We start from the raw sequence: 107,380 nt of genomic DNA, 5'->3' as shown, positions 1-107,380 counted from the left end.
GTGTGGGGCTTCGTCACCGCCTATCTCGCGGGCGTGCAGAACGGCGTGGCGAGCGCGGCGGCGGGCGTGCTGCTCGGCGGCGTGCTGCTGTGGGAGGCGGCGCTGCGCAGCCAGATGGGCTTCTCGCTCTCCTTCCTGGAGGAGATCTGGTCGCGCAACCTCGGCCATCTGCTCGTCTCGCCCATCCGGCCGGCGGAGCTGGTGGCGGCGCTGATGGCGATGAGCGTGATCCGCACCCTGGTGGGCGTGCTGCCGGCCATGGGGCTCGCCTTCCTGCTCTACGCCTTCAACATCCTCGCCATCGGGCCGGTGCTGGTGCTGTTCTTCGCGGCGCTGATCGTGATGGGCTGGGCGGTGGCGCTCGGCGTCACCTCCATGATCCTGCGCTGGGGCGCGGGGGCGGAGGCGCTGGCCTGGTCGGTGCTGTTCGGCCTCACCCCCTTCGCCTGCGTGTTCTACCCCGTGAGCGTGCTGCCCGGCTGGCTGCAGCCCGTGGCGCTGCTGCTGCCGGCGGCGCATGTGTTCGAGGGGATGCGCGCCGCGCTGATCGAGGGCCGCACCGCCTGGGGGCATCTCGCCGCCGCCTGGGCGCTCAACGCGGCCTGGATCGCGGGGATGGCGGCGCTGTTCATGGGGCAGCTCCGCGCCGCGCGGGTGCGGGGGGCGCTGCTCGGCATCGGCGAGTAGCCCCTTCCCCCGCGCCCGGGCGCACCCCACAAGGGGGGCATGTTCCGCCGCACCCTGCTCGCCGCGCCCCTGGTCGCCGCGCCCCTGGTCGCCGCCCGCGCCCAGCCCCTGCCCGAGGCCGAGCGCGCCGCCGCCCTCGCGCGCGTCGAGGCCTATGTCAACGGGCTCACCACGCTGCGCGCCCGCTTCCTCCAGACCACGCAGAACGGCGCGAGCGCCCAGGGCACGGCCTGGATCTGGCGCCCCTCGCGCATGCGCTTCGAGTACGACCCGCCCGAGCCCACCCTGCTCGTCGCCGCCGACGGGCAGTTCTTCCACTACGACCGCGAGCTGCGCCAGGCGAGCATCGTGCCGCTCGCCTCCACCCCGCTCGGCGTGCTGCTGCAGAACCCGCTGCGCCTCTCGGGCGAGCTGACGGTGGCGGGGGTGGAGCGGTCGGGCGGCTTCCTGCGCGTCACGGTCCATCGCACCGGGCGGGCGGCGGAGGGGCGCATCCAGCTTGCCTTCAGCGAGGAGCCCATGGCGCTGCGGCAATGGGCGGTGGTGGACGCGCAGGGCTTCACCACGCGCGTCACCCTCACCGAAATCCGCACCGGGGAACGCTTCGATCCCTTCCTCTTTGCCTTCAACGACCCCCGCTTCCGCGAGGAACTGGAGCAGCGGCGCTGAAAAAGGCGGCGCGGGCCGCGTTTTCCGCCTTGAAAGCGCCGCAGACGGGCGGTTTGTTGCGGGAATGCGACCGATGGTGGGCATCTCCTGCTGCGTGAAGGCGTTCGGGATCTTCCAGACCCCGAACCACGCCGCCTCCGATCATTATGTGCGTGTGGTGCTCGGCCCGGTGGGCGGGGTGCCGGTGCTGCTGCCCGCCGCCGGCGAGGGGCTGGCGGCGGACATCCTGCCGCGACTCGACGGGCTGCTGCTGACGGGCAGCCGCTCCAATGTCTGGCCCGGCCATTACGGCGGCCCCGCCCATGCCGAGGGCACGCCCGAGGATCCCCAGCGCGACTCGACCACCCTGCCGCTGATCCGCGCCGCCATCCAGGCCGGGCTGCCGCTGCTGGCCATCTGCCGCGGCATGCAGGAGCTGAACGTGGCGCTGGGCGGCAGCCTGGACCAGCGCATCCAGGACCTGCCGGGGCGGATGGACCACTCCACCCCGACCGACCAGCCCATCCCGCTGGTGCGCACGGGCAAGGCCCATGCGGTGCGCCTCGCGCCCGCCGGGCTGCTGCGGGAGCTGGCGGGGGCGGAGGAGGTTCCGGTGAACTCCCTGCACAACCAGGGTGTGCAGCGCCTCGCCCCCCGGCTGGAACCCATGGGCTGGGCGCCGGACGGCACCATCGAGGCGGTGCAGGTGCGCGGCGCGGCGGGCTTCGCCTGGGGCGTGCAGTGGCACCCGGAATACGACTGGGAGCGCGACGGCTTCAGCCGCCGCATCTTCGAGGCCTTCGGCGCGGCCTGCGCCGCCTGGGCCGCGCGGCGCCATCTGCGCCAGGCGGCGGAGTAGCGGCGGGAGCTTTCCGCCGCCGCAACAGGCTGTTGCGTCGGCCGCGCCGCCGCGGGCGGGCTGCGGATTCGGCTTTGCGCCCGGCGCGGGCCGCGCTATAGTGCCTCTGCTGGCGGGGTGAAAGCCGCCGGTGGACGCGCCGACATCCCCTATCGGCTCGCCCGACCACTCCGATCGGAAGTCAGACTGCACGGGCGCCCGACCACCCCCCTGGTCGGGCGCTTTTGCGTTGGGGGAGTTCTCCCTGGCGCAAGGCGTCCAGCCAAGTGGTGACCGATTCGCTGGCGAATCCGGCACTTCGAGCCGGTTTTTGTCATCCCGCGCGAAGCCGGGTCAAGGGCGAAGATGACGATTCGCGGGCGGGCCGGATTTCTCCTTTCCGCTCTTTGGGCTAGAGCCCGGCGCGACACCTGCCGAGGAGGGCCCCGTGCCGAACTACGTCATCGCCCCGCCGCCCGTGGCCGCCGTGCCGGTCCAGGGCTCCGATTCGCTGTTCCCGGTGCGGCGCATCTTCTGCGTCGGCCGCAACTATGCCGAGCACGCGATCGAGATGGGCAGCGACCCGACGCGCGAGCCCCCCTTCTACTTCACCAAGCCCGCCGATGCGCTGGTGGTGGGCGGCGCCGACACGCCCTATCCCACCAAGACCAAGGACCTGCACCACGAGATGGAGCTCGTCGTCGCCATCGGCGTCGGCGGGTCCAACATCCCGGTGGCCGAGGCGCTGAAGCATGTCTGGGGCTATTGCGCCGGCCTCGACATGACGCGCCGCGACCTGCAGGGCGAGGCGAAGAAGACCGGCCGCCCCTGGGACATGGGCAAGGCCTTCGACCACTCCGCCCCCATGGGCGCGATCATGCCCGCCGGCGGCTTCGACCCCTCCAAGGGCCGGATCGAGCTGAAGGTGAACGGCGTGGTGCGGCAGAGCAGCGACCTCTCCAAGCTCATCTGGTCGGTGCCGGAGGTGATCGCCAACCTCTCCGAGCTGGTGGAACTCGCGCCCGGCGACCTCATCATGACCGGCACGCCCGAGAATGTGGCCGCCGTGGTGCGCGGCGACCTGCTGGAGGGCCATGTCGAGGGCGTGGGCACGGTCGTCACGCGCATCGTCTGATCTCCCCGGCGGGGGCATTGCGCGGGCGGCCCTGTCTGCTAGGCCCCCGCCATGCCCCGCCCGCTGCGCATCGCCACCTGGAACATCAACTCCGTGCGGCTGCGCTGGCCGCTGCTCGCCGCGCTGGACGAGGCGCTGCGGCCCGATGTGCTGTGTCTGCAGGAAACCAAGTGCCCGGACGAGCTCTTCCCCCGCGCGGAGATCGCCGCGCTGGGCTTCCCGCACATCGCGGTGCGGGGCATGAAGGGCTACAACGGCGTGGCGGTGCTCTCGCGCCGCCCCATCGCCGTGCTGGAGGACACGCCCGACTGGTGCGGCAAGGGCGATTGCCGGCACCTCGCGGTCAGCCTGGACGCGCCGGGCGGCCCGATCGAGCTGCACGACTTCTACGTGCCCGCCGGCGGCGATGTGCCGGACCGCGCGGCCAACCCCAAATTCGCCCACAAGCTCGATTTCCTGGCCGAGGCCACCGCCTGGTCCGCCGGACGCGCCGCCGCGCCGCGCCGCGTGCTGCTGGGCGACCTGAACATCGCCCCCCTCGAGCACGATGTCTGGTCGCACAAGGAACTGCTGGACGTGGTGAGCCACACCCCCGTCGAGGTCGAGGCCCTCACCACCTGGCGCGAACGGGGCGAATGGCACGACGCGGTGCGCCACTTCGTGCCGGAGGAGCAGAAGCTCTATTCCTGGTGGAGCTACCGCGCGCGCGACTGGGCGGCCTCCGACCGCGGCCGGCGGCTCGACCACATCTGGGTCAGCGACGATCTGCGCGGCAGGCTCGCGCGCCACGCCGTGCTGAAGGCCGCGCGCGGCTGGGAGAAGGCGAGCGACCATGTGCCGGTGATGGTGGAGCTGGCGCTGTGACGCGCCGCTTCCCCTTCGCCACCTGCGACGTGTTCACCCACACCCGCTTCGGCGGCAATCCGCTCGCGGTCTTCCCCGACGCGCGCGGCCTCTCGGACGCGGAGATGCAGGCGCTGGCCGCCGAGTTCAACCTGAGCGAGACGGTCTTCGTCCTCCCGCCCGAGGAGGCGGAGCAGGACGCGCGGCTGCGCATCTTCGGCCGCAGGCGGGAGATGCCCTTCGCCGGCCATCCCAATGTCGGCGCGGGCTTCCTGCTCGCCGCCCGGGCGCGGGGCGATGTGCTGCGCTTCGGGCAGATCGCGGGCGTGGTGCGGGTGCGCCTGCTGCGCGATGCGGCGGGCGAGGTGACGGGCGCGGAGGTCGAGGCCCCCGGCCCGCTGCGGCTGGGCGCGCCCGTCTCGCTGCCGCACATCGCCGCCGCCGCCTCGCTGCCCGCCGAGGCGATCCTCACCACGCGCCATGCGCCGCTGCGCGCGCAGGATGGCGGCAACCCCCGCGTGCTGGTCGAGGTGCGGCCCGAGGCGCTGGCCGCCGCGGCGCCCGACGCCGCGGCCTTCCGCCGCGCCGTGGCGGAGTGCGCGGTGCTGGAGGGCAGCCTCGCCCTCTACCTCTACTGCCTCGACGGGCCGGGCCGGCTGCGCGCGCGCTTCTTCAACCCGCTCGCCGGCGCGGAGGAGGACGCCGCCACGGGAAGCGCCGCCACGCCCCTCGCCGGGCTGCAGCTCCATCTCTCGGGCGAGGCGGAGGCGCGGTTCGACATCGCCCAGGGCGTGGAGATGGGCCGGCCCAGCCGCCTGCTCGCCCGCGCCTGGCGCGAGGAGGCGGGCATCCGCGCCAGCGTGGGCGGCGGCTGCGTGCCCGTGCTGCGCGGCGAGGCGCTGCTGTAGGCCACGCCGTTTTTCGTTGGACAGCGCCGCCCGCGCCTCGCCATCCTCCCGCCCGCAGGGTTGGGAGACCGAGACATGCACCGCCGTGATCTGCTGGGCGCCACGGGCGCCCTGGCCGCCGCCGCCGTTTCCGCGCCCGCGCTGGCGCAGCCCGCCGCCGCGCGCACGCTGAAGTTCATCCCGCACGCGAACCTGACGGTGATGGACCCGATCTGGACCACCGCCTACGTCACGCGCAACAGCGGCTTCCTGGTCTGGGACACGCTCTACGGCCTCGATGACGAGTACAAGCCCCAGCCGCAGATGGTGGAGGGCCACACGGTCGAGAACGACGGCCGCCTCTGGACCTTCACGCTGCGCGAGGGGCTGCGCTTCCACGATGGCGAGCCGGTGCGCGCGGCCGACTGCATCGCCTCCATCGCCCGCTGGGCCCGGCGCGACGCGATGGGCACGCGCCTCGCCTCGCTGACCGAGGAGATGCGCGCGCTGGATGACCGGCGCTTCATGATCCGCCTCTCCCGCCCCTTCGGCCTGATGCTGGACGCGCTGGCCAAGCCCACCAGCAATGTCTGCTTCATCATGCCCGAGCGCATCGCGCAGACGGATGCCTTCACGCAAATCCGCCCCGAGCAGATGATCGGCTCCGGCCCCTTCACCTTCAAGCGCGACGAGCTCGTCTCCGGCAGTCGCATCGTCTATGAGCGCTTCGCCGGCTACCGCCCGCGCCAGGGCGGGCAGCCCTCGGGCACGGCGGGCCCGAAGGTGGTGCATTTCGACCGCGTCGAGTGGCACATCATCCCCGACTTCGCCACCGCGGGCGCGGCCATCCAGTCCGGCGAGATCGACTGGTGGGAGATCGCGACCACCGACCTCGCGCCCGTGCTGCGGCGCAACCGCAACGTGAACGTGGTGGTGCCCGATCCGCTCGGCTCCATCTCGGTGATGCGGCCCAATCACCTGCACGCGCCGATGAACAACCCGCGCTTCCGCCAGGCGCTGCTGCGCGCGGTGAACCAGGCCGACTACATGACCGCCGTGGCGGGGACCGACCCGCAGATGTGGCGCACGGGCGTGGGCGCCTTCACCCCCGGCACGCCGCTCGCCACCAATGCCGGGCTCGAGGTGTTCACCAACAACATGGACGAGGCGCGCCGGCTGATCCGCGAGAGCGGCTACAACGGCGAGCGCATCGTGCTGCTCGCCACCACCGACATCGCGAGCCTCGCGGCCCTTTCCCAGGTGGCGGGCGACATGTTCCGCCGCCTCGGCGTGAACATCGACTTCCAGGCGATGGACTGGGGCACGGTGGTGCAGCGCCGCGCCCGGCAGGAGCCGATCGAGCAGGGCGGCTGGAGCGTGTTCTGCACGAACTGGGGCGGGCTCGACCACTTCAACCCGGCGGGCCACCTGATGCTGCGCGGCCAGGGGCGGGAGGGCTTCATCGGCTGGCCGACCAGCGCGCGTCTCGAGGCGCTGCGCGAGGCCTGGTTCGACGCGCCCGACCTTGCGGCGCAGCAGCGCATCGCGGCCGATCTGCAGCGGCAGATGCTGGAGGATGTGCCCTACATCCCGCTCGGCCAGTTCTTCCAGCCGCTGGCGCACCGGCGCAGCATCACGGGCGTGATGCAGCCGGGCGGCATTCCGGTGTTCTGGAACGTGCGGCGGGCGTAGAATCCGCCGCGCGGCCCCGCCGCGTTCATGCCAGCGGCCGCTGATCTCGACGCCGCAGAAGGCGGAGCGGCCGCTGGCTTGCCTGTGTTTCGGCGCGCCGCCGCCTCACCGGGCCCCAACGCGGCGTGCCGCGTTGGGTGGTGGCAACCCGGCGTCCGAGATACGCCCGGCGTGGCCGCCGCCCGTATCAGGTGTTCATCGCGTCGAAGAAATCCTGGTTGGTCTTGCTGTACTTCAGCTTGTCCAGCAGGAACTCCATCGCGTCCTGGGTGCCCATCGGGTTCAGGATGCGGCGCAGCACCCACATCTTCGAGAGCGTGGCGCGGTCCACCAGCAGCTCCTCCTTCCGCGTGCCGGACTTCAGGATGTCGATGGCCGGGAAGGTGCGCTTGTCGCTGAGCTTGCGGTCCAGCACGATCTCGCTGTTGCCGGTGCCCTTGAACTCCTCGAAGATCACCTCGTCCATGCGGCTGCCCGTGTCGATTAGGGCGGTCGCGATGATGGTGAGCGAACCGCCCTCCTCGATGTTGCGCGCCGCGCCGAAGAAGCGCTTGGGCCGCTGCAGCGCGTTCGCGTCCACGCCGCCCGTCAGCACCTTGCCCGAGGAGGGCACCACGGAGTTGTAGGCGCGCCCGAGGCGCGTGATCGAGTCGAGCAGGATCACCACGTCGCGCTTGTGCTCGACGAGGCGCTTGGCCTTCTCGAGCACCATCTCCGTCACCTGCACATGGCGCGTCGCCGGCTCGTCGAAGGTGGAGGCCACCACCTCGCCGCGCACGGTGCGCGCCATGTCCGTCACCTCCTCCGGCCGCTCGTCGATGAGCAGCACCATGAGGAAGACCTCGGGGTTGTTGGCGGTGATGGACTTGGCGATGTTCTGCAGCATCACCGTCTTGCCGGTGCGCGGGGGGGCGACGATCAGCGCGCGCTGGCCCATGCCGATGGGCGCGATCAGGTCTATGACGCGGTGCGTCATGTCCTTCATCGGGCCCTTTGCCACGCTCTCCAGCTCCGGGTTCTCCATCTTGAGCCGGCGGTTGGGATAGAGCGGCGTGAGGTTGTCGAAGTTGATGCGGTGGCGCAGCGCCTCGGGCGGCTCGAAGTTCACCGAGTTGATCTTGAGCATGGCGAAGTAGCGCTCGCCATCCTTCGGCGCGCGGATCTGGCCCTCCACCGTGTCGCCGGTGCGCAGGCCGAAGCGGCGCACCTGGGCGGGGCTGACGTAGATGTCGTCCGGCCCGGGCAGGAAGTTCGCCTGCGGGCTGCGCAGATAGCCGAAGCCGTCGGGCAGGATTTCGAGCGTACCTTCGCCGTAGATCGCCTGGTCGTTGTCGGCCAGCGTCTTGAGAATGGCGAACATCATGTCCTGCTTGCGCAGGGAGGAGGCGTTCTCGATCTGCAGCTCCTCGGCGAAGGCGAGGAGTTCGGGCGGGGACTTGGCCTTGAGTTCGGAGAGATGCATGGCGGGACGGTTCCGCATGTGTTGGCGCGACGGGCTGTGGGGCGGGGTCCGGCCGGGCCGGCGGGGCCGCGTCTGCGCTGAGGGAAGGCCGGGGGCACGAGGCGCGCCGGCCACCCACAACTAGGGGCCGCGCGGCGGCGCGTCAATCTCGCGCCCGCGCGGAGGGTCAACCCAGCGCCCGTTGATGTCGACTCCCGAGCAGTCGGCGCGGCCGCTGGTATGGCCTTGTTGAGGCGCGCAGCCGCCCACCGGGCCCCAACGCGGCGTGCCGCGTTGGGTGGTGGCAACCCGGCGTGCGCGATACGTCCGGCGTGACCGCCGGCCGTATCAGTTACCCACCGGCGGTCCCGACCCGCCGTGGATGAAACTGTGGCACTGTGATTTGGCTGGTGGCGAGGTCGGCATGGTCATGGTGCGCCAGAGCCCGCGTGTCAGTTTCTGTCTAGAAGGGCTTCACGATCACCATGGTGACGATGACGATCATCAGCAGCGTCGGCACCTCGTTCATGATGCGCCAGTGCCGCTCGGGGAAGCGGCGCTCGTCGCGCTCGAAGCCCTTGCGGTGCTTCGCCAGGTACATGTGGAACCAGGTCATCCCCAGCACGCAGAGCAGCTTCGCGTGCCACCAGCCCTCGCCCCAGAAGCCCGCGGCCTGGGGGCTCATCAGCACCAGGATGGCGAAGAGCCAGGCGGCGATGAGCGAGGGGTTCATGATGGCGCGCAGCAGCCGGCGCTCCATCAGCACGAATCGCGCATGTTCGGCCCCGCCCCCGGGCGGGATCTGGCTGTGATAGACGAACAGGCGCGGCAGGTAGAACAGCCCCGCCATCCAGGCCAGCACGGCCATCACGTGCAGGGCCTTGAACCAGGGATAGAGGGGGGCGAAGGCGTCCAGGATCATGCGCCCGATCCTGGCCGGGCGGGGGGCCGCCGCCAAGGGTGTGCTGGCCTTCCCGCCGCGCCGGGATTAGAGGAGGGGCCATGGACGCCCCCACCGCCCCGCGCCGCGCCGAAATCGAGCGCCGCACCGCCGAGACGGACATCCGCGCGCGCCTCGCGCTCGACGGCACGGGCCGCGCGGAGGTCTCCACCGGCATCGGCTTCCTCGACCACATGCTCGCCGCGCTCGCGCGGCATGCGCTGCTCGACATCGCGCTGACCGCCGATGGCGACCTGCACGTGGACTTCCACCACACCACGGAGGATTGCGGCATCGTGCTCGGCCAGGCGCTGCGCCTGGCGCTGGGGGAGAAGCGCGGCATCCGCCGCTACGGCCACGCCGTGGTGCCGATGGACGAGGCGCTGGTGGAATGCGCCCTCGACATCTCCGGCCGCCCGCTGCTCGCCTGGAGCGTGGAGTTCCGGCGCGACAAGGTCGGCGCCATGGACACGGAGCTGTTCGAGGAGTTCTTCCGCGCCCTGGTGATGAACGCGGGCCTCACCTGCCACATGGTCCAGAAGGCGGGGACGAACGCGCACCATGTCGCCGAGGCCTGCTTCAAGGCCTTCGCGCGCGCCCTGCGCACGGCGGTGGAGACGGACCCGCGCGCGCCCGATTCCATCCCCTCCACCAAGGGCGCGCTGGAGGGGTGATGCGCGCCTACACGGTGCTCCTGCCGCCCGGGGCCGCGCGCGGCTCCGTGCCGGCCACCGCCCCGCCGGCCGAGGCGGCGCGGCTGATCCCCGAGGGGTTCTCCTGGCTCGCCTTCCTGTTCGGGCCGCTCTGGCTCGCGGCGCATCGCTGCTGGGCGGCGGCGCTGGGCGCCTTCCTCCTCACCCTGTTCGCGCTGGTGCTGCCCGCGCCGCTGGACGGGCCGGCGCTGCTCGGCCTGCATCTGCTGCTCGGCCTCCACAGCCATGACCTGCGGCGCTGGACGCTGACGCGCCGCGGCTGGCGGCTCGCGCATGTCGTGCTGGCCTCGGGCGAGGAGGCGGCGCTCGCCCGGGCGCTGGCGGCCGAGCCCCGCCTCGCGCCGCTCTTCGCGGGGCCGCGCGCATGATCGTCGCGGTGGTGGACCCCGGCTCGGGCAACCTCGCCTCGGTGCGGCGGGCGATCGAGCGCGCCTCGGGCGGCGCGGCGCGGGTGGAGATCGCCCATGAGCCCGAAACGCTGCGCCGGGCCGAGCGCATCGTGCTGCCCGGCCAGGGCGCCTTCGCCGCCTGCCGCGCCGGGCTGGATGCGCTGGAGGGCATGGTGGCCGCGCTCTACGACCGGGTGCGGGTGCATGGCGTGCCCTTCCTCGGCGTCTGCGTCGGGATGCAGCTTCTGGCCGAGCGCGGGCTGGAGCATGGCGTCACCCCCGGCCTCGCCTGGCTGCCGGGCGAGGTCGCGCCCATGGACCCGCGCGGGCCGGACGGCGCGCCGCTGCCCCTGCCGCAGATGGGCTGGAACGCGCTGGACTTCACGCCCGGCGCGCACCCCTTCCTGGAGGGGCTGCTGCCGGGGGACCAGGCCTATTTCGTCCATTCCTACGCCTGGCGCGGCGCGGCCCCGGGCGATGTGATCGCCACCACCGACTATGGCGGGCCGGTGGTGGCCGTTCTCGCGCGCGGGAACATCCTGGCCACCCAGTTCCATGTCGAGAAGAGCGGGCCGGTGGGGCTGCGCATGCTCGGCAACTTCCTGCGCTGGCGGCCATGAGCGGCGGCACCGTCCATGACCTCGCGGTGGAGCGGGTGGAGCAGTCCCTCGCCCCGCACGATCTGGCGAGCCTGTGCGACGCCACCAACGCCGCCATCCTGGACGGCGGCGGCTTCGGCTGGCTGGAGGTGCAGAGCCGGCAGACGCTGGAGCGGCACTTCACCAACCTGCTGCTGCTGCCCGAGCGCGAGTTCTTCATCGCCCGGCTGGATGGGGAGGTGGTGGGCAGCGCGCAGCTCATCCGCCCGCCGCGCAACAACGAGGCGCAGGCCTTCTCGGCGCAGCTCGCCCACGCCTTCATCGCGCCCTATGCGCGCGGCTACGGGCTGGCGCGGCTGCTGGTGCGGCATGTGGAGGCGCGGGCGGCGGCCATGGGCATCCGCGTCATCAACCTCGACGTGCGCGCCACGCAGGCCAGCGCCATCGCGCTGTTCGAGGCGCTGGGCTACATCCGCTGGGGCACCCACCCCGCCTATGCGCGCGTGGACGGGCAGACCGTGGCGGGCCATTTCTATTACCGCGTGCTGGAGGTGCCGGGCGGAAGGCCCAGCGCCGCCGCGCTGGGGCGCATCGGATGAGCTTCACCCTCTACCCCGCCATCGACCTCAAGGCCGGCCAGGTGGTGCGCCTGAAGCGCGGCGAGATGGCCGAGGCCACGGTCTATGCCGAGGACCCGGCCGCGCAGGCGCGCGCCTTCGCCGCCCAGGGCTTCCGGTGGCTGCATGTGGTGGATCTGGACGGCGCCTTCGCCGGCCGCCCGGCCAACGCCCAGGCGGTGGCGCGCATCGTGGACGCGGTGGACCTGCCCATCCAGCTCGGCGGCGGCATCCGCAACATCGAGACGGTGGAGGCCTGGCTGGAGGGGGGCGTGAGCCGCGTCATCCTCGGCTCGGCGGCGGTGAAGAACCCGCCGCTGGTGCGCCAGGCCTGCCGCGCCTTTCCCGGCCGCGTGGCGGTGGGCATCGACGCGCGCGGCGGCCTGGTGGCGACCGAGGGCTGGGCCGAGACCAGCACCCTCCCGGCGCGGGATCTCGCGCTGCGGCTGGAGGATGCCGGGGCGGCCGCCATCATCTACACCGACATCGACCGCGACGGCATGCTCTCCGGCGTGAACCTGGAGGCCACGCGCGCGCTGGCCGAGGCGCTGGCCACCCCGGTCATCGCCTCGGGCGGCATCGCGGGGCTCGAGGATCTGGCGGCGCTGAAGGCCGCCGCGGCCTCGGGCATCGCGGGGGCCATCCTCGGCCGCTCGCTCTACGAGGGGCGCATCGAGCCCGCGGCGGCGCTGAAGCTCGCGGCCGCGTGAGGGCCGCGATTTCTTGACGTGCGGGAAAGCGGCTCAACCGCCGGACATGTCATACCAGCGGCCGCTGATTTCGCCTCCTGAGAAGCCGGTGCGGCCGCTGGTATGCCTTTATTTTGGCGCGCAGCCGCCACACCAACCCTGCGCGCGATACGGTCGGCATGTCATGCCGACCGTATCACTTGCGGGGGCGCGCGAAACTCCCCATAGCCTAGCGCCCCGGCGGACCCTTCCGCCTGGATGAGCGCGAAGGTTGTCGGGTCTTGCTCGCTCTGCGGATCATTCCCTGCCTGGACGTGAAGGATGGGCGCGTCGTCAAGGGCGTGAACTTCGTCTCGCTCCGCGACGCGGGCGATCCGGTGGAGCAGGCCCGCGCCTATGACGCGCAGGGTGCGGACGAGATCACCTTCCTCGACATCGCCGCGAGCCACGAGAACCGCGACACCATGCTCGACGTGGTGGCGCGCACCGCCGCCGAGGTGTTCATCCCGCTGACCGTGGGCGGCGGCGTGCGCAGCGTGGAGGATGTGCGCCGCCTGCTGCTGGCCGGCGCCGACAAGGCGAGCATCAACAGCGCCGCCGTGGCCGACCCCGACCTGGTGCGCCGCGCCGCCGAGGCCTTCGGCAGCCAGTGCATCGTCGTCGCGGTGGACGCGAAGCGGGTGGGCGAGGGCCGCTGGGAGGTGTTCACCCATGGCGGGCGCCGGCCCACCGGCCTCGACGCGCTGGCCTGGGCCGAGCGGGTGGCGGCGCTGGGGGCGGGGGAAATCCTGCTCACCTCCATGGACCGCGACGGCACGAAGCAGGGCTTCGACCTCGAGCTGCTGCGCGCGGTGACGCGGCGGGTGCGCGTGCCGGTCATCGCCTCGGGCGGCGTCGGTTCGTTAAGCCATTTCGTGGAGGGTGCGGCGGCCGGCGCCACGGGGCTGCTGGCGGCGAGCGTGTTCCACGACGGCCTGTTCCGCATCGGGCAGGCGAAGGAGGCGCTGGCGGCGGCGGGCTGGCCCGTGCGCCGCGTGCGGGAGATGGCGTGATGGCGAAGCTGCTGAAGGCCGGGAAATCCGCGAAGAAGAAGGCCGCGAAGCTGCCCCTGCCCGAGGGCGTGCCGGCCGTGCCCCTCGCGCCGCCCAAGGCCGTCCGAAAGGCCGAGGCCGCGCATCTCGCCCCCTTCGCGCCGCCCACCGACGGCGACGCCCGCGTGCTGGACCGGCTGTGGGAGACGATCGAGGCCCGGCGCCTGGCGGGCGATGCGGCGGCCTCGCACTCCGCGCGGCTGCTCGCGCGCGGCACGCCCAAGGTGGCGCAAAAGCTGGGCGAGGAGGCAGTGGAGCTGGTGATCGAGGCGGTGGCGCGCAACCGCCCCGCCACGGTGAGCGAGGCCGCCGACGTGCTCTACCACCTCATGGTGGTGCTGGTGGACGCGGGCATCCGCCCCGAGGAGATCTGGGCGGAGCTGCGCCGGCGCGAGGGCGTTTCCGGCATCGTCGAGAAGGCCTCGCGCCCCCGCCCCAAGGCGCTGCTCGCGCTCGCGCAGACCACCAAGCTGCCCTGACGGCCCGGGCTGTGGCAGGATCGGGGGCGAGAACCTCCCCGAGGAGTGCCCATGCCCGTCTCCGGCCTGCCGCCCTATGATCCGACCAACGTCTTCGCCCGCATCCTGCGCGGGGAAATCCCCAGCAGCCGGGTCTTCGAGGACGAATGGGCGCTCGCCTTCCACGACATCGCGCCCCAGGCCCCGGTGCATGTGCTGGTGATCCCGAAGGGCCCCTATGTCTCGGCCGCCGATTTCCACGCGAGCGCGAGCGACGCCGAGATCGCGGGCTTCTGGCGCGCGGTGAACCGGGTGGCGAAACAGCTCGGCCTGGACGAGCCGGGGCACCGGCTGCTCGCCAATGTCGGGCCGGATTCGGGGCAGGAGGTGCCGCACTTCCACGTCCACATCCTCGCGGGCCGGCCGCTCGGCCCCATGCTCGCGCGGGGCTGAGCCGCGTGGCCGACCCCGCGGCCGAGGCCCGCGCCGCGCTGGAGGCGGCGGGCCAGTTGCCCGACGCGGAGCTCGACATCGCCGCGGTGGCGCTGCAGTTCGCGCGCATCGACGCGCCCGAGGCGGACTGGCGCGCCGCCGCGGCCGAGCTCTCCCTGATCGCGCGCGAGGCGGTGGCCCTGGCCGTGGCCGACCCCGCCGCCGACGCCGGCGAGGCCGAGCGCCGCCGCGCCGCCCTCGCCGGGCTGCTGCACGAGCACATGGGCTTCTCGGGCGACCGCGAACGCTATGACGACCTGAACAACGCCAACCTCATCCGCGTGCTGGAGCGGCGCAAGGGCCTGCCCGTGGCGCTCGGCATCCTCTGGCTGCACGCCGCCGAGGCCGCGGGGTGGGAGGCGCAGGGCGTGGATTTCCCCGGGCATTTCCTCATCGGGCTCGCCCATGCGCGCGGGCTGCTGCTGGTGGACGTGTTCGGCGGCGGCGCCCCGCTCGGCGCGCCCGAGCTGCGCGCGCTGATCAAGCGCGTGGAGGGGCCGCGGGCGGAGCTGCGCCCGGGCCTCGTCGCGCCCATGACGAAGCGCGCGGTGCTGCTGCGCCTGCAGAACAACATCAAGCTGCGCCGCCTGCGCGCCGGCGACATCGAGGGCGCGCTGGCCTGCGCGCAGGACATGCTGCGCCTCGCGCCCGACCATGCGGGGCTGTGGCGCGAGGCGGGGCTGATGCTGCAGCGGCTGGACCGCATCGCCGCCGCGCTGCAGAGCCTCGATCGCGCCCTGGCGCTGGAGCCGGAGGGCGAGGGCGCGGCGCGGCTGCGCGGGCTGATGGAGGAGCTGCGGAACCGGCTGAACTGAGACGGGCGGCCGCTGGTATGCCTTTGTTTTGGCGCGCAGCCGCCACGCCAACCCTGCGCGCGATACGGTCGGCATGCCCTGCCGACCGTATGACAGATCCGGCGCTTCGGCCGGCGCGCCTCAGCGCCCCGCATCCTCCGGCACATAGACCGCGCCCTCGAGCAGCGTGACCGGCACCGCCTCCAGCGCATCGCCCATGCAGGGGCCGGAGACGCACTCGCCATCCTCCACCCGGAAGCGCGCGCCATGGGCGGAGCAGACGATCATCTCCCGCTTGCGGTCGAGGAAACGGTCGGGCACCGGCTCCAGCGGCAGGCCGATATGCGGGCAGGAGTTCACATAGGCGAAGACGCGCCCGCCGCGGCGGATGGCGAAAAGCCCGGTGAAGCCGCCCGGCGGCGCGGGGAAGCCGCGCGCCCCGCCGTCCGGGATCTCCTCCAGCCGGCAGAGCAGCCGCAGGCCGCGCGTCAAATCCCCGCCATCTCGCACAGCACGCTCCAGTGTTCGGGGCTGATGGGCATGACCGAGAGCCGCGACTGGCGCACCAGCGCGATGCCCTCGAGCCGCGGCTCGGCCTTGATGGCGGCGAGGCTGACGGGGCGCGCCACGGGCTTCACCGCGCGCACGTCCACCGCGACCCAGCGGCCGGTCTCGTCGGTCGGGTCGGGGTAGGCGGGGCGGACCACCTCCACCACGCCCACGATCTCCCTGCCGATGTTGGAGTGGTAGAAGAAGGCGAGATCGCCCACCGCCATGCTGCGCAGGAACTTCGCCGCCTGCGCGTTGCGCACCCCCGTCCAGGGCTCGACGCCGTTGCGCACCTGGTCCTCCCAGGAGAACACGTCGGGCTCCGATTTGACGAGGAAGTGCTGCGGCATGGGTGCGAGGGATTCGCATATCCGCGCGCGCTTGACCACAGCGCCGATTCGTTGCGGGGGCGCAGATGTTTCGTTGCGGGGGGCATGCTTCAAGTCGGCGGCCGCGCGCCCTAATGTGGGGGCGTGGAACCCGTCGCACCCCCGTCGGGCGCGCCCCGCGCGGGCAGCGCCCTGCACCGCTTCGCCAATCCGGGCCGCTTCCTGCGGCTGACGGAGAACTGGCTGCCCTGGCTTTCCGGCGCGGCGCTGCTGGTGCTCGGCTCGGGCGCCGTGTGGGGGCTGCTGCTCGCCCCGCCCGACTGGCAGCAGGGCGAGACGGTGCGGATCATGTTCGTGCATGTCCCGATGGCCTGGCTGGCGATGGGCGGCTATCTCGGCCTCGCCATCCTCTCGCTCATGTCGCTGATCTGGCGGCACCCGCTGGCCGATCTCACGGCGCGCGAGCTCGCGCCCGCGGGCGCGGCGGTCACGGCGCTCTGCCTCGTCACCGGCAGCCTATGGGGGCGGCCCATGTGGGGCACCTGGTGGGTGTGGGATGCGCGGCTGACCAGCGTGCTGGTGCTGTTCTTCCTCTGGCTCGGCCATGTCGCGCTGGTGCGCGCCTTCGACGACCCGGAGCGCGGGGCGCGCATGGGCGCGATCCTGGCCCTGGTGGGGGTGGTGAACCTGCCCATCGTGAAGTTCTCGGTGGACTGGTGGAACACGCTGCACCAGCCCGCGAGCGTGACGCGGCTCGACGCGCCGGGGATGCATGTGGACATCCTCTACCCGCTGCTGTGGTGCACGCTGGGCTTCTCGCTCGCCTTCATGGCGGTGGTGCTGGCCGCGACGCGGGCGGCGGTGATGGAACGGCGCGTGCGGGCGCTGCAGATGGCCGCGGCGCGGCGCGCCGAGGCCGCGCCCGCCGCCATGCGGGAGGCGGAGGCATGAGCTGGCACTGGTGGCATGTGACGCTGAGCTGGGCGGCCACGCTGGGCGCCTTCGCCGCGCTGGCGGCCGTGGCGTCCTGGCGGCACCGGGCGGCGAAGCGCGCGCTGGCGCGGCTCGAGCAGCGCGGGCGGGGCGCGGCATGACCCGCAAGCGCCGCCGCATCTGGATCCTGCTGCTCTGCGCGCTCGGCCTCGGCTCGGCCACCGCGCTGACGCTGACGGCCTTCCGCGACAACCTCGTCTTCTTCTTCTCGCCCTCCGACATCCTGGCGAACCCGCCGGGCGAGGGCCGCGCCTTCCGCCTGGGCGGCCTCGTCGAGGCCGGCAGCGTCGAGCGCCATGGCGAATACCAGGGCCGCCCCGCCATCCGTTTCCGCGTGACCGACGGCGCGAACGCCATTTCCGTGGTGTTCACCGGCGTGCTGCCCGACCTGTTCCGCGAGGGCCAGGGCGTGGTGACGCAGGGCGTGCTCGGCCCCGACGGCGTGTTCCGCGCGCGCGAGGTGCTGGCCCGCCACGACGAGACCTACATGCCCCCCGAGGTGGCGGATGCGCTGAAACGCGCCGGCCACTGGAACCCGGCGCAGGGTGCGGCGCCCCCGGCCGCGCAGTGGAACACGCTCGACCCCGGCCGGCCGGCCCCGCCGCGGAGCGGCTCATGAAGAGAATCGCGCGGAGCGGCTCATGATCCCCGAACTCGGCCATTTCGCCCTCATCCTCGCGCTGCTGCTGGCGCTCGCGCAGTCGGCGCTGCCGCTGATCGGCGCCGAGCGGGGCGATGCGCGGCTGATGGCGGCCGGCGCGCCGCTCGCCACCGCGGGGCTGATCGCCGTCGCCATCGCCTTCGCCGCGCTGATGTGGGCCTATGCGGCCAACGACACCACGGTGATCAACGTGGTGCAGAACAGCCACTCGGCGAAGCCGATGCTCTACAAGATCACCGGCACCTGGGGGAATCACGAGGGCTCCATGGTGCTCTGGGTGCTGGTGCTGGCCGGCTGCTCCGCCGCCGTCGCCGGCTTCGGGCGCGAGCTGCCGAGCGCGCTGCAGGCGCGGGTGCTGGCGGTGCTGGGCATGGTCTCGGTGGGCTTCCTCGCCTTCATCCTGCTCACCTCCAACCCCTTCGAGCGCGTCTGGCCGCCGCCGCCGGACGGGCAGGGGCTCAACCCGCTGCTGCAGGACATCGGCCTCGCGATGCACCCGCCGCTGCTCTACATCGGCTATGTCGGCTATGCGGTGACCTTCGCCTTCGCCGTGGCCGCGCTGATCGAGGGGCGGGTGGACGCGGCCTGGGGGCGCTGGGTGCGGCCCTGGTCCCTCGCCGCCTGGGCCTTCCTCACGCTTGGGATCGCGCTCGGCTCCTGGTGGGCGTATTACGAGCTGGGCTGGGGCGGATACTGGTTCTGGGATCCGGTGGAGAACGCCTCGCTGCTGCCCTGGCTGGCGGGGGCGGCGCTGCTGCACTCGGCCATCGTGGTCGAGAAGCGCGAGGCGCTGAAGATCTGGACGGTGCTGCTCGCGCTGCTCGCCTTCGCGCTCTCGCTGCTGGGCACCTTCCTGGTGCGCTCGGGCGTGCTGAACAGCGTGCACGCCTTCGCCTCCGACCCCGCGCGGGGCGTGTTCATCCTCGGCCTGCTGCTCGTCTATGTGGCGGGGGCCTTCGCGCTCTTCGCCTGGCGGGCGCCGGCCATGGCGCCGCAGGGGGTGTTCGCGCCCCTCTCGCGCGAGGGGGGCATCGTGCTGAACAACCTGCTGCTCTGCTCCATCGCGGCGGTGGTGTTCGTGGGCACGCTCTACCCGCTCTTCCTCGACCTGCTGACGGGGCAGATGATCTCGGTGGGCCCGCCCTTCTACAACGCGGCCACCGCGCCGCTGGCGCTGCCGCTCGTCATTGCCATGGCGGCGGGGCCGCTGCTGGCGTGGAAGCGGGCCGCGCTCTGGCCGGTGCTGCAGCGCCTCTGGGCCGCGGCGCTGGCGGCCTTCGCGGCCTTCCTGGCGGCGCTGGCGCTCTCCGGCTGGCAGGTGCTGCCGGCGCTGGGCTTCGCCTGCGGCCTGTGGCTCATCGCCGGCGCGGCCACCGATATCGCGGACCGCGCGGGGCTGGGGCGGACGCGGCTCGCCAATGCCTGGAACCGCGCCCGCAACCTGCCGCGCGCCGCCTGGGGCGCGGCCATCGCCCATGCGGGCATGGGCGTGACCATCCTCGGCGTCGCGGGCATGGGGCTCGCCACCGAGAAGCTGGTGGCGCTGCCGGCCGGCGGCAGCGCGCAGTTCGCGGGCTACGAGTGGCGGCTGGAGGGCGTGCGGGACTTCCAGGGCCCCAACTTCACCGCGCGCAAGGCCACCATCACCGTGCTGGACCAGGGGCGCGTGGTGCATGTGATGGAGCCCTCCAAGCGCTTCTTCCCCATCGGCCGCACCAACACCACCGAGGCGGCCATCCGCACCAACCTGCTGCGCGACCTCTACGCCGTGCTCGGCGAGGAGCGCGACGGGCCCAGCGGCCAGCGCGAGGCGGTGCTGCGGCTGCATTACAACCCGCTCGCGCCCTGGATCTGGATCGGCGCGGGCATCATGGCGCTGGGCGGCGGGCTTTCGCTGGCCGACCGGCGCGTGCGCATCGGCGCGCCGGCCCGTCGGCGCGGTGCGGCGGAGCAGGCGGCATGATGTGCGCCGCCGATTCACGCCTCCGCGCGCGCCGCGCGCTCCGGCGATCGGAGGCGGCATGATGTGCGCCGCCGATTCACGCCTCCGCGCGCGCCGCGCGCTCCGGCGATCGGAGGCGGCATGATCGGCGCCGCCTCCCCCCGCCCCTCCCGCCGGGGGCTGCTGCTGGCCGCGCCCTTCGGCCTCGCCGTCGCGGCCGGGGCGGGGTTCTGGTTCATGCTGCGCGGGCTGCAGGATGGCAGCTTCAACCCGCGCGGCGTGCCCTCGGCGCTGATCGGCCGCCCGCCGCCCGAGTTCGCGCTGCCCGCCGTCGAGGGCGCCGGCCTGCCCGCCCTCTCCTCGGCCGATCTGCGCGGGCTCGCGCGGCCGGTGGTGGTGAATTTCTGGGCCTCCTGGTGCGTGCCCTGCATCATCGAGCACCCGCAGCTCATGGCCCTCTCGCGCGAGGGCGTGCCGGTGCTCGGCATCAACTACAAGGACCGCGCGGCCGATGCGCGCGGCTTCCTCGCGCGGCACGGCAATCCCTACCAGCGCCTGGGCGCGGACGAGCCGGGGCGCGTCTCCATCGACTGGGGCGTCTATGGCGTGCCCGAGACCTACATCCTCGACCGTCAGGGCATCATCCGCTGGCGCTGGGCCGGGCCCATCACGCCCGAAATCCTGCGCGAGGACGTGACGCCCCTGCTGCGCCGCCTCTCCGCATGAGACGGCTGCTCTGGCTCCTGCTGGCGCTGCCGCTCGCCTTCGCGCCCGCCGCGCGGGCGCAGATCGGCGACACGACCTACCGCCTGGCCGATCCGGCGCAGGAGGCGCGCGCGCGCGAGCTCGGCAAGGGGCTGCGCTGCCTCGTCTGCCAGAACCAGTCCATCGAGGACAGCGACGCCGCCCTGGCGCGCGACCTGCGGCGCATCGTGCGCGAGCAGATCGCGCAGGGCGCGAGCGACGAGCAGGTGATCCGCTTCGTCCATGAACGCTATGGCGACTTCGTGCTGCTGCGCCCGCCGGTGAACGCCTTCACCCTGCTGCTCTGGGGCACGCCGGCGCTGGCGCTGCTGGGCGGCCTCCTCGTCATCTGGCGCGCGCGCCGCCGCGCCGCCGGCATCGGCGACACCGAACTGAGCGAGGCCGAGCGCGCCCGCCTCGCCGCCCTGCAGGATTCCCCGCGCCCGTGATGTGGCTTGCCCTGGCGCTCGTCGCCGCCCTGATCCTGGCGCCTGTCTTCCACGCGCTGTTCCGCCCCCCCGTGCTGCGCGACCGCGCGGCGAGCGACCGCGCGCTGTTCGAGGCGCAGCTCGCCGAGATCGACGCGCAGTTCGCCGAGGGAAGGCTGGACGAGGCCGCGCACAAGGCCGCGCGGGTGGAGGTGCAGCGCCGGCTGCTGGCCGCCCCCGCCCCCGCCCCCGCCGCGGCGCCGCGACGCCCCTCCCGGCTCCTGCTCGCCACCCTGGCGCTGGTGCCCGTCCTGGGGGTGGGGCTCTACATCTGGCGCGGCTTCCCCGAGATGCCCTCCGCGACCCTCGACCTGCGCCGCGAGGCCGAGGCGCGCGACGAGGAGCTGATCACCCTCCTCCGCACGCGCCTGCAGAACGCGGATCCGAACACGGAGGTGGGCCGGCAGGGCTTCATCCTGCTCGGCAACGCCGAGCGCAACCGCGGCCGCTGGGCCGAGGCCGCCGCCGCCTGGGAACGCGCGCTGGGCGCGCGCTTCGACGTGGGCCTGGCCGGAGACCTCGCGGAGGTGGAGATCGAACGCGGCGAGACGGATTCCGCCCGCCGCTGGATCGAGCGCGGCCTGGCGGTGGACCCCGCGAACCCGCGGCTGCGCTTCCTCTCGGGGCTGGCGGAGGCGCGCGCGGGGCGCACCGAGATCGCCCGCACCACCTGGCGCGCCCTGCTCAACGACGCGCCGCGCGACGCGCCCTGGCGCGAGATCGTGGAGCAGCGCCTGCGCGCGCTGCCGTGACGACGCCTCAGCGGAAAGGCATGGCGTAGAGCAGCCCGCCGCGCGTCCACTGGTCGTTCAGCCCGCGGTCCATGGCGAAGACGGAGCCGCGGCCGAGGTTGCGCTCGAAGATTTCGCCGTAGTTGCCCACCCCCGCGATCACCCGCGCGATCCAGTCGTCCGCGAGGCCGAGCGGGGCGCCGAAGCCCGGCTCCAGCCCCACGAAGCGGCGGATGCTCAGGTCGGTCCGCGTGAGGAACTCCGGCAGGTTGCGCGAGGTCATGCCATAGCCCTCGGCCTGGATCAGCGCCTGCGCCGTCCAGAAGACGATGGCGCGCCAGTTCTCGTCGCCGGCGCGCACCCAGGGGGCCAGCGGCTCCTGCGAGATCACCTCGGGCAGCACCGCCCAGTTGTCCGGGTCGGGGAAGTCGGTGACGCGGCGGATGTTGAGCGCGCCCTGGTCGGCCACGAAGGCGTGGCATTGCCCGGCGCGCATCGCGGCCACCGCGGCGGCGGGCGTGTCGAAGCGGCGCTCCGTCCAGGTCAGGGCGTGGCGCGCGGCGAAGACGTCGAGGGCGGCGTCCGTCGCGCCGCCTTCGGCGCCGGCGAAGCAGACGGTGCGCCCGCCCAGTTCGCGCGGGCTCGTCACGTTCAGCGCCTTGGCGACCAGGAAGCCCGCGCCGTCGAAGAAGATCACCGGGCCGGGCACCACGGGGCGCTGCCCGTCGCGCGTGATGGTCACGGTGGTGTTGCGCGCCAGCACGTCGATCCGGCGGGCCTGCAGCGCATCGAGCCCCGCCTCGGGCGTGGCCTGGGGCAGGAAGCGCACACGCTCGGGGCTGCCCAGCGCCGCGGCGGCGACGGCGCGGCAGAAATCCGCATCCAGCCCGCGCATCGCGCCCTGCGGGTCCGGCGCGGAGAAGCCGGCGAGCCCCCCGTTCACGCCGCAGAGCAGCTCGCCGCGCGCGCGCACCTCGCTCAGCGTCGGCGTGGCGGGGCCTTGGGCGAGCGCGGGCCCCGCGGCGAGCAGGGAACAGGCGAGAGCGGCAATCCAGCGGCGCATGGAGGCCTTCCTTGTGATGCGGCGAGGGAGCATGGCGTCAGCAGCCCGAGGCCACGACGCGGCACTGCACGCCCGGCCCCTCGGCCCGGCGGCACTGCTCGAGGGCCTGGGCCTCGGCCGCCTGCTGCGTGGCGCCCTGGCCCGTGGTGGCGAGGTTCAGCACCTGGGTGGAGATGTCGGAGGTCATGACCATCGCGCTCGGGTGGCGGCTGATGGCGAAGGCGATGGCGCCGCAGCGGTTCACCAGCTCGCCATGGAACTTGCACGGCACGCGCCCGGCCATCTGCTGACAGGCGCGCACCGCGCGCATGTTCACCTCCAGCCTGTCCTGCGTGCCGTTGGCGAAGCCGAAGGCGGCGGTCGGGTTGTCGGTGAAGTACATGGCGCCGAAGCGCGAGTCGGGCGGCAGCGCCTCGGCCGCCTGCTGACCCACCTGCATGCCCGTGCCGCCCGTGCAGCGCTGCACGCATTGGCCCTGGGCGGCCTGGGGCTGGCTCTGGCAGGCCACGCGGCAATTGGCCTCGGACCCGCCCGCCGCCGCCTGCGCCTGGCCGGCCGCGCCGATGGGCTGGAAGCAGGGCCCCGCGCGCAGCCCCTGCCCGGCCGCGCCACAGGCGAGATAGACCACGCCCGCGAAGCGCTCGGCCACGATCGTCGCGCGGTAGCTGGGGCCATCGGCGCAGCGCAGATCCCAATAGGCGTTGCGCTGCGCATCGAAGCCGGCGTGGAAGGCCAGCACCACGTTGCTGCACGGGATGCCGCCCGCGCGCAGCCCCTGCAGCAGCGCCTGGCGCCGCTCGGCGTCGCTGCGGGCGCTCAGCGCGTCATGGGTGGGGTTGCCGGTCTGGGCGCGGCCGGGCCCGGCCAGCGGCGCCAGCACGCCGAGGAGGCCGCACAGCGTGAGGACCCCTCGCAGGACGAAGCGCCTCGTCATCCCACGCCTCCCACATTTCCTGGCATGAGTATGAGGCCGGCCGGTCGGCGCATCAACCGGCTTTCTTGCCGCCAGGCAAACCGCTAATCACCGTCACGGAGATGACCTTTCCCGGAGGGAACGCCATGAACCGTCGCCTGATCCTGGGCGCCGCCGCCGCCTCGGCGCCCGCGGTGCTCGCAGCACCCGCGCTCGCCCAGTCCAACCCCGAGGTGCGCTGGCGCTTCCAGTCCAGCTTCCCGCGCAACCTCGACGTGCTCTACGGCACGGCCGAGCGCATCGCCGCGCGCGTGGCGGCGCTGACGGAGAACCGCTTCCGCATCTCCGTCTTCCCCGCGGGCGAGATCGTGCCCGCGCTGCAGGTGCTGGACGCGGTGCAGGCCGGCACCATCGAGGCGGGGCACACGGCGGCCTACTGGTACATCGGCAAGGAGCCGGGCCTCGCCTTCTTCACCGCCATCCCCTTCGGCCTCAACACCCGGCAGATGACGGCCTGGATGCGCCATGGCGGCGGCCAGCAGCTCGCCGACCAGCTCTTCGCCGACTACAACATCGCCATGCTGCCGGCCGGCGACACGGGCGCGCAGATGGGCGGCTGGTTCCGCAACGAAATCCGCACCCAGCAGGACGTGCAGGGGCTGAAGTTCCGCATCTCCGGCCTGGCGGGCCAGGTGTTCCAGCGCATGGGCGCCGCGCCCACCCTCGTCGCGCCCGCCGACATCTACCCGGCGCTGGAGCGCGGCACCATCGACGCGACCGAGTTCGTCGGCCCGCATGACGACGAGCGCCTGGGCTTCTTCCGCGTGGCGCGCTTCTACTACGCGCCGGGCTTCTTCGAGCCCTCCGCGCGGCTCAGCTTCATGGCCAACCGCCGCGCCATGGAGGCCCTGCCCGCGCAGTACCGCGAGGCGCTCTCCATCGCCTGCGCCGAGGCGGACAGCGAGATGGTCAGCCGCTACGACCACCTGAACCCCATCGCGCTGCGGCGCCTGGTGGCGGCGGGCGCGCAGCTCCGCTTCTACTCGCGCGACATCCTGCAGCTCGCCTGGCGCTCGAACGAGGCGCTGATGGCCGATCTCGCGGGGCAGAACGCGCGCTTCCGCACCATCTGGGAGAGCTACCGCCCCTATCGCAGCGAGCTGTTCCAGTGGTTCCGCGTGGCGGAGAACAGCTTCGACAACTTCGCCTTCGCCGCCGCCGCAGCGGGCTGACCGGGAGAGGGGGGCGAAAGCCCCCCTTTCTTCTTCTAGCGGAACATCGCGCGGATCGCCGCGTGGTCCACCTCCTCCAGGGTGGGCGGGCTCCAGCGCGGGCTGCCGTCCTTGTCCACCAGGACGCTGCGCACGCCCTCGCGGAAATCCGGATGGTCGTGCACCACGACGCGGGTGAGCTTCAGCTCCTCATCGAGGCAGCCGCGCAGGTCGAGCGCCGCGCCGCGCTTGAGCAGCTCGAGCGAGACGCAGAGGCTGGTGGGCGACATGCGGCGCAGCACCTTCACCTGCTCGGCCGCCCAGTCGCTGCCCTCGCGCTCCAGCGCCGCGATGATGTCGAGCACCGAGGGCTGGCTGAAGCAGCGGTCGATCGCCGCGCGGTGCGGCGCGAAGGAAGGCTCGGGCGGGGGCTCGGCGAAGCCCTCCACCACCGCCGCATCGCCCGTCTCGACCAGCGCGGCGCGCAGCGCCGGCAGCCTCTCGCGCGGGACGTAATGGGTGGCGAGGCCCGCATGCACGCAATCCCCGCCCTTCAGCCGCGCGCCCGTCAAGGCCAGCCAGTTCCCCAGCGCCCCCGGCAGCCGCGGCAGCACATGCGAGGTGCCGACATCGGGGAAGAGCGCGATGGCCGTCTCGGGCATGGCGAGCAGCGCGTGCTCGCTCACCACGCGCGGGCCGTTGTGGATGGCGAGCCCGATGCCCCCGCCCATGCAGATGCCGTCGATCAGCGAGACCCAGGGCTTGCCGAAGCGCGCGATGCCCTCGTTCACCGCGTATTCCTCGGCGAAGAAGGCCTCGACCGCCGCGCGATCCCCGGCGATGGCGGCCTCGCGCACCGCGCGCACGTCGCCGCCGGCGCAGAAGGCCTTGCCGCCCGCACCCTCGAGGATGACCAGCTTCACCTCCGGGTTGTTGCGCCACTGGCCGATGGCGTGCGCGAAATCGCGGATCATCGCGAGGTCGAGCGCGTTCAGCGCCTTCGGCCGGTTCATCAGGATGGTGCCGGCATGGCCCTCCCGCGCGAGGATCAGGCTCGGTTCGCTCATGGGCTTCCTCCGTCTTGCCGGGGCGGCGGTAGCCCGCGCCCCCCGCCCTGTCCAGAAGCCTTGCGGAACGGCCGGGGCTTCATCAGCTTAACGGCCGGAAACACCCGCACGGGAGAGAGCCCATGTCCCTGCTTCATCGCCGCGCCCTGCTGCTGGGCGGCGGCGCCGCCCTCGCCGCCGGCCTCGCGCGCCCCGCCGCCGCCCAGGCGCCCTCGGGCCCGCACAGCCTGCCCCAGCTTCCCTACGCCTTCGACGCCAACGAGGCGGCGATCGACGCGCGCACCATGGAAATCCACTGGCGCTTCCACCACGGGGGGCAGGTGAACGGGCTGAACGCCGCCCTGCAGGGCCAGGAGGCCTTCGCGCGCATGCCGCTGGACGAGCTTCTGATGAACCTCTCCCGCGTGCCGGAGAACATCCGCACCGCGGTGCGCAACAACGGCGGCGGCCACGCCAACCACTCCATGTTCTGGGAGATCATGGGCGGCCGGGGCGGCGAGCCGGAGGGCGCGCTGGCGGCCGCCATCGCGCGCGACCTCGGCGGCTCCTTCGGCGAGTTCCGCAACCGCTTCAACGCGGCGAGCATGAGCGTCTTCGGCTCGGGCTGGGCCTTCGTCACCGTCACGCCCGCCGGCACGCTCGCCATCACCACCCGGCCCAACCAGGACAACCCGCTGATGAGCGGCGAGCGCGTGCTGATGGGCAATGACCTGTGGGAGCACGCCTACTACCTGCGCTACCAGAACCGCCGCGCGGAATACGTGGGCAACTGGTGGAACGTGCTGAACTGGACGAAGATCAGCGAGCGCTACGCCGCCGCGATGGGCGGCACGCTGCGGGTCTGACACGCCCCCGGCCGGGCGTGCGCCGCGCGCGCCCGGCCCCCTCCGCCGGGGCCCGCCGCCCGGCTATGATGGCGGCATGGACAGCGCCGCCCCTTCCGTCCGTTACGTCGCCAAGAACATGCGCCTCGATCTCCGCCTCATCGCGGAGATGATCCCCGAGCGCGCACGGGTGCTCGACATCGGCTGTGGCGACGGGGCGCTGATGGCCCATCTCGCCGCCGAGAAGGGGGTGGACGCGCGCGGCATCGAGATCGACATGCAGGCCGCCACGGAGGCGGTGGCGCAGGGGCTCGCCGTCATCCACGGCGATGCGGACAGCGACCTCGCCTTCTACCCGGACGACGCCTTCGACTATGTGGTGCTCAGCCGCACCCTGCAGGCGGTGGAACGCCCGCGCGAGGTGCTGCGCCAGATGCTGCGCATCGGCCGCCACGCCATCGTCAGCTTCCCCAATTTCGGCCACTGGGAGGTGCGCTGGAAGCTGCTGCTGACCGGCCGCATGCCCGACACCGAGACCTGGGACCGCCCCTGGTACGAGACGCCCAACATCCACCCCTGCACCATCCGCGACTTCTTCGACCTGGCCGACCGCGAGGGCTATGTGATCGAGCGCTGGCTGGCGGTGGACGAGAAGGGGCTGAAGGCGCCCTGGCGGCGCTCCACCTGGCTCGCCAACCTGTTCGGCCAGCAGGCGCTGTTCCAGCTCCGGCGGCGCTGACCGGCAAAAAAAGCCCGGCGACGCAGGCCGCCGGGCAAGTGCTGGGAGGAAACGCTCAAGGGAGACGCCGTCACGGCCCGATGCCGTGACGCCGCTCAATATGCGCGTTCGCGCAGCTTCGCGCCTTGATCCGCCGCAAACCGCAAAACACTTGCGGAAACGGCATGTTGCGGCGTTGGATGGGCCGGTCTGGAGAAGCCGAGGGAGGCAGCAACCATGTCACGTTTGGCGCTCGTCACGGGCGGGCAGCGCGGGATCGGCGCGGCGATCAGCGAGGGGCTGCTGGCGGCGGGGCGGCGCGTGGTGGCGAGCTATGCCGGCAACGACGCGGCCGCCGCCGAGTTCACCGCCCGCACCGGCATCCCCTGCGTGAAGTTCGACGTGTCGGACTTCGACGCCTGCCTCGCCGCGGTGGCGAAGATCGAGGCCGAGCACGGGCCGATCGACATCCTCGTCAACAACGCGGGCATCACGCGCGATGCGATGATGCGCAAGCAGACGCGCGAGATGTGGGACGCGGTGATCGACACCAACCTCGGCTCCTGCTTCAACATGTGCAAGGCCGTCTGGGAGGGGATGATCGAGCGCAAGTTCGGGCGCATCGTGAACATCGGCTCCATCAACGGCCAGGCGGGGCAGCTCGGCCAGGTGAACTACGCCGCCGCCAAGTCCGGCATCCACGGCTTCACCAAGGCGCTGGCGCTGGAGGGCGCGCGCTATTCCATCACCGTCAACGCCGTGGCGCCCGGCTATGTGGACACGGAGATGGTGCGCGCCGTGCCAGCCGATGTGCTGGAGAAGATCGTCGCGCGCATCCCGCGCGGGCGGCTCGGCACCGCGCAGGACATCGCGCGCGGCGTGGTCTTCCTCACCGCGGACGAGGCGGATTTCATCACCGGCAGCACGCTCTCCATCAACGGCGGCCAGCACATGTACTGACACCAGCGGCTGCTGATTTCGACTCCTGAGAAGCCGGGGCGGCCGCTGGGATGAGCCCCTAGCCCCGCACCTGCCCCGTGCCGATCACCCGGTAGCGGAAGGTGCAGAGCTGCTCGAGCCCCACCGGCCCCCGCGCGTGCAGCCGGCCGGTGGCGATGCCGATTTCCGCCCCGAAGCCGAACTCGCCCCCGTCGCAGAACTGGGTGCTGGCGTTCCACATGCCCACCGCCGAGTCGAGCCCGGCGAGGAAGGCCTCGGCCGCCGCCGCGTCCTCGGTGATGATGGCCTCGGTGTGCTCGCTGCCATAGCGGCGGATGTGCGCCAGCGCCGCCTCCACCCCGTCCACCACCGCGATGTTCAGCACCGCGTCCAGCCATTCCGTGGCGAAATCCTGCTCGGTGGCGGCGGGAAGCTCCGGGCAGATGGCGCGGGCGCGCGCATCGGCCCGGAAGGCGCAGCCCCTGGCCGCCAGATCCTGCACCAGAAGGGGCAGCAGGGCGGGGGCGATGGCGGCGTCGATCAGCAGCGTCTCGGTGGCGCCGCAGATGCCGGTGCGGCGCAGCTTCGCGTCCAGCAGCACGCGCCGGGCCATGGCGGGCTCCGCCGCCGCATGGATGTAGGTGTGGCAGAGCCCCTCGGCATGGGCCAGCACGGGCACCCGCGCCTCCTCCATCACCCGCGTCACCAGCCCCTTGCCGCCGCGCGGGATGATGAGGTCTATCCGCCCCGCCGCGCGCAGCATGGCGCCGACGAAGCCGCGATCCTGCGTGGGGGCGAGCTGGATGGCCGCCTCGGGCAGCCCGGCCTCGGCCAGCCCGGCGCGCAGGCAGGCGGCGATGGCGTGGGCCGAGCGCGCGCTCTCGCTGCCGCCGCGCAGCAGCACCGCGCTGCCGGCCTTCAGGCAGAGCGCGCCCGCATCGGCCGTCACGTTCGGGCGGCTCTCGAAGATCATGCCGATCACGCCGAGCGGCTGCGCCACGCGCTGGATCAGCAGCCCGTTGGGCCGCCGCCATTCGCTGAGCAGCCGGCCCACCGGATCCGGCAGGGCGGCGATCTCCTCGAGGCCGCGGGCCATGGCCTCGACGCGCGCCGGGGTCAGCGTCAGCCGATCCTGGAAGGCGGGGGTGAGGCCGGGGGCGGCGGCGAGGTCGGCGGCGTTGGCGGCGAGGATCTCCCCCTCCCGCGCGCGCAGCAGGGCGGCGGCGGCCAGCAGGGCGCCATCCTTCGCGGCGCGCGGGGCGCGGGCCAGCGCCTGGGCGGCGGCGCGGGCGGCGCGGGCGGCCTGCTCCAGCAGGCGGGCGGTGTCCTCGGCGATCACGTTCACGGCGGCGTTCCTCGGTGCGGGGCGGGCGGCGGGATCAGGCGCCGTCCAGCCGGCGCAGCCGCGGCCGCGCCTCGGGGGTGAGGGCCACGCGGTCGCCCACGCGCAGCCGGGGGTCGGCCTCGATGAGCAGGGCGAGGTCGCGCCCCGTGCGCTCCAGCCGCACCAGCACCTCCAGCGCCAGAGGGCCCGCGCCGGAATCCGGCCCGGCGGCGACGCGCAGAAGCTGCGCGGCGAGGCGCTCCCGCGCCGGCTCGGGCGGGGGCAGCGGGCGCAGCGCCAGCACCCGGGCGATCTCCGGCGCGGGCGCCGCCGCCGCCGGGGCGGGCGATTCGGCGAGGCTCTCGCCCGGCGGCGCGGGCGGGGCGCAGGCGAGCAGCAGGGCCGGCAGCAGGGGCAGCAGGGCGCGCATCCACCAAATCCTAAGGCAAAGCCGCCACACCCCCAAGCGCCGCGGCCGCAATTCGGCCGAGTTCGCTTGCTTTGAAGCCGGGGGCGGGCCTAGGGTGCGGGCACGCGCACCGCCCGCCAGGCCGGGGGTGTCGTTGTTGCCGTTCGCGGCCGAGGCCATGGGGGTGGCCCAGGCCACGGCGCGGGCCGGTCCATGCATGGGGCGGCCCGGCGGCAAGCCAGGGGGAGTGTATCGGGGATGTTCCTTCTTCCCATCCCGCGCGCGCGCGGCCTCGCGCCGCTGATCATGGCCGTGCTGGCGCTGGCGCTGCTCTCGGCCTGCGCCCAGGCGCCGCAGCGCGCCGGCGGCACGCCGCAGACCCGCAGCTACGCCCCGCCCGGCCCGCCGCACGACCCCTGGGGCCCCTGGATCCGCGAGGCCTCGCGCCGCTTCGACGTGCCCGAGCGCTGGATCCGCGAGGTGATGCGCCAGGAATCGGGCGGTCGCGCCACCGCCACCTCGCCCGTGGGCGCCATGGGGCTGATGCAGGTGATGCCCGCCACCTATCGCGAGCTGCAGCGCCGCCACGACCTGGGCGACGACCCCTATCACCCCTACGACAACATCATGGCCGGCACCGCCTATATCCGGCAGATGTACGACCTCTACGGCTCGCCCGCCTTCCTCGCCGCCTACAATGCGGGGCCGCGGCGGCTGGAGGACTACCTCTACAACAACCGCGGCCTGCCGGCCGAAACGCGCAACTATGTGGCGCGGGTCGGCCCCGGCGTGATCCGCTCGAGCCCGGTGCGCCGCGCCCCGCCCGAGGTCTATGCGGCAGCGGAAATCCCGCTGAACATCCCGCCCGGCCCGCGCCGGATGGACCGCGCCACCCAGCTCGCCCTCGCCGAGCAGCGCAGCATCCGCGAGCAGAACGCCCGCTTCGCCAGCCCCGCCCCGGCCGACCCCGCGCCCGCGCCCACGCCCACCCGCCTCGCCGTGGCCCCGGCGCCGGCCGCGGGCGGCTCCATCCTGCGCTCGGGCGGGGTGGTGGCGATGGCGCCCATCCCCGACGGCTCCACCCCCGAGGGCGCGGCCCGGCTGGCCGAGGCCGCCGCGCGGGCGGAGGGCGCGGCCCCCCTCGCGGGCGGAGAGCTGCTGCCCGATGGGCGGATCATCGTGGCCCGCATGGACCCGATCCCGGACGGCTCCACGCCCGAGGGCGCGGCGCGGCTGGCGGAAGCGGAGGCGCGGGCCTCCGGCCCCGCCCCTGGCGCGCGCGACGTGGCCGGGCTCTCCGAGCGGCGCGACCTGACGGGCCGCCCCGGCGAGCGCGACATCGCAGCGGCACGGCTCGTGCCCGTGGCCCCGCCGCCGGTCGCGGCCCAGCCCGGCGGGCGCGGCCTCGGGATCATCGGCACGGCGCAGGCCGGCACCCTGCCGGCGGGCTTCCGCCCCGCCGCCGCCCCGGCGGGCGGCCAATGGGCCATCCAGGTCGGCGCCTTCGGCTCGCCCGAGCAGGCGCGGCAGGCGGCCCAGGCGGCGGCCAACACCAGCGGCGGCCGCGTGCAGGTGACGCCGGTGCAGGCCGGCCGGGCCACCCTGTTCCGCGCCCGCGTGGTGGGCCTCACCCAATCCGGCGCGCAGCAGGCCTGCCAGCGCACGCGCGGGCCGTGCAACGTGCTCGCGCCGGGCGCCCAGGGCTAGGCCGCCATCAACTACCGCCACGCCTTCCACGCCGGGAACTTCGCGGACTGCGTGAAGCACGCGCTGCTCGTGTGGCTGCTGCGCGCCCTGGTCCGCAAGCCCGCGCCCTTCCGCGTGCTCGACACCCATGCCGGCATCGGCCGCTACGACCTCGCGGGCCCCGAGGCCAGCCGCACCGGCGAGGCCGCGCGCGGCATCGCCCGGCTGATGGACATCACCGAGGGGCCGCTCGCCGACTATGTGGCGCTGGTGCGCGCCGATGGCGGCTATCCCGGCTCGCCCGCGCTGGCCGCCGCCCTGCTCCGCCCGCAGGACCGGCTGGTGCTGGTGGAACTGCACGAGGAGGACCACGCCCGGCTGCGCGCCCTGTTCCGCGCCGACCCGCGCGTGGCCGTGCACCGGCGCGACGCCTGGGAGGCGGTGCGCGCCCTCACCCCCTTCCCCGAGAAGCGCGGCCTGGTGCTGATCGACCCGCCCTTCGAGCAGCCCGGCGAATACGAGCGCATGACGGCCGCCATCGCCGAGGTGAACCGCCGCGCGCGCGGGCTGGTGCAGGCCGCCTGGTATCCGGTGAAGGGCCGCGCCCCGGTGCGCGCCTTCCACGCCGCGCTGCGCGATTCCGGCCTGCGCGACATCCTGGCCGCCGAGCTGCATCTGCGCGAGCCGACGGACGCGGCGCGGCTGAACGGCTGCGGCCTCATCGTCGTGAACCCGCCCTTCGGCTTCGAGGCGGCGGCGCGCGACATCCTGGCCGCGCTGCTGGAACGCCTCTCCGAGGGCGAAGCCGGCGCGGGCTGGGCGCTGACGCGGCTGGCCGATGAGTGACCTGGCGGTTCTGGGCGCGGGGGCCTGGGGCACCGCGCTTGCCATCCATGCCGCCCGGGCGGGGCGGCGCGTCACGCTCTGGGCGCGCGACCCGGCGCTGGCGGCGGAGATGCGCGCGGCCGGCGAGAACCGCCGCCGCCTGCCCGGCGCGCCCTTCCCGCCGGGCCTCGCCGTGACCAGCCGCGCGGAGGAGGCGCTGGCCGCGCCGCTCGCGCTGGTCGCCCTGCCCATGCAGCCGCTGCGCGCCGTGCTGGCCACCCTGCCCGCCGCCCTGCCGCCCGTGATCCTCGCCTGCAAGGGGCTGGAGGCCGACACGGCCCTGCTGCCGCTGGAGGTGCTGGCCGAGGCGCGGCCGGGCCTGCCCGCCGGGGTGCTCTCCGGCCCCAATTTCGCGCATGAGGTGGCGGCCGGGCTGCCGGCGGCCAGCGTGGTGGCGAGCGCCGACGCCGCCCTCTGCGCCGCCGCGCAATCCCTGCTCTCCGGCCCCGCTTTGCGCCTTTACGCGAGCGAGGACGTGACGGGCGTGCAGCTCGGCGGCGCGGCGAAGAATGTGCTGGCCATCGCCGCCGGGGTGGCGATGGGCGCGGGGCTGGGCGAGAACGCCCGCGCCGCGCTGGTTACGCGCGGGCTGGCGGAGCTCTCGCGCCTCGTGGTCGGGCTGGGCGGGCGGGCGGAGACGGCGGCCGGGCTCTCGGGCCTGGGCGATCTGCTGCTGACGGCGACGGGGCCGGGCAGCCGCAACACCTCGCTCGGCCTCGCCCTCGGCCGGGGCGAGCGGCTCGCCGACATCCTGGCCGGCCGCAGCGCGGTGACCGAGGGCGTGACCACCGCCGCGCCGCTGCTGCGCCGGGCGGCGGCGGCGGGGGTGGAGCTGCCCGTCTGCGCCGCCGTCGCCGCGCTGCTGGAGGGGCGGCTGGACGTGCCCGGCGCGGTGCGGGCGCTGCTCGAGCGCCCGCTCCGGCGCGAGTGATCAGCCCGCCTCGGCCGCGGCCAGCCTCTCGCGCAGCGCGTGCCAGCGCGGGTCCACCGCGCCGCCGGTGGATTCCCAGCCCGAGAGCTCGAGCCGCGCGCGGATGAGGTTGCCCGCGGCCAGCGCCGCCTCGGTGCGGAGCACCCGGCTCTCCCAATGCGTGACGGTGCTGCGCGTCAGGTCGTCCACCAGGCGCAGCCGGGCGGCGGCGTCCTCCTCGCCCTCCAGATACTGCGCGGCGATCTCGGGCGTGGGGCCGGCCTCCCAGGCGCGGGCGAGGGCGGCGCGGTCGGGCGCGGGGGCGGCGAGGCGCTCGGCCGGGGCCTCCTCGGCGGCGGCGACCTCGGCGGCGAGGCGCGCGGCGGCCTCGGCGTCGCCCTTGGCCTCGGCCAGCCGGCGCAGCCCTTCAAGGCCGAGGGGGCGCGCCTCGGGCAGCGCGGCCAGGGCCTCATAGGCGCGGGTGGCGGCGGCCTCGTCCCCGGCGGCGCGGGCGGCCTCGGCCTCCAGGTGCAGGGCGAGCGGGCTCTCGCCGGCATGGCGGCGGGCGCGGGCGGCCTCCTCCCGCGCCGCGGCGGCGTCGCCGGCGGCGAGCGCCACCAGGGCGCGGGTCATGGCGAGTTCGGCCATGGCGCGCTCATCCAGCGCCACGCGCAGCTTGCGCCGCTCCGGTGCGGTGACGAACCAGCCATAGAGCCGCAGACCCAGGTGGAAGAGCAGGAAGGCCACCGCCCCCAACCCCACCGCGGCGGCCAGGGAGAGGCCGATCCAGTACTCCCCCGTGCGGATTTCGACATAGCCCGAGAGGCCGAACACCCAGGCGGCGAAGGCCGCGGCGACGGCCAGCGCGATGCCGGCGTTGATCAGCGCGCGCATCGGGTTCAGCTCCCCGCCAGCTCGCGCAGCGCGGCGCGGGCGGCGGCGAGCGCCTCGGCCTGGCTGGTCCAGGCCGCGAAGGCGGCGCGGTGCGCCTCCGGCAGTTCGCGGAGCTGGGCCAGCGCGGCGGCGAGGTCCCCGGCTTCCAGGGCGCGGCGGGCGCGCTCCAGCGTGGCCTCGGCGGCGTCGCCCCAGAGCACCTGATCGCCCCGGCGGATGGTGAAGAGGCTGCCGAGCCCGGCCGGGCGCGCCTCGGCGGCGCGGGCGCGGGCCTCGCGCAGCGCCGCCTCGAAGGCGAGGCGCAGCGCCGCCTCGGTGGGCGCCCCCGCGTCGCGGAAGCGGGCGAGGGCGGCCGGCGGTTCAGCGCCCAGGCGGGCGAGGGCGGGGGCGAGCGGCGCGCCCGCCTCTAGCCGGCCGCGCAGCGCCTCCAGCGCGGCAAGGCGCTCGGTGCGCGCCTCGGCGGCGGAGAGGCGCTGGGTGAGGGCCGCCAGCTCGCTCTGGCGCTGGGCGGCGGCGCGCTCGGCAGCCTCCAGGCGGGACTGCAGCGCCGCAACGACCTCGGGCGGCACGCCGGGCGCCGGGGCAGGCGCGGCGGGGGCGGGCGCCGTGGCCGGGGCCGGGGTCGCGGGCTGGGCGGGCGCGGCCGGGGCCGCCGGGGCCGCGACCACGGGGGCGGGCGCGGGCGGGGCTTCGCCGCGCATCATGGAGAGCCCGGTGCCCACGAGCACCACCCCCGCCACGCCGATGGCGAGCCAGGCGGGGTCGAAGGGAAGCTTGTCCAGCGCGTTCTCGCTCATGGGGTGTCCAGCAACTCCAGCAGATGGTCCTGATCCGGGCGCGGCGCGACGCGGATCGCCTTCCAGGGCAGTTCCGCCAGCACGGCGGCCACACGTGGGCTGATCGCGAGCGCGGTCATTCCCCGCGCCTGCCCGCCGAGCCCTGCCTCGCGGATGAGGCGGACGCTACACGCCGCGCTGCGCGGAGAAAAGAACAGCGCATGTGACGTTTCCGATCCCTGAAGCGCGGCGCGGGCGGCGGGCGGCAGCGCCTCGGCCTCGCGCGCCGCATAGACCACGCGGCGGATCACGCGGAACCCGGCAGCCCGCAGCCGCGCCGCGAGCTCCAGCGAATAGCCCTGCCCCACCGCCAGCAGCAGCGGCCCGGCCGCGGGGTCGAGCCGCGCGGCGCAATGCGCCGCGAGCGAGGCGCCATCGCCCCCCGCCGCCTCCACCTGGGCGAAGCCCTGGGCGCGGGCGGCCTCGGCGGTGCCCGGACCCACGGCGAGGACGGGCAGCGGCAGGGGCGGCAGGGCCCGCGCGGCGGCGCGGCTGGGCAGGAGCAGGGCCTGGGCGCGGGGCGGCGGGGCGAAGGGCCGCGGGGCGAGGATGAGCGCCGGCGCGAGCACCGCCCCCCAGCCCATGGCCGCGAGCCGTGCGGCGGTTTCCTGCGCGCCCGGCTCCGGCCGCGTCACCAGCACGGCGCCGCGGGAGGGGCCCCGGGGGGGCATGGGCTCAACCCAGCGGCCGCTGGTATGCCTTTGTTTTGGCGCGCAGCCGCCACACCAGCCCTGCGCGGGATACGGTCGGCATGTCATGCCGACCGTATCAGCCGAAGATGTCGGCGGGGCTGTCGGCACGCAGCTCCTCGCCCAGCGCCTGGCCGATGCGCGCCGCCTCCGCGGCCGGGCCGCGCAGCTCCCGCCGCAGCAGGAAGCTGCCATCGGCCCGGGCGACGAGGCCGGTGAGGTGCAGCTCGCCCCCCGGCAGCAGCCGCGCATGGCCGCCGATCGGCGTGCGGCAGGAGCCGTCGAGCGCCGCGAGCAGCGCGCGCTCGGCCTTGGAGACGGCGGCCGCCGCGCGGTCCTCGATACCGGAGAGGAGTTCGAGCAGCTCCACGTCATCCGCCCGCACGGTGATGCCGACGATGCCCTGGCAGGCGGCGGGCAGCATGGTCTCGGGCTCCAGCACCAGGGCGGCCTGCGCCTCCAGCCCGAGCCGCTTGAGCCCCGCGAGCGCGAGCAGGCTGCCCGCCACCTCGCCCCCGGCCACCTTGGCCAGGCGCGTCTGCACATTGCCGCGCAGGTTCACCACCCTCAGATCGGGCCGCACGGCGAGAAGCTGCGCCTGCCGCCGCAGCGAGGCCGTGCCGATCACCGCCCCGCGCGGCAGGCAGGCATAGGGGTTGGCCTGATCGGGCGCGCCGCAGCCGGGGCCGAGGATCAGCGCGTCCCGCGCATCCTCGCGCGCCAGGGTGCAGGCCAGCACGATGCCGGGGGGAAGCTCCGTCTCCAGATCCTTCAGCGAATGGACGGCGAAATCCACCCGGCCATCGAGCAGCGCCTCGTGGATTTCCTTGGCGAACAGGCCCTTGCCGCCGATCTCGGCCAGCCGGCGGTCCTGGATGGCGTCGCCGGAGGTGGTGATGGCGTGCTCCTCGAAGGCCTTCATGCCGAGCAGCACGGGGCAGAACGTCGTCAGCAGCGAGAGGAAATGCCGCGTCTGCCACAGCGCGAGCGGCGAGCCGCGCGTGCCGACGCGCAGCGGAAGGGAGCGCATCCGGCCATGGGCGGGCCGCGCGGGGGTGGCGGTGGCGGAGGACATTGGCGCGTCATATAGGCGGGATGCGATGAACGAAACCCAAGCCCCCGCATGCCCGATGCGCCGGCCATGCTGAAACCCGTCCTGGGCATCGAGTCGAGCTGCGACGAGACGGCGGCGGCCGTGCTCGACGGCGCGGGCCGGGTGCTGGCCGAGGCCGTCTTCACCCAGCAGGCCGAGCACGCGCGCTTCGGGGGGGTGGTGCCCGAGATCGCCGCCCGCGCCCATCTGCAGCGCCTGCCCGCCCTGGTGGAGCGGGTGCTGGAGGAGGCGGGGCTCGGCCTTGGGGATCTGGCCGGGGTGGCGGCCACGGCGGGGCCGGGGCTGATCGGCGGGCTCATCGTGGGCGCGAGCATGGCCAAGGGGCTGGCGCTGGGCGCGGGGCTGCCCTTCCTGGCGGTGAACCACCTGGAGGCGCATGCGCTGACCGCGCGGCTGCCGGGGCTGTTCCCCGCGCCGCCGGAGTTTCCCTACCTGCTGCTCCTGCTCTCGGGCGGGCATTGCCAATGCGTGGCGGTGGAGGGGCTCGGCCGCTACCGCCGCCTCGGCACTACGCTGGACGACGCGGTGGGCGAGGCCTTCGACAAGGCGGCGAAGCTGATGGGCCTGCCCTGGCCCGGCGGGCCGCATCTGGAGCGGCTGGCGGCCAGGGGCGATGCGCGCGCCCTGGCCCTGCCCCGCCCGCTGCTCGGCCGGCCGGGCTGCGACTTCTCCTTCTCCGGGCTCAAGACGGCGGTGGCCCAGGCGGTGGCCAAGGGGCTGCCCCACGCCGACATCGCCGCCGCCTTCCAGGCCAGCGTGGCCGCGGTGCTGGCCGATCGCGCACGCCACGCCCATGCGATGCTGCCCGAGGCGAAGGCGCTCGTGGTGGCGGGCGGTGTGGCCGCCAACCAGGCGCTGCGCGCCGCGCTGGCCGCCGCCACGCCGCTGCCGCTGCTCGCGCCGCCCCTGCGCCTGTGCACCGACAACGCGGTGATGGTGGCCCATGCAGGGCTGTTGCGCCTCGCCGCCGGCGAGCGCCACGGGATGGAGTTCGCCCCGCGCCCGCGCTGGCCGCTCGAGGAGCTGGCGCCGCCCGGATGATGCGGACGCCAGGACCGCCCGCCGGATGAAACCCGCGCCACCTGCCGCTTGCGCGCATTGACCCGCCGCCACCTCGCGGCCAGTTTCGACCGATGCGCGACGCGGCCCTCACCCCCCGGCGGGACTGGCAGATCTGCGGCCTGATCGGCACGGGGCATTTCCTCAGCCACTTCTACATGCTCTGCCTGCCGCCGCTGTTCCTGGCGTGGCGCGAGGAGTTCGGCGTCTCCTTCGCCATGCTCGGCCTCGCGGTCGCGCTGATGAGCGGCGTGACGGCGGCGCTGCAGACGCCGGTGGGCTTCCTGGTGGACCGGCACGGCGCGCGGCCCTTCCTGGTGGGCGGGACGCTGCTGATGGCGCTCTCCATCAGCGCCATGGCCTTCGTGCAGGACTACCGGCTGATCCTGCTGCTCTGCGTGCTCTCGGGCATCGGCAACTCCGTGATCCATCCGGCGGACTACGCGATCCTCGCCGGGTCCGTGCGCAAGGAGTTCATGGGCCGCGCCTTCGCGCTGCACACCTTCACGGGAAATCTCGGCTTCGCGCTGGCGCCGCCGGTGGTGGCGCTGCTGCTGCTGGCGATGGACTGGCGCACGGCGCTGCTGCTGCTCGGGCTGCTCGGCGTGCCGGTGGTGGGGGCGATCCTGTGGCAGTCGCGCGTGTTGAGCGACCAGCCGCGCGCGCGCAAGGAGGACGGCGCGGCGCATGGCGCGAGGCTGCTGCTCTCGCGGCCCATCCTCGCCTTCTTCGCCTTCTTCCTGCTCTCGGCCATGGCGGGCTCGGGCGTCTCGGCCTTCCTCATCACGGTGCTGGGCAAGCTGTGGGACACGCCGGTGGCCGTCGCCTCCATGGCGCTGACGGGCTACATGGCCGGGGCCACGGGCGGCACGCTGGTGGGCGGCTGGTGGGCGGACAAGCGCGGCGGCAACCTGCTCGGCCTGGTGGTGGGGCTGACGGGCGTCTCCATCGCGCTGATCCTCTCGCTCGGCCTGTTTCCCTGGAACGAGTGGCTGCTGCCCTGGGTGGCGCTGCTGGCGGGGCTGTGCCTCGGCGCCTCGCGCACGCCGCGCGACGTGATGCTGAAGGAGGCCTGCCCGCCCGGCGAGGTGGGCAAGGTGTTCGGCTTCGTCAGCGCGGGGCTGCCGCTGGGCTCCGCCGTGATGCCGGTGCCGATGGGGCTGCTGATCGATCTCGGCCAGCCCGGGCTGGTGCTGCCGGTGGTGGCGCTGCTGCTCGCGCTCTCGCTGCTCTGCGCGGGCGCGGCGCGGGGCATGACGGCGCCGGCCGCGGCGCGGGCGCAGCCGGCGGAATAGGCCGTGGAGGCGCTGGACGCCTGGCTGCGCTATGTGGATGTGCTGGCCATCGCGGCCTTCGCGGCCTCGGGCGCGCTGGTGGCCGCGCGCAAGCGGCTCGACCCGGTGGGCTTCATCCTGATCGGCTGCGCCACCGGCTTCGGCGGCGGCACGGTGCGCGACCTGCTGATCGGCCGCACCCCCGTGTTCTGGCTGTCGGAGCCGCTGCTGATGGGGGTGGGGGTGGGGGCCTCGGTGGCCGTGTTCTTCCTCGCGCCCCTGGTGCAGAACCAGCACCGTGCGCTGCTCTGGGCCGATGCGGCGGGCATGGCGATCTACGCCGTCCTGGGCGCCGAGATCGCGCTGCGCATGGGGGCCGAGCCCTGGGCGGCGGTGCTGATGGGCGTGGTGACCGCGAGCTTCGGCGGCGTGCTGCGCGACGTGATCTGCAACGAAATCCCCCTCATCCTGCGCCAGGAGATCTACGCCACCGCGGCCGCGGCCGGGGCGGCGGTCTTCGCCCTGCTGCTCTGGCAGGGGCTGGCGCGCGAACCCGCCTTCCTCGCCGGGGTGGCGGTGGCCTTCGCCATTCGCGCCGCGGGAATCCTGCTGGGCTGGAGCCTGCCCGTCTATGGCGCGCGCCCGGGCCTCGGGCGCGAGCATCCGGACCGCTGATCCCTCCCTCCCCCTTGGAGAAGGCTTGCGCCGCGCCGATCTCTCGCCCGATGATTCACCGCAAGGCGCGCCCGCGCGCCCCGAGTCGGCACGGCCGGCCCGGGCGGCGGCGCGCAGGGAACACGCCGCGACCTCCATGCCCTCCTCTCCCTCTCGCCTTTCGCGCCGCCACGCGCTTCTCGCGGGGCTCGCCGCGCCGGCCGTGCTCGCCGGCTGCGGCGGCGGCCCGGCCAGCGCCCAGCGCGGCCTTCTGCCCGATTTCGCCGACCTCGCGGAGCGCGTGCTGCCCGCCGTGGTCAACATCGCCGTGATCGGCGAGCAGGCGGTGCTGCCGCCGCCCGAGTTCCGCGGCACGCCCTTCGAGCGCTATTTCCGCGGCCGGCGAGAGCGCATCCAGGGCGCGGGCTCGGGCTTCATCACCGATGCGGCGGGCTTCATCGTCACGAACAACCACGTGATCGGCCAGGCGCAGCGCGTCACCGTCTCGCTGCACAACGGGCAGGAGGTGGCGGCCCGCGTGGTGGGCGGGGACGAGCTGACCGACCTCGCGCTGCTGCGCATCGATCCGCGCCCGGGCCTGGTGGCCGTGCCCTGGGGCTCCTCGGCCGCGCTGCGGGTGGGAAGCTGGGTGCTGGCCGCGGGCAACCCCTTCGGACTGGGCGGCAGCGTCACCTCCGGCATCGTCTCGGCGCGCGGGCGCGACATCAACGTGGGCCCCTTCGACGACTTCATCCAGACCGACGCGGCGATCAACCCGGGCAACTCGGGCGGCCCGCTGTTCAACCTCGCGGGCGAGGTGATCGGCGTGAACACGGCCATCTACTCGCCCTCCGGCGCCAATGCGGGCATCGGCTTCGCCACGCCGTCGGACCTCGCGCGGCCGGTGATCGAGACGCTGCGGCGCGAGGGGCGGGTGGAGCGCGGCTGGCTCGGCGTGCAGGTGCAGGACGTGATCGCCGAGGACGCGCGCGCCCCGCGCCGCGCCGTGCTGATCGCGGGGGTCGAGCGCGGCGGCCCCGCCGCGCGCAGCGGCCTGCGCCCGGGCGACCTCGTCACCGCCATCAACGGCGAGCGGGTGGAAAGCTCGCGCGGGCTGGTGCGCGCCATCGCCGCCATCGCGCCCGGGCAATCGGTGCGGCTGACCATCCAGCGCGACGGCCGCACCAGCGAGGTGAGCCTGCAGGTGGGGCGCCGCCCCTCCGGGCCGGGCTGAACGACAACCGGGGAAAGGCAAAGACACGACAATGCGAATCCTGCTGGTCGAGGACGACGTGGAGGTGGCCCGCTTCGTGAAGAAGGGGCTGCAGGAGGCGGGGCACACCGTCGAGCAGGCGGGCAACGGGCGCGACGGGCTGTTCCTCGCCGCCTCGGAGAGCTTCGACCTGCTGGTGCTCGACCGCATGCTGCCCGGCGGCGTGGACGGGGTGCGGATCGTGGAGACCCTGCGCCAGCAGGGCAACCGCACGCCGGTGCTGTTCCTCTCCGCGCTCTCGGGCGTGGACGAGCGGGTGAAGGGCCTCAAGGCCGGGGGCGACGACTACCTGGTGAAGCCCTTCGCCTTCGCGGAGCTGCTGGCGCGCGTCGAGGCGCTGGGCCGCCGCCCCTCCTCCGAGGCGCCAGTGACGAAGCTCAAGGTCGCGGATCTCGAGCTCGACCTGCTCAGCCGCACCGTCACCCGCGCGGGGAAGAAGATCGACGTGCAGCCGCGCGAGTTCCGCCTGCTCGAGCACCTGATGCGCCATGCCGGCCAGGTGGTGACGCGCACCATGCTGCTCGAGAAGGTGTGGGACTACCACTTCGACCCGCAGACCAACGTGATCGACGTGCATGTGAGCCGGCTGCGCCAGAAGCTCGACAAGGGCTTCGACAAGCCGCTGATCCACACGGTGCGCAATGCGGGATACATGATCCGGGCGGAGGGCTGAGCCCCCGGCGCCCGCCGTGACCCCCCGCCCATCGGCCCGCGGCCGCGCCGGGCCGCCGCGCCTGCTGCGCTCGGCCGCCTTCCGCATCGCCCTGCTGTTCATGGCGGTGTTCTCGGTCGCGGCGGGGTTTCTCGTCGCCGTGCTGTGGTGGGCCACCGCCGGGGCGCTGGACCGGCAGACCATCGCCGCCATCCGCGCCGACAGCGCCGCGCTGGTGGAGCGCTACCGCGACGCCGGGGCGCAGGGGCTGATCGAGGCGATCGAGGAGCGCCTCGCCCTCGACGTCTCGGCCGAGAGCATCTACCTGCTGACCGACGCGCAGGGCCGCAAGCTGGCCGGCAACCTCGACGCCTGGCCCGCCGCGATCCGCGAGGAGGGCGCTTGGTTCCGCGCCCGCATCCAGCATGACGGGGTGGTGGCCGAGGCGCGGGTGCACCGGCGCGAGCTGCCGGGGCTGCGCCTGCTGGTGGGCCGCGACGAAAGCGAGCGCGTGCAGCTCCGCCTGCTGCTGACCGAGGGGGTGGTGTGGTCGCTCGGCGCGGTCTTCGTCTTCGCGGTGGTGGGGGCGGCGGTGATGCGCCGCGCCATCGAGCGGCGCATGCGCCCGGCCATGGTGACGGCCCAGACCATCGCCACCGGCGATCTCTCGCACCGCGTGCCCCTCTCGGAGCAGGACGACGAGTTCGACCGGCTGGGCCGCACCATGAACGCGATGCTGGACCGCATCGCCGCGCTGATGGCGGCGGTGCGCGGCGTCTCCGACGCCATCGCGCACGACCTGCGCACGCCCATCGCCCGCGCCCGCGGCAAGCTGGAGGAGAGCCTCGCCACCGCCGCGACCGAGGAGGAGCTGCGCGCCGCCGTCGAGCAGGGCATCCAGGACCTCGACAACATCAGCCGCATCTTCCAGGCGCTGCTGCGCATCGCCGAGGCCGAGGCGGGCGCGCGCCGCGCCGCCTTCGCGCCGCTCGACCTCACGCCCCTGCTGCGCGACGCGGCCGAGTTCTACGAGGCCATGGCCGAGGCGCGCGAGCAGAAGCTCGAGACCGACCTGCCCGAGACCCTGCCCATGGTGGGCGACCGCGACCTGCTGCTGCAGGCGGTGGCGAACCTGCTGGACAACGCCATCAAGTTCACCCCGCCGGGCGGGCTGGTGCGCCTCTCGGCGCGCGAGGAGGAGGAGGGCGGCATCGAGATCGCGGTCAGCGATTCCGGCCCCGGCATGGCGCCCGCCGACCGCGCCCGCGCGCTGGAGCGCTTCTTCCGCGCCGATTCCTCGCGCGGCACGCCGGGCTCCGGGCTCGGGCTCTCGCTGGTGCGGGCGGTGGCGCAGCTCCATGGCGGCGAGGTGGAGCTCTCCGACGCCATGCCGGGCGCGGACCCGCCCGGGCTGCGCGTGGCGCTGCACCTGCGCGCCGAGAGGGGCTAGCGCGGCGGGATGCGGCCGCCCCTCATGCGGCCGGCGGCGCGAGCACCTTGTCCTTGTAGTTGCAATGGGCGCGGGCGGGGCAGCGCCAGCATTCCGGCGCGCGCGCCTTGCAGACATAGCGCCCGTGCAGGATCAGCCAGTGATGCGCGTCGCGCAGCAGCTCGGGCGGGACGCGCTTGACCAGCGCCTCCTCCACCGCGCGCGGCGTCTTTCCGGGCGCGAGCCCGGTGCGATTGCCCAGGCGGAAGATGTGCGTGTCCACCGCCATGGTCGGCTCGCCGAAGGCGACGTTGAGCACCACATTCGCCGTCTTGCGGCCCACGCCGGGCAGCGCCTCCAGCGCCGCCCGCTCGCGCGGGACGGCGCCGCCATGCTTCTCGACGAGCTGCGCGGCGAGGGCGGCGAGATGGCGCGCCTTGGCCTGCCACAGCCCGATGCGGCGGATATGCGCGCCGATCCCCTCCGCCCCCAGCGCCGCCATGGCCGCCGGGGTGGGCGCGGCGGCGAAAAGGCCGGGCGTGACCTTGTTCACCATCGCGTCGGTGGTCTGGGCCGAGAGCACCACGGCCACCAGCAGGGTGAAGGGGTCGTGATAATGCAGCTCCGTCCTCGGGGCGGGGTTGGCGGCGGCCAGGGCGCGCAGGAAGGCGGCGGCCTGCTCGCGCGACATGAGCCGGGCGCGGCGGGGCGCGGCGGCGCTGCCGTGCAGGGGGCGAGGGGTTTTCACGGCCGCCGACATTCTATCTGATGGAAGCATGGTCAAGGCCCGCACGCTTTTCGTCGCGCGCTCCGCCCCGCTCGACAGCCTCGGGCCGCGCGGTTTCCGCACCCTCGCCTGGCTGATCGGGGCGCTGTTCGGCGGCACGGGGCTGCTCTTCGCGCTGATCGGCGCCTGGCCCGTGCTGGTCTTCGTGGGGGCGGAGGCGCTGCTGGTGCTGGTGCTGATGGCCGCCTACCGCAGCGGGGCGGCGCGCAGCAGCGAGTGCATCACGCTGACGGAGGAGGCGATCACCGTGCTCCGCCGCCAGGGCCAGCGCGTCACCGAGGCGCGCTTCGTCCCGTTCTGGGTGCGCCTGGCCTGGGATGGGCAGCGGCTCTGCCTCGTCCAGCGCGGGCGCGAGGTGGAGATCGGCCTCTTCCTCGGCCCCGAGGAGCGCGAGGCGCTGGCCAGGGCGCTGGGCGAGGCGCTGCACGCGCTGCGCAACCCGGTCTTCGACAACCCGCAGCTTCGCGAGCCGGGCTGAGCCTATCCGAGCGGCGGCAGCAGCGCCGCCGCCTCCCTGAGCGCGCCATCGGGCAGGATGATGCTGCCCGGCGGGGCGGCGCGCGCCTCGGCCGCGTCGGCGGCCAGCAGGATGCGCGTGGGCACGCCCGCCGCGCGCGCCGCCTCCATGTCCGTCGCGCGGTCCCCGATCATGACGGAGCGCGAGAGATCGAGCCCATGCCTCGCCGCCGCATCGAGCAGCATCCCCGGGCCCGGCTTGCGGCGTGGATTCTCGCGCCGGTAGGGGCCGAGGCCCGCCTGCGGGTGGTCGGGGCAATGCTCCACCCCGGCGAAGCGGATGCCGCGCTCGGCGAAGCGCGCCAGCATCCATCGCGTCAGCGCGGCGAACTCCGCCTCGCCATAGAGGCCGCGCCCGATGCCCGACTGGTTGGTGACGACGACGAGCGCATAGCCCAGCCCCTGCGCGCGCGCGCAGAGGTCGAAGATGCCCTCGCGGAAGCGGAAGGCCTCGATGCGGTGGACGAAGCCGTCATCGTGGTTGATCACGCCGTCGCGGTCCAGGAAGAGCGCGGGGCGCGGCGTCATGTCAGCGGCCGCTTGCTTTGACCGCTGAAGCTGCGGCGCGGCCGCTGGTATGCCTTTGTTTTGGCGCGCAGCCGGCACACCGGGTCCCATCGAAGCAAAGCTTCGATGGGTGCCCGTCAACCCTGCGCGCGATACGGTCGGCATGTGATGCCGACCGTATCATGCGCGCGGCCGGAGGGGCCGCCTCACGCCCCCTCGCGCGGGAAGAGCGCGGCCTCGATGGCGGCGCACAGCGCATGGCCCAGCACCTCGTGCCCCTCCTGGATGCGCGGGGTGCTGGTGCTGGGCACGCGCAGGCAGATGTCGCACAGCCCCACCATGGCCCCGCCCGATGCGCCGGTGAAGCCGATGGTGACGAGGCCCTTCGCGCGCGCCGCCTCCAGCGCCGCCAGCACGTTCGGCGATTGCCCGGAGGTGGAGAGCGCGATCAGCACATCGCCCGCCGCACCCAGCGCCTCCACCTGGCGGGCGAAGACGCGCGCATAGCCGTAGTCGTTGCCGATGCCGGTGAGGATGGAGCTGTCGGTCGTCAGCGCGATGGCGGGCAGGCCGGGCCGGTCGTAGTGGAAGCGGCTGACCAGCTCGCCCGCCCAGTGCTGCGCGTCCGCCGCGCTGCCGCCATTGCCGCAGAGCAGCAGCTTGCCCCCGCCGCGCAGCGCGGCGATGCAGTGCTCCGTGGCGCGGGCCGCGGCCTCGCACAGCGCCGCGTCCGCGGCCATCGCCTCCAGCAGCGCTGAGGTGGCGCGCAGCGCGGCGCGGAAGGAAGGGGCGTGGTCAGACGACATCGGCGAAACCCGGGCGCAGGCGCTGGAACACCCAGTGCGCGGCCGCCAGCGCGGCCAGCGCCAGCGCGAGGTAGAGCGCGAGGCTCCCGACATCCGGCCAGCCGCCGAAGAGCAGCACGGTGCGCGCCTGCTCCATGATGGAGGTCATCGGGTTGGCGCGGATGACGAAGCGCCAGGCCTCGGGCACCGCCTCCAGCGGGTAGAACATGGGCGAGAGGAACATCAGCAGCGTCAGCACCGGGGCGATGACCAGCGCGATGTCGCGGATGAAGACGCCGAGCGCCGCGAGCAGCGCCACCGCCGCCGCCACCATCACGAGGTAGGGCAGCAGCACCACGGGCAGGAACAGCGCCGTCCAGTGGAAGCTGCCGTTCACCAGCAGGTTGCCCAGCAGCACGATGCCCAGCGTGACCAGCGTGTTCACGCTGGCGGCCAGCACCGTGACCACGGGCAGGATTTCGAGCGGGAAGACCACGCGCGTCACATAGCCCGGGTTGCCCAGGATCAGCGTCGGCGCGCGCGAGAGCGCCTCGGCCATCAGCCCGTGCACCGCCATGCCCACCAGCAGGATCAGCGCGAAATCGAGCGGCGCGCCGCTGCGCCCCGGCCAGCGCTGGGGAAACACGCCGGTGAAGACCAGGGTGAGGACGGCCGCCGTCAGCAGCGGCGTCAGCACCGCCCAGGCGAGGCCGAGCAGGCTGCCGCGGAAGCGCTGCGTCACCTCGCGCTGGGTCAGCCGCCAGCACAGGTCGCGATGCGCGATCAGCGCGGCGAAAAGGCTGCGGAGCGAGGCGGGCGGGGCGGTCATCGGGCCCGGCGGGGGATGGGCCAGGCCCCCCCGGGTGTCAAGCGGCCCGCTTGATCGCGCCCGGCCGGGGTGATACCTCCCCCAGGCTTTTCAGAAGCGAGGCAAGCGGTTGCGCATCCTCCTCACCGGCGGCTTCGGCTTCATCGGTTCGGCCGTGGTCCGTCACCTCCTCGCCACGACGGGCGCCACCGTCATCAACGTGGACAAGATGACCTATGCGGCGAGCCCCGCCGCGCTGGCCATGCACGCGGCCGATCCGCGCCACATCCACATCCGCGCCGACATCTGCGACGCCGAGGCGATGCGCGCCGCCTTCGCCGCGCACCGGCCCAGCCATGTGATGCACCTCGCGGCCGAGAGCCATGTGGACCGCTCCATCGACGGGCCGGCCGAGTTCATCCGCACCAATGTCGTCGGCACCCAGGTGCTGCTGGAGGCGGCGCGCGCGTACTGGAGCGCGCTGCCGGGCCCGGAGAAGGCCGCCTTCCGCTTCCACCACGTCTCCACCGACGAGGTGTTCGGCTCCCTCTACCCCGGCGATCCGCCCTTCACGCCGGAAACGCCCTACGACCCGCGCAGCCCCTACAGCGCGAGCAAGGCGGCCTCCGACCATCTCGTGCGCGCCTGGCACCACACCTATGGCCTGCCCGCCTTCGTCACCAACACCACGAACAACTACGGCCCCTGGCAGTTCCCCGAGAAGCTGATCCCGCTCGTCACGCTCAACGCGCTCGAGGGCAAGCCCCTGCCCGTCTATGGCAAGGGCGAGAACATCCGCGACTGGCTGCACGTGGAGGACCATGCCGAGGCGCTGGTGCTGGCGCTGACGCGCGGTGCGCCCGGCGCGACCTACTGCATCGGCCCGCGGCAGGAGCGCACGAATCTCGAGGTGGTGAAGGCCATCTGCGCCACGCTCGACCGGCTGCGCCCCGACCCGGCCGGCCCGCGCGAGCGGCTGATCACCTTCGTGCAGGACCGCCCGGGCCATGATTTCCGCTACGCCATGGACCCCTCCGGCGCCGAGGCGGCGCTGGGCTGGAAGCCGCGCTTCGACTTCGAGACGGGCCTCGCGCACACCATCCGCTGGTATCTCGACCACGAGGACTGGTGGCGGCCGATCCGCGAGAAGGCCTATGCCGGGCAGCGGCTGGGGGTGAAGGCGTGAGGGCGGCCTTGCTGTGCGGGGCGCGCCGCCCGGAGCGCCTCCGGCGCGGCGAAGCCAAGGCCGCGCAGGCGGCCGCCCGGCGCCCAGGGGCCAGCATGCGCGCATCCGGCCGCACGGCGGCCGGCGCCGCCCACCCCACCGCGACACATGCGCGACAGCCGCGCGGCGAAGCCAAGGCCGCGCATCCGGCCGCACGGCGACTGAGGGCATAAAACAATGAAGGGCATCATCCTCGCCGGGGGCTCCGGCACGCGGCTGCACCCGATGACGCTCGCGGCCTCGAAGCAGCTCCTGCCCGTCTATGACAAGCCGATGGTCTATTACCCGCTCGGCACGCTCATGCTGGCGGGCATCCGCGACATCCTGGTGATCTCCACCCCGCAGGATCTGCCGGCCTTCCAGCGCCTTCTGGGCGACGGCTCGACCTTCGGCATCAGCCTCTCCTACGCCGAGCAGCCCTCGCCGGACGGGCTCGCCCAGGCCTTCCTGATCGGCGAGCGCTTCATCGGCGACGCGCCCTGCGCGCTCGCGCTCGGCGACAACATCATCTACGGCGAGGGGCTCTCCATCCGCCTCGGCGCCGCGAAGGGCCGCGCCGAGGCCGGCGGGGCCACCATCTTCGGCTATCGCGTGGCGGACCCCGAGCGCTACGGCGTGGCGGAGTTCGACGAGGCGGGGCGCGTGATCTCCATCGAGGAGAAGCCGCGCCAGCCGAAATCCGACTGGGCGGTGATCGGCCTCTACTTCTACGACCGCCGCGTGGTGGAGATGGCGAAGCAGGTGAAGCCCTCCGCCCGCGGGGAGCTCGAGATCACCGACCTCAACCTCCTCTACCTTCGCGCCGGCGCCCTCTCCTGCGAGCAGCTCGGCCGCGGCTGCGCCTGGCTCGATGCGGGCACGCCCGGCTCGCTGCTCCAGGCCGCGACCTTCGTGCAGACGGTGCAGGAGCGCCAGGGCCTCTACATCTCCGCGCCGGAGGAGATCGCCTACCGCCGCGGCTTCCTCACCGCCGCGGAGCTGCGCGCGCGCGGCGAGGCGCTGGGCAAGACCGCCTATGGCCGCTACCTGATCGACGTGGCGAACGGGCTGCACGACGAATGAAGATCACGCCGCTCGCCATCCCCGACGTGCTGCTGATCGAGCCGCCCCGCTACGGCGACGCGCGCGGCTTCTTCAGCGAGGTGTGGAAGCGCAGCGCCCTGGCGGCGGCGGGCCTCGTCGTGGATTTCGTGCAGGACAACCACTCCCTCTCGCGCGAGGCGGGGGTGCTGCGCGGCCTGCACTTCCAGCGCCCGCCCCACGCCCAGGGCAAGCTGGTGCGCTGCTCGCGCGGCCGCGTGCTCGACGTGGCGGTGGACATCCGCGAGGGCAGCCCGAGCTACGGCCGGCATGTGGCGGTGGAGCTCTCGGCCGAGAACTGGCGCCAGATCTGGGTGCCGCGCGGCTTCGCGCACGGCTTCCTGACGCTCGAGCCCGATTGCGAGGTGCTCTACAAGGTGGACGCGGAATACAACCGCGAGGCCGATGGCGGCATCGCCTGGGACGACCCGGCGCTCGGCATCGCCTGGCCGCTGCCGCCGGGCGGGCCCATCCTCTCCGACAAGGACCGCGCCGCCCCGCGCCTCTCCGAGGCCGCGCCCATCTTCCCGAAAGGGAGCTGGTGAGCATGCGCGTCCTCGTCACCGGCCGGGGCGGCCAGCTCGCGACCGGGCTGGAGGCGAGCCTGCCCGCGCGCGGCATAGAGGGCGTCTTCGTCGGCCAGCCGGAGTTCGAGTTCGACGAGCCGGAGACGGTGCGCGCCGCCTTCGCCGCCGCCGCGCCCGAGGCGGTGGTGAACTGCGCCGCCTGGACGGCGGTGGACGCCGCCGAGGAGAACGAGGCCGCCGCCTTCCGCGCCAATGCGCTGGGCCCCGCCCTGCTGGCCGCCCTCTGCGCCGAGCGCGGCGTCCCGCTGCTGCAGATCAGCACGGATTACGTCTATGACGGGCGCAAGGGCGCGCCCTATGTCGAGACGGATGCGCCCAACCCGCTGGGCGCCTATGGCCGCACCAAGCTGGCGGGGGAATGGGCGGCGCTGGCCGGCAACCCGATGACGGCCGTGCTGCGCACCGCCTGGGTCTATGCCCCGATGGGCAGGAACTTCCTGCGCACCATGCTTGCCCTCGGGGCGGAGCGGCCCGAGCTGCGCGTGGTGGCGGACCAGATCGGCCACCCCACCGCCGCGCCCGACCTCGCGGACGCCATCGCCGCCCTGCTCGCCCGGCTGCACGAGACGGGCTGGCGCGCCGAGTATCGCGGCGTCTTTCATGCGGTGGCGCAGGGGCATGTGAGCTGGCACGGCTTCGCCGAGGCGATCTTCGCCGCCGCCGCCCCCTATGGCGGCCCGCGCCCGGTGGTGCATCCCATCGCCACCCATGAATACCCCGTGAAGGCCGTCCGCCCCGCCGATGGCCGGATGGAGACGGGCAAGCTCGCCGCCGTGTTCGGCGTGGCGCTGCCGCCCTGGCAGGAGGGGCTCGCGCGCGTGATGAAGGCGCTGCACGGCGCGGCGTGACCGCGCCTTACGCGCTGACCGATCTCGCCACGCCCGAGGGGGGGCTGCCGCGCGCCCTGCACGGGCTGGCCGCGCGCTCGCCCCTCACCTTCGCCCGCCGCGCCGCGGAGCTGGCCTGGGAGGTCGGCGCGGCCGCGGTGCTGGACCGTCTGGCCCCGCTCGCGCCGGCCATGCTGCGCGTCGAGCCCGGCCGCGCCCCGGCGGCGGGCGGTTCGCTCGCCCTCTACCTCCACTGGTCGCCCGACGGGCGGGTCTCGGCCATGGTGCGCGCGCAGTTGGCGGAGTGGCGCGCGCAGGGCTTCGCGGTGGTCTTCGTCAGCAACGCCGCGCCCCCGGAGGCCGATTGGGACGCGGCGGGGGCGGACTGCGCGCTGCGCCTGCAGCGCGCCAATGTGGGCCGGGATTTCGGCGCCTGGCGCGACGCGGCGGCGCTGGCCTTCGCCCGGCTCGGCACGCCCGAGGAGCTGCTGCTCGCCAATGACAGCGTGCTCGGCCCCTTCCGGCCGATCGGCCCGCTGCTCGCCGCCTGCCGCGCGGGGGGCGAGGGGATCTTCGGCATGACGGAGAGCTGGGGCGGGGGGCCGCACCTGCAATCCTACGCGCTGCTGGCGCGCGGGGCGGAGCCGGTGGGGCTGCTGGCCGCCCATCTCGCCGCCTTCCGCGACAGCCGCAGCAAGTGGCGCGTGGTGCAGCAGGGCGAGATCGGCCTCGCCGGGCGGGCGCGGGCGGCCGGGGTGCGGATGGCGGCGCTGTTCGGCTACGCCCGGCTGCTGGCGGAGGTGGAAGAGGCGACGCGCCTCTCCCTCGGCCCGCGCTTCGCCGAGCCCGCCGCGCTCTGGCGCTATCCGCTCAACCCCTGCCACCATTTCTGGCGCGTGCTGGTGGAGCGGATGGGCTTCCCCTGGCTCAAGACCGAGCTCATCCGCCGCAACCCCGGGCGGCTGCCCGGGGTGGAGGGCTGGGAGGCGCTGGTGCCGCCGCGCGAGGCGGCGCTGATCCGCGACCACCTGGCGCTGATGGGGCGGTGAGGCGGGCGGCCGCCCTCACCCCTCCAGCCGCTTGTTCACCCGGCGCAGCGCGGCGGCGAAGACCTGCTTCTTCGCCGCCACGCCCCTATCGTCCAGGCTGCCGCGCGCCTCGGCCTTGCCGCGCTTGGCGCGGCGCTGGGCGGCGAGGCGGGTGCGCGCCGCGTCCCGCGCCTCGCGCAGGCGGCGCGCCAGCGCGATCAGCGCCTCGCGGTCCAGCCGCGCGACATCGGGGTAATGGCTGGGCGCGACCAGTGCGAACTCGGCCTCGCTCAGGATCTTGCGCTCGCGCGCGATGGGCATGGACATGGCCTGCGTTCCTCAGTCCAGACGGATGTTCGCGACGCGCACCACCTCGCGCCACTTCTCGTTCTCGGCGGCGATGAAGCGGTCGAACTCGGCGCCCATCAGCGGCAGGGTGGAGGCGCCGATGTCGCGGATGCGCGCCTGGGTGGCGGGCTCGGCCACCGCCGCGCCCACCGCCGCGATGTAGCGCTCGAGCGCCGCCTGCGGCGTCCGCGCGGGCGCCTGCAGGCCGAACCAGGCGATGGCCTCGAAGCGCTCCACCCCGCTCTCCTGCACGGTGGGCGTCTCGGGCACGGCGAACCAGCGCTCGCGCGAGGTGACGGCGAGGATGCGCAGCCGCCCCTCGCGGATGTGCGGCAGATAGGCGGGCAGGTTGTCGATGGCGATCTCGATGCGCCCGCCCAGAAGGTCCGGCATCAGCGCGCCGGTGCCCCGATAGGGCACGTGGTTGATGTCCACCCCGGTGCGGAACTTCAGATACTCGCCCGACATGTGGCCGGAGGTGCCATTGCCCGGCGTGCCGTAGTTCAGGCGGCCCGGCTGGCGGCGCGCCAGCGCCAGCAGCTCCTGGAAGCTGTTCGCCTGCACGCCGGGGTGCACCACCACCGCGTTCGTCACCGCGCCGACGAGGCCGATGGAGGCGAAATCCCGCACCGGGTCGAAGGGCAGGCGCGGGTAAAGGAACTGGTTGATGCTGGCCGTGCCGATCGTGCACATCAGCAGCGTGTGGCCGTCCGGATCGGCCTTGGCCACCAGCTCCGTGCCGACATTGCCGCCCGCGCCCGGGCGGTTGTCCACGACGAAGGACTGGCCGAGCGCCGCGCCCAGCCGCTCGGCCATGATGCGCGCCAGCGCGTCCGTCGCGCCGCCGGCGGTGAAGGGCACCACGATCCGCACGGAGCGCGAGGGCGACCAGCTCTGGGCAAGGGCCCCCGCCGGCAGCAGGGCGGGCAGGGCGAGCAGGGCGCGGCGTGGGGTCATGGGCGGTTCTCCGGCTTGGACGTCGCGGAAGCGGGTTTCCGCGACAGCCGGAAGCATGAAAGGGACGCCATGTCCATGCCGCGCCCCGATGCCCGGCGCGGAGGGGCGCGAGGGGGCGGCGGAGGGTGTCTCCGCCGCACCCCCGCGCACGGCATAGACCCCCGACACCTCCCCCCACCGCGCGCGGCGCCCGACCCGATCAGGCCCTGCCCTTTAACCTTTCGCTCACCTTCCGCCCGGTAAGTCTCACTGCCAGAGACGCCCCTCTGTCGGAGAGATCCCGATGCGCCCCACGACACGGAATCGCGCCGCATGAGCCGGGCCGCCACCTGGGATGCGCGGCTCTGGGACGAAGTCTGGGCCGAGTACGACGCGCGCCAGCCGGCGCGCCCCGCGCCCGCCCCCGTCCAGCCGGCAGCGCCCGCCCCCCTTCAGGCCCGCGCCGCCACGCCGCCCTCGCGCCCCGTCGCCCCCCGCCGGCCCTGGCGCCTCGCGGCACTCGGCGTCGCGGCGGCCCTGTTGGCCTATGCGGCCTCGCCCTTCGCGGCCGCGCTGCAGCTCGCCGGGGCGGCGCAGCGCGCCGACGCCGCGGCCCTCGCCGCCCAGGCGGATTTCGAGCGGCTTCGCCCCGCCATCGCGGCCCGGCTCGATCACCTTGCCGCCGAGCGGCTGGGAGGCGCGCCGCCGGCCTATGTCCAGCGCCTGCGCGAGGATCTCTCGGCCCGCCTCGCCTCGCCCGAGGGGCTGGGGGCGCTGCTCGCCGGCCAGACCGCTCCGGGCAGCGGCCCCGCCCCCGGCTGGGTGCAGTCCGCGCAGCCGCTGGAGGGGGGGCGCTGGAGCATCACCCTCGCCCCGCCCGAGGCCCCCGCGCGCACCACCACGCTCACGCTGGAGCTGGCGGACCCGCTGCGCCTGCGCTGGCAGCTCGTCGCGCTGGACTGGGGCGCGCCGCGCCCCTGACGCGGCCAGCCACATCCCCATCACCCGCGCGGCGCGCGCACCCCCGCGAGCAGCGCCGCGCCGCCGCCCAGCAGCAGCACCACCACCGCCATCCCCCAGCGCTGGCTGTCGGTCGCGTCCGTCACCAGGGCCAGCAGCGCGGGGCCCGCGAAGCTCGTCACGCGGCCGGAGAGCGCGAAGAGCCCGAAATGCGCCGCCATCTCGCCCGGCGGGGAGAGCTGCGCCATCAGGCTGCGGCTGGCCGCCTGGGCCGGGCCGAAGAACAGGCCGAGCGAGACGCCCAGCCCCCAGAACAGCGCCTTGCTCTCCACCAGCAGCATCGCCGCGCCCACCGCCATCATCGCCAGCAGCGCGAGCAGCACGGTGCGCTTGGCGCCGATGCGCTCGTCCACCCAGCCGCCCGCCAGCGCGCCGAGCCCGCCCGAGACGTTGAGCGCGATGCCGAAGAGCAGGATTTCCTCGAAGCCCATCCCGAAGGCGCCCGCGGCGAAGACCGCGCCGAAGGCGAACAGCACGTTCAGCCCATCCGTGTAGAGCAGCCGCGCCAGCAGGAAGCGCAGCACCGCGGGCCGCCCCCGCAGCCCGCGGAGCAGCCGCAGCAGATCGGCGAGCCCCTCCTCCGCCGCGCGCCGCCAGGGCTGGCGCGGTGCGGCGTCGCGCGGGCCGAAGATCAGCACGGGCCAGGCGAAGAGCAGCAGCCAGGCCGCGACGAGCAGCGCGGTGGCCCGCACATGCTCGGCCGCGCCGCGATCCAGCGGCAGCAGCGGCGGGTCGGGCCGCACCAGCAGCACGAGGCAGAGCACGAGGCAGGCGAGCCCCCCCGCATAGCCCAGCGCCCAGCCGATGCCCGAGACGCGGCCGAGCCGCGCGCGCGTCGTCGCCTCCGGCAGCATGGCGTTGTAGAACACCGTGCCGAGCTCGAAGCAGAGCGTGGCCAGCGCCACGCAGAGCAGTGCCCAGAGCGCATAGGCGGGCTCGGGCCTCGCGAACCAGATGCCGGCGGTGAACAGCGCCGTCAGCAGGGTGCAGAGCAGCAGCAGCGCGCGCCGCCGCCCGCCCGCATCGGCCACCGCCCCCAGCAGCGGAGAGAGCAGCCCGATGGCCAGCCCCGCCAGCGCCTGCATCCAGCCCCACATCACCTGCCCCGTCACCGGGTCCGGCGCGATGCCCTTCGTCACATAGGCGGCGATGACGAAGGTGGAGACGACGGTGGGAAAGGCGCTGTTCGCCCAGTCATAGCCCGCCCAGGCCCATTCGCGGCGCGTCATGGGGCGCGCCCAGCCCGGCCGCAAGGCCGCCCCCCGGGCCCGCGGGACTGGGCGCCCCTGGGGGCGGAGAGCGGGCGACAGCGCATCCTGATCATGCTCCCTATCACGCGCCGCGCCGGCGCCGGGCGTGTCGCGCACGCCGTGTTAGCGCCACCCGACGCGGCGAGCCGCGTTGGGGCCCGGGCGGGCGGCCTGCCCAACGGGCGATATGGGCGACGGTCACCGCCGGCCGTTCAACCCAGCCCCGCCACCGCCCGCAGCGCCACCGTGGCGGCCGCGATGTCGGCCAGCCGCGCCGCCTCCAGGACGAGGCGGCGGGCCTCCTCGGCCTCCGGCCCCTCGGCGGGGCGGCCGGCCAGGGCGGCGGCGGCCAGCCGCTGCTGCGCGGCGCGCAGCTCGGCCCGCAGCGCGGCGCGGGCGCGGTCGCCGAAGGGGCCGGGCAGGGGGGCGCGGCCCAGCGCCTCGCGCAGCGCCTCCAGGTGGAAGGCCTCGCCCACCGCCGCCCAGGCCTCCCGCGCCGCGGCCGGCGGCGCCCCGGCCCGCTCGGCCAGCGCCACGATCAGCGGCGCCTCGGCCGGCAGCGCCGCCCTGTCGCTCCCGAGGGCGGCCACCCCCGGGGCGAGGGCGGCGAAGCGCGCGCCCACGGGGCCCGGGCCCAGCGCCTCGGCCGCCTCCTCCAGCCGGCGGCGCAGCGCGGCCTGTGCGTCCAGGCGCTCGGCCGCCGGCAGGGCTTCCGCCGCCTCGAAGCCGGCCTCGATGCCGAGCAGCTCCGCCGCGAGCCAGGCCGCCCCCACCGCCTCGGCCGGGCCCATGCCGGCCGTCAGCCGCCCCAGCGCGGCGCAGCCCAGCCGGTTCGCCGCCATGTTGGCCAGCGTGGTGGCGATCAGCTCCCGCCGCAGCCGGTGCCGCGCGAGGAAGGGCGCGAAGCGCGGCTCGCGCAGCGGCGCCGGGAAATAGGCGGCGAGCAGGGGGGCGAAGGCCGGGTCATCCGGCAGGGCGGAGGCCGCCAGCGCCTCGGTCAGCCACAGCTTCGCCACCGGCAGCAGCGCGGCGATCTCGGGTCGCGTCAGCCCCTCGCCGGCGGCCTCGCGCGCGGCCATCCCGGCCGCATCGGGCAGGACGAGCTGCGCGCGGTCGAGCAGCCCCGCCGCCTCCAGCCGCGCCATCAGCGCCGCCTGGCCGGGCAGCGCCGCCGCCCCCGCCATCGCCTCCAGCGAGACGGCGAGGGATTGCAGCGCGTTGTCGCGCAGCACCAGCGCGGCCACCTCCTCCGTCATCCGCGCCAGCAGCTCGTCGCGCTGGCGGCGCGTCAGCACGCCCTCCGCCTCGGCCTCGGCGAGCAGGATCTTGATGTTCACCTCGTGGTCGGAGGTGCTGACGCCCGCGGAGTTGTCCAGCGCGTCGGTGTTCAGCCGCACCCCCGCGCGCGCCGCCTCGATGCGGCCCGCCTGGGTGGCCCCGAGATTGGCGCCCTCGCCCAGCACCTTCGCGCGCAGCTCGCGCCCGTCCACGCGGATCGCGTCGTTCGCGCGGTCGCCGGCATCGGCGTGGCTCTCGTGGCTCGCCTTCACATAGGTGCCGATGCCACCGAAGTAGAGCAGGTCGCAGGGCATGGCGAGGATGGCGCGCATCACCTCGGCCGGGCTCGCCCGCTCCGCCTCGATCCCGAGCATCGCGCGCGCCTCGGGCGAGAGCGGGATGGTCTTCAGCGTGCGCGGAAACACGCCGCCGCCCGGGCTGATCAGCCGCGCGTCGTAATCCGCCCAGGAGGAGCGCGGGAGCGCGAAGAGCCGCGCGCGCTCGGCGTGGCTCGCCGCCGGGTCGGGGTCGGGGTCGAGGAAGATGTGCCGGTGGTCGAAGGCCGCGCGCAGCCGCGCCTGCTTCGAGATCAGCAGCCCGTTGCCGAACACGTCGCCCGACATGTCGCCCACGCCCGCCATGTCGAAGGGCGCGTCGTGGACGGAGCGGCCCAGCGCCTCCTGGAAGTGCCGCTCGATCATCACCCAGGCGCCGCGGGCGGTGATGCCCATGGCCTTGTGGTCGTAGCCCGCGCTGCCCCCGCTCGCGAAGGCGTCGCCCAGCCAGAAGCCGTATTCGGCGGCGAGGCCGTTGGCGATGTCGCTGAAGCTCGCCGTGCCCTTGTCGGCGGCGGCGACGATGTAGGGGTCGTCGCCGTCGCGGCGCAGCACCCGCGGCGGCGGGATCACCTCCGCGCCCCGCAGATTGTCCGTGAGGTCCAGCATGCCGCGGATCAGCGTGCGGTAGGCCGCGACGCCGGCGGCCTGGAAGGCCTCGCGCTCGGCCGGGACGGCGCCCTTCAGCACGAAGCCGCCCTTCGCGCCGGTGGGCACGATCACCGCGTTCTTGAGGCGCTGCGCCTTCATCAGCCCCAGGATTTCGGTGCGGAAATCCTCCCGCCGGTCGGACCAGCGGATGCCGCCCCGCGCCACCGGCCCGGCGCGCAGATGGCAGCCCTCCATCGCGGGGGAATGGACGAAGATTTCGCGCCAGGGCCGGGGGTTGGGCATCTCGCCGGCCAGGGCGGGGTCGAACTTCAGCGCGAGCCAGGGCTTCTCCTGGAAGAAGTTCGTGCGCGTCACGCCCTCCAGCGCCGCGCGCAGCCGGGCGAGGATGCGGTCCGTCTCGGGGCTCTGCACCGCGTCGAGCAGCGCGGCCCAGCGCGCCTCGATCCCGGCCTCCTCGCGGCTCGGCGCATCGGGGTCGAAGCGGGCGCGGAACAGGGCGAGCAGCAGCCCCGCCGCGCCGGGCGTGGCCGAGAGCGCCTCGGCGATGCTCTCGGGCGGCGGCGGGAAGCCGATCTGCCGCAGCCAGCGCGCCAGCGCCCGCAGCAGCCAGCACTCGCGCCAGGAGAGGCCCTCGCGCAGCACCAGGCGGTTGAAGCCGTCCGCCTCCGCCCGCCCGTCGAGCAGCGCGGCCAGCGCCTCCAGCAGCAGCGGGCCGCGCGCGGGGTCGAAGGGGATGCCGGCGTCGAGCTGGAACAGGTGCAGCGTGACCGGCGGCTGCCCCTGCGGCGCGAGGCGGTGCGGCACCTCCTCCAGCGCCCGCAGGCCGAGGCTGTCGAAGAGCGGCAGCGCATCGGCCAGCGCCAGCGCCCCGCCGGGCACGGCAAGGCGCAGCAGCAGCCGCCCGGCCGCCGCGCCGGGGGGCTGGGCGAGGGCCGCGGCGGGCCGGCCCTCGCGCAGCGCGGCCTCGGCGAGGGCGAGATCGGCCGCGGCCTCGGCCGCGCCATGCGTCTCGCGATAGGCGGGCGGGAAGGCGTCGCGCCAGGTGGCGAGGATCTCGGCCGCCGCGAGCTCGCCGCGCTCGGCCGCCAGCGCCTCGGCCAGCCGCTCGGCGAAGCTGCGCGCCGCCTCGGCCACCGCGCGCTCCAGCGCCACCGGGTCGGGGTGGACGGGGTGTTCGGGATCGGTGCCGAGGATGTAGTGCACCCGCGCCAGCGGCGCGTCGCCGAGCGCGATGTGGAAGGCCGAGAGCCGCCCGCCATGGGCGCGCGCGAGCATCCCGCCCACCCGCTCGCGCAGCCGCGTGTCGAAGCTCTCGCGCGGCAGCCAGGCGATGACGGAGACGAAGCGGCCGAAGGGGTCGCGGCGGGAGAAGAGGGCGGGGCGCGGGCGCAGCGCGAGGTCGAGGGCGAGGCGCGCCCCGGCCAGGATGTCCGCCTCCTCGGCCTGGAACAGCTCGTCGCGCGGCCAGGTGTCGAGAATGTTCCGCAGCGCCCGCCCGTCATGGGAGAAGGGCGGGATGCCGGAGGCGGCGAGGATGCGCTCCACCTTGCCGCGCAGCAGCGGGATGGAGCGCGGGTTGCGGTTGTAGGCCGCCGCGGCGAAGAGGCCAAGGAAGAGCCGCACCCCCGCCACGCCGCCCGCCGCGTCGCGCAGCCGCGTCACGATCACGTCCGCGTGCTGGGGACGATGGACGGTGCTGCGCATGTTGGCCTTCACCACCGCCACGGGCGCGGCCATGGCCAGGGCGGCGCGCACCGGGCCGGGCAGGGCGGGCAGGGCGCGCAGCGCGTCGAAGACGGGCAGCGCGGCGTCGCGCAGCAGGCCGAGATTCTCGGACGGTTCCACCCGCGCGCCCTCGCCCTCGAGCCGCAGCAGCCGGTGGCCGAGCAGCACGAAATTCTCCTCGCGCAGCCAGCGCAGGAACTCCTCGGCCTCCTCGCCGCCGCCGCATTCCCCGGCCGCCGCCTCGAGCCGCGCGACCATGGCCGGGAAATCCGCCACCGCCGCGCGCACATCGGCCAGCGCCCGGCGCAGCGCGGCCTCCACCCCCGCCCAGTCGGCGGGTTCGAGCCCCGGGAGCATGTGCAGCGCGGCCGGGGCGAGGGCGATGCGCATCCAGCTCTCGCGCGGGGCCTCGGGCGCGAAGCCCTGGAAGCGCCCGGCCGCGTCGCGCCGCACGCCGAGCACGGGGTGCAGGAACTCGCGCGCCGCGCGGCCGGTGCGGGCCAGCGCGGCCAGCACGCTGTCCACCAGGAAGGGCATGTCGTCGTTGACGATCTCGACCAGCGCGGCCGGCCCGCGCCCGCCCCCGGGCGGGGTGAGGCGCAGCTTCACCTCGCCGGGCGCGCGGGCCTCGGCGAAGCCGGCCAGCGAGGCGGCGGCCCGGGCCAGCGCCTCGGGGCTGCGCGCGGCGAGCTCGGCCGTCGGCACCGCGGCGAAGAGGGGGGCGAGCAGCGCCGCCGCGCCGGGCGGGCCGCCCGCCAGCGCCTCGGCGGCGGCGCGCAGCAGCTCGGCGCGCACCGGGTCCGCGCGCGCCGGGTCGAGCGGGGCTTCGGGCATCTGGCTGTCCTCCTGGGGCCAGTGTCGGGCCGGGGCGGGGGGCGCGTCCAGCGCCGCGTGGCGCGCGGGGGGCGTTGTGCGCTAACCTCGCCCCATGAGCATGACCCTCGCCGAGCTGCTGGCGCCGATGACGCCCGAGCAGTTCTTCGCCGAATACCATGACCGCCAGCCGCTGCACCTGAAGGGCACGCCGGCCAAGTTCGCGCAGGTGCTCTCCTGGCGGCAGATCAACCGGCTGCTGGACCAGACGCACATCTGGTCCAGCCATTCGCTCAAGCTGGTGCTGGACGGCGTGCCGGTGCCCCCCGAGCAGTATTGCACCCGCGCCGTGGGCCGCGACTCGGCCGAGCAGCTCATGCAGCCGCTCGCCTCGCGCGTGCAGGAATGGGTGCGCCGCGGCGCGAGCGTCGTGCTGAACGACGTGGACAGCCTCACGCCCGGGCTCGCCTCGGTCAGCCACGCGCTCGAGAGCGCGGGGCTGGGGAAGGCGCAGGCCAACGTCTACATCTCCTGGCAGAGCCACAAGGCCTTCCCCGCGCATTTCGACACGCACGACGTCTGGGCCGTGCAGGTCGAGGGGGAGAAGACCTGGAATGTCTGGGAGGGCCGGGCCGACTATCCCATCGGCCACCCCGCCTTCCGCAACCAGCCGCAGGAGCACCACGAGCAGGCGAAGGGCCGGCTGCGGGCGAAGGTGGTGATGCAGCCCGGCGACCTGCTCTACCTGCCGCGCGGCTGGTATCACGACGCGCTGGCCGAGGCGCCGGCCAGCGTGCATGTGGCCTATGGGGCGCATGCGCCGCTCGGCCTCGACGTGATGAACCTGCTGGCCGAGCGCGCCCTGCACGACAGCCTGTTCCGCCAGCCCCTGCCGCGGCAGGACGGCTCGGCGCCCGCGAAGTTCGCCCTCTCCCAGCGCGTGCAGGCGCTGGCCGCGCGCATGGCGGAGCTGGCGAAGGATCCGGCGGTGATGGCGGCGCTGGAGCGCTTCATCGCCACCTACCGCTTCGAGCGCGGCGGCAACGACCTTCTGGCCTGGCGCGGCCTCGCCGCCCCCGCCGCGCAGGGCGCGGAGGAGGGGGCCGAGGGCGGCGCCTTCCGCGTGGTGGCGAACGGCGCGAAGCCGGTGCGCCGCGGCGCGGACTGGGTGCTCAAGACCGGCGGCGGCGTGCTGCCGCTCGCGCCCGCCGAGGCGGAGGCGGCGCAATGGCTGCTCGCCCGCCCCGACGTGACGGAGAGCGAGCTGCGCGCCGCCCATCCGGCCGCGGACGCGCCGGCGCTGCTCGGCAAGCTGCGCGAGGCGGGGCTGCTCGTCCCCACATGATCCTGCTGCGCGCCGCCCTCGCGTCGCTGCCGCTGCTGGCGCTCGCCGCCTCGCCGGCGCTGGCGCAGCTTCGCGAGTTCTCCTGCGTCGGCGCCGAGCGGCTGGAGGGCGATGTGGCGGTGATCGCCTTCGCGCGCGGGGGCGACCGGCCGCGCGCGGAGGATCTGCCCCGGCTCGAGCCGCTGGCGGAGGCGGCGCGCGCCGCCCCGGCGCGGAACCTCTGCGTGCTGGGCTTCGCGGCCGAGGGCGAGGGCGGCGGCGCGACGAGCGCGAGCCGCCTCGCCGCGCGCCGCGCCCGCGCCGTGGCGCTGGAACTGGCCAAGCTCGGCGTGGAGCGCGACCGCGTGCGCGCCGAGGCCCGCACCCGCGGCTTCGCCTCCGGCGGCGTGGACCGCCGGCCCGGCGCGCGCGTCATCCTCCTGCCCGCGGAGCGCGACCCCGCATGATCCCCGCCCTGCTCGCCCTGCTGCTGCTGGCCCTGCCCGCGGCGGCCCAGCCCGCCAAGCCCGGCGCGCCCCCCTCGGCCGAGGGCCATGGCGCGCGCGACATCATCATCCGCAACCGCAGCGACTCCGTGCTGCGCTCGCTCTACGCCATCGAGCCCGGCCAGCGCGGCCCGGGGCGGGACAGGCTGGGGGCGGATGTGATCCCCTCCGGGCGCGACTATCCGCTGCGCCTCGGCCCCGGCCCCTGCCGCATCGAGCTGCGCGCCGTCTTCGAGGATGGCGGGGCCGAGACGCGCGCCATCGACGCCTGCACGGTGGGCGAGCTGGTGTTCGACGACCGCGACGCGCGCGCGGTGGAGATCGTGAACAACACGGATTTCGACCTGCGCGAGCTCTACCTCTCCCGCCCCGGCGCGGTGGGGCCGGACAGGCTGGGCGCGAACATCGTGCCGGCGAACGACAGCCTGCGCATCCGCCTGCGCGGCGAGAGCGAGTGCGCCTTCGAGGCGCGCGCCGTCTTCCAGGGCGCGGCGCGCGACGAGAGCCAGCGCGTGGACATCTGCGCCAGCCCGCGCATCGTCTTCGGCGACGCCTCCATCCCGCTGCGCGAGCTGCCGGTGGTGAACCGCAGCCCGCGCGTGCTGGTGCAGCTCTACGCCACCACCGGCGCGGAATGGGGGCCGGACAGGCTGGGCGTGAACGTGCTGCGCCCGGGCCAGGGCTATCTGCTGCGCATCCGCACCCCCGAATGCCGCGTGCGGCTGCGCGCCCTGTTCGACGACCGCCGCAGCGAGGAGCGCGAGGCGGTGGATGTCTGCGCGCCGCAGGAGGTGGCCTTCGGCGCGCCGCGCCGCGTCAGCCTCACCCACGCGCATGGCCGGCCGGTGCGCGAACTCTACCTCTCCGCGGTGGAGGAGGATGACTGGGGGCCTGATCGCCTGGCCGGCACGCCGCTCGCCCCGGGGCAGGAGCGGGCCTTCGAGATGGCCGGCGGCTGCCGGGCTGACATCCGCGTGGTCTTCGACAATGGCAACGCCGAGGAGCTGCGCGAGGTGGACATCTGCGCCCGGCCCGCCCTGACCATCCGGCCCGGCTGGACGGTGGAGTGATACGGGCAGCATCGCATGCCGCCCGCCTCACTCCGCGCGGATGTTCGCCGCGCGGATCACCGCCTCCAGCTCCGCCGTCTGCGCGGCGATGAAGGCGGCGAAGGCCTCCGGCGTGCCGCCGACCACGATCGCCCCCATCTCGCGCCAGCGCCCGCCGATCTCGGGCTCGCGCAGGGCGTCGTCCACCGCGGCGGAGAGGCGCTGGACAATCTCCGCCGGCGTGCGGGCGGGGCCGGCCAGGCCGAACCATGCGCCGAAGACGAAGCCGGGCAGCCCGGCCTCCGCGGCGGTGGGCACATCGGCGATCTGCGGCAGGCGCTCCGCAGTCGCCACCGCGAGCGCGCGCACCTGCCCGCCCGCGATCTGCGGCAGGATGTTGGGCAGGTTGTCCACCATCAGGTCGATGGTGCCGGCGATCAGGTCCGTCACCGCCGGGGCGGCGCCGCGATAGGGCACATGGGTGATCTCCACCCCCGCGCGGCGGTTCATGATCTCGAGCGCGAGGTGCAGCGAGGAGCCGTTGCCGGCCGAGCCGGCGCGCAGCGCGCCCGGGCGTTCGCGCGCCGCGGCCAGCATCTCGGCCAGGCTGCGCCAGGGCCGGGCGGGGTTCACCACCACCACCTTGGGCGTGTTCACCAGCAGCGAGACCGGCGCGAAGGCGGTGCGCGTGTCATAGGGCATGGCGGGGAAGAGGAACTGGTTCGCCGCCAGCGGCCCGATGGAGCCGAGCAGCCATGTGTGGCCGTCGGGCGCGGCCTTCGCCACCACATCGGCGGCGATGTTGCCGCCCGCGCCGGCGCGGTTCTCCACCAGGAAGGGCTGGCCCAGCACCGCCTGCAGCCGCGCGGCCAGCGGGCGGGCGAGCTGGTCCGCCAGCCCGCCCGGCGGGAAGGGAATCACGATCCGCACCGGCCGCGCGGGCCAGGCCTGGGCGAGGCCCGCGCCCGGCAGCAGCAGGGCGGGGGCGGCGAGCAGCGCGCGTCGCAGCATGGTCACTTCGCCTTCTGGTAGAGGTGGGGGATGGCGCGGTCCACGATCACGTCCAGCAGCATGGGCGCGGGCGTGGCGAAGCTCTCGGCCAGGGCGGCCTCCAGCTCCGCCTCGGTCTCGACGCGCCGCCCGAGGCAGCCCATGCCGCGCGCGAGCGCGGGGAAATCCAGGCCCTCGACCTCGATGCCCGGCGCGCCCTGCACGCCCAGCACCTGCGAGAAGCTGCGCATCGCGCCATAGCCGCCATTGTTCACCACGAGGATGGTGAGCGGCAGGCCGAGCTGCACGGCGCTCCAGATCGCCTGGATGGAATACATCATCGAGCCGTCGCCGATGACGGCCAGGACGCGGCGGCCCGGCTCGGCCAGCGCCACGCCCACCGCCGCGGGCAGCGAATAGCCGAGCCCGCCCGAGGCCATGGTGTAGAAGCCGCCCCAGCGCGTGATGGGGAGGTGGCGCTGCAGCGCGGGGCGGTGCGAGGGCGCCTCCTCCACCACGATCGCCTCCGCCGGCATGGCGCGGCGGATGGCGGCGAAGACCCGCTCGGCCGGCAGGGGCGTGGCGGGGGGCGGAAGCGGCGCGGGGGCGCGCGGCGCCGGGGCGGGGCGGCGCGCCTCGGGCAGCAGGGCGGCGAGGGCGGGCAGCGCGAAGCGCATCGCGCCCAGTATGGCCGTGCCCGCGGGCGCGGCCGCGGCCGCCTCGGGGTCGGAGGTGAGCTGGAAGATGGGCGTGCCGCTGCCGAACAGCCCGCATTCGCCCGCCACATGGAAGGTGAACACCGGCGCGCCGGCGACCAGCACGCAGTCATACCCCGCAAGCCCCTGCGCCACCGCCCCCGGCGCGGCGGCGAGGAAGCCCTGGAAGAGCGGATGATCCTCCGGAAAGCCCATGCGGCAGGCGAAGGGCGCGACCAGCACGGCGGCGCGCAGCGTCTCGGCCAGCCTCTGCAGGGCGGGGCCCGCGCCTTCCTGGTCCACCTCCGGGCCGACGACGATGACCGGCCGCTCCGCCCGCGCCAGCGCCTCGGCGCAGACGGCGATGAGCGCGGGGTCCGGCGCCGTGTCCTGGCTGACCACGCGCGGGATCACGGGGCGCGCCTCCGCCGCCCAGTCGTCCATCGGGATGGAGACGAGGGTGGGGCCCCAGGGGCGCGTCATCGCGATGCGGTGGGCATGGGCGATGGCGGCCGGCACATCGGCGGCGCGGGCGGGCTCCAGGCTCCACTTCACATAGGGGCGGGGGAAATGCGCGGCTTCGATGCTGCCGAGGAAAGGGTTGGTCGGCAGCAGGGAGCGCGCCTGCTGCCCCACGGTGATCACCAGCGGCGCCTGGTTGCGGTAGGCGGTGAACAGATTGCCCATGGCGTGGCCGATGCCCACCGCCGAATGGAGGTTGCACATCGCCGCCCGGCCCGTGGCGCGGGCGTAGCCGTCGGCCATGGCCACCGCGCAGCCCTCGGCCAGCGCCAGAACGTAGCGGATGTCCTCCGGCCAGCGGTCGAGGAAGGGCAGCTCGGTCGAGCCCGGATTGCCGAAGACGGTGGTGAGGCCGAGCTGGCGCATCGCGTCGAAGACGGCCTCGCGCACCGTGGGCGCGCCTGTGGCGGCGTCGCGCGGCATGGGGTTCCTCCCTGATCCTTGCGCGCCAGGGTGGCCGAGGCGGGGTGGGGCTGTCCATCGCGATCCGTCTTGTCTTACGGGTCGCGGCGGCGGGATGCTGAGACATGTCCTGGGACACGGTGGGCCCCTATCAGCGCGGCTTCCGCGAGTTCGCCGAAGCCTACGAGGCCTTCGGCTTCGAGGAGATCCACGCCGATGTCCTGGCCTTCCTGCCCCCGCGCCCCGGGCTGGTGCTCGACGTTGGGGCGGGCAGCGGCCGCGACGCCGCCTGGTTCGCCGCGCGAGGATGGGAGGTGGTGGCGGCCGAACCCGCGGGGCGGCTTCGCGGCGAGGCGGCGCGCCGCCATCCCGAGACCGCCATCCGCTGGGTGGACGACCGGCTGCCCGGCCTGGGCGCGGTGCACGGGCTCGGTCTCTCCTTCGACCTGCTCTGGCTGAGCGGCGTCTGGCAGCACGTCCCTCCCGAGGAACGCCCGCGGGCCATGCGCAAGCTGGCCACCCTGCTGCGCCCCGGCGGGCGCATGATGGTGACGCTGCGGCACGGGCCCGCGCCCGAGGGGCGGCCCATGTGGCCGGTGAGCGAGCACGAGATCGAGCGGCTCGGCCTCGATCACGGGCTCGCCCTGCGGGTGGCGACGCCGGCCCGGCCCGATCGCCAGGGCCGGCGGGAGGTGACCTGGCAGAGCGTCGTTCTCGACCTTCCCGACGACGGGGCCGGCGCGCTGCCGCTGCTGCGCGGCGCGATCCTCTCCCAGGCGAAATCCGCGACATACAAGCTCGCCCTGCTGCGCTGCGTCGCCCGCGTGGCGGACGCGGCCCCGAACATCGCGCGGCTCGACGGCGATGAGGCGGAGCTGCCGCTCGGGCTGATCGCGCTCTTCTGGCTGCGCATGTTCAAGCCGCTGGTCGAGGCGGGGCTGCCGCAACTGCCGGGCGAGGGGATGGGCTTCGTCAAGGCGCCCTTCCGCGGGCTGCGGCCGCTCGCGCCCTTCGAGCTGCGCATCGGCGCCTCCTTCTCGGGCGAGATCGCGCAATGTCTCGCCGCCGCGCTGCGCGACGCCGCGCGCAGCATCGCCCAGATGCCCGCGACCTTCCTCAAGGGGCCCGCGGGCCAGCCGCTTTTCCCGACGAGCCTGGGGCGCGCGGCGCCGCCGAGGGGCGCGCTGCGCCTCGACCAGGAGCAGCTCTGGGCCTTCGGCGCAACGCGCGCGCCGCTGCCCGTCTGGCGCGCGCTGCAGCGCTACGCCGCCTGGATCGAGCCGATGCTGCTCGCCGAATGGGTGCGCCTCACCCAGCGTTTCGGCGAGAGCCAGGGCCGCCGCATCGCGGCGGACGAGGTGCTCTCGGCGCTGCGATGGCTCGAGCCCGCGCGGGACACGGCGGCCGTGCGCCGGCTGGCGGCGGAAAGGCTGGCGCGCGGCGAGCCGGTGCGCTGCGTCTGGTCCGGCCGGGCGCTGAGCGAGCGGGGCATGGACATCGACCATTGCCTGCCCTGGTCGGCCTGGCCATGCGGCGATCTGTGGAACCTCCTGCCGGCGGCAAGCCGCCTCAACCGCCACGCCAAGGGCGAGCGGGTGGCGACCTCGCGCCTGCTGTGGGAGGCGAAGCCGCGAATCCAGGGCTGGTGGCGCGAGGCCTATCTCGACGGCCCCGCCCCGGTGCGGGCGCGCTTCATCGAGGAGGCGCGCAGCTCCCTGCCTCTGCGCCCCGGCGCCGGCGCGCCGGATCTGGAGGAGCTCTTCGCCGCGCTGGATTTCCGCCGGCTGCGCCTGCGGCAGGAGGCGCTGGCGCCGGAATGGGCGGGGCCCGCGTGAAGCGGCCGGCATCTGATGCCGCCCGCATCAGGACTCCACCCGCCGCCCCGCCCGCTTCAGCACCGCGCAGAGCCGCGAGAACAGCAGCCAGAAGCCGCCATGGCCGGGCGCGTCCTCGGGCTTGCCGTTCACCAGGGGCTCGCCCCGGCGCAGCAGGCCGAGCCGCACCTCCATCCGCCCGCGCATGTTCTCGAGGAAGGCGTCGGAGGCGGAGAGATACTGCTCCAGCAGCTCGGCCACGATCTCCATCTCGGCGGTGGACCGGCCGGCGGCGGTGAAACGCTTCAGCGCCCGCGTCTCGGCGAGCAGCGCGAGGTGCAGGCGGTGCAGCTCGGTCAGGTGCTGGGTGCAGCGCAGGCGGACCTCGCGCACCTCCTCGCTCAGCGTGGCGTTCATGGCGAACTCCTCCGCCGGGCAGTCTCGCGCGCGCGGCCTTTCCGCCCGGTTAATCGGCGGCGGCGACGAGGCGCGCCAGCCGCTCCAGCCGCGCGTCGCGCAGCCCCAGCGCGCGCAGATGCTCGGCCGTGTTGAGCAGATAGTCCCGGTTCGCGCCGGCGCGCCCGTGGCCGCGGCGGATCGCGGCCACGGTGGTCTGCTCGCAGGGGCGGGCATAGGCGGGGTGCGCGCGGTCGGCCACATAGGCGATGCCGCGCACCACCCGGCCCGAGGCCAGCGAGAGCGGCAGCAGGCGGCGGTGATAGACCGTCTCGCCGTTCGGGTTCTCGCGCTCCTCGAGATAGGCGAGCACCGCGGGGGCGGCCGCCGCCCCCACGCGGAAGGCCACGCCCCGGCACGCCCCGCCGCGATCCAGCCCCAGCACCAGGCCGGGGGCCTCCGGCGTGCCGCGATAGTGGCGCGACCACAGGCAGAAGCGGCGGTGATAGCCGCGCAGCAGCGCCGGCTCCGCGCCCAGATGCGCGAAGCCAGGCCGCCAGATCAGCGAACCATAGGCGAAGACGTAGAGATGCCCATCGGCATCCAGCGGCAGCGGAAGCACGGCGCGGCGGCCCTTGCGTGATGCGGGGCGCGCTTTAAGCCATGCCCGCATGGCGAGAAAATGGTGGGGGGCGCTGCTCCTCTCTCCCCTGCTGCTGGGCGCGGCGCTGCTCGGCGCGCGCGAGGCCGCGCTCGCGCGCATGGAGGCCGGGCTCGCCGCCTGGGCCGAGGCGCGCCGCGCCGAGGGCTGGACGATCCGCCACGCCCCGCCGCGCCGCGCCGGCTTCCCCTTCGCGGCGGAGCTGGTGCTGGAGGAGCTGGCGCTCGACACCCCCGCGCGGCTGGGCTGGGAGAGCGCGCGCGTGACGCTGCGCCTCGGCCTCGATGATCCGCTGCACGCGCGCGCGGCCTTCGCCGGGCCGCAGGCGCTGCGCGCGGGCGGCGGCGCGACGCCGGTGGAGGCCGAGGCGCTGCGTCTGCGCGCGCCGCTGCTCGGCGGCGAGGCGACGCTTTCGGCCGAGCGGCTGGCCGCGCCGGGCCTCGCGCTGGCGGGGCTCACGGCGCATCTCGCGCCCGCCACGCTGCGCGCGGAGGCGCGCCGGCTCTCCGCCGCCGGGCTGCCGCCGCTCGAGGAGGCGCGGCTCGCGGCGCGCAGCACCACCCCCATCCCCGGCAGCGCCGCGGCCTTCCGCGCCGCCGAGGGCCGGCTGCGCCTGGACGAGTTCGCGGCGCGCAGCGGCCAGGCGGCGCTGCGGCTGGAGGCGGAGCTCGGCCTCGACGCGCGGCTGCAGCCCGAGGGGCATGGGCGGCTGGTGGTGACCAACCCGGACGCGGCGCTGACGGCGCTGGTGCGCGCGGGCGCGCTGCCCGCCAACCTGCTGCCCACGCTGCGCGCGGTGCTCGCCCTTTCGGCGCGCCCGCCGGCCGAGGGCGGGCCGCCGCGCCTCGATGTGGCGCTGGAGCTGCGCGACCGCCGCCTCGGCGCGGGGCGCATCCCCTGGCTGGTGCTGCCGCCGCTCGACTGGCGCTGAGCGGCGTTCCGTTCCATCCTCCGCCGCAACAAGACGAGAAGCGGAGGAAACGGCGTGGCCTCTCTCCCCATCGCGGGCGGGCGATTCATCATCCTGGGCGGCGGCAGCCTGGTGGGCGCCGCCACCGCCGAGCACTTCCTCGCCGCCGGCGCGGCCGAGGTGCGGCTGCTGGACAATTTCTCGATGGGCGCGGAGGGGGCGGTGGCGCATCTGCGGGGCGATCCGCGCCTCTCGATCATCCGCGGCGACGTGATGCGCATGAGCGACCTGCTCGCCGCCATGCAGGGCATGGACGGGGCGCTGCTGCTCGCCGCCTACATGACGCTGAACATGGACCGCGACCCCTGGGGCGGCTTGGACGTGAACATCCGCGGCGTGCAGAACGCGCTGGAGGCCGCCGCGGTGCGCGGGCTGCGCAAGGTGGTCTTCGCCTCCTCCAACGCGGTCTATGGCTATGGGCCGGGCATACGGGGCGAGCTCGCGGAATCCACGCCCTTCCACTCCGAGGGCGCGCCGCCGGCCGCCATCCTCTACGGCGCCACCAAGATCATCGGCGAGCAGCTCTGCCGCAGCTACACGCGCAAGCGCGGGCTGGCGCATGTCACGCTGCGCTACTCCACCGTCTATGGCGAGCGCCAGCACCACCGCGCGGCGAACGCCCTCTACATCATCGAGACTCTGGAGCGGCTCGCGCGCGGCGAGCCGCCCGAGATCTTCGGCGACGGCAGCGAGACCAAGCACTTCGTCTATGTGGGCGACCTCGCGCGCGCCAACCGCTGCGCCTTCGAGAGCGCGGCGAGCGACGTGGCGGTGAACTGCTCGGGCCCCGCGCCCATCACCACGCGGGAACTCGTGGCGCTCATCACGGAGCTGGCGGGCGGCGGGCCGCCGCCGCGCTTCGTGGGCGAGGAGCCGGGCAAGCTGCGCCTCACCTCGGGCGGCGCCTTCCGCATCGCGCACGAGAAGGCCTTCGCCGCCATCGGCTGGAAGCCCGAGGTGGAGATGCGCGAGGGGCTCACACGCCTCATCCGCTGGCTCAGGGAGGAACAACGCACATGAACCGACGCCACCTGCTGGCCGCAGCGCCCGCGCTGCTCGCCGCCCCGGCCTTCGCCCAGAGCTGGCGGCCGGAGCGGCCGATCGAGATCGTGGTGGGCTTCGTCGCCGGCGGCGCGACGGACCTGGACGCGCGCCTCTACGCCCGCTTCCTCGAGCCGCGCATCGGCGGGCCCGTCGTCGTCGTCAACCGCCCCGGCGCGGGCGGAGAGGTGGCGCTCGCCGCCGTGGCGCGCGGCCGGGCGGATGGCACCATGCTCGGCACCACCAACATGCCCGGCCTGCTCACCATCCCCATCGAGCGGCCGGCGCAGTTCCGCCTCGCCGACTTCGCGCCCATCGGCAACCTCGTCACCGATCCGGGCGCGATCTCCGTCACCGCCGAGAGCCCCTATCGCAGCATCGAGGAGCTGATCGAGGCGGCGCGGCGCGCGCCGGAGACGATCCCCTTCGGCTCGCCCGGCGTCGGCACCGACGATCATCTGCTGCTCGTGCTGATGCAGAAGGAGACGGGCACGCGCTTCAACCACGTCGCCTTCCAGGGCGACCCGCAGATCCGCACCGCGATGCTGGGGCGGCAGATCGTGGCGAGCGGCCTCAACCTCGGCTTCGTGCTGGCGAACAACGAGGGCGTGCGGCTGCTGGCCCAGGCGGGTGCGGCGCGCAGCCGCTTCGCGCCCGACCTGCCCACGCTGCGCGAGCGCGGGATCAATGTGGTGATGGCCTCCGAGCGCGGCCTCGTCATGCCCGCCGGCACGCCGCCCGCCATCGTCGCGCGCTTCCGCGAGGCGACCGACGACGTGGTGCGCGACCCCGAATTCGTCCGTGCCATCGAGGCGCGCATGCTGGAGGTGCGGCACGAGCCCGGCGAGGCCTGGTTCGCCCGGCTGCGCGAGGACGAGGCGCGCTACCGCGCGCTGTGGCAGACCACGCCCTGGGCGCAGCGGTGAGCGCCCCCGCCCGCGCGCCGCGCCTCGCCGGCAAGCGCGCGCTGATCCTCGGCGCCGGCTCGGTCGGAACCGGGATCGGCAATGGGCGCGCCATGGCCATCCTCTTCGCGCGCGAGGGCGCGCAGGTGGCCTGCGTGGACCACCGCCTCGACTCCGCCGAGGAGACGACGGCGATGATCGCCGCCGAGGGCGGGCAATCCTTCGCCCTCGCCGCCGACGTGACGCGCGAGGAGGAGATCGCGCGCGTGGTGCAGGCCACGCGGGCCGCCTTCGGCCGCATCGACATCCTGGTGAACAATGTGGGTGGCAGCGTGCCCGGGGGCCCGGAGGAGCTCACGCCCGAGGCCTGGCACGCGCAGTTCCACCACAACCTGCACTACGTGCACCTCTCCACCCGCGCCGTGCTGCCGCTGATGGTGCGACAGGGCGGGGGCGCGATCGTGAACCTCTCCTCGGTGGCGGCGCACCGCAACATCGGGCCGGACCTGATGGCCTATGCGGCCTCCAAGGCGGGGGTGACGGCGCTCTCGCGCATGATCGCGGTGCGCTATGCGCCCGCCGGCATCCGGTGCAACGTCGTGACGCCCGGGCTGATGCACACGCCGCTGGTGGAGGCGCGGCTGGCGGGGCAGCGCACGGGCGGGGATGTCGCGGCCATCGTGGCGAAGCGGAACGCCCAGCCGCCCATGGGGCGCATGGGCGATGCCTGGGACGTGGCCTATGCCGCGCTCTACCTGGCCTCGGACGAGGCGAAATACGTCACGGGCGCGGAGATCATCGTGGATGGCGGGCTGACTTTGAAGAGTCCGTGATTTTTCGCCCTCAGTCGCCGGGCGGCGGCCATCCGGCCGCCTTGGCTTCGCCGCGCGGCGGGCGCGCCGGGCGGGGCGGCAGGTCTGGCGGCGCCGGCCGCCGTGCGGCCGGGGGGTGGGGAGGGTGTGAATGCGCCTGCCCTCGGTTGCCGGGCGGCGGCCATCCGGCCGCCTTGGCTTCGCCGCGCCTGCGCCCTTGAGCGCGCAGGCCCTTGCCCGCATCCTCCCTCGCGCGCGGGCGTGCCGGAATGGCAGACGGAAGGGTCTTAAAAACCCTCGGCCGCATGGCCATGCGGGTTCGAGTCCCGCCGCCCGCATGTCCTTGCCGCCCGCCCGCGCCGCCCGCATCATCGCCCGCGGGGGAGCCTCTGCATGCCGGAACGTCACGAGAAGCTGGCCGATGGCCTGCGCCTCATCCTGCTGCTCTCGGGCAGCCGCGCGGGCCGCACGCTGAACGAGCTGGCGCAGGAGTTCGGCGTGGGCCGCCGCACCATCGAGCGCATGCTCGCCGCCATCCGCGAGGTGTGCGGCGAGCTCGAACAGGTGCCGAGCGACGAGGCGCAGAAACGCTGGCGCCTGCCGCCCTCGCCGCTCGCGCGCGTGCAACCCCTCACCGCCGCCGAGGTGGCGGAGCTCGACCTCGCCGCCCGCCGCCTCGCCGCCGAGGGGCTGGCCGAGCGCGCGGCGCTGCTGCGCGGCGCGGCCGAGAAGCTGCGCGCGGCGATGGACGCCCGCGCCCTGCAGCGCGCCGAGCCGGATGTGGAGGCGCTGCTGGCGAACGAGGGCATCGCCATGCGCCCCGGCCCGCGCGTGCAGGTGCCCGAGCCGCTGATCACGACGTTGCGCCAGGCCATCCTCGCCACGCGGCTGGTGCGGCTGCGCTACAGCACCGGGCGCAGCAACGCGCGCGAGCATCTGGTGGAGCCCTACGGGCTGCTCTACGGCCAGCGCCCCTATCTGCTCGCCGCGCGGCGGGACAAGCCGGATGCGGCGGTCTGGCGGCTCGACCGCATCCTCGCCGCCGAGGTGACGGAGCAGCCCTTCACCCCGCGCCCGGGCTTCGAGCTGCCGAAGCTCGCCGCGCAGAGCTTCGGCGTCTGGCGCGAGCCGCCGGTGGAGGTGGTGCTGCGCTTCCGCGAGGACGCGGCGCGCGAGGCGGCGAACTGGCTCTTCCACCCGACCCAGAGGCTGGAGCCGCAGCCCGATGGCACGCTGCTGCTGCGCTTTACCGCGGGCGGGCTGGAGGAGATGGCGCACCACCTCGCCACCTGGGGCGAGGCGGTGGAGGTGATCCGCCCCGATGCGCTGCGCGCGCGGCTGGCCGCGCTCGGCGCGGCGCTGCTGCGCCGGCACGGGGCGGCGGCCCCGGCCGAGGCTTGACCCGGCGCGGCGCGGCTTGGCATCGAGGCGTCCGATGCGCGCCGCTCTCGCCCTTGCCGCCGTGATCGCGCTCGCGCCCGGCGCGGCGTCGGCGCAGTCTGCGCTGGGCGGGGCGGGCAGCGTGGCCCCGCCCGCCGCCGCGCCCCGGCCCGAGTCCGCCGCCCGCCCGGCCGCCCCGCACCGCCCCGCCCCGCCCCAGGGGCAGGCGCAAGGGCAGGCGCAGGGGCAACGGCCGCCGCAGCAGGCGCGCCCCCAGGGCCAGCGCGCGCAGGCGCAGCGCCCGCCCGGCCAGCAGGCGCGCCCGGCCCAGCCCGGCCAGCGCCCGCCCGCCCAGGCGCAGGGGGCGCAGCGCCCGCGCGCGCAGGGCCAGGCCCAGCCCGCGCGCCGCCCCGCGGCCCCGGCCGCCGGCGCGGCCGCGGGCGCCGCCGCCGGGGCTGCCGGTGCGGCCGCCGCAGCCCCGCCCCAGCCCCCGCCGCCGCCCGAGCCGCAGCCGACCATCGGCAGCGCCACCGGCCTGCCCCTGCCGCGCTTCTCCGCCCTCGGCTCCAACGACGTGAACCTGCGCGTCGGGCCGGGCCGGCGCTTTCCCGTCGAGTGGCGCTACCAGCGCGTGGACCTGCCCGTGCTCATCATCCGCGAGCACGAGGAGTGGCGGCGCATCCGAGACCCCGACGGCACCGAGGGCTGGCTGAACGCCTCCACCCTGCGCCCGGGCCGGCGCACCTTCATGGTCCGCCCCGAATCCGGCGCGCCCGAGCTGCTGCTGCGCCGCCGGCCGGAGGAAAGCTCGCCCGCCGTGGCGCGGCTGCGCACCGGCGTGATCGGCCGGCTGCGCGCCTGCGAGAAGGACAGCGCCTGGTGCGAGGTGCAGGTGCAGGACCGCCGCGGCTATCTCCGCCGCGCCGACATCTTCGGCGTGGGGCCGGAGGAGGAGCTGCGTTAACCCCCCCGCAGCCGGGCGATCACCTCCGCGCGCGGCAGCACATCGCCGTATTTGGCCTGGATGTCGAACAGGTTGGCCTCATGCGGGCCCTCGTGCCGGTCGCCCACGCATTCGCGCGGGACGATGACGCGGAAGCCGTGCTGCAGCCCGTCCACCGCCCCCGCGCGGATGCAGCCCGAGGTGGAGCAGCCCGCGAGGATCACCGTGTCCACCCCCAGCGCCGTCAGCATGGGCGCGAGCGGCGTGGCGAAGAAGGGCGAGGGGTATTGCTTGGCGATCACCACCTCCTCGGGCAGGGGGCGCAGCGCCTCCACGATCTCGGCGAGCGGCGCGCCGGGGACCAGGGCGCGCAGCGCGGGCACCTTGCGCAGGAACAGCCCGCCATTCAGCCCGCCCGGGTGGTAGAGCACCTTGGTGAACACCACGGGGATGCCCGCCTGCCGCGCGGCGGCGAGCAGCGGCACGCTCGCGGCCACGGCGCGCACCACGCCCTCGGCGTAAAGGGGCGCGCCGGGCGTGGTGTAGGCGTTCACGAAATCCACCAGCAGCAGCGCCGGGCGGCGGCCGAAGCCCACCGCGCCGTCGAAGACGCCGGCGTAGTTCTCCTCGCGGGTCTGCGTCATCCCTCGCCCTCCAGCGCGCGCGCCAGCAGCCAGGCGTGGCGGCCCGGCGCGTAATAGTTCCGCCGCTCGCCCGCCCGGGCGAAGCCGAGCCCGGCATAGAGCGCCATGGCCGGCGCGTTCTCCGCCGCCACCTCGAGCAGCAGCCGGCGCGCCCCGGCGGCGGCGAGCAGCAGCATCCCCGTCTCCAGCAGGGCGCGCGCCACGCCCTGCCGCCGCGCCTCGGGCCGTACGGCGAGGGTGAGCACCTCCGCCTCGTCGGCCGCCTGGCGCAGCAGCAGCAGCCCCTCGCCCTCGGCCAGCAGCGCGGTGACGCCGGGCAGGCCGAGGAGGCTGCGCATCGTCCCCTCCGGCCAGGCCTCGCCGGGGGGGAAGGCGGTGGCGTGCAGGGCGGCGAGCGCGGCCGCGTCCTCCAGCCCGGCCTGGCGCAGCCTCATGCCGGCGGCCGCCGGCGCGCACTGGCCCCGGCGCGCAGCCGCGAGGCCTGCGCTGCGCGCGAGGGGGCGCGGCATGGCATGCGGGGCCGCATCATGTGGTGGCCGCCGGGTCCACGTAGAGGGGCGCGGCCGGGCGCGGCGGGAGGAGGCCGGCGAGGCGGCGCTCGGCCACGGCGGCGAGTGCGGCGGCCTCGATGCGCCGCGCCTCGCCCAGCGCCGCGGGCGCGCCGCGGGCGAGCAGCCGGGCGGCGGCGCGCGGGGCGCCATCGCCCAGCATCCAGGTCAGCACGACGGGGCGGGGCAGGCCGCGCTCCTCGACCGAGAGCGGCGGGCCCTCGGCGAGGGGGCCGGGGGCGAAGCGTTCGAGGAAGAGCTGGCCGCGCCGGTTCTCGGTGCAGGCCCAGGCGGGGTGGGGGCAGAAGGCGGCCAGCGCCTCGCCCGTGCTCACCCCCACCAGGGGCAGGCCGCGCGCGGCGGCGATGCCGGCGGCCAGGGCGATGGCGGTGCGCAGCCCGGTGAAGCTGCCCGGCCCCACGCCCACCGCCACCGCCTCGGGCGGGGGGGCCTCGGCCAGCACCGCCTCGGCGAGCGGCGGCAGGGCGGCAGGCTGGCCGTGCAGCCCCTCGCGCACACGCTCGGCCCGCACCGCGCCCCCCTCCACCAGCGCCGCGAGGCAGCGGGAGAGGGCGGCGTCGAGAACGAGCAGGCGCATGCGCCCCGCATCGCACCCGCGCGGCGGGAGGGCAAGCGCCTCAGGGCAGGCGCCGCAGCCAGGCCCCCACCGCCAGCCGCGCCGTCAGCCAGCCGATGCCCGCCGCCGCCGGCGGCAGCAGGGCGAGCGCCGCCCAGGGCAGGTCCGAGGCCGCGGCGGGCCGGGAGAGCGCGACCGGGATCGCCGCCTCGGCCAGCAGCCAGAGGGCGGGCAGCGCCACGGCGAGCCCGCCCAGCGCCCCCGCGGCGCAGAGCAGCGCCAGCCGCGCGGCGAAGCGGCCGGCGATGTCGGCGTCGCGCGCGCCCAGCTCGTGCAGGATTTCGATGGTCTCGCGCCGCGCGGCGAGCCCCGCGCGCGTCGCCACCGCCACCAGCGCCACCGCCACCGCCGCGATGATGCCGAGCAGCACGAAGGCGAGGCCCCGCACCCCCTCGGCCACGCGCAGCGCCTGGGTCACGGCCTCGCCGCGCCGCTCCACCTGCGCGCCGGGGATGGCGGCGGCGGCCTCGCGCAGCGCCGCCTCCTCCGCGCGCTCGACGAGGCGCAGCTCGATCATCACGGGCAGGGGCAGGCCGGGCACCTCGCCCAGCCAGGGGGCGAGCAGGGCGCGCAGCCGGTCCTCGGCCACCACCGTGGCCTCGGCCACACCGGGCAGGGCGCGCAGCCGGGCCAGCGCGGCCTCGGCCTGGGCGGGGGGCACCTGCACGATCACCTGGCCCGCGGCCGCCTGCTCCCAGCGCTCGGCCAGGCGGCCCGCGCCGGCCGCGCCGGCGATGGCGAGCGCGGCGAGCAGCGCCATGGCCCCCACCAGCGCCGGCAGCAGCCAGCCCGCCAGCGCCCGGCGCAGCCCGAGCGGATCGCGCCCCCGCAGGGGCCGGAGCGCCGTGGCTCCCTTGGGCCTAGCCATGGCGCAGCAGCCTCCCGCCCTCCAGGCGCAGCGCGGGGGCCGGGTATTCCTCCGGCAGCGCCTCGCTGTGGGTGGCGACGACGACGGTGGTGCCCAGCCGGTGCAGCTCCCGCAGCAGGGAGAGCACGCGCCGCGCCTGGGTGGCGTCGAGGTTGCCGGTGGGCTCGTCGGCCACCAGCAGGGCGGGGCGGGCGATGACGGCGCGCGCCAGGGCCAGGCGCTGCTGCTCCCCGCCCGAGAGCGCGGCGGGCGCGGCCTCCGCCCGCTCGGCGAGGCCCACCCAGCGCAGCATCTCGGTCACGTCGGCGCGCAGCCGCGCCTCGGTCACGCCCTGGATGCGCAGCGGCAGGGCCACATTCTCGAAGGCGGAGAGGTGGGGCAGCAGCCGGTAGTCCTGGAACACCACGCCGATGCGCCGCCGCAGCGCCGGCAACTGGGCGCGCGGCAGCCCGGCGGGATCATGGCCCAGCACCTCGATCCGGCCGATCGAGGGCCGCAACCTCAGATGCATCAGGCCGAGCACGCTGGTCTTGCCCGCGCCCGAGGGGCCGAGCAGCCAGGTGAAGCTGCCCTCGGGCAGCAGGAAATCCAGCCCTTGCAGCGCCCAGGCCCCGCCCCCCTCCGGGTAGCACAGGCCCACGCCCGAGAATCGGACCACGCGGCCCCCTTCATCAAAAGCCAAGACGGGAGGTTGCCGAATACGGCGCTCCTGTCACAACGTCAGCCCCGCATGGACATCGCCTGCCCGAACTGCCGCGCCGGTTATCGCGTGCCGGACGCGCTGCTGCTGCAGCGCAAGCCGCTGCGCTGCGCGGCCTGCGGCCATGCCTGGGTGCCCGAGCTGCCGGCCGAGGCCCCGCCGCTGCCGGTCGCGCCCATCCTGGCGGCCGCGGCCCCGGCGGCCGAGCCGCCCACGCCCCCCTCCCCGCCCTCGGCACCGGTCGAAGCCCCGGGCCCGGCGCCCGCCGAGCGTCCGTCGCCCCTGGCCGAGCCGCCGCCCGCCGCGCCGGAGGCCGCGCCGCCCCTCGCCGCCGTCCCGCCCGAGGCGGGAACGGAGCCGCCCCGGGCCGCGCGGGCCGTCGCGCCGCCGCCGCTTGCGCCGAGCCGCTTCCCGCTCGGTCTCGGGGCGCGCCGCCGCCGCCCGCTGGGCCCGGAGGAGGCCGGGGAGGATCCCCGCCCGCGCCGCCGCCGCCGCCTCGCCGGCAGGTTGCTGCTGCTGGCCTGGATTCTCTCGGTCGGCCTCGTCACCGGGGTTCTGCTGCTGCTCTACCTGTTCCGCGCCGATGTGGCGCAGGCCTGGGAACCTTTCCTGCGCGTGGTGCAGGTGATCGGCGGGTGATACGGTCGGCATGAGATGCCGACCGTATCGCGCGCAGGGTTGACGGGCGCCCATCGAAGCTTTGCTTCGATGGGACCCGGCGTGGCGGCTGCGCGCGAAAACAAGGCCATACCAGCGGCCGCACCGGCTTCTCAGAAGTCGACATCAGCGGCCGCCGAGATCAGACGCGCCGCAGTTCCGGCAGCAGCGAGGTCAGCCAGGCTTCGAGGGCGAGGAAGGCCGCGCGCAGCGCCTCCGCCATCGCCGCGGCCTGGCGGAGGCCGGGGTCGCCCCCCTGCGCGCCGCGCGCCGTGCCGGTGACGAGGCGCTGGGCGATGACGCGCGCCTCCGCCGCGCCCGCACCCTCGCGCAGCAGCAGCACGGCAAGCCCGGCCCGCGCCTCGCCATCGGCGAGGCGGTAATCGAGGGCGGTGAGTTCGGCTTCCAGGATCAGGGGCGTGGCGAGCCGCGTGCCGGGGGCGGCCACGGCCGCGAAGAGGCCGGAGGCGATCAGCCACTCGCGCAGCGCCTGCTCGGCCAGTTCGGCGGGCGGGGCCAGCCATTCCTCGTAGAAGGCGAGGTCCAGCGTCCCGTCGGGGCGGATGCGGCGCAGGCCGCGCGCCTCCAGCCCCGGCGCGGCGCGCAGCGTGCGCAGCAGCAGCACGCGGCCGCTGCCCGAAGCGACCGGCGCGCCGGTGCGGGCGGGGGCGAGCGGGTGGCGGCGCGTCTCGATGAAGGGCCGCTCGGGCAGCACGGAGCAGGCGCCGAGCAGCAGCGGCAGCCCGAGCAGGGCGCGGCGCGGGGCGCTCATCGGCCCGGCCCCGCGGGCGGCGGCGCGCCCAGCAGCGCCTGGGAGGGGGAGCGCCGCAGCGCCTCGGTGGTGTCGCGCAGGTTGGCGGTGGTGCTGCGCAGGTCGCGCAGCAGCGGGGCGAGCTCGGACTGCAGGTCGGCGGTGGTGCCGCGCGCCGCACGCAGCATGGCCTCGATCTGCGCCAGCGTGGCGGGCAGGCGCTGGGCGGTGGCGCGCAGATCCTCGCTGGCGCGGGCCAGGGTGAGAAGGGTGGCGCGCAGCTCCTGCCCCTCCAGCACGCCGCGGGTGGCGGCGCCGGTGGCGCGCAGCTCCGCCGCGAGGGCGGGAAGCTCCGCACCCGCCAGCGCCGCCCGCCCCTCGCGCAGCAGGCCGGCGGCCTCGCCCAGAACCGTGCCGAGATCGGCCCCGCGCGCGGCCTCGCGCAGCGCGACGAGCAGCGCGTCGAAATTCCCGGCCAGGGCGGCGATGTCCACATCCTGGAGCTGGCGCATCACCTGCTCGAGCGTGTTCTGCGCCTGGGCCACGGTGGAGGGCATGGCCGGGATCACGGCATAGCGCGGCGTCCAGGGCAGGTCGGGCGGGAGGAAGCGGTCCGGGTCCACGAAATCCAGCTCGAGATAGGCGACGCCGGTGATGCCCTGGCTGGCGAGGCGCGCGCGCAGCCCCTGCGCCACGGCGAGATCCATCCGCGGCACATCGCCCACCCGCGCCATGTCCAGGGCGAAGCGGACGATGACGAGCTGGAAGGCGCTGGCGAAGGGCTGGCCCTCGGGGCGGCGGTATTCCGCCGAGGCGAGGCCGATCTCGGTGACCCGCCCCACCGCCACGCCGCGGTAGCGCACGGAGGAGCCGACCTCGAGCCCCTGCACGCTCTCGCGCAGATAGGTCTCGAACAGGACATCGCTCTGGCGCAGCCGGTCGCCCGCCAGGAAGATCACGAAGCCCACGGCGAGGGAAAGGCCCAGCAGCACCAGCAGGCCGACGGAGAACTGCACGCGGCGGGATTGCGCCATGGCTCAGCCTCCCGCCGCACCGGCTTCGGCGGGGGCCTCCCGCCGGAAGAAGGCGCGCACCACGGGGTGCGTCGCGCTCTCGCGCAGCGCCTTGGGGTCCCCTTCCGCGATGAGGCCCTGCGCCTCCTTGTCCAGCATGATGCAGCGGTCCCCGATGGCGAGAATGGATTGCAGCTCGTGCGTCACCACCACGAAGGTGGTGCCGGTCTGCCGCGCAAGCGAGAGGATAAGCGCATCGAGCCCGGCCGAGGTGATGGGATCGAGCCCCGCCGAGGGCTCGTCCAGGAACAGGATTTCGGGGTCGAGGGCCATGGCGCGCGCGATGCCGGCGCGCTTCATCATGCCGCCCGAAATCTCGGCCGGCAGCCGGTCCGCCGCGTCGCCGAGGCCGACGAGGCCGAGCTTGGAGAGCGCGATGAGCCGGCGCGCCTCCTCGGGCAGGGTGGTGTGCGCCTCGATCGGGAGCATCACGTTCTCGGCGAGGGTGAGCGAGCCGAGCAGCGCGCCCGACTGCCACATCACCCCGATGCGGCGCAGGAGGGCGCGGCGCGCCGCGCCGCCGAGATCCCCCCACTCCGCCCCCAGCACCGCGATGCGCCCCGCGCTCGGCGGATGGAGGCCGATGAGCAGCTTGAGCAGCGTGGATTTGCCGCAGCCCGAGCCGCCGAGAATGACGAACACCTCGCCGCGCCGCACCGAGAAGCTCACGTCGCGGAAGACGGTGCGCGCGCCGAAGCGCATCGCCACCCCTTCGGCCGTGATCACGGCCTCCGCCCCGGCCGGCGCGCCCATCACCAGCCCAGCCGGAAGAACAGCACGGCGAAGATGCCGTCCAGCACCACCAGCGCGATGATGCCGCCCACCACGGCGGCGGTGGCCGCATCGCCCACCGCGCGCGGGCCGTTGCCCGCCGAGAGGCCGGCGCGGCAGCCGATGTAGCCGATGGCCAGCCCGAAGGCCGCCGCCTTGCCGAGCCCGCCCGCCAGATCCTCGAGGTCCATCCACTGCACGAGCTGCGCCGTGACGGCGGGGGGCGGAAAGCCCAGCGTCGCCATCACGATCGCCATGCCGATGAGGCCGGTGAAGCTCATCACCAGCGCGATCACCGGCATGACGAGCATGGCCGCGACGATGCGCGGCAGCACGAGCCAGGCCACGGGGTCGAGGCCCATGATGCGCAGCGCGTCCACCTCCTCGTTCACCCGCATGGTGCCGAGCTCCGCCGCGTAGGCGGAGCCGGTGCGGCCGGCGAGGATGACCGCGCCGAGCAGCGGCCCCAGCTCGCGCGTGAGCGAGATGCCCACGAGCTGGGGGATGAAGATCTCGGCGCCGAAACGCCGCATCGGGATGGAGGACTGGAAGGCGAGGATCACCCCGATCAGCGTGCCGAGCAGCACGCAGAGCGGCACGGCGCGGGTGCCGGCCTCGTCCAGGTGGCGCTGCACCTCGGCCCAGCGCAGGGCCCAGGGGCGGGGGATCAGGCGCAGCCCCGCCAGCGTGGTCTCGCCCAGGAAGGCGAGCTTCTCCCGCCAGGCGGCGAGCGTGCCGAGCACCGCCCCGCCCACCGCGCTCACCGGGCGGAATCCGTTGCGCGGGGCGGGCGGGCGGGGGGCGCCGAGACCCTGGCGGAAGCGGGCGAGCGCCGCCCGCGCCGCCTCCGCGCGGGGTTCGATCCATTCGACCCCATCGCCCGCGAGGGAGACGAGCAGCGCCGCCCCGGCGGAGTCCAGCTCCGTCACCTCGCCGGCGTCCAGAAGCAGGGCGTCGCCGCGGGGACGGGCGCGATGCGCCGCCTGCCACAGGGCGGCCGCCTGTTCGGTGCGCAGCGGGCCGGCGAAGCTCAGGCGCGGCTTGCCCTCGGTGGTCTCGACGCGGAAGGGGGCGGCGCTCATCGCGGGGCAGGATGCCTGGGGCCGGCGGCGGGTTTCAACCGCCCTCGCCGCCGGGCGAGGCCGGGCGCGTCAGCGCGTGCAGCAGCACCGCGGTGGCGGCGGCGACGTTGAGGCTCTCCACCAGCCCCGAGCCGGCCAGGGTGACCCGCGCCTCGCAGGCCGCCAGCACCTCGGGCGAGGGGCCGCGTTCCTCGTTGCCGAGCACGAGGGCGATGGGTTTGCGGCGCGGCAGCGCCTCGGGCGGCGCACCGCCGCTGGCCACCGCCGCCGTGACCAGGAGCTGGCCGGAGAGGCGGCGCAGAAGGGTGGGCAGGTGCTCGGCCCGGAACACGGCGAGATGCTCGAGCGCGCCCTCGGCCGTGCGGTAGGCGGCGTCGCTGAGGTCGGCCTGGCGCGGATCGTCGGAGAGCAGCAGCGCCTTCGCGCCGAAGAAGGCGGCGCTGCGCGCGATGGCGCCCAGGTTGTGCGGGTTGCCGATGCCGTCCAGCACCGGCAGCACGGGTGCGGCGAAGAGCACGGGGGGCGGCGGGCTCGGCAGCGGCTGGGCCTTGCGCTCCTCGGCCAGCGCCACGAGGCCGCCATGGTGCGGGGTGCCGGCGATGCGCGCCAGCTCCTCCTCCGGCCCCTCGCGGTAGGCCTTGCGGTGGCGCGCGAGGTAGCGGCAGAGCGGGCCGGCCACGGGCCGGCGATCGGCCGTGTAGTGCAGGCGCACCACCGCCTCGGGACGGCGCAGGAACAGGGCGCGCACGGCATTCAGGCCGCAGATGCGCTGGAGTTCGGGCCGGCGCGGCGGCGGCGGGTCACTCACCGGCCAGCGCCTCGAGTTCCGCCAGAAGGGGGGGAGGGAGGGCGAGGCCCTCGCGCCGCGCGGCCTCGCGCAGCGCCTCGCGCCGGGCCCCGGGCAGGCGCACCCCGGCATCGCCGAGCATGGCCTTCACCATCGCCTCCATCCGATCGAGGAAGGCCTCGCGGCCCGCCAGCGCGCCCGGGTCCACCGCCAGCAGCGCGTGGCCGAGCCGCGGCGGGTTGGGCGAGGGGGCGAAGAAGCTGTCCGCCTCGAAGGCGAAACCCGCGCCGCCCAGCGCGACGCAGAGCAGCTCCACCACCAGCGCCAGCGCGGCCCCCTTCGCGCCGCCGATGGCGAGCATCGCCCCGCCCAGCGCCGCCTGGGGGTCGGTGGTGGGGTTGCCCTCGGCGTCGAGCGCCCAGCCCGCGGGGATGGGCCGGCCCTGCTTCGCCGCGACCATGATGCGCCCGCGCGCGACCTCGGAGAGGGCGAGGTCCACCAGCAGGGGCGGCGCGGCGCGGCGCGGGAAGGCGGCGGCGACCGGATTGGTGCCGAGCAGCGGCCGGCGGCCGCCCGGCACCGGCATGGCGGCGGGCGAGTTGGTGAAGGCGAGCGCCACCAGCCCCTGGCCCGCCAGCCGCCGCACCGGCAGGGACATGGCCCCCGCGTGGTGGCTGTTGGCCACCGCGACGAAGCTGACGCCATGCGCCCGGGCGCGGCGCGCCGCCTCGGCCTCCGCCAGCGCGAGGGCGGGGTAGGCCAGGCCATCGCCCGCATCCACCAGCGCCGCGCCGCCGCGCTCGGCCGCGAGGCGCGGCCTGGCCTCGCCCTTCGCGCGGCCCTCGCGCAGGAAGCCGGCATACATCGCCACGCGCGAGAGGCCGTGGCCGCCCTGGCCTTCGGCCTCGGCGGCGACGAGGGCGGCGGCGGTGAGCCGCGCCATCTCGGGATTGGCCCCGGCCGCGGCCAGGGCGCGCGCGGCGAGGGCTTCGGCGGCCGCGAGGGACAGGCGTGCGGTGTCGGTCATACCGGCCTTTCAAGCAGCTTCGGCGGCGATGACCAACCACCCCCGATGCGGGCGCCCCCGCATGCCGCCCCTATCCCGCTCAGGGTTGCCACCACCCAACGCGGCACGCCGTGTTGGGCGGCTCGAACCCAGCGCGCGACAGGTTCGGCGAGCCCCAGGGCGGCGTCAGGCGTCCGGACGGATTTGCGCCTCGCGGACCAGACGGCCCCAGCGGGCCACCTCCTCCGTCATGAAGGCGAGGGAGCGGTCCATGTCCCATGCCAGGACATCGAACCCGCCCTCCTCCGCGCGACGCCGCGTCTCGGGGTCGCGCAGGGCGGCCTGGGTAGCGCGGCTGATCTCCGCCAGGATGGCGCGCGGCACCGCGCTGTTGGTCAGCATCGCCGTCCAGTTCGTCATGGCGAGGCCGGGCTGCCCCGCCTCGGCCACGGTCGGGATGTCGGGAACGAGGCGGTGGCGCTGCGCCCCGGTGATGGCGAGGCCGCGCAGCCGCCCCGCCTGGAGCTGGGAGAGGCATTCCGGCAGGTTCGACACGATGAAGTCGAGGTTGCCGGCGACGAGATCCGTCACCGCGGGCGCGCCGCCGCGATAGGAGACATGGGTGATGTTGGCCCCCGCCCCGGCCGCCCGGCGCACCAGCTCCAGCCCCAGATGCGGCGGGGAGCCGTTGCCGGAGGAGCCGGCGTTCATGTTGCGCGTGCGCGCCGCGGCGAGGAACTTGGCCAGGGTGCGGTAGGGTGCGGCGGCCGGCACGGCCACCACGAGCGGCAGGGAGCCGAGGACCGAGATCGGCACGAAATCGCGCATCAGGTCATAGGGCGCGTTGGGGAAGAGCGAGACGTTCACCGCATGGGTGAGGGTGATGGCGAGCAGCGTGTGCCCGTCGGGCGGGGATTTCGCTGCGGCGTCCGCGCCGATCATCGCGTTGCCGCCGGCGCGGTTCTCCACCACCACGGGGCGATTCCAGGTCTCGCCGAGGCGCTGGGCGACGAGCCGGGCCATGATGTCGGTCAGCCCCGCCGGGGCGAAGGGGACGATGTAGCGCACCGGCCGGTCGGGGAAGGACTGCGCGCGTACCCGGCGCGGCCCGGCGAGCGGGGGCAGGGCGAGAAGCGGCGCGGCAAGGGCGGCGCGGCGGCGAATGGGCATGCGGTTTCCTCCTGCGGGCGCGGTCGCGCTGCCGCGCCTTCGATGCCGCAGCATGGCAGCCTGGGCAGCCGGGGCTCAAGCCCGGCGTGGGCAGGCGGCAAAGGCGGCGGCGGGCATGGCCCGCAGCCCTCCCTGGGCTGCGATCAGCGCGTGAGAAGGCGCACGAGCCCGTCGAGCTGGTCGAGATCCTTGTAGGAGATCACCACCTGGCCGCCGCGGCGGCCGTGCCGGATGGCGACCTTGAGGCCGAGATGGGCGGTGATCCGCCGCTCCATGGCGCGCGTCTCGGCATCCGCCTTGGGCGCGCGCGGCGCGGGCGGGATGTTCCGCACGGCGACCAGCGCCTCGGCCTGGCGCACGCTCATCCCCTTGTCCACGATCTGCTGGGCGAGGGCCACCGGATCCTTCGCGCCCAGCAGCGGGCGCGCGTGGCCCGCCGTCAGCGCGCCGGAGCGCAGCAGCTCGCGCACGGGCTCGGGCAGGTTGAGCAGGCGCAGCGTGTTCGCCACATGCGGGCGGCTCTTGCCGACGGCGCGCGCCAGCGCCTCCTGGGTGAGGCCGAACTGCTCGGTGAGGCGGTGGTAGCCCTCGGCCTCCTCCAGCGGGTTCAGATCCTGGCGCTGGAGGTTCTCGACCAGGCCGGCCGCCATCGCCTCGCGGTCGCTCAACTCGCGCACCAGGGCGGGCACCTCGTGCAGCCCGGCGGCTTGGGCGGCGCGCCAGCGGCGCTCGCCGCCGATGATCTGCCAGCGCTGGCCGTTGCCGCCCTTCAGCGGCCGCACCAGCAAGGGCTGCAGCACGCCATGCTCCCGCACGGAGGCCGCCAACTCGTTCAGCGCCGCCTCGTCCATGGCCACACGTGGCTGGAAGGGGCCGGGCTCCAGGCTCCCCACCGGCAGATGGCGCAGCCCCGGCGCGCCCGGCGCGGCGGCGGCGGCATCCCCGAGCAGCGCGGACAGGCCGCGGCCCAGTGCGGGCGGCTTGCTCATGCCCGGGCCTCCTGTCGCTGCCGCGCCCGGTGGCGGCGCAGGAACTCCGCGGCCAGCCGGGCATAGGCCTCGGCCCCCGGGGAGCGCGGGTCGTAATGCGTGACCGGCAGCCCGTGCGAGGGCGCTTCCGAGACGCGCACGTTGCGGGGGATCACCGTGTCGTACACACGGTCCTGGAAGAAGGCGCGGACGTCGGCCTCCACCGCCTCGGAGAGGTTGTTGCGCCGGTCGTACATGGTCAGCACGATGCCCTCCAGGCGCAGCGCCGGATTGAAGGCGGCGCGCACGCGCTCCAGCGTCTGGACGATCTGCGAGACGCCCTCCAGCGCGTAGAACTCCGTCTGCAGCGGCACGAGCACGGCTTCCGCCGCGACCAGCGCGTTCAGGGTGAGCAGGCCGAGGGAGGGGGGGCAGTCGAGCAGCACCCAGTCCACCCCCTTCAGCGCGGGGGCGCCGGCCTCCAGGGCCGTCTTGAGGCGGCTCTCCCGCCGCGCGAGGTCCGCCAGCTCCAGCTCCGCGCCGGCGAGATCCTGATCGGCCGGGACGAGGTGGAGGTTGGGGATGGTCGTGGCGCGGATCACCTCCGCCAGCGGCCGGCCGTCGATGAGGAGCGCATAGCTGCCCGCCCCGCGCTCGGCGCGCGGCACGCCGAGGCCGGTGGAGGCGTTGCCCTGGGGGTCGAGATCGAGCAGCAGCACCTTCTGGCGCGCAGCGAGGGCGGCGGCGAGGTTCACCGCCGTCGTCGTCTTGCCGACGCCGCCCTTCTGGTTCGCCAGGGCCAGGATGCGGGGCGGGGCGGGGTCAGGCACCGGCAGGGCGGATCTCGCTGAGGCGGAAGATGGTGGCCTCCGCGTCCGTGCGGCTCGCGAAGCGCTCGACGCGCATAAACCAATGCGGCGCGGCCGCCGTCAACTCATCCTCCGCCTGGCGGCCCTTCGGAAAGACGGCCACCCCGCCAGGGGCCAGGATTCCATGGGCTTGCGCGACGAGCAGCTCGAGCGGCGCCAGCGCGCGCGCCGTCACCACCGCGGCCTTCGGCAGGCGTGCCGCCTCGATTCGCTGCGGTTGCACCCGCACATGCGCGAGGCCGAGGGTGCGCGCGGCCTCCAGCAGGAAGGCCGCCTTGCGCCGGTCGCTCTCCACCAGATGCGTCTCCTCCGTCCGGCCGATGGCCAGCACCAGCCCCGGCAACCCGCCGCCGGAGCCGAGATCGACCAGCGCGCCGCGCGCCGGCAGAAGGGGCAGGAGCTGCCAGGAGTCGAGCACATGGCGCTCCCAGGCCGTGGCCTCGGTGGCGGGGGCGATCAGGTTGATCCGCGCGTTCCAGGCGAGCAGGAGGTCGAGATAGGCCCTCAGCCGCGTCTCTGTTTCACGTGAAACAGGGGCCTCGGGCAGAGGCTCACGCTGTTTCACGTGAAACACCCGCGCGGCGCCGCAGATGGACGGCCAGCGCCGCAACGGCCGCCGGCGTCACGCCCGGAAGCCGCCCCGCGCCCCCGAGCGTGGCCGGCCGCGCGCGGGAGAGGCGGTCCCTCATCTCGTTGGAGAGGCCCGCGATGGCCGCGAAGTCCAGGTCCGGCGGGATGGGCAGCGCCTCCTCCCGCGCCAGCAACGCGCGCTCGCTCTCATGCCGGGCGAGATAGGGGGCGTAGAGCGCCTCCGCCTCCAGATGGGCGAGCACGCGCGGCGGAAGCCCGCGCAGCCAGGGGAAGAGCGTCGCCAGCGCCTCGACCTCCGCCGAGGGCAGGGACAGCGCCTCGAACAGGCTGCGCCAGCGCCCATCGGCGTTCACCGGCACGCCGGCGGCGGCGTAGGCGGCGGGCGTCGCCCCCTCGGCGCGGGCGCGCGCGATCGCCGCTTCCGCGGCGGCGGCGAAGGCCCGGTGCGCGGCGGCCCGCGCCCCGCCCACCACGCCCCAGGCGATGCCCTTCTCCGTCAGCCGCATGCCCGCATTGTCGGCGCGCAGCGAGAGCCGGTATTCAGACCGTGCGGTGAGCATCCGGTAGGGTTCGCTCACGCCATGCAGCGTCAGGTCGTCCACCAGCACGCCCATATAGGCCTCGGCGCGCGTCAGCACGGCAGGAGGGGCGCCGCGCGCGGCGGCATGGGCCGCGTTCACCCCGGCCAGCACGCCCTGCGCCGCGGCCTCCTCATAGCCGGTGGTGCCGTTGATCTGGCCCGCCAGGAACAACCCCGCGACGGCGCGGCATTCAAGGGTGGGCCAGAGGGCGCGCGGGTCCACATGGTCGTACTCGATGGCGTAGCCCGGCCGAAGGATGCGCGCCCGCTCCAGCCCGGGAATGCTCGCCACCAGCGCGGCCTGCACCTCCTCCGGCAGGCTGGTGGAGATGCCGTTGGGGTACACCGTGTCGTCGTCCAGCCCCTCCGGCTCCAGGAAGATCTGGTGGCGCGGCTTGTCGGCGAAGCGCACCACCTTGTCCTCCACCGAGGGGCAGTAGCGCGGGCCCACCCCCTCAATCCGCCCGCCATAGACGGCCGAGAGGTGCAGGCTGCCGCGGATGATCTCGTGGGTGCGGGCCGTGGTGTGGGTGATGGCGCAACTGACCTGCGGGTTGCTGATGCGCTCCGTCATCCAGGAGAGGGGCTCGGGCGCCGCATCGCCGGGCTGGGCCTCCAGCGCGGCCCAGTCGATGCTCCGGCCATCGAGGCGCGGGGGCGTGCCGGTCTTGAGCCGCGCGAGGGGAAGACCCAGCCGCTCCAGCGCCAGCGCCAGCCCGACCGCCGGGGCCTCTCCCACGCGCCCGGCCGGGATGCGCCTCTCGCCGATGTGGATCACGCCGCGCAGGAAGGTGCCCGTGGTGATCACCACGGCCCCGCAGCCCACGCGCCGCCCGGCGGCGGTGAGTACCCCCTCCACCCGCCCCGCCCCGAGGAGAAGATCCTCCGCGGCCTCGCCCCAGATGGTCAGCCCCGGCGTGGCGGCCAGCAGCGCCTGCACCGCCTGGCGGTAGAGCTTGCGGTCCGCCTGGGCGCGCGGGCCCCGCACCGCCGGCCCCTTGGAACGATTGAGCAGCTTGAAGTGGATGCCCGCAGCATCCGCCGCGCGGCCCATCAGCCCGTCCAGCGCGTCCACCTCGCGCACCAGATGCCCCTTGCCGATGCCCCCGATGGCCGGGTTGCAGGACATCTCGCCGAGCTTCGCCGGGTCATGCGTCAGCAGCAGGGTGCGCGCGCCCACCCGCGCCGCGGCGGCAGCCGCCTCGCAGCCGGCATGCCCGCCGCCCACCACCACCACGTCGAACACCGCATCGAACATGGCCGGGCGTGTAGCAGGCCCGGCGGGCCGAGCGGGAGGGGTCAGCCTTCCGCCCGGATGTTCCCGCGCTCGATCACCTCGCGCCACTTCACCGCCTCGCGGGCGAGGCGCGCATCCCCGTCCGCCGGGCCCGAGCCCACATAGTCGAAGCCCAGCTCCGCGAAGCGCCGCGCCACATCCTCGGCGCGGGCGGCGCGGATCGCGGCCTCGTGCAGCCGGCGCACCGGCCCGTCCGGGGTGGCCTTGGGGGCCACCAGCATCGCCCAGGTGTACACGTCATAGCCCGCGAGGCGCCGGTCGCTCTCCGCCATGGTCGGCACCTCCGGGAACTGGGCGATGCGCGTCTCGGTCATCGCCGCCAGCGCCCGCACCGTGCCGGCGCGGATGTGGCCGGAGGCGCCGGGCACATCGGCGAAGACCATGTTCACCTCGCCCGCCAGCAGCGCCGTCAGCGCCGGGCCGCTGCCGCGATAGGGCACATGGGTCAGGTCCACGCCCATCATCATCTTGTAGAGCTCCCCGCCCAGGTGCAGCGGCGTGCCCACCCCGGCCGAGCCGTAGTTCAGCCGCGCGCCCTCCGCCCGCGTCCAGGCATGGAAGCCCGCGATGTCGCGCGGCGGCGCATCCGCCCGCACCACGAGGATGTAGGGCGAGGTGGAGACGAGGCTCACCACCCGCAGATCCGCCACCGGGTCATAGGGCATGGGCCGCATGGTCAGCGGCGAGGTGAGGAAGGAGATCGAGCCCATCAGCACCGTGTGCCCGTCGGGCCGCGCCTGCACCACGGCGCGGGTGCCGATGGTGGCCCCCGCCCCCGCACGGTTCTCCACCGTCACGGGCTGGCCCAGGAACTCGCTCATCTTCGGCGCCATCAGCCGCGCGCCGATGTCGGGCGTGCCGCCGGGCGGGAAGGGCACGATCATGGTGATCGGCCGGTCGGGCCAGGCCGGCTGGGCCAGGGCGGGCGCGGCCAGCAGGCCGGGCAGGGCAAGGGCCGCGCGGCGCGGCAGGCGAGGGGGCATGGCGTTCTCTCCCGTGTCGATTGCCCGAAGCCTCGCGCCGCCGCGCGCCGCCATCAAGCAGGATCGCGCGGCCGGCCCCTATTTGCCGATGCAGAACTCCCCGAACACCACATCGAGCACCGCCTCGACCCCGACCCGCCCGGTCAGGCGCCCCAGCGCCGCCAGCGCCCCGCGCAGCGCCTCGGCCCGCAGCTCGGGCAGGGGCGCCTCCTCCAGCCGGGCGAGCCACTGCACCGCCTCGCCGAGCGCCGCGCGGTGGCGCGGGCGGGTGAGGCCGGCTTCCGCCGCCAGCCCCGCCCGCGCCGCCACCTCGGCCTCCAGCGCCGCCCGCAGCGCCGCCATCCCCTCGCCCGTGCGGGTCGAGACGGCGAGCGCCCCCTCCACCACGGGCGGCCCCAGATCGGCCTTGCTGCCCACCACCAGCGCCCCCGGGCCGCGCAGGGCAAGTGTGGCGGCATCCGGCGGCGCATCGGCGGGAAAGACGAGCAGACGCAGCTCCGCCGCCTCGGCGCGGGCCAGCGCCCGGCGCACCCCTTCCGCCTCGATCTCGTCCGCCGTCTCGCGCAGCCCGGCCGTGTCCGCCAGCGTCACCGGCACGCCGGCCAGGACAAGGCGCACCTCCACCACATCGCGCGTCGTGCCCGCCCGGGCCGAGACGATGGCCGCCTCCCGCCCCGCCAGCGCGTTGAGCAGCGAGGATTTGCCCGCATTCGGCGCGCCGAGGATGGCCACCGCCACCCCCTCGCGCAGCCGCTCCCCCCGCCCGCCCTCGGCGAGCAGCGCCGCCATCTCGCCGCGCAGTGCCGCCGCCTCCGCCGCCACCCGCGCGTCGAGGTCGGCCGGCAGATCCTCCTCCTCGAACTCGATGAAGGCCTCCTGCCGCGCCAGCAGCCGCGTCAGCGCCGTCGCCCAGGCCGAGAGCCGCGCCGAGAGCCCGCCCTCCGCCTGGCGCAGCGCCTGGCGCCGCTGCGCCTCGGTCTCGGCGGCGATCAGATCGGCGATCCCCTCCGCCTCGGTCAGGTCGAGCCTGCCGTGCTGGAAGGCGCGGCGCGTGAACTCCCCGGGCTCGGCCGGGCGCGCGCCGAGCCCGGCGAGCGCCTCGGCGACGGCGGCCACCACCGCCGGCCCGCCATGCAGGTGCAGCTCCGCCGCATCCTCGCCCGTGTAGGAGGCGGGGGCCGGGAACCAGAGCACCAGGGCGCGGTCCAGCACCTCGCCGCCCTGGCGCAGGCGGCGCAGGCTGGCGCGGCGCGGCGCGGGCAGGGGCCCAGCCAGCGCCTCCAGCAGCCGCCCCGTCTCGGGCCCCGAGAGCCGCATCACCGCCACCGCCGCCCGCCCCGGGCCGGAGGCGAGGGCGAAGATCGTCCCGCCCGTCACGCCTTGGCCGGGGGCACGTCCTTTTCCGTCAGCATCAGGCGCCGCGCGCGGCCGCCCTGCACGAGATGCGCGGTCAGGATTTCGTCCACGTCCTCGCGCGTCTCGGCCCGGTACCAAATGCCCTCGGGGTAGATGACGATGGCGGGCCCGAACTCGCAGCGGTCCAGGCAGCCGGCCATGTTCACCCGTACGCCCGGCAGCCCCAGCTCCTTCGCGCGCGCCTTCATGTAGTCGCGCAGCGCCTCGCTGCCCCGCGCCGCGCAGCTCCCGCGCCGGTGCCCCTCGGGCCGGCGGTTGCAGCAGACGAAGACATGCGCGGTGTAGAAGGGCGGGGGGTCGGCCTCGGCCATGGGCGGCTCCTTGTTCTGCGCCCCGCATGTAGAGGCCCCGCCGCCCCGCGCCCAGGCCCGGCTTGACGCCCGCCCCCCTCGGGTGCTGCATCCCTGCCGCCGTGGGAACGCAGGAGCCATGCCGCAACTCTCGCTGATGACGCCGCTCGGCGACATCACGCTCTCCGAGGAGGACGGCGCCCTCGTCGCCCTCGACTGGGGCCGCGGGCGCGACCAGACGCCCACGCCCCTGCTGCGCGAGGCGCGGGACCAGCTGCACGACTATTTCGACGGCCGCCGCCTCAGCTTCCAGCTTCCGCTCGCGCCCCGCGGCACGCCCTATCAGCGCCGCGTCTGGGCCGCGCTCGCCCGCATCCCGCCGGGCCAGACCCGCAGCTACGCCGAGATCGCGCGCGAGATCGCCTCCGCCCCGCGCGCGGTGGGCCAGGCCAATGGCCGCAACCCGCTGCCCATCCTCATCCCCTGCCACCGCGTCGTGGCCGCCGACGGCTCGCTCGGCGGCTATTCGGGCGAGGGCGGGACGGACACCAAGCGCTTCCTCCTCGCGCACGAGGCGCGCGCCCTCTCCCAGCACCAGCCGGAACCAGGAATCCACGCCCCATGAACCACGCCATCCGCATCCACGAACATGGCGGCCCGGAGAAGATGCGCTGGGAGGAGGTGCCCCTTCCGGCTCCCAAGCCGGGCGAGGCGCTGGTGCGCCACCACGCCGTGGGGCTGAACTACATCGACGTCTATTTCCGCACCGGCCTCTACAAGCTGCCCGCCCTGCCCGCCGTGCTCGGCATGGAGGGCGCGGGCGTCGTCGAGGCCATCGGCGAGGGCGTCACCGAAGTCGCGGTGGGGGATCGCGTGGCCTACGCCACCGGCCCCGTGGGCGCCTATGCCGAGGCCCGCACCCTGAAGGCCGATCGCCTCGTGCCCGTGCCCGAGAACATCCCGCTCGAACTCGCCGCCGCCATGATGCTCCAGGGCATGACGGCGCAATACCTGCTGCGCACCACCTACCGGGTGAAGCCGGGCGAGACGATCCTCATCCACGCCGCGGCCGGCGGCGTGGGGCTGATCATGGTGCAATGGGCCAAGCACCTGGGCTGCACCGTCATCGGCACCGTCTCGACGCCGGAGAAGGCCGAACTCGCCCGCGCCCACGGCGCCGACCATGTCGTGCTGGCCGGCGAGGATCTGCCCGCCGCGGTGAAGAAGATCACCGGCGGGGCGATGCTGCCCGTGGTCTATGACAGCGTGGGGAAGGATACCTTCCTCGCCTCGCTCGACTGCCTGCGCCCGCTGGGCATGATGGTGAGCTTCGGCAACGCCTCCGGCCCCGTGCCGCCGCTGGACATCGGCATCCTCGCCGCAAAGGGCTCGCTCTACCTCACCCGCCCCACCCTCGCCTCCTACACCACGAAGCGCGAGGACCTTCTCGCCGTGGCGAAGGATCTCTTCGACGTGGTGGGCTCCGGCGCGGTGAAGATCAACGTGAACCAGCGCTATGCGCTGAAGGACGCCGCCCAGGCCCACCGCGACCTGGAAGCGCGCAAGACCACGGGCAGCACCATCCTGCTGCCGTGACGCCAGGGGCGGGGCCGCGCTAGCCTTCCCCGGTGCGGCGGCTCCTCCTCCTCTCCCTCGCGGGCCTCGCGGCGCTGGCGGCCGCCGCCTTCGCCCTCGACCGCGCCTTCCCGCCCGATCTCTCGCGCCTCGAGGCGCGCGCGCGCGAGGTCACGGCGCGCGACGGCCGCCTCCTCGCCCTCTGGCCCGCGCCGGGCGGCGTCTGGCGGCTGCGCACCACGGCCGAGGATGTGCCGCCCGAGCTCCTCGCCCTGCTGATCGCCGCCGAGGACCGCCGCTTCCACCGCCACCCGGGCGTGGACCCGCTGGCCCTCGCCCGCGCCGCCTGGCAGTGGGCGCGGACGGGGCGAGTCGTCTCCGGCGGCTCCACCCTCTCCATGCAGGCGGCCCGGCTGCTCGAGCCCCGGCCCCGGACGCTCCGCAGCAAGGCCATCGAGATCGCCCGCGCCCTGCAGCTCGAATGGCGGCTCGGCAAGCGCGGGGTGCTGGAGATCTGGCTCACCCTCGCCCCGCAGGGCGGCAACATCGAGGGGATGCGCGCCGGGGCGCTCGCCTGGTTCGGCCGCCCCGCCGCGGCGCTGGACCTGGCCGAATCCGCCCTGCTCGTCGCCCTGGCCCGCCGCCCCGAGGCCACCCGCCCCGACCGCCACCCCGAGGCCGCCCGCGCCGCGCGCGAGGCCGTGCTGCGCGCCCGCGCCCCCGGCGTGGCCAGCCCCGCCGACCTGGCCCTGGCCGGCGATGTGCCGCGCCAGCGCCAGCCCTTCCCGCGCCACGCCGCCCATCACGCGCGGGAGGTGCGGCAAGGCCCCACCACCCTCGATCTCGACCTCCAGCGCGGCGTGGAGGCCCGGGCGCGCGAGGCGCTCGCCCGCCTGCCCGAGCACGCCTCCCTCGCGATCATGGTGGCCGATCTCGCGACCGGCGAGCCGCGCGCCCTGTTCGGCGGCGCCTGGATGGACCCCGCCCGCGCCGGGGCGCTCGACCTCACCCGCGCGGTGCGCTCGCCCGGCTCCGCGCTCAAGCCGCTGGTCTATGCGCTGGCCTTCGAGAGCGGCACGGTCACGCCCGAGACCCTGCTGGACGACCTGCCCCGCCGCTTCGGCGACTACGCGCCGGAGAACTACGACCGCGCCTTCCAGGGCCGGCTGCGCGTGGCCGATGCGCTGCGCCTCTCGCTCAACCAGCCCGCCGTGGCGCTGCTGAACGAGCTGGGGCCGCTGCGCCTCGCCTCGGTGATGAAGGCCGCCGGCGCGCCGCCCCGCCTGCCCCCCGGCGCCGCCCCCGCCCTGCCGCTGGCGCTCGGCGGCGCGGGGCTGACGCTGCGCGAGATGGTGGCCCTCTACGCGCTGCTCGGCCGCGGCGGGGATGGCGTGATCGACCGCCGCGCCGCCGCGCTGACCACCCGCCTGCTCGTCCAGGGCTTCCCCCAGGGCGGCCCGCCCGGCATCGCCTGGAAGACCGGCACGAGCTGGGGCGGGCGCGACGCCTGGGCGCTGGGGATGGACGCGCGCCATGTCGTGGGCGTCTGGGTGGGCCGGCCGGACGGCACGCCCATCCCCGGAGCGACGGGCGCACGGCTCGCCCTGCCCGTGCTCGCGCAGGTCTTCGCGCTGCTGCCCGCGGCCCCGCTCGCCCCCCTGCCGCTGCGCGCGCCCCCGCCATCCGCCGCCCCGCTCAGCGATCCGCTGCGCCTCGCCTTCCCCCCGCCCGGCGCGGTGCTGGAGGAGGGGGGGCGCGTGGTGCTGCGCGCCCAGGGCGGGCAACGCCCCCTCACCTTCCTGGTCAATGGCGCGCCCCTGCCGGGCGATCCGGCGCGGCGCGAACTCGCCTGGACCCCGCCCGGCCCCGGCTTCTACCGCATCACCGTGCTGGACGCGGAGGGCGCGGCTGCGCGCAGCGAGGTGCGGGTGCGATGAGCCAGGAAGCCCGGGCCGCCCTGGCCTACACCGGCCTCGCCTTCGCGCTTGGCTTCCTGCTCGGCCCGCTGCGCGAATTCCTTCTCGCGCCGCAGATCGGCCGCCTCGCGGCGCTGCTGCTGGAGCTGCCCGTGATGCTGGCCTTCTGCTGGTGGGTCGCGCCGCGCCTGATGCGCCGCCTTCCGCCCGGGCTGGCGCGGCTGCGCGCCGGGCTGGCGGCGCTGGGCTTCCTGCTGATGCTGGAGTTCGCGCTGGGGCTCGCCCTGCGCGGCTTCACCCTGGCCGAATGGGGCGCGCAGTTCCGCACGCGCGAGGGCGCGGTGACGCTGGCCGGCTATCTCCTCTTCGCCGCCATTCCCGCCCTGCGCGGCGGGGGTCAGCGGCAGGCCTGACGCTCCATGCGTTCGCGCGCCAGGGCGATGCGCCAGCGCAGCGCCTCATAGCCCCGCGCCATGCGCGCGAGTTCCGCCTCGGCCGGGAGCTGCGCCGCGAGGCCCGCGGCCTCGGCCACGCTCTCGGCCAGCATCGGGCAGCCGCAGCCCAGGAACAGCGTCACCGCCGCGCGCAGCCGCGCCGTCAGAAGCTCGCCCCGCTCGCGCCCCTCCAGCAGATCCGCGGGTGCGGCGCGGGCCATCCGCTCCGCCTCGCGCAGCGCCTCGCGCCCCGCGCCGTAGTCGCACTGCGCCCGCGGCAGCCCCGATTGCGCGAGGAGCAGCGGCGCGAGCGCGGCGAGGATCAGCGCACGCCGCATCGCGCCAGCGCCGCCTGCATGTGGGCCGGCACCGGGGCCTCCGCCCGCCGCACCGGCTCGAGCGGCAGCACCAGCCGCCGCGCCAGCAGATGCAGCGCGCCCTCGCCCCCGCCATAGCGCGCGTCGCCGAGAATGGGCGCGCCCAGATGCGCCATGTGCGCGCGGAGCTGATGCGTGCGCCCGGTGCGCGGCGAGAGCTCCACCGCCGTCAGCCCCGGCGCGCGGCCCATCACGCGCCAGAGCGTGCGCGCGGGCTGGCCATCGGCGCGCACCACCATGCGCCAGCCCGCCTCGCGGGTGCTGAGTTTCGCGAGCGGCGCGTCCAGCTCGCCCTGATCGCCGGGCAGTTCGCCGCGCAGCACGGCCCAGTAGGTCTTCTCCGCGCGCCCCTCGGCGAAGAGGCGGCCGAGCGCGGCCAGCGCCGGCCTGGTGCGGCCCAGCGCGAGGCAGCCCGCCGTGTCCGCGTCGAGGCGATGCGCCGGCTGCGGCAGGGGGCGCTTGCCGCCGCGCAGGGCGGGCAGCCAGTCCTCCAGCGAGGGCCCTCCGCGCGGGCCGCGATGCACGGGCAGCCCCGCGGGCTTGTCGAGGATGAGCACCTCCGCGTCCTCATGCAGCACGCGGGGGGCGGCGGTCACTCCGCCGCCTGCGCCTCGCCCACCACCCGCGGCTGCGCGCGCATCCAGGCGAAGTAGAGGTCGCGCGCCTTCGTCGCCACCGGCCCGATGGGCAGCGCGCGCCCGTTGTAGCGCGAGCAGGGCTGCACCTTCGCGTAGTTGCCGGTGGAGAAGATCTCGCTCGCCCCCTCCAGCTCCTCCGGCCGCAGAGCGCGCTCCTCCACGGGCACGCCGTTCTCGCGGAACAGCGCCAGCACGCGCTGGCGCGTGATGCCGTTGAGGAAGGTGTGATTCACCGCCGGCGTCACCGCCACGCCGTCGATCACGGCCCAGAGGTTGGAGCTCGCGAACTCCGCGATGTTGCCCGCCACGTCGCACATCACCGCCATGTCGGCGCCGCGCTCCACGGCCCAGGCGGTGGCGCGCGCGCCGTTGGGGTAGAGGCAGGCGGCCTTGGCGTCGGTCGGCGCCATGTCGGTCGCCGGGCGGCGGAAGGGCGCCAGCATGGCCGAGAAGCCCGCCCAGGCCGGCAGCGGCGAATCGTAGAGCGAGAGGATGAAATCCGTGCTGTCCGGATCGGGGCGCGCCGCGCCGAGCCCCTTGCGGATGAAGAACATCGGCCGGACATAGAGCACCGCCTTCGGCCCCATGCGGCGGATGCCCTCCTCGCACAGCGCCTGGATTTGCGCGGCGTCGAGGCCCGGCTTCATGCCCATCACCTTCGCCGAGCGGATGGCGCGCGCGCAGTGGCGATCGAGGTCCGGCGCCCAGCCCTCGATGGCCCGCGCCCCGTCGAAGATGACGGAGCCGAGCCAGAAGGCATGGTCCATGGGCCCGAGGATTTTCGGCTCCTCGTCGAACCACTCGCCCGCATACCAATAGACGCCGGCCATCGCCCCGCTCTCCTGTGCCAAGGCGAAGGGTTGTGCCACGCTCCTCGCCCGCCATGAACCCCTCGCCCCCGGGGAGCCGCCATGCCCGCCTATCTCATCGCCCACCTCCCCGTGACGGACCCCGCGCGCTACCAGGAGCATCGCGCCGGGGTGGCCCCGCTGGTGGCCCGCTTCGGCGGGGAGTTCCTGATGCGCGGCGGGGCCGTGACGCAGAAGGAAGGCCCGCCCTTCGACCGCCTCGCGATCCGGCGCTTCCCCGACATGGCCGCCGCCGAGGCCTTCTCCCACGCGCCCGAATACGCCGGGCTTCTGGCGCTGCGCCGCGTCGGAGGGCAGCCTCGCCCTGGTGGAGGGGGTGGGCCGACAGAGGCTCAGGCCAGCGCCCGCTCGGCCTCCGCCATGTAGTCCCGCGTCAGCGGCAGCGCGTCCACCCGCCGCGCGAGCTGCATCTGCCAGACCATGTGCCCGCCGTGCCGGAAGGCGCATTCGCAGCCGGAGAGATAAAACTCGAACATCCGGCAGAAGCGCTCGTCGTGCAGCGCGCGGATCTCGTCGCGGTGCGCGGCGAAGCGCGCGCGCCATTCGGCGATGGTCATCGCGTAGTGCAGGCGCAGCACCTCGATGTCGGTGATCCACAGCCCGCTGCGCTCCACCGCCGGCACCACCTCCGAGAGCGCGGGAGAATAGCCGCCGGGAAAGATGTATTTCGCGAGCCAGGGATTCGTCGTGCCCGGCCCGCCGCTCCGCCCGATGCCATGCACCAGCGCCACCCCGTCCTCGCGCAGCCAGCGCGCGATGGCGCCGAAATAGCTGCGGAAATGGTTGAGTCCGACATGCTCGACCATGCCCACCGACACGATGCGGTCCACCGGCCGGTCCCAGGCGCGGTAGTCCAGCAGCTCGAAGCGCACGCGCCCGGAGAGCCCCTCGGCCTCGGCCCGCGCCCGCGCGGCCTCGAGCTGCTCCTGCGAGAGGGTGATGCCCGTCACGCGCGCGCCATGCTCGCGCGCGAGATGCAGCGCGAGGCCGCCCCAGCCGGAGCCGATGTCGAGCACCTCGAGCCCCGGCCGATCCAGCCGCAGCTTCGCCGCGATGTGCCGCTTCTTGGCGCGCTGCGCCTCCTCCAGCGTCTCGCGCCCTGTGGGAAAATAGGCGCAGGAATACTGCATGTCGGCGTCGAGGAAGCGCCGATACACCCGCGCGTCCAGGTCGTAATGGTGCGCCACGTTGCGCCGCGCCCGGCCGGCCGGATTGAACTGCGCGAGCCGGCGAAGCCCGCGGCGCAGCCGTTCCATCACCGCGCCAAGGCCGGGGTCGCCCTCCGCCTGGTTGAGCGTCAGCACCATCAGGAGGTCATGCAGGCTGCCCTCGATGGGCTCCACCTCGCCGTCCATGTAGAGCTCGCCGAGCGCAAGCGCGGGGTCCAGCAGCAGGCGCCGCACGGCGCGGGGCGTGCGCAGCCACAGCCCCCCGCCTGGCCCCTCGCCATCGCCGAATCGGGCCTCCCGGCCGTCCGGCCAGCGCACCAGCAGGCTGCCCTGGCGGATGAAGCGTCGCAGCACGGTCTCGAGCATCCCGGCCTCCCTCGCGGCCCGGCGGGCCCGCGCGCGGCGGCCCGCCCCTCTCGCCGCAGGAGGTAGGAAGCCGCCCCCTGCGAATCCAGGGCCCTGCGCCCGGCCGCATTCCGCCCGCGCCCGATCCGGTCTAGGACAGGGCCCAGGCAACGAGAGGAGGAGCGGCCGTGACGATCCATTTCGTCGTCCATGACGAGGGCGACAGCGTCGGCGTGGTGGTGGTGGAGGGGCTGAAGGCCTCCAACCGCATCAACGGCTGGATCATGGACCAGGACCGCATGATCGAGTTCGACGCGAAGTCGGACATCCCGATCGGCCACAAGCTGGCCATCAAGCCCATCAAGGCGGGCGACACCATCATCAAGTACGGCGTGGACATCGGCCGCGCCATCGCCGACATCCAGCCCGGCGAGCACCTGCACGTCCACAACGTCAAGACCAAGCGCTGGTAAGGGGAACGCGCCAGATGGGCATCAACCTGAAGACGGCCGGCTTCGAGGGCTGGCGGCGCGAGAACGGCCGGATGGGCGTGCGCAACCACGTCATCATCCTGCCGGTGGACGATCTCTCCAACGCCGCCGCCGAGGCGGTGGCGAACAACATCAAGGGCGCCATGGCGATCCCGCACGCCTATGGCCGCCTGCAGTTCGGCGCGGACCTCGAGCTGCACTTCCGCACCCTGATCGGCACGGGCTGCAACCCGAACGTCGCGGCCGTTGTGGTCATCGGCATCGAACCGGGCTGGACCGGGCGCGTCGTCGAGGGCATCGCGAAATCGGGCAAGCCTGTCGAGGGCTTCGCCATCGAGCAGAACGGCGACATCAACACCATCGCCAACGCCTCGCGCGCCGCCTACAAGATGGTGAAGCACGCCTCCCGCCTGAAGAAGACCAAGGCGGATGTGGTGGAGCTCTGGGTCAGCACCAAGTGCGGCGAGAGCGACACCACCTCGGGTCTCGCCTCCTGCCCCACCGTCGGCAACGCCTTCGACAAGCTCTGGGAGAACGGCAACACGCTGGTCTTCGGCGAAACCAGCGAACTCACCGGCGGCGAACACCTCGTCGCCGCGCGCTGCCGCACGCCCGAAATCCGCGAGAAGTTCATGGCGATGTTCGACCGCTACCAGCGGGTGATCGAGGCGAACAAGACCAACGACCTCAGCGAGAGCCAGCCCACCAAGGGCAACATCGAGGGGGGCCTGACCACCATCGAGGAGAAGGCGCTCGGCAACATCCAGAAGATCGGCAAGAAGTGCCTGGTGGACGGCGTGCTCGACAAGGCCGAGGCGCCGACGCATCCGGGCCTGTGGTTCATGGACAGCAGCTCCGCCGCCGCCGAGATGGTCACGCTCTGCGCGGCCTCGGGCTATGCGGTCCACTTCTTCCCGACGGGCCAGGGCAACGTGATCGGCAACCCGATCCTGCCCGTCATCAAGATCACCGCGAATCCGCGCACCCAGCGCACCATGTCCGAGCACATCGACGTGGACGTGACCGGGCTGCTGCAGAAGAAGATGAACATGGACGAGGCGGGCGAGGCGCTGCTCGACTGCATGCTGCGCACCGCCGATGGGGAACTCACGGCGGCCGAACTCCTCGGCCACCGCGAGTTCTCGCTCACGCGCCTCTACGAGAGCGCCTGATCTGGGCGGGCGGGGGAGCCTCGCCCCCCGCCCCCTCTCTCAGCCCCGCGGGGCGGCCGGCCGCGCGGCGCGGTGCACCGGCGCCGCCGGCTGGTCCAGATAGACGACCGAGAGGCCGTCCTGCCCGCCGGTCAGCACCGGCACGCGCCCCTCCAGCGGGCGCTGTGCGAAGTGCGGGTCCAGATACTCCATGTTCGCCTTGCCGTTCTCGCCCACCCGCAGCGTGGCGGCCCCGCCGCCGACCACATTGCCGGCCGGCGCGCCGGGCTCGTATTCCACCCGCATCTCCTCCGCCCCGCCCACCAGGCGCGGATAGGCCGGATCGGCCAGGGCCCCCTGGCCGGCGGCGAGGAGAAGAAGGCTGGCGGCCAGCGCGGTGCGACGCATGCCCATCATGACAGGCTCCTGTTCGTCGTCGGGGCGGGCCCCATGCCCGCTCCCGGTGCGCTGGAGATGCGCCCGCTGCCCCCCGCGCGACATTCCGCAAACCCCTTCACCGGCCATGCACGGATGCATGGCCAACCGGGGGTTGGTTCTGCCAGACTGCACGCCATGAGCGACCGCGACCTGGATTGGAGCCTGCTGCGCGCCTTCATCGCGGTGCTCGGCCTGGGCAGCCTCTCCGCCGCCGCCCGTGCCCTGGGCCAGACCCAGCCCACCCTCGGCCGGCAAATCCGCGCCCTGGAGGAGCAGGTGGGCGAGGCGCTGTTCGACCGGCTGCCCAAGGGGCTGCGCCCCACCCCCCGCGCCCTGGCCCTGGCCGAGCACGCCCGGGCCATGGACGAGGCCGGCAGCCGCCTCGCCGCCGCCCTGCTGACGCATGTCGAGACCGCCGCCGGCACGGTGCGCGTCACCGTGCCCGAATCCCTCGGCCCCACCGCCATCCCGCCGCTTCTCGCCGGGCTGATGGCAGAGCATCCCGAGATCGACATCGAACTCTCCGCCACCAACCAGACCGAGAACCTGATCCGCCGCGACGCCGACATCGCGGTACGCCTTGCCCGGCCCGGGCAGGAGGGGCTGATCGCCCAGCGCGTCGGCAGCCTGGAGATCGGCCTCTATGCGGCCCGGGCCTACGCCGCCCGCCATGGCCTGCCCGCTGATCGCCGGGCCCTGGCGGATCATCGCCTCATCGGCCCCGATGCGGAGGCCGTGGGCCTCGCGCTGGTCGAACGGCTGGGGCTGCGCGAGATGAAGGCGCGCTTCGTCTTCCGCACCGACAGCCGCCTCTCGCAACAGGGCGCGCTGCGCGCGGGCATCGGCATCGGCGCGCTGCCGATCGTGGAGGCGGAGGAGGAGAGCGGGCTGCTGCGCGTCCTCCCCGGCTGGGTGCTGGAGCGTTTTCCCGTCTGGGTCGCCGCGCACCCGGACATGCGGCACTCCCGCCGGCTGCGCCTCGTCTATGACGCGCTGGTGGCGGGGCTGCGCGCGCGCTTCGGCCGCCGGCCCGCGCGCTGACGCCCCGCCGCCGGCCGCATCAGCCCCCGCCGCGCGCCACCTTCACGGCGTTCTTCGCCGCCGCCACCATCAGCCCCACCTCGTTGGCGATGGTGACGAGCTTGAAGCCCATCCCGATCATCCGCTGCGCGTATTCCGGCGTGCCGTTGTGCAGCCCCGCCGCGATGCCGCGCCTTCCCGTCTCCTTCAGCAGCTTCTCGTAGATGCCGAGGATGAAGGGGTCCTCCACGTCCAGCTTCGGCGTCAGCCCGTAGCTGAAGGAGAGGTCCGAGGGGCCGATGTAGATGCCGTCGATGCCCGGCACGTCGAGGATGGCCTCGATGTTCTCCACCGCCTGCTTCGTCTCGATCATGGGGATGACGAGGATCTCGTCGTTCGCCGTCTGCTGATAGGCGCCGGCGCTGCCATAGGCCCCCGCCCGGATGGGCCCGTTGGAGCGCGTGCCGCGCGGCGGATACTTGCTGTACTGCACCAGCGCCGCCGCCTCGGCCGGCGTGTTCACCATGGGGCAGATCACGCCATAGGCTCCCGCGTCCAGCACCTTGCCGATGATGCCCGGCTCGTTCCACGGCACGCGCACCATGGGCGTGGCTCCCGAGCCCGAGGCGGCGATGCCCTGGAAGCACGCCACGCAGGAGAGGTAGTCCTGCACGCCGTGCTGCATGTCCACCGTCACGCTGTCCCAGCCGCACTGGCTGTAGAGCTCCGCCGTGAAGGCGTTGGGAATGGCCAGCCAGCCATTCACCACCGCCTTGCCCGCCTGCCACGCTTCCTTGACCCTGTTCGGCACCGCGCTTCCTCCTTGCCTGGGAACCCATCCGGGCGGCGCGCCGCGCCGCCCGTCTCGCGCGCAGGGCCGGTGCGGCGGCTGCGCGCCTGGAACTCTTGCCAGCGGCCGCTCCGCCCTCTCGCGAGTCGAACCCGGCGGCCGCCGGCACGCGAGGCTAGCAGCCCCGCCGCCGCCCGCCCATGCCCCGCCCCCGCATGGACGCGCCGCGCGCGCGGCGGCACTCTGCCCGCGATGAGCGAGTTCGCCCTGCGCCCCGGCACCGACGCCGACGCCGAGACCTACATCCGCCTGATCGGCTCCGCCTGGGCCGAGTATCCCGGCATCGTCTTCGACGTGGACGCCGAGCTGCCGGAGCTGCGCGCGCTGGCCACGCATTTCGCGCGGCTCGGCGGGCGGATCTGGCTGGAGGCGCAGGGGCGCGGCATGGTCGCCACCCGCCCGATGCGCGAGGACGGAGCCTTCGAGATCTGCCGCCTCTACGTGGCGCGGGAGGCGCGCGGCACGGGCCTCGCCCAGGCGCTGCTCGGCGCGGCCGAGGCGCATGCCCGCGCCGAGGGGGCGCAGCGCCTCGTCCTCTGGACCGACACGCGCTTCGAGGCCGCGCACGCCTTCTACGAAAAGGCCGGCTATGTGCGGCAGGGCGCCATCCGCATCCTGGACGACCTCTCGAAATCCCTCGAGTTCCGCTACGCCAAGCCCGCCCGCGGCCTGGTGGTGGAGGCGCTGGACGCCGCCGCGGCCGCCAGCGCCGAGCGCCGCCTCTCCGAGATCCTGATCGCCTGCGTGGAGGCGGGGGCGAGCGTCTCCTTCCTCAGGCCGCTGGCGAAGGAGCGCGCGCGCGCCTTCTGGAAGAAGGTCAGCGCCGAGGTGGCGCAGAACCACGCGCTGCTGCTCGCCGCCTGGTGCGATGGCGCGCTGGTCGGCACCGTGCAGCTCCAGCTCGACATGCCGGAGAACCAGAGCCACCGCGCCGATGTGGCGAAGCTGCTGGTGGATCCCGCGCATCGCCGCAAGGGCGTGGGCGAGGCGCTGATGCGCCGCGCCGAGCAGGCCGCCCACCGCCTCGGCCGCCGCCTGCTGGTGCTGGACACCCGCAAGGGCGACGCGGCAGAACGGCTCTACACCCGCCTCGGCTGGCGGCGCGCGGGCGAGATTCCGGGCTTCGCGCTGGACGAGACCGGCGCGCCCCACGCCACCGTGTTCTTCTGGAAGGAGCCCATGGCTTGATCACCCCGGCCTATTGCCGCGCCATGGCGGCCTACAACAGCGAGATGAACCGCCGCCTCTACCGCTGCGCCGGCGCGCTGGAGGATGCCGCCCGGCGGCTCGACCTCGGCGGCTTCTTCAACTCGCTGCACGGCACGCTCTGCCACATCCTCTGGGGCGATCGCGTCTGGATGCACCGCTTCGCCGGCTGGGAGCGGCCGAGCCAGGGCATCCCCGAGAGCCCGCGTATGATCGAGGACTGGACCACGCTCAGCGCCGCCCGCGCCGAGGACGACGCGCGCATCGAGGCCTGGGCCGCGGCGCTCTCGCCGCGCGATCTGGAGGGCGAGCTCACCTGGTTCAGCGGGGCCGCGCGGCGCGAGATGACGAAGCCGCGCTGGCTCTGCGTCGCGCACATGTTCAACCACCAGACGCACCATCGCGGCCAGGCCCACGCCATGCTCACCCGCCTCGGCGCCGCGCCGGGGGACACGGACCTGCCCTGGGTGATCCCCGACCGCGCCTGGTAGGGGGCGCGGCTTGTTGCGCGGCCGCCCCCTCCCTTATCTGACGGGATGCCCGCGCCCGCACCCGCCCTCGACAGCCCCGACCCCGGCTTCGACGAGCTCCTCGCCCGCCGCCCCGCCCTCTCCATGGACCCGCTCGCGGGGCTCGCCATGGAGGATGTGCCGCTCGCCCGCATCGCCGCGGCGGTGGGCACGCCGACCTGGGTCTATTCCGCCACCACGCTGCGCCGCCGCGCCGGGGCGCTGAAGCGCGCCCTCGCCGAGGCGGGGCTCGCGGCCTCCATCCATTTCGCCACCAAGGCCAACCCCTCGCTCGCGGTCGTGAACCTGCTGGCGCGCGAGGGGCTGGGCGCGGATGTGGTCAGCGAGGGCGAGCTGCTGGCCGCCCGCGCGGCGGGGGTTCCGGCCTCGGGCATCGTCTTCTCCGGCGTGGGGAAGACGGCGCGCGAGATGCGCCTCGCGCTGGAGGAGGACATCCTCCAGATCAACGTCGAGAGCGCGGAGGAGGCGGAGATGCTGAGCGCGGTCGCCCAGGGCCTCGGCCGCCGCGCCCGCTGCGCCCTGCGCGTGAACCCGGACGTGGACGCGCGCACCCACGCCAAGATCACCACGGGGCTGACCGAGAACAAGTTCGGCGTGCCCATCGCGCTCGCGCCCGCGCTCTATGCCCGCATGTGCGCGCTGCCCGGCCTCGAACCCGTGGGGCTCGCCGTGCACATCGGCAGCCAGATCACGCAGGGTGTGGCCTCCTACGCCGCCGCCTACCGCCGCCTGGGCGAGCTGGTGCGCGCGCTGCGCGCGGTGGGCCACCCGGTGCGGCGGGTGGATTGCGGCGGCGGCCTCGGCATCTCCTACCGCGACGAGAGCCCCGCCTCGCCCGAGGCGCTGGCGGGGGCGATCAAGGCCGGGCTGGGCGGGCTCGACCTCGCGCTGATGCTCGAGCCGGGCCGCTGGATCTGCGGCCCCGCCGGGGTGCTGCTGAGCGAGGTGATCATCGAGAAGCAGGGCCTCGGCCGCCGCTTCGTGATCCTCGACGCGGCGATGACGGAGCTGCTGCGCCCGGCCATGTACGAGGCGTGGCACGGCATCCTCCCCGTCTCGCCCGCCGCCTTCCGCGCGCCGCTTTCGGCGGCAGACGTGGTCGGCCCTGTCTGCGAAAGCAGCGACACCTTCGCCCGCGGGCGGATGCTGCCGCCCCTGCCGCCCCACTCTCTCGTGGCGTTCCTCGACGCGGGGGCCTACGGTGCCTCCATGAGCAGCACCTACAACGCCCGGCCCCTGGCCGCCGAGGTGATGGTGGAAGGGGCGCGCTTCGCCGTGATCCGCGAGCGGCAGAGCCACGCCGCGCTGCTGGCCGGGCAGCGGATCCCCGCCTCCTCGGCCGACTGGGTGACCTGATGCGATGACCGAGCCCGCCTCCCTCGCCCGCAAGCGCGCCCTGGCCCGGGCCGCCCTGTGGTGGGAGGCGGCCTGGCCCGCCGCCTGGCCCGCGCTGGGCGTGCTCGGGGCCTTCCTCGTCTTCGCCCTGCTCGGCCTGCCGGCGCTGCTGCCGGGCTGGGCGCATCTGCTGGCCCTCGCCGGTTTCGCCGCCGCGCTGCTGGCCGCGCTGCGCGAAGGGGCGCGCGGCTTCCGCCGCCCGCAGCCGGGCGCGGTGGACCGGCGGCTGGAACGCGCCTCCGGCCTCGCGCACCGGCCGCTGGCCGCGCTGCAGGACGCGCCGGCGACGAAGGATCCGGCCGGGCTCGCGCTGTGGCGCGCGCACCAGGCGCGCATGGCGCGGCTGATCGAGCGGCTGCGCGTGGGCCCGCCGCGCCCCGGCCTCGCCGCGCGCGATCCGCGCGCGCTGCGCGGGGGGCTGCTGGTGGCGCTGGCCGCGGCGCTCGGCGTCGCCGGGGCGGATGCGCCGGGCCTGCTGGCCCGCGCCCTCACGCCGCACTTCGCCGCGGCGCCCCCGGCCGCGCCGCTGCGCGTGGAGGCCTGGATCACGCCGCCCGCCTACACGGGCGCGCCGCCGGTCTTCCTGCCCGCCCAGGGCGGGGCGGCCACCGTGCCCGCAGGCAGCCAGATCCAGATCGCCCTCTCGGGCGGCGGGGCCGCGCCGCCCGAACTCACCGGCCTCGGCGCCGCCGGCTTCGAGGCGCTGGGCGGCGGCAGCCACGCCGCCCGCGCCACCCTCTCCGAAGGCGCGCGCATCGCCATCCGCCGCGAGGGGCGCGAGGTGGTGGCCTGGCAGATCGCCGTGCAGGCCGATGCGCCGCCCATCGCCGCCTTCACCGAGACCCCCGCGCGCGCGCCGCGCGGCCTCGCCATCCGCCTGCCCTGGCGCGCGGAGGACGACTGGGGCCTCCTCCGCCTGCGCGCGGAGCTGCGCCTCGACACCCGGCCGGAGGCAGCGCCCATCCTGCTCGAACTCCCGCTGCCGGGCGCCAAGCCGCGCCAGGCGCGCGGCCTCGCCCAGCCGGATTTCTCGGCCCATCCCTGGGCGGGGCTGCCCGTGCGCATCCGCCTCGTCGCGCGCGACGGGGCGGAACAGGAGGGCGTGTCGGAAACCGTGACGCTCGACCTGCCCGAGCGCAGCTTCAACCACCCCGTCGCGCGCGCCATGATCGAGGTGCGCAAGGGCCTCTCGCGCGAC

General features: G+C 74.9%; 115 protein-coding genes, 1 tRNA gene and 1 pseudogene (2 of these 117 cut by a window edge). 67 read left to right on the top strand and 50 right to left on the bottom strand.

The features are described from left to right. From H596_RS0101915 to H596_RS0101885, 7 genes are all read left to right on the top strand, one after another. A protein-coding gene (locus H596_RS0101915) for an ABC transporter permease (RefSeq protein WP_027283457.1) crosses the window boundary here: on the top strand, window positions 1-687 show its 3' portion. Its footprint begins 123 nt before the window's first position; the window shows 687 of its 810 coding nt (coding positions 124-810); the start codon falls outside the window, past its left edge; its stop codon occupies window positions 685-687. Between the two features lie 39 nt (window positions 688-726). Then, window positions 727-1,356: a LolA family protein gene (locus tag H596_RS0101910; RefSeq protein WP_027283456.1), complete on the top strand. Its 630-nt coding sequence runs from the start codon at window positions 727-729 to the stop codon at window positions 1,354-1,356. Between the two features lie 64 nt (window positions 1,357-1,420). Further along, the gene (locus H596_RS0101905) at window positions 1,421-2,194 is read left to right on the top strand and encodes a gamma-glutamyl-gamma-aminobutyrate hydrolase family protein (protein WP_027283455.1); all 774 of its coding nucleotides are present in this window, start codon (window positions 1,421-1,423) and stop codon (window positions 2,192-2,194) included. Window positions 2,195-2,621: 427 nt separating this feature from the next. Continuing rightward, window positions 2,622-3,308 carry a fumarylacetoacetate hydrolase family protein gene (locus H596_RS0101900; protein ID WP_027283454.1) on the top strand — a complete coding sequence of 229 codons (687 nt, stop codon included), beginning with the start codon at window positions 2,622-2,624 and terminating at the stop codon, window positions 3,306-3,308. A gap of 51 nt (window positions 3,309-3,359) precedes the next feature. Next, window positions 3,360-4,172, top strand: a complete 813-nt coding sequence (locus H596_RS0101895; RefSeq protein WP_027283453.1) for an exodeoxyribonuclease III — start codon at window positions 3,360-3,362, stop codon at window positions 4,170-4,172. Further along, entirely contained in the window at window positions 4,169-5,059 is an 891-nt protein-coding gene (locus H596_RS0101890) for a PhzF family phenazine biosynthesis protein (RefSeq protein ID WP_027283452.1), read from the top strand. Before H596_RS0101895 ends, H596_RS0101890 begins: the two co-directional genes overlap by 4 nt. Window positions 5,060-5,134: 75 nt before the next feature. Further along, complete coding sequence (locus H596_RS0101885; protein WP_027283451.1) at window positions 5,135-6,730, top strand: ABC transporter substrate-binding protein; 1,596 nt, start codon at window positions 5,135-5,137, stop codon at window positions 6,728-6,730. A 187-nt stretch (window positions 6,731-6,917) separates the two neighbouring features. Here the strand turns inward: H596_RS0101885 and rho are convergent, their stop codons facing one another. Beyond that, window positions 6,918-8,192 carry a transcription termination factor Rho gene (rho, locus tag H596_RS0101880; RefSeq protein ID WP_027283450.1) on the bottom strand — a complete coding sequence of 425 codons (1,275 nt, stop codon included), beginning with the start codon at window positions 8,190-8,192 and terminating at the stop codon, window positions 6,918-6,920. A 442-nt stretch (window positions 8,193-8,634) separates the two neighbouring features. Beyond that, a complete protein-coding gene (gene hemJ, locus H596_RS0101875) occupies window positions 8,635-9,093 on the bottom strand; it encodes a protoporphyrinogen oxidase HemJ (RefSeq protein WP_027283449.1) in 459 nt (152 codons plus the stop codon). An 80-nt stretch (window positions 9,094-9,173) separates the two neighbouring features. Here hemJ and hisB point away from each other — a divergent pair, with 80 nt between their 5' ends. From hisB to H596_RS0101830, 9 genes are all read left to right on the top strand, one after another. Continuing rightward, entirely contained in the window at window positions 9,174-9,785 is a 612-nt protein-coding gene (gene hisB, locus H596_RS0101870; RefSeq protein ID WP_027283448.1) for an imidazoleglycerol-phosphate dehydratase HisB, read from the top strand. Beyond that, entirely contained in the window at window positions 9,785-10,192 is a 408-nt protein-coding gene (locus H596_RS19635; RefSeq protein ID WP_051212240.1) for a DUF2628 domain-containing protein, read from the top strand. The genes hisB and H596_RS19635 overlap by 1 nt, the downstream gene beginning before the upstream one ends. Next, complete coding sequence (hisH, locus tag H596_RS0101860) at window positions 10,189-10,833, top strand: imidazole glycerol phosphate synthase subunit HisH (RefSeq protein WP_027283447.1); 645 nt, start codon at window positions 10,189-10,191, stop codon at window positions 10,831-10,833. Before H596_RS19635 ends, hisH begins: the two co-directional genes overlap by 4 nt. Further along, on the top strand, window positions 10,830-11,411 hold the full coding sequence (locus H596_RS0101855) for a GNAT family N-acetyltransferase (RefSeq protein ID WP_037299540.1): 582 nt from the start codon (window positions 10,830-10,832) through the stop codon (window positions 11,409-11,411). The genes hisH and H596_RS0101855 overlap by 4 nt, the downstream gene beginning before the upstream one ends. Continuing rightward, a complete protein-coding gene (gene hisA, locus H596_RS0101850; protein WP_027283445.1) occupies window positions 11,408-12,139 on the top strand; it encodes a 1-(5-phosphoribosyl)-5-[(5-phosphoribosylamino)methylideneamino]imidazole-4-carboxamide isomerase in 732 nt (243 codons plus the stop codon). The genes H596_RS0101855 and hisA overlap by 4 nt, the downstream gene beginning before the upstream one ends. Window positions 12,140-12,399: 260 nt before the next feature. Then, on the top strand, window positions 12,400-13,170 hold the full coding sequence (hisF, locus tag H596_RS0101845) for an imidazole glycerol phosphate synthase subunit HisF (protein ID WP_027283444.1): 771 nt from the start codon (window positions 12,400-12,402) through the stop codon (window positions 13,168-13,170). Further along, window positions 13,170-13,688, top strand: a complete 519-nt coding sequence (locus tag H596_RS0101840) for a phosphoribosyl-ATP diphosphatase (RefSeq protein ID WP_037299538.1) — start codon at window positions 13,170-13,172, stop codon at window positions 13,686-13,688. Before hisF ends, H596_RS0101840 begins: the two co-directional genes overlap by 1 nt. A 51-nt stretch (window positions 13,689-13,739) precedes the next feature. Then, window positions 13,740-14,120 carry a histidine triad nucleotide-binding protein gene (locus H596_RS0101835; protein ID WP_027283442.1) on the top strand — a complete coding sequence of 127 codons (381 nt, stop codon included), beginning with the start codon at window positions 13,740-13,742 and terminating at the stop codon, window positions 14,118-14,120. Window positions 14,121-14,125: 5 nt separating this feature from the next. Continuing rightward, window positions 14,126-14,974, top strand: a complete 849-nt coding sequence (locus tag H596_RS0101830) for a SirB1 family protein (protein ID WP_037299535.1) — start codon at window positions 14,126-14,128, stop codon at window positions 14,972-14,974. Between the two features lie 120 nt (window positions 14,975-15,094). Here the strand turns inward: H596_RS0101830 and H596_RS0101825 are convergent, their stop codons facing one another. Then, entirely contained in the window at window positions 15,095-15,445 is a 351-nt protein-coding gene (locus tag H596_RS0101825; RefSeq protein ID WP_027283440.1) for a Rieske (2Fe-2S) protein, read from the bottom strand. Further along, window positions 15,442-15,852 (bottom strand): EVE domain-containing protein, encoded by a 411-nt coding sequence (locus H596_RS0101820; RefSeq protein WP_037299532.1) that lies wholly within the window; start codon window positions 15,850-15,852, stop codon window positions 15,442-15,444. Before H596_RS0101820 ends, H596_RS0101825 begins: the two co-directional genes overlap by 4 nt. Before the next feature lie 123 nt (window positions 15,853-15,975). Between H596_RS0101820 and H596_RS0101815 the strand changes: the two genes are divergently transcribed. The 7 genes from H596_RS0101815 (at window position 15,976) to ccmI (ending at window position 21,411) form a co-directional block, all read left to right on the top strand. Continuing rightward, window positions 15,976-16,782 (top strand): heme ABC transporter permease, encoded by an 807-nt coding sequence (locus H596_RS0101815; RefSeq protein WP_027283438.1) that lies wholly within the window; start codon window positions 15,976-15,978, stop codon window positions 16,780-16,782. Further along, entirely contained in the window at window positions 16,779-16,925 is a 147-nt protein-coding gene (gene ccmD, locus H596_RS23230) for a heme exporter protein CcmD (RefSeq protein WP_084602507.1), read from the top strand. Before H596_RS0101815 ends, ccmD begins: the two co-directional genes overlap by 4 nt. Next, window positions 16,922-17,443, top strand: a complete 522-nt coding sequence (gene ccmE, locus H596_RS0101805; protein WP_027283437.1) for a cytochrome c maturation protein CcmE — start codon at window positions 16,922-16,924, stop codon at window positions 17,441-17,443. The genes ccmD and ccmE overlap by 4 nt, the downstream gene beginning before the upstream one ends. Before the next feature lie 22 nt (window positions 17,444-17,465). Then, window positions 17,466-19,448, top strand: a complete 1,983-nt coding sequence (locus H596_RS0101800; RefSeq protein ID WP_027283436.1) for a heme lyase CcmF/NrfE family subunit — start codon at window positions 17,466-17,468, stop codon at window positions 19,446-19,448. Between the two features lie 120 nt (window positions 19,449-19,568). After that, window positions 19,569-20,153 (top strand): DsbE family thiol:disulfide interchange protein, encoded by a 585-nt coding sequence (locus H596_RS0101795; protein WP_027283435.1) that lies wholly within the window; start codon window positions 19,569-19,571, stop codon window positions 20,151-20,153. Then, complete coding sequence (locus tag H596_RS0101790) at window positions 20,150-20,620, top strand: cytochrome c-type biogenesis protein (protein ID WP_027283434.1); 471 nt, start codon at window positions 20,150-20,152, stop codon at window positions 20,618-20,620. Before H596_RS0101795 ends, H596_RS0101790 begins: the two co-directional genes overlap by 4 nt. Further along, window positions 20,620-21,411: a c-type cytochrome biogenesis protein CcmI gene (ccmI, locus tag H596_RS0101785; protein ID WP_027283433.1), complete on the top strand. Its 792-nt coding sequence runs from the start codon at window positions 20,620-20,622 to the stop codon at window positions 21,409-21,411. The genes H596_RS0101790 and ccmI overlap by 1 nt, the downstream gene beginning before the upstream one ends. Before the next feature lie 7 nt (window positions 21,412-21,418). Here ccmI and H596_RS0101780 read toward each other — a convergent pair whose 3' ends face one another. Together H596_RS0101780 and H596_RS0101775 are read right to left on the bottom strand one after the other, a co-directional pair. Beyond that, entirely contained in the window at window positions 21,419-22,453 is a 1,035-nt protein-coding gene (locus H596_RS0101780) for a transporter substrate-binding domain-containing protein (RefSeq protein WP_027283432.1), read from the bottom strand. A 37-nt stretch (window positions 22,454-22,490) separates the two neighbouring features. Beyond that, window positions 22,491-23,387 carry a DUF4189 domain-containing protein gene (locus H596_RS0101775; RefSeq protein ID WP_027283431.1) on the bottom strand — a complete coding sequence of 299 codons (897 nt, stop codon included), beginning with the start codon at window positions 23,385-23,387 and terminating at the stop codon, window positions 22,491-22,493. A 125-nt stretch (window positions 23,388-23,512) separates the two neighbouring features. Here H596_RS0101775 and H596_RS0101770 point away from each other — a divergent pair, with 125 nt between their 5' ends. Next, window positions 23,513-24,598, top strand: a complete 1,086-nt coding sequence (locus tag H596_RS0101770; protein WP_027283430.1) for a TRAP transporter substrate-binding protein — start codon at window positions 23,513-23,515, stop codon at window positions 24,596-24,598. Between the two features lie 35 nt (window positions 24,599-24,633). Here the strand turns inward: H596_RS0101770 and H596_RS0101765 are convergent, their stop codons facing one another. Further along, window positions 24,634-25,644 (bottom strand): enoyl-CoA hydratase/isomerase family protein, encoded by a 1,011-nt coding sequence (locus H596_RS0101765; RefSeq protein ID WP_027283429.1) that lies wholly within the window; start codon window positions 25,642-25,644, stop codon window positions 24,634-24,636. A gap of 122 nt (window positions 25,645-25,766) precedes the next feature. On the opposite strand from H596_RS0101765, the gene H596_RS0101760 reads away from it, so the two are divergent. The 3 genes from H596_RS0101760 (at window position 25,767) to phbB (ending at window position 28,146) form a co-directional block, all read left to right on the top strand. After that, window positions 25,767-26,489 (top strand): superoxide dismutase, encoded by a 723-nt coding sequence (locus tag H596_RS0101760; RefSeq protein ID WP_027283428.1) that lies wholly within the window; start codon window positions 25,767-25,769, stop codon window positions 26,487-26,489. A gap of 118 nt (window positions 26,490-26,607) precedes the next feature. Continuing rightward, complete coding sequence (metW, locus tag H596_RS0101755) at window positions 26,608-27,207, top strand: methionine biosynthesis protein MetW (protein ID WP_027283427.1); 600 nt, start codon at window positions 26,608-26,610, stop codon at window positions 27,205-27,207. 216 nt (window positions 27,208-27,423) lie between these two features. Then, the gene (gene phbB / locus H596_RS0101750) at window positions 27,424-28,146 is read left to right on the top strand and encodes an acetoacetyl-CoA reductase (protein ID WP_027283426.1); all 723 of its coding nucleotides are present in this window, start codon (window positions 27,424-27,426) and stop codon (window positions 28,144-28,146) included. 58 nt (window positions 28,147-28,204) lie between these two features. Here the strand turns inward: phbB and H596_RS0101745 are convergent. Continuing rightward, window positions 28,205-29,494, bottom strand: a pseudogene (locus H596_RS0101745) (glutamate-5-semialdehyde dehydrogenase); the annotation flags it as partial. Between the two features lie 10 nt (window positions 29,495-29,504). Further along, on the bottom strand, window positions 29,505-29,879 hold the full coding sequence (locus H596_RS24955) for a hypothetical protein (protein ID WP_027283424.1): 375 nt from the start codon (window positions 29,877-29,879) through the stop codon (window positions 29,505-29,507). 237 nt (window positions 29,880-30,116) lie between these two features. Between H596_RS24955 and H596_RS19630 the strand changes: the two genes are divergently transcribed. The 3 genes from H596_RS19630 to H596_RS0101725 are packed head-to-tail and all read left to right on the top strand — an operon-like array spanning window position 30,117 to window position 33,360. Then, window positions 30,117-31,565 (top strand): lytic transglycosylase domain-containing protein, encoded by a 1,449-nt coding sequence (locus tag H596_RS19630; RefSeq protein ID WP_051212239.1) that lies wholly within the window; start codon window positions 30,117-30,119, stop codon window positions 31,563-31,565. A gap of 6 nt (window positions 31,566-31,571) precedes the next feature. Next, on the top strand, window positions 31,572-32,390 hold the full coding sequence (locus H596_RS0101730) for a 23S rRNA (adenine(2030)-N(6))-methyltransferase RlmJ (protein ID WP_027283423.1): 819 nt from the start codon (window positions 31,572-31,574) through the stop codon (window positions 32,388-32,390). Next, window positions 32,383-33,360 (top strand): NAD(P)H-dependent glycerol-3-phosphate dehydrogenase, encoded by a 978-nt coding sequence (locus tag H596_RS0101725; RefSeq protein ID WP_027283422.1) that lies wholly within the window; start codon window positions 32,383-32,385, stop codon window positions 33,358-33,360. Before H596_RS0101730 ends, H596_RS0101725 begins: the two co-directional genes overlap by 8 nt. Here H596_RS0101725 and H596_RS19625 read toward each other — a convergent pair whose 3' ends face one another. From H596_RS19625 to hemC, 4 genes are all read right to left on the bottom strand, one after another. After that, complete coding sequence (locus H596_RS19625; protein ID WP_027283421.1) at window positions 33,361-34,233, bottom strand: heme biosynthesis HemY N-terminal domain-containing protein; 873 nt, start codon at window positions 34,231-34,233, stop codon at window positions 33,361-33,363. A gap of 5 nt (window positions 34,234-34,238) precedes the next feature. Beyond that, complete coding sequence (locus tag H596_RS19620; protein WP_027283420.1) at window positions 34,239-35,030, bottom strand: hypothetical protein; 792 nt, start codon at window positions 35,028-35,030, stop codon at window positions 34,239-34,241. Beyond that, window positions 35,027-35,740: a uroporphyrinogen-III synthase gene (locus tag H596_RS0101710; RefSeq protein ID WP_027283419.1), complete on the bottom strand. Its 714-nt coding sequence runs from the start codon at window positions 35,738-35,740 to the stop codon at window positions 35,027-35,029. Before H596_RS0101710 ends, H596_RS19620 begins: the two co-directional genes overlap by 4 nt. Window positions 35,741-35,837: 97 nt before the next feature. Continuing rightward, window positions 35,838-36,833, bottom strand: coding sequence for a hydroxymethylbilane synthase (gene hemC / locus H596_RS0101705; RefSeq protein ID WP_084602504.1), 996 nt, complete (start codon window positions 36,831-36,833; stop codon window positions 35,838-35,840). Window positions 36,834-36,899: 66 nt separating this feature from the next. Here hemC and tsaD point away from each other — a divergent pair, with 66 nt between their 5' ends. The 6 genes from tsaD to H596_RS0101675 all read left to right on the top strand — a co-directional run bounded on the left by tsaD (window position 36,900) and on the right by H596_RS0101675 (window position 43,234). Beyond that, window positions 36,900-37,913, top strand: a complete 1,014-nt coding sequence (gene tsaD, locus H596_RS0101700; protein WP_245583928.1) for a tRNA (adenosine(37)-N6)-threonylcarbamoyltransferase complex transferase subunit TsaD — start codon at window positions 36,900-36,902, stop codon at window positions 37,911-37,913. A gap of 92 nt (window positions 37,914-38,005) precedes the next feature. Further along, complete coding sequence (locus H596_RS0101695) at window positions 38,006-39,226, top strand: MFS transporter (protein WP_037299524.1); 1,221 nt, start codon at window positions 38,006-38,008, stop codon at window positions 39,224-39,226. 3 nt (window positions 39,227-39,229) lie between these two features. After that, window positions 39,230-39,880: a trimeric intracellular cation channel family protein gene (locus H596_RS0101690; protein ID WP_211225232.1), complete on the top strand. Its 651-nt coding sequence runs from the start codon at window positions 39,230-39,232 to the stop codon at window positions 39,878-39,880. 136 nt (window positions 39,881-40,016) lie between these two features. Then, window positions 40,017-41,093, top strand: coding sequence for a trypsin-like peptidase domain-containing protein (locus H596_RS0101685; protein WP_027283414.1), 1,077 nt, complete (start codon window positions 40,017-40,019; stop codon window positions 41,091-41,093). 31 nt (window positions 41,094-41,124) lie between these two features. After that, a complete protein-coding gene (locus H596_RS0101680; RefSeq protein ID WP_027283413.1) occupies window positions 41,125-41,805 on the top strand; it encodes a winged helix-turn-helix domain-containing protein in 681 nt (226 codons plus the stop codon). Between the two features lie 16 nt (window positions 41,806-41,821). Beyond that, window positions 41,822-43,234 carry a sensor histidine kinase gene (locus H596_RS0101675; protein WP_051212238.1) on the top strand — a complete coding sequence of 471 codons (1,413 nt, stop codon included), beginning with the start codon at window positions 41,822-41,824 and terminating at the stop codon, window positions 43,232-43,234. Window positions 43,235-43,256: 22 nt separating this feature from the next. On the opposite strand, the gene nth is transcribed toward H596_RS0101675, so the two are convergent. Further along, window positions 43,257-43,904 (bottom strand): endonuclease III, encoded by a 648-nt coding sequence (gene nth, locus H596_RS0101670; RefSeq protein ID WP_037299694.1) that lies wholly within the window; start codon window positions 43,902-43,904, stop codon window positions 43,257-43,259. Window positions 43,905-43,989: 85 nt separating this feature from the next. On the opposite strand from nth, the gene H596_RS19615 reads away from it, so the two are divergent. Next, window positions 43,990-44,478: a DUF2244 domain-containing protein gene (locus H596_RS19615; RefSeq protein ID WP_051212237.1), complete on the top strand. Its 489-nt coding sequence runs from the start codon at window positions 43,990-43,992 to the stop codon at window positions 44,476-44,478. A gap of 2 nt (window positions 44,479-44,480) precedes the next feature. Here the strand turns inward: H596_RS19615 and H596_RS0101660 are convergent, their stop codons facing one another. From H596_RS0101660 to H596_RS0101650, 3 genes are all read right to left on the bottom strand, one after another. Beyond that, window positions 44,481-45,044: a D-glycero-alpha-D-manno-heptose-1,7-bisphosphate 7-phosphatase gene (locus tag H596_RS0101660; RefSeq protein ID WP_027283410.1), complete on the bottom strand. Its 564-nt coding sequence runs from the start codon at window positions 45,042-45,044 to the stop codon at window positions 44,481-44,483. 185 nt (window positions 45,045-45,229) lie between these two features. Further along, complete coding sequence (locus H596_RS0101655) at window positions 45,230-45,829, bottom strand: D-sedoheptulose 7-phosphate isomerase (RefSeq protein WP_051212236.1); 600 nt, start codon at window positions 45,827-45,829, stop codon at window positions 45,230-45,232. Continuing rightward, on the bottom strand, window positions 45,819-46,637 hold the full coding sequence (locus H596_RS0101650) for an ABC transporter permease (protein WP_027283408.1): 819 nt from the start codon (window positions 46,635-46,637) through the stop codon (window positions 45,819-45,821). The genes H596_RS0101655 and H596_RS0101650 overlap by 11 nt, the downstream gene beginning before the upstream one ends. A 109-nt stretch (window positions 46,638-46,746) precedes the next feature. Between H596_RS0101650 and rfbB the strand changes: the two genes are divergently transcribed. From rfbB to H596_RS0101625, 5 genes are all read left to right on the top strand, one after another. Further along, window positions 46,747-47,802: a dTDP-glucose 4,6-dehydratase gene (gene rfbB / locus H596_RS0101645; protein WP_027283407.1), complete on the top strand. Its 1,056-nt coding sequence runs from the start codon at window positions 46,747-46,749 to the stop codon at window positions 47,800-47,802. 216 nt (window positions 47,803-48,018) lie between these two features. After that, on the top strand, window positions 48,019-48,903 hold the full coding sequence (gene rfbA / locus H596_RS0101640) for a glucose-1-phosphate thymidylyltransferase RfbA (RefSeq protein ID WP_027283406.1): 885 nt from the start codon (window positions 48,019-48,021) through the stop codon (window positions 48,901-48,903). Next, the gene (rfbC, locus tag H596_RS0101635; protein WP_027283405.1) at window positions 48,900-49,466 is read left to right on the top strand and encodes a dTDP-4-dehydrorhamnose 3,5-epimerase; all 567 of its coding nucleotides are present in this window, start codon (window positions 48,900-48,902) and stop codon (window positions 49,464-49,466) included. The genes rfbA and rfbC overlap by 4 nt, the downstream gene beginning before the upstream one ends. Window positions 49,467-49,468: 2 nt before the next feature. Then, complete coding sequence (rfbD, locus tag H596_RS0101630; RefSeq protein WP_037299521.1) at window positions 49,469-50,356, top strand: dTDP-4-dehydrorhamnose reductase; 888 nt, start codon at window positions 49,469-49,471, stop codon at window positions 50,354-50,356. Beyond that, a complete protein-coding gene (locus tag H596_RS0101625; RefSeq protein WP_027283403.1) occupies window positions 50,353-51,384 on the top strand; it encodes a rhamnan synthesis F family protein in 1,032 nt (343 codons plus the stop codon). Before rfbD ends, H596_RS0101625 begins: the two co-directional genes overlap by 4 nt. 15 nt (window positions 51,385-51,399) lie before the next feature. Here H596_RS0101625 and H596_RS19610 read toward each other — a convergent pair whose 3' ends face one another. Both H596_RS19610 and H596_RS0101615 read right to left on the bottom strand, forming a co-directional pair. Further along, on the bottom strand, window positions 51,400-51,690 hold the full coding sequence (locus H596_RS19610; protein WP_051212235.1) for a hypothetical protein: 291 nt from the start codon (window positions 51,688-51,690) through the stop codon (window positions 51,400-51,402). Between the two features lie 12 nt (window positions 51,691-51,702). Then, window positions 51,703-52,668 carry a Bug family tripartite tricarboxylate transporter substrate binding protein gene (locus H596_RS0101615; RefSeq protein WP_027283402.1) on the bottom strand — a complete coding sequence of 322 codons (966 nt, stop codon included), beginning with the start codon at window positions 52,666-52,668 and terminating at the stop codon, window positions 51,703-51,705. Window positions 52,669-52,980: 312 nt separating this feature from the next. Between H596_RS0101615 and H596_RS0101610 the strand changes: the two genes are divergently transcribed. Beyond that, the gene (locus H596_RS0101610; RefSeq protein WP_027283401.1) at window positions 52,981-53,628 is read left to right on the top strand and encodes a DUF2939 domain-containing protein; all 648 of its coding nucleotides are present in this window, start codon (window positions 52,981-52,983) and stop codon (window positions 53,626-53,628) included. 20 nt (window positions 53,629-53,648) lie between these two features. Here H596_RS0101610 and H596_RS0101605 read toward each other — a convergent pair whose 3' ends face one another. After that, window positions 53,649-54,896: an MFS transporter gene (locus H596_RS0101605; protein WP_027283400.1), complete on the bottom strand. Its 1,248-nt coding sequence runs from the start codon at window positions 54,894-54,896 to the stop codon at window positions 53,649-53,651. A gap of 233 nt (window positions 54,897-55,129) precedes the next feature. Continuing rightward, a complete protein-coding gene (locus tag H596_RS19605) occupies window positions 55,130-59,701 on the bottom strand; it encodes an NAD-glutamate dehydrogenase domain-containing protein (RefSeq protein WP_051212234.1) in 4,572 nt (1,523 codons plus the stop codon). A gap of 94 nt (window positions 59,702-59,795) precedes the next feature. Between H596_RS19605 and H596_RS0101595 the strand changes: the two genes are divergently transcribed. The 3 genes from H596_RS0101595 to H596_RS0101585 are packed head-to-tail and all read left to right on the top strand — an operon-like array spanning window position 59,796 to window position 62,580. Further along, window positions 59,796-61,025 (top strand): cupin domain-containing protein, encoded by a 1,230-nt coding sequence (locus H596_RS0101595; protein ID WP_027283399.1) that lies wholly within the window; start codon window positions 59,796-59,798, stop codon window positions 61,023-61,025. Next, entirely contained in the window at window positions 61,022-61,471 is a 450-nt protein-coding gene (locus H596_RS0101590) for a hypothetical protein (RefSeq protein WP_027283398.1), read from the top strand. Before H596_RS0101595 ends, H596_RS0101590 begins: the two co-directional genes overlap by 4 nt. Further along, complete coding sequence (locus H596_RS0101585; RefSeq protein ID WP_027283397.1) at window positions 61,468-62,580, top strand: hypothetical protein; 1,113 nt, start codon at window positions 61,468-61,470, stop codon at window positions 62,578-62,580. Before H596_RS0101590 ends, H596_RS0101585 begins: the two co-directional genes overlap by 4 nt. A 27-nt stretch (window positions 62,581-62,607) precedes the next feature. Here H596_RS0101585 and H596_RS0101580 read toward each other — a convergent pair whose 3' ends face one another. Then, window positions 62,608-63,570, bottom strand: coding sequence for a Bug family tripartite tricarboxylate transporter substrate binding protein (locus H596_RS0101580; protein WP_027283396.1), 963 nt, complete (start codon window positions 63,568-63,570; stop codon window positions 62,608-62,610). A gap of 2 nt (window positions 63,571-63,572) precedes the next feature. Beyond that, complete coding sequence (gene mdlC / locus H596_RS0101575) at window positions 63,573-65,189, bottom strand: benzoylformate decarboxylase (RefSeq protein WP_027283395.1); 1,617 nt, start codon at window positions 65,187-65,189, stop codon at window positions 63,573-63,575. A 104-nt stretch (window positions 65,190-65,293) separates the two neighbouring features. Between mdlC and H596_RS19600 the strand changes: the two genes are divergently transcribed. Next, complete coding sequence (locus H596_RS19600; RefSeq protein ID WP_051212233.1) at window positions 65,294-67,003, top strand: class I SAM-dependent methyltransferase; 1,710 nt, start codon at window positions 65,294-65,296, stop codon at window positions 67,001-67,003. 27 nt (window positions 67,004-67,030) lie between these two features. Here H596_RS19600 and H596_RS0101565 read toward each other — a convergent pair whose 3' ends face one another. Together H596_RS0101565 and H596_RS0101560 are read right to left on the bottom strand one after the other, a co-directional pair. Then, window positions 67,031-67,399: a hypothetical protein gene (locus H596_RS0101565; protein ID WP_027283394.1), complete on the bottom strand. Its 369-nt coding sequence runs from the start codon at window positions 67,397-67,399 to the stop codon at window positions 67,031-67,033. Window positions 67,400-67,448: 49 nt separating this feature from the next. Beyond that, window positions 67,449-68,000, bottom strand: coding sequence for a gamma-glutamylcyclotransferase (locus H596_RS0101560; RefSeq protein WP_245583927.1), 552 nt, complete (start codon window positions 67,998-68,000; stop codon window positions 67,449-67,451). Window positions 68,001-68,049: 49 nt separating this feature from the next. Between H596_RS0101560 and H596_RS0101555 the strand changes: the two genes are divergently transcribed. The 7 genes from H596_RS0101555 (at window position 68,050) to H596_RS24325 (ending at window position 74,111) form a co-directional block, all read left to right on the top strand. Then, complete coding sequence (locus tag H596_RS0101555; protein ID WP_027283392.1) at window positions 68,050-68,970, top strand: DUF2125 domain-containing protein; 921 nt, start codon at window positions 68,050-68,052, stop codon at window positions 68,968-68,970. Between the two features lie 54 nt (window positions 68,971-69,024). Beyond that, the gene (locus H596_RS0101550) at window positions 69,025-70,029 is read left to right on the top strand and encodes an NAD-dependent epimerase/dehydratase family protein (RefSeq protein WP_027283391.1); all 1,005 of its coding nucleotides are present in this window, start codon (window positions 69,025-69,027) and stop codon (window positions 70,027-70,029) included. Continuing rightward, the gene (locus tag H596_RS0101545) at window positions 70,026-70,976 is read left to right on the top strand and encodes a tripartite tricarboxylate transporter substrate binding protein (RefSeq protein WP_027283390.1); all 951 of its coding nucleotides are present in this window, start codon (window positions 70,026-70,028) and stop codon (window positions 70,974-70,976) included. The genes H596_RS0101550 and H596_RS0101545 overlap by 4 nt, the downstream gene beginning before the upstream one ends. Beyond that, window positions 70,973-71,788 (top strand): SDR family NAD(P)-dependent oxidoreductase, encoded by an 816-nt coding sequence (locus tag H596_RS0101540; RefSeq protein ID WP_027283389.1) that lies wholly within the window; start codon window positions 70,973-70,975, stop codon window positions 71,786-71,788. The genes H596_RS0101545 and H596_RS0101540 overlap by 4 nt, the downstream gene beginning before the upstream one ends. Before the next feature lie 234 nt (window positions 71,789-72,022). Further along, window positions 72,023-72,105 (top strand) — tRNA-Leu (locus H596_RS0101535). Between the two features lie 55 nt (window positions 72,106-72,160). Next, window positions 72,161-73,168 carry a helix-turn-helix transcriptional regulator gene (locus tag H596_RS0101530; RefSeq protein WP_037299516.1) on the top strand — a complete coding sequence of 336 codons (1,008 nt, stop codon included), beginning with the start codon at window positions 72,161-72,163 and terminating at the stop codon, window positions 73,166-73,168. Between the two features lie 34 nt (window positions 73,169-73,202). Further along, on the top strand, window positions 73,203-74,111 hold the full coding sequence (locus H596_RS24325; RefSeq protein WP_156909991.1) for an SH3 domain-containing protein: 909 nt from the start codon (window positions 73,203-73,205) through the stop codon (window positions 74,109-74,111). Here H596_RS24325 and H596_RS0101520 read toward each other — a convergent pair. The 5 genes from H596_RS0101520 to H596_RS0101500 form a co-directional block, all read right to left on the bottom strand. After that, the gene (locus H596_RS0101520) at window positions 74,108-74,734 is read right to left on the bottom strand and encodes an N-carbamoylsarcosine amidohydrolase (RefSeq protein WP_027283387.1); all 627 of its coding nucleotides are present in this window, start codon (window positions 74,732-74,734) and stop codon (window positions 74,108-74,110) included. The genes H596_RS24325 and H596_RS0101520 overlap by 4 nt on opposite strands. Next, window positions 74,731-75,168 carry a GNAT family N-acetyltransferase gene (locus H596_RS0101515; RefSeq protein WP_027283386.1) on the bottom strand — a complete coding sequence of 146 codons (438 nt, stop codon included), beginning with the start codon at window positions 75,166-75,168 and terminating at the stop codon, window positions 74,731-74,733. Before H596_RS0101515 ends, H596_RS0101520 begins: the two co-directional genes overlap by 4 nt. A 91-nt stretch (window positions 75,169-75,259) precedes the next feature. Then, window positions 75,260-75,880, bottom strand: a complete 621-nt coding sequence (gene tsaB, locus H596_RS19590; RefSeq protein ID WP_037299513.1) for a tRNA (adenosine(37)-N6)-threonylcarbamoyltransferase complex dimerization subunit type 1 TsaB — start codon at window positions 75,878-75,880, stop codon at window positions 75,260-75,262. 40 nt (window positions 75,881-75,920) lie between these two features. Beyond that, window positions 75,921-76,787, bottom strand: a complete 867-nt coding sequence (locus H596_RS0101505) for an FtsX-like permease family protein (protein ID WP_051212231.1) — start codon at window positions 76,785-76,787, stop codon at window positions 75,921-75,923. Beyond that, on the bottom strand, window positions 76,780-77,445 hold the full coding sequence (locus H596_RS0101500) for a cell division ATP-binding protein FtsE (protein WP_027283384.1): 666 nt from the start codon (window positions 77,443-77,445) through the stop codon (window positions 76,780-76,782). Before H596_RS0101500 ends, H596_RS0101505 begins: the two co-directional genes overlap by 8 nt. Before the next feature lie 72 nt (window positions 77,446-77,517). On the opposite strand from H596_RS0101500, the gene H596_RS19585 reads away from it, so the two are divergent. Further along, window positions 77,518-78,126, top strand: coding sequence for a zinc-ribbon domain-containing protein (locus H596_RS19585; protein ID WP_051212230.1), 609 nt, complete (start codon window positions 77,518-77,520; stop codon window positions 78,124-78,126). Window positions 78,127-78,286: 160 nt separating this feature from the next. Here H596_RS19585 and H596_RS0101490 read toward each other — a convergent pair whose 3' ends face one another. The 14 genes from H596_RS0101490 to H596_RS23700 all read right to left on the bottom strand — a co-directional run bounded on the left by H596_RS0101490 (window position 78,287) and on the right by H596_RS23700 (window position 91,799). Then, entirely contained in the window at window positions 78,287-78,916 is a 630-nt protein-coding gene (locus H596_RS0101490) for an ABC-type transport auxiliary lipoprotein family protein (protein ID WP_027283383.1), read from the bottom strand. Beyond that, window positions 78,913-79,929, bottom strand: coding sequence for an MlaD family protein (locus H596_RS0101485; RefSeq protein ID WP_027283382.1), 1,017 nt, complete (start codon window positions 79,927-79,929; stop codon window positions 78,913-78,915). Before H596_RS0101485 ends, H596_RS0101490 begins: the two co-directional genes overlap by 4 nt. Before the next feature lie 3 nt (window positions 79,930-79,932). Further along, on the bottom strand, window positions 79,933-80,721 hold the full coding sequence (locus H596_RS0101480) for an ABC transporter ATP-binding protein (RefSeq protein WP_037299509.1): 789 nt from the start codon (window positions 80,719-80,721) through the stop codon (window positions 79,933-79,935). Continuing rightward, window positions 80,721-81,821: an ABC transporter permease gene (locus H596_RS0101475; protein WP_027283380.1), complete on the bottom strand. Its 1,101-nt coding sequence runs from the start codon at window positions 81,819-81,821 to the stop codon at window positions 80,721-80,723. Before H596_RS0101475 ends, H596_RS0101480 begins: the two co-directional genes overlap by 1 nt. 34 nt (window positions 81,822-81,855) lie before the next feature. After that, the gene (locus H596_RS0101470; RefSeq protein ID WP_027283379.1) at window positions 81,856-82,629 is read right to left on the bottom strand and encodes a TrmH family RNA methyltransferase; all 774 of its coding nucleotides are present in this window, start codon (window positions 82,627-82,629) and stop codon (window positions 81,856-81,858) included. Then, window positions 82,622-83,635, bottom strand: coding sequence for an Ldh family oxidoreductase (locus tag H596_RS0101465; protein ID WP_037299507.1), 1,014 nt, complete (start codon window positions 83,633-83,635; stop codon window positions 82,622-82,624). Before H596_RS0101465 ends, H596_RS0101470 begins: the two co-directional genes overlap by 8 nt. 165 nt (window positions 83,636-83,800) lie before the next feature. Next, the gene (locus tag H596_RS0101460) at window positions 83,801-84,784 is read right to left on the bottom strand and encodes a tripartite tricarboxylate transporter substrate binding protein (protein WP_037299504.1); all 984 of its coding nucleotides are present in this window, start codon (window positions 84,782-84,784) and stop codon (window positions 83,801-83,803) included. A gap of 143 nt (window positions 84,785-84,927) precedes the next feature. After that, on the bottom strand, window positions 84,928-85,773 hold the full coding sequence (locus H596_RS0101455) for a ParB/RepB/Spo0J family partition protein (RefSeq protein ID WP_027283376.1): 846 nt from the start codon (window positions 85,771-85,773) through the stop codon (window positions 84,928-84,930). Then, window positions 85,770-86,588: a ParA family protein gene (locus H596_RS0101450; protein ID WP_027283375.1), complete on the bottom strand. Its 819-nt coding sequence runs from the start codon at window positions 86,586-86,588 to the stop codon at window positions 85,770-85,772. Before H596_RS0101450 ends, H596_RS0101455 begins: the two co-directional genes overlap by 4 nt. Continuing rightward, window positions 86,575-87,186 (bottom strand): 16S rRNA (guanine(527)-N(7))-methyltransferase RsmG, encoded by a 612-nt coding sequence (gene rsmG, locus H596_RS0101445; RefSeq protein WP_027283374.1) that lies wholly within the window; start codon window positions 87,184-87,186, stop codon window positions 86,575-86,577. The genes H596_RS0101450 and rsmG overlap by 14 nt, the downstream gene beginning before the upstream one ends. Continuing rightward, entirely contained in the window at window positions 87,173-89,050 is a 1,878-nt protein-coding gene (gene mnmG, locus H596_RS0101440; protein ID WP_027283373.1) for a tRNA uridine-5-carboxymethylaminomethyl(34) synthesis enzyme MnmG, read from the bottom strand. Before mnmG ends, rsmG begins: the two co-directional genes overlap by 14 nt. A gap of 41 nt (window positions 89,051-89,091) precedes the next feature. After that, complete coding sequence (locus H596_RS0101435; RefSeq protein WP_027283372.1) at window positions 89,092-90,072, bottom strand: tripartite tricarboxylate transporter substrate binding protein; 981 nt, start codon at window positions 90,070-90,072, stop codon at window positions 89,092-89,094. Window positions 90,073-90,150: 78 nt separating this feature from the next. After that, window positions 90,151-91,389 (bottom strand): tRNA uridine-5-carboxymethylaminomethyl(34) synthesis GTPase MnmE, encoded by a 1,239-nt coding sequence (gene mnmE / locus H596_RS0101430; RefSeq protein WP_245583936.1) that lies wholly within the window; start codon window positions 91,387-91,389, stop codon window positions 90,151-90,153. A gap of 56 nt (window positions 91,390-91,445) precedes the next feature. Beyond that, window positions 91,446-91,799 carry a (2Fe-2S) ferredoxin domain-containing protein gene (locus tag H596_RS23700; protein WP_027283370.1) on the bottom strand — a complete coding sequence of 118 codons (354 nt, stop codon included), beginning with the start codon at window positions 91,797-91,799 and terminating at the stop codon, window positions 91,446-91,448. A gap of 118 nt (window positions 91,800-91,917) precedes the next feature. Between H596_RS23700 and H596_RS19580 the strand changes: the two genes are divergently transcribed. Genes H596_RS19580 through H596_RS19570 form a run of 4 tightly spaced genes read left to right on the top strand, consistent with a single transcriptional unit; the run spans window position 91,918 to window position 95,682 of the window. Continuing rightward, a complete protein-coding gene (locus H596_RS19580) occupies window positions 91,918-92,403 on the top strand; it encodes a methylated-DNA--[protein]-cysteine S-methyltransferase (protein ID WP_037299501.1) in 486 nt (161 codons plus the stop codon). Continuing rightward, entirely contained in the window at window positions 92,400-93,374 is a 975-nt protein-coding gene (locus H596_RS0101415; protein ID WP_027283369.1) for a quinone oxidoreductase family protein, read from the top strand. The genes H596_RS19580 and H596_RS0101415 overlap by 4 nt, the downstream gene beginning before the upstream one ends. 32 nt (window positions 93,375-93,406) lie before the next feature. After that, on the top strand, window positions 93,407-95,290 hold the full coding sequence (pbpC, locus tag H596_RS19575; RefSeq protein WP_051212229.1) for a penicillin-binding protein 1C: 1,884 nt from the start codon (window positions 93,407-93,409) through the stop codon (window positions 95,288-95,290). Next, window positions 95,287-95,682, top strand: a complete 396-nt coding sequence (locus H596_RS19570; protein ID WP_051212228.1) for a hypothetical protein — start codon at window positions 95,287-95,289, stop codon at window positions 95,680-95,682. Before pbpC ends, H596_RS19570 begins: the two co-directional genes overlap by 4 nt. On the opposite strand, the gene H596_RS0101400 is transcribed toward H596_RS19570, so the two are convergent. The 3 genes from H596_RS0101400 to H596_RS0101390 are packed head-to-tail and all read right to left on the bottom strand — an operon-like array spanning window position 95,667 to window position 97,548. Further along, window positions 95,667-96,041, bottom strand: coding sequence for a hypothetical protein (locus H596_RS0101400; RefSeq protein WP_027283368.1), 375 nt, complete (start codon window positions 96,039-96,041; stop codon window positions 95,667-95,669). The genes H596_RS19570 and H596_RS0101400 overlap by 16 nt on opposite strands. Beyond that, window positions 96,026-96,676 carry an RluA family pseudouridine synthase gene (locus H596_RS0101395; protein WP_245583926.1) on the bottom strand — a complete coding sequence of 217 codons (651 nt, stop codon included), beginning with the start codon at window positions 96,674-96,676 and terminating at the stop codon, window positions 96,026-96,028. Before H596_RS0101395 ends, H596_RS0101400 begins: the two co-directional genes overlap by 16 nt. Next, the gene (locus tag H596_RS0101390) at window positions 96,673-97,548 is read right to left on the bottom strand and encodes a branched-chain amino acid aminotransferase (RefSeq protein WP_027283367.1); all 876 of its coding nucleotides are present in this window, start codon (window positions 97,546-97,548) and stop codon (window positions 96,673-96,675) included. The genes H596_RS0101395 and H596_RS0101390 overlap by 4 nt, the downstream gene beginning before the upstream one ends. Window positions 97,549-97,629: 81 nt before the next feature. Between H596_RS0101390 and H596_RS19565 the strand changes: the two genes are divergently transcribed. Beyond that, entirely contained in the window at window positions 97,630-97,953 is a 324-nt protein-coding gene (locus tag H596_RS19565) for a DUF1330 domain-containing protein (protein WP_084602492.1), read from the top strand. Here H596_RS19565 and H596_RS0101380 read toward each other — a convergent pair. After that, a complete protein-coding gene (locus H596_RS0101380; protein WP_027283366.1) occupies window positions 97,920-99,122 on the bottom strand; it encodes an SAM-dependent methyltransferase in 1,203 nt (400 codons plus the stop codon). The genes H596_RS19565 and H596_RS0101380 overlap by 34 nt on opposite strands. 167 nt (window positions 99,123-99,289) lie before the next feature. Between H596_RS0101380 and H596_RS0101375 the strand changes: the two genes are divergently transcribed. Both H596_RS0101375 and H596_RS0101370 read left to right on the top strand, forming a co-directional pair. After that, window positions 99,290-99,574, top strand: a complete 285-nt coding sequence (locus H596_RS0101375) for a UxaA family hydrolase (RefSeq protein WP_027283365.1) — start codon at window positions 99,290-99,292, stop codon at window positions 99,572-99,574. 14 nt (window positions 99,575-99,588) lie between these two features. Beyond that, the gene (locus H596_RS0101370; RefSeq protein WP_027283364.1) at window positions 99,589-100,764 is read left to right on the top strand and encodes a UxaA family hydrolase; all 1,176 of its coding nucleotides are present in this window, start codon (window positions 99,589-99,591) and stop codon (window positions 100,762-100,764) included. A gap of 39 nt (window positions 100,765-100,803) precedes the next feature. Here the strand turns inward: H596_RS0101370 and H596_RS0101365 are convergent, their stop codons facing one another. Then, the gene (locus H596_RS0101365) at window positions 100,804-101,160 is read right to left on the bottom strand and encodes a hypothetical protein (protein WP_037299497.1); all 357 of its coding nucleotides are present in this window, start codon (window positions 101,158-101,160) and stop codon (window positions 100,804-100,806) included. 156 nt (window positions 101,161-101,316) lie between these two features. On the opposite strand from H596_RS0101365, the gene H596_RS0101360 reads away from it, so the two are divergent. Then, complete coding sequence (locus H596_RS0101360; RefSeq protein WP_027283362.1) at window positions 101,317-102,222, top strand: LysR family transcriptional regulator; 906 nt, start codon at window positions 101,317-101,319, stop codon at window positions 102,220-102,222. Window positions 102,223-102,241: 19 nt separating this feature from the next. On the opposite strand, the gene H596_RS0101355 is transcribed toward H596_RS0101360, so the two are convergent. Then, window positions 102,242-103,012 (bottom strand): HpcH/HpaI aldolase family protein, encoded by a 771-nt coding sequence (locus H596_RS0101355; protein WP_027283361.1) that lies wholly within the window; start codon window positions 103,010-103,012, stop codon window positions 102,242-102,244. Window positions 103,013-103,243: 231 nt separating this feature from the next. On the opposite strand from H596_RS0101355, the gene H596_RS23225 reads away from it, so the two are divergent. The 4 genes in view from H596_RS23225 to H596_RS19555 are tightly spaced (at most 45 nt apart) and all read left to right on the top strand, a layout consistent with a single transcriptional unit that may run on beyond the window. Then, window positions 103,244-104,239 (top strand): GNAT family N-acetyltransferase, encoded by a 996-nt coding sequence (locus H596_RS23225; protein WP_084602488.1) that lies wholly within the window; start codon window positions 103,244-103,246, stop codon window positions 104,237-104,239. Beyond that, window positions 104,236-104,748 carry a DinB family protein gene (locus tag H596_RS0101345; protein WP_027283359.1) on the top strand — a complete coding sequence of 171 codons (513 nt, stop codon included), beginning with the start codon at window positions 104,236-104,238 and terminating at the stop codon, window positions 104,746-104,748. Before H596_RS23225 ends, H596_RS0101345 begins: the two co-directional genes overlap by 4 nt. A gap of 45 nt (window positions 104,749-104,793) precedes the next feature. Then, the gene (lysA, locus tag H596_RS0101340) at window positions 104,794-106,143 is read left to right on the top strand and encodes a diaminopimelate decarboxylase (protein WP_027283358.1); all 1,350 of its coding nucleotides are present in this window, start codon (window positions 104,794-104,796) and stop codon (window positions 106,141-106,143) included. Window positions 106,144-106,147: 4 nt separating this feature from the next. After that, on the top strand, window positions 106,148-107,380 hold the beginning of the coding sequence (locus H596_RS19555) for a TIGR02302 family protein (protein WP_051212227.1). Its footprint extends 1,353 nt past the window's final position; the window shows 1,233 of its 2,586 coding nt (coding positions 1-1,233); the start codon lies at window positions 106,148-106,150; the stop codon falls past the right edge of the window.

Source organism: Rubritepida flocculans DSM 14296 (genome assembly GCF_000425365.1).
GTDB lineage: Bacteria > Pseudomonadota > Alphaproteobacteria > Acetobacterales > Acetobacteraceae > Roseococcus > Roseococcus flocculans.
Note: the sequence above shows the minus strand (reverse complement) of the source record. Positions and strands in the feature narration are given on the sequence as shown.

Coding starts and splice junctions, on each gene's coding strand:
- hisB (WP_027283448.1), top strand. CDS start 9,174: ATGGACGCCCCCACCGCCCCGCGCCGCGCCGAAATCGAGCGCCGCACC.
- H596_RS19585 (WP_051212230.1), top strand. CDS start 77,518: ATGGACATCGCCTGCCCGAACTGCCGCGCCGGTTATCGCGTGCCGGAC.
- H596_RS0101360 (WP_027283362.1), top strand. CDS start 101,317: ATGAGCGACCGCGACCTGGATTGGAGCCTGCTGCGCGCCTTCATCGCG.
- tsaD (WP_245583928.1), top strand. CDS start 36,900: ATGCTGAAACCCGTCCTGGGCATCGAGTCGAGCTGCGACGAGACGGCG.
- H596_RS0101505 (WP_051212231.1), bottom strand. CDS start 76,787: ATGGCTAGGCCCAAGGGAGCCACGGCGCTCCGGCCCCTGCGGGGGCGC.
- H596_RS24325 (WP_156909991.1), top strand. CDS start 73,203: ATGCGCGCCGCTCTCGCCCTTGCCGCCGTGATCGCGCTCGCGCCCGGC.
- H596_RS0101455 (WP_027283376.1), bottom strand. CDS start 85,773: ATGAGCAAGCCGCCCGCACTGGGCCGCGGCCTGTCCGCGCTGCTCGGG.
- rfbD (WP_037299521.1), top strand. CDS start 49,469: ATGCGCGTCCTCGTCACCGGCCGGGGCGGCCAGCTCGCGACCGGGCTG.
- H596_RS0101565 (WP_027283394.1), bottom strand. CDS start 67,399: ATGAACGCCACGCTGAGCGAGGAGGTGCGCGAGGTCCGCCTGCGCTGC.
- H596_RS0101840 (WP_037299538.1), top strand. CDS start 13,170: ATGGCGAAGCTGCTGAAGGCCGGGAAATCCGCGAAGAAGAAGGCCGCG.
- H596_RS19580 (WP_037299501.1), top strand. CDS start 91,918: ATGCCGCAACTCTCGCTGATGACGCCGCTCGGCGACATCACGCTCTCC.
- H596_RS19605 (WP_051212234.1), bottom strand. CDS start 59,701: ATGCCCGAAGCCCCGCTCGACCCGGCGCGCGCGGACCCGGTGCGCGCC.
- H596_RS19635 (WP_051212240.1), top strand. CDS start 9,785: ATGCGCGCCTACACGGTGCTCCTGCCGCCCGGGGCCGCGCGCGGCTCC.
- hisH (WP_027283447.1), top strand. CDS start 10,189: ATGATCGTCGCGGTGGTGGACCCCGGCTCGGGCAACCTCGCCTCGGTG.
- H596_RS0101760 (WP_027283428.1), top strand. CDS start 25,767: ATGTCCCTGCTTCATCGCCGCGCCCTGCTGCTGGGCGGCGGCGCCGCC.
- H596_RS0101520 (WP_027283387.1), bottom strand. CDS start 74,734: ATGACGCAGACCCGCGAGGAGAACTACGCCGGCGTCTTCGACGGCGCG.
- H596_RS0101820 (WP_037299532.1), bottom strand. CDS start 15,852: ATGCCGCAGCACTTCCTCGTCAAATCGGAGCCCGACGTGTTCTCCTGG.
- H596_RS19565 (WP_084602492.1), top strand. CDS start 97,630: ATGCCCGCCTATCTCATCGCCCACCTCCCCGTGACGGACCCCGCGCGC.
- metW (WP_027283427.1), top strand. CDS start 26,608: ATGCGCCTCGATCTCCGCCTCATCGCGGAGATGATCCCCGAGCGCGCA.
- H596_RS0101415 (WP_027283369.1), top strand. CDS start 92,400: ATGAACCACGCCATCCGCATCCACGAACATGGCGGCCCGGAGAAGATG.
- H596_RS0101680 (WP_027283413.1), top strand. CDS start 41,125: ATGCGAATCCTGCTGGTCGAGGACGACGTGGAGGTGGCCCGCTTCGTG.
- H596_RS19570 (WP_051212228.1), top strand. CDS start 95,287: ATGAGCCAGGAAGCCCGGGCCGCCCTGGCCTACACCGGCCTCGCCTTC.
- tsaB (WP_037299513.1), bottom strand. CDS start 75,880: ATGCGCCTGCTCGTTCTCGACGCCGCCCTCTCCCGCTGCCTCGCGGCG.
- H596_RS0101835 (WP_027283442.1), top strand. CDS start 13,740: ATGCCCGTCTCCGGCCTGCCGCCCTATGATCCGACCAACGTCTTCGCC.
- H596_RS0101435 (WP_027283372.1), bottom strand. CDS start 90,072: ATGCCCCCTCGCCTGCCGCGCCGCGCGGCCCTTGCCCTGCCCGGCCTG.
- H596_RS0101590 (WP_027283398.1), top strand. CDS start 61,022: ATGATCCTGCTGCGCGCCGCCCTCGCGTCGCTGCCGCTGCTGGCGCTC.
- hemC (WP_084602504.1), bottom strand. CDS start 36,833: ATGTCCTCCGCCACCGCCACCCCCGCGCGGCCCGCCCATGGCCGGATG.
- H596_RS0101555 (WP_027283392.1), top strand. CDS start 68,050: ATGGCGAGAAAATGGTGGGGGGCGCTGCTCCTCTCTCCCCTGCTGCTG.
- nth (WP_037299694.1), bottom strand. CDS start 43,904: ATGTCGCGCGAGCAGGCCGCCGCCTTCCTGCGCGCCCTGGCCGCCGCC.
- rfbA (WP_027283406.1), top strand. CDS start 48,019: ATGAAGGGCATCATCCTCGCCGGGGGCTCCGGCACGCGGCTGCACCCG.
- H596_RS0101595 (WP_027283399.1), top strand. CDS start 59,796: ATGAGCATGACCCTCGCCGAGCTGCTGGCGCCGATGACGCCCGAGCAG.
- H596_RS0101650 (WP_027283408.1), bottom strand. CDS start 46,637: ATGACCGCCCCGCCCGCCTCGCTCCGCAGCCTTTTCGCCGCGCTGATC.
- H596_RS0101465 (WP_037299507.1), bottom strand. CDS start 83,635: ATGACCGACACCGCACGCCTGTCCCTCGCGGCCGCCGAAGCCCTCGCC.
- ccmI (WP_027283433.1), top strand. CDS start 20,620: ATGTGGCTTGCCCTGGCGCTCGTCGCCGCCCTGATCCTGGCGCCTGTC.
- H596_RS0101390 (WP_027283367.1), bottom strand. CDS start 97,548: ATGGCCGGCGTCTATTGGTATGCGGGCGAGTGGTTCGACGAGGAGCCG.
- H596_RS19630 (WP_051212239.1), top strand. CDS start 30,117: ATGTTCCTTCTTCCCATCCCGCGCGCGCGCGGCCTCGCGCCGCTGATC.
- H596_RS0101695 (WP_037299524.1), top strand. CDS start 38,006: ATGCGCGACGCGGCCCTCACCCCCCGGCGGGACTGGCAGATCTGCGGC.
- H596_RS0101545 (WP_027283390.1), top strand. CDS start 70,026: ATGAACCGACGCCACCTGCTGGCCGCAGCGCCCGCGCTGCTCGCCGCC.
- H596_RS0101770 (WP_027283430.1), top strand. CDS start 23,513: ATGAACCGTCGCCTGATCCTGGGCGCCGCCGCCGCCTCGGCGCCCGCG.
- H596_RS19600 (WP_051212233.1), top strand. CDS start 65,294: ATGTCCTGGGACACGGTGGGCCCCTATCAGCGCGGCTTCCGCGAGTTC.
- H596_RS0101485 (WP_027283382.1), bottom strand. CDS start 79,929: ATGGCGCAATCCCGCCGCGTGCAGTTCTCCGTCGGCCTGCTGGTGCTG.
- ccmE (WP_027283437.1), top strand. CDS start 16,922: ATGACCCGCAAGCGCCGCCGCATCTGGATCCTGCTGCTCTGCGCGCTC.
- mnmG (WP_027283373.1), bottom strand. CDS start 89,050: ATGTTCGATGCGGTGTTCGACGTGGTGGTGGTGGGCGGCGGGCATGCC.
- H596_RS23225 (WP_084602488.1), top strand. CDS start 103,244: ATGAGCGAGTTCGCCCTGCGCCCCGGCACCGACGCCGACGCCGAGACC.
- H596_RS0101775 (WP_027283431.1), bottom strand. CDS start 23,387: ATGACGAGGCGCTTCGTCCTGCGAGGGGTCCTCACGCTGTGCGGCCTC.
- hisA (WP_027283445.1), top strand. CDS start 11,408: ATGAGCTTCACCCTCTACCCCGCCATCGACCTCAAGGCCGGCCAGGTG.
- H596_RS0101615 (WP_027283402.1), bottom strand. CDS start 52,668: ATGACCCCACGCCGCGCCCTGCTCGCCCTGCCCGCCCTGCTGCCGGCG.
- H596_RS0101370 (WP_027283364.1), top strand. CDS start 99,589: ATGGGCATCAACCTGAAGACGGCCGGCTTCGAGGGCTGGCGGCGCGAG.
- H596_RS0101580 (WP_027283396.1), bottom strand. CDS start 63,570: ATGCTGCGACGCGCGCTGCTCGCCGCCCCCGCCCTGCTGCTGCCGGGC.
- H596_RS0101790 (WP_027283434.1), top strand. CDS start 20,150: ATGAGACGGCTGCTCTGGCTCCTGCTGGCGCTGCCGCTCGCCTTCGCG.
- H596_RS0101515 (WP_027283386.1), bottom strand. CDS start 75,168: ATGAGGCTGCGCCAGGCCGGGCTGGAGGACGCGGCCGCGCTCGCCGCC.
- mdlC (WP_027283395.1), bottom strand. CDS start 65,189: ATGCCGCGCGACGCCGCCACAGGCGCGCCCACGGTGCGCGAGGCCGTC.
- H596_RS23700 (WP_027283370.1), bottom strand. CDS start 91,799: ATGGCCGAGGCCGACCCCCCGCCCTTCTACACCGCGCATGTCTTCGTC.
- H596_RS0101380 (WP_027283366.1), bottom strand. CDS start 99,122: ATGCTCGAGACCGTGCTGCGACGCTTCATCCGCCAGGGCAGCCTGCTG.
- H596_RS0101480 (WP_037299509.1), bottom strand. CDS start 80,721: ATGGGCGCGCCGGCCGGGGCGGAGGCCGTGATCACGGCCGAAGGGGTG.
- H596_RS24955 (WP_027283424.1), bottom strand. CDS start 29,879: ATGCGCGCCCTGCTGCCCCTGCTGCCGGCCCTGCTGCTCGCCTGCGCC.
- phbB (WP_027283426.1), top strand. CDS start 27,424: ATGTCACGTTTGGCGCTCGTCACGGGCGGGCAGCGCGGGATCGGCGCG.
- H596_RS0101795 (WP_027283435.1), top strand. CDS start 19,569: ATGATCGGCGCCGCCTCCCCCCGCCCCTCCCGCCGGGGGCTGCTGCTG.
- H596_RS0101855 (WP_037299540.1), top strand. CDS start 10,830: ATGAGCGGCGGCACCGTCCATGACCTCGCGGTGGAGCGGGTGGAGCAG.
- mnmE (WP_245583936.1), bottom strand. CDS start 91,389: ATGCGGCTCTCGGGGCCCGAGACGGGGCGGCTGCTGGAGGCGCTGGCT.
- H596_RS0101710 (WP_027283419.1), bottom strand. CDS start 35,740: ATGCCCCCCCGGGGCCCCTCCCGCGGCGCCGTGCTGGTGACGCGGCCG.
- H596_RS0101490 (WP_027283383.1), bottom strand. CDS start 78,916: ATGAGCGCCCCGCGCCGCGCCCTGCTCGGGCTGCCGCTGCTGCTCGGC.
- hemJ (WP_027283449.1), bottom strand. CDS start 9,093: ATGATCCTGGACGCCTTCGCCCCCCTCTATCCCTGGTTCAAGGCCCTG.
- rho (WP_027283450.1), bottom strand. CDS start 8,192: ATGCATCTCTCCGAACTCAAGGCCAAGTCCCCGCCCGAACTCCTCGCC.
- rfbC (WP_027283405.1), top strand. CDS start 48,900: ATGAAGATCACGCCGCTCGCCATCCCCGACGTGCTGCTGATCGAGCCG.
- H596_RS19625 (WP_027283421.1), bottom strand. CDS start 34,233: ATGCGCGCGCTGATCAACGCCGGCATCGCGCTGGCCGTCGCCGCGGCC.
- H596_RS0101885 (WP_027283451.1), top strand. CDS start 5,135: ATGCACCGCCGTGATCTGCTGGGCGCCACGGGCGCCCTGGCCGCCGCC.
- ccmD (WP_084602507.1), top strand. CDS start 16,779: ATGAGCTGGCACTGGTGGCATGTGACGCTGAGCTGGGCGGCCACGCTG.
- H596_RS0101660 (WP_027283410.1), bottom strand. CDS start 45,044: ATGACGCCGCGCCCCGCGCTCTTCCTGGACCGCGACGGCGTGATCAAC.
- H596_RS0101765 (WP_027283429.1), bottom strand. CDS start 25,644: ATGAGCGAACCGAGCCTGATCCTCGCGCGGGAGGGCCATGCCGGCACC.
- H596_RS0101460 (WP_037299504.1), bottom strand. CDS start 84,784: ATGCCCATTCGCCGCCGCGCCGCCCTTGCCGCGCCGCTTCTCGCCCTG.
- H596_RS0101530 (WP_037299516.1), top strand. CDS start 72,161: ATGCCGGAACGTCACGAGAAGCTGGCCGATGGCCTGCGCCTCATCCTG.
- H596_RS0101895 (WP_027283453.1), top strand. CDS start 3,360: ATGCCCCGCCCGCTGCGCATCGCCACCTGGAACATCAACTCCGTGCGG.
- H596_RS19615 (WP_051212237.1), top strand. CDS start 43,990: ATGGTCAAGGCCCGCACGCTTTTCGTCGCGCGCTCCGCCCCGCTCGAC.
- H596_RS0101605 (WP_027283400.1), bottom strand. CDS start 54,896: ATGACGCGCCGCGAATGGGCCTGGGCGGGCTATGACTGGGCGAACAGC.
- H596_RS0101400 (WP_027283368.1), bottom strand. CDS start 96,041: ATGCGGCGTGCGCTGATCCTCGCCGCGCTCGCGCCGCTGCTCCTCGCG.
- H596_RS0101780 (WP_027283432.1), bottom strand. CDS start 22,453: ATGCGCCGCTGGATTGCCGCTCTCGCCTGTTCCCTGCTCGCCGCGGGG.
- lysA (WP_027283358.1), top strand. CDS start 104,794: ATGCCCGCGCCCGCACCCGCCCTCGACAGCCCCGACCCCGGCTTCGAC.
- H596_RS0101610 (WP_027283401.1), top strand. CDS start 52,981: ATGAGCCGGGCCGCCACCTGGGATGCGCGGCTCTGGGACGAAGTCTGG.
- H596_RS0101800 (WP_027283436.1), top strand. CDS start 17,466: ATGATCCCCGAACTCGGCCATTTCGCCCTCATCCTCGCGCTGCTGCTG.
- H596_RS0101905 (WP_027283455.1), top strand. CDS start 1,421: ATGCGACCGATGGTGGGCATCTCCTGCTGCGTGAAGGCGTTCGGGATC.
- H596_RS0101475 (WP_027283380.1), bottom strand. CDS start 81,821: ATGAGCGCCGCCCCCTTCCGCGTCGAGACCACCGAGGGCAAGCCGCGC.
- H596_RS19620 (WP_027283420.1), bottom strand. CDS start 35,030: ATGAGCGAGAACGCGCTGGACAAGCTTCCCTTCGACCCCGCCTGGCTC.
- H596_RS0101365 (WP_037299497.1), bottom strand. CDS start 101,160: ATGATGGGCATGCGTCGCACCGCGCTGGCCGCCAGCCTTCTTCTCCTC.
- H596_RS19610 (WP_051212235.1), bottom strand. CDS start 51,690: ATGTCCATGCCCATCGCGCGCGAGCGCAAGATCCTGAGCGAGGCCGAG.
- H596_RS0101685 (WP_027283414.1), top strand. CDS start 40,017: ATGCCCTCCTCTCCCTCTCGCCTTTCGCGCCGCCACGCGCTTCTCGCG.
- H596_RS0101585 (WP_027283397.1), top strand. CDS start 61,468: ATGATCCCCGCCCTGCTCGCCCTGCTGCTGCTGGCCCTGCCCGCGGCG.
- H596_RS0101910 (WP_027283456.1), top strand. CDS start 727: ATGTTCCGCCGCACCCTGCTCGCCGCGCCCCTGGTCGCCGCGCCCCTG.
- H596_RS0101725 (WP_027283422.1), top strand. CDS start 32,383: ATGAGTGACCTGGCGGTTCTGGGCGCGGGGGCCTGGGGCACCGCGCTT.
- H596_RS0101655 (WP_051212236.1), bottom strand. CDS start 45,829: ATGTCGTCTGACCACGCCCCTTCCTTCCGCGCCGCGCTGCGCGCCACC.